Origin of the sequence: Streptomyces sp. NPDC087420, assembly GCF_044744165.1 — a bacterium.
Taxonomy (GTDB): domain Bacteria; phylum Actinomycetota; class Actinomycetes; order Streptomycetales; family Streptomycetaceae; genus Streptomyces.
The window spans coordinates 1-113,281 of sequence record NZ_JBIUXU010000008.1; the positions used below are offsets into that span (position 1 = coordinate 1).

104 protein-coding genes, 3 pseudogenes and 1 riboswitch are annotated in these 113,281 nt (G+C 71.2%); of the genes and pseudogenes, 65 read left to right on the forward strand and 42 right to left on the reverse strand.

Features of this window, described 5'->3' with window-relative positions; translation table 11 throughout:
• Positions 1–108: 108 nt before the first annotated feature.
• The 8 genes from ACIO1C_RS17390 to ACIO1C_RS17425 all read left to right on the forward strand — a co-directional run bounded on the left by ACIO1C_RS17390 (position 109) and on the right by ACIO1C_RS17425 (position 7,132).
• Complete coding sequence (locus ACIO1C_RS17390; protein WP_401864166.1) at positions 109–753, forward strand: HAD family hydrolase; 645 nt, start codon at positions 109–111, stop codon at positions 751–753.
• Between the two features lie 43 nt (positions 754–796).
• The gene (locus ACIO1C_RS17395) at positions 797–2,008 is read left to right on the forward strand and encodes an MFS transporter (RefSeq protein ID WP_401864169.1); all 1,212 of its coding nucleotides are present in this window, start codon (positions 797–799) and stop codon (positions 2,006–2,008) included.
• The gene (locus ACIO1C_RS17400; protein ID WP_401864172.1) at positions 1,977–3,149 is read left to right on the forward strand and encodes an acetoin utilization protein AcuC; all 1,173 of its coding nucleotides are present in this window, start codon (positions 1,977–1,979) and stop codon (positions 3,147–3,149) included. Before ACIO1C_RS17395 ends, ACIO1C_RS17400 begins: the two co-directional genes overlap by 32 nt.
• A 98-nt stretch (positions 3,150–3,247) precedes the next feature.
• Positions 3,248–4,063, forward strand: a complete 816-nt coding sequence (locus ACIO1C_RS17405; protein WP_401864174.1) for a phosphatase — start codon at positions 3,248–3,250, stop codon at positions 4,061–4,063.
• Between the two features lie 128 nt (positions 4,064–4,191).
• Entirely contained in the window at positions 4,192–4,404 is a 213-nt protein-coding gene (locus ACIO1C_RS17410) for a helix-turn-helix domain-containing protein (protein ID WP_161312241.1), read from the forward strand.
• Between the two features lie 111 nt (positions 4,405–4,515).
• Complete coding sequence (locus tag ACIO1C_RS17415; protein WP_003948845.1) at positions 4,516–4,614, forward strand: 30S ribosomal protein bS22; 99 nt, start codon at positions 4,516–4,518, stop codon at positions 4,612–4,614.
• A gap of 216 nt (positions 4,615–4,830) precedes the next feature.
• Entirely contained in the window at positions 4,831–5,880 is a 1,050-nt protein-coding gene (locus tag ACIO1C_RS17420) for an NAD-dependent epimerase/dehydratase family protein (protein WP_401864177.1), read from the forward strand.
• Between the two features lies 1 nt (position 5,881).
• Complete coding sequence (locus ACIO1C_RS17425) at positions 5,882–7,132, forward strand: lysophospholipid acyltransferase family protein (protein ID WP_401864180.1); 1,251 nt, start codon at positions 5,882–5,884, stop codon at positions 7,130–7,132.
• A 74-nt stretch (positions 7,133–7,206) separates the two neighbouring features.
• Here the strand turns inward: ACIO1C_RS17425 and ACIO1C_RS17430 are convergent, their stop codons facing one another.
• The 3 genes from ACIO1C_RS17430 to ACIO1C_RS17440 form a co-directional block, all read right to left on the reverse strand.
• On the reverse strand, positions 7,207–8,427 hold the full coding sequence (locus ACIO1C_RS17430) for a DUF5667 domain-containing protein (RefSeq protein ID WP_401864182.1): 1,221 nt from the start codon (positions 8,425–8,427) through the stop codon (positions 7,207–7,209).
• A 224-nt stretch (positions 8,428–8,651) separates the two neighbouring features.
• Positions 8,652–9,446: an ECF subfamily RNA polymerase sigma factor, BldN family gene (locus tag ACIO1C_RS17435; RefSeq protein ID WP_401864184.1), complete on the reverse strand. Its 795-nt coding sequence runs from the start codon at positions 9,444–9,446 to the stop codon at positions 8,652–8,654.
• A gap of 395 nt (positions 9,447–9,841) precedes the next feature.
• Positions 9,842–10,792 (reverse strand): HAD family hydrolase, encoded by a 951-nt coding sequence (locus tag ACIO1C_RS17440; RefSeq protein WP_401864187.1) that lies wholly within the window; start codon positions 10,790–10,792, stop codon positions 9,842–9,844.
• Positions 10,793–10,942: 150 nt separating this feature from the next.
• Here ACIO1C_RS17440 and ACIO1C_RS17445 point away from each other — a divergent pair, with 150 nt between their 5' ends.
• The 10 genes and pseudogenes from ACIO1C_RS17445 to ACIO1C_RS17490 all read left to right on the forward strand — a co-directional run bounded on the left by ACIO1C_RS17445 (position 10,943) and on the right by ACIO1C_RS17490 (position 20,488).
• Positions 10,943–11,233 (forward strand): glutaredoxin family protein, encoded by a 291-nt coding sequence (locus ACIO1C_RS17445; RefSeq protein ID WP_401864190.1) that lies wholly within the window; start codon positions 10,943–10,945, stop codon positions 11,231–11,233.
• A gap of 294 nt (positions 11,234–11,527) precedes the next feature.
• Positions 11,528–12,334 carry a redox-sensing transcriptional repressor Rex gene (locus ACIO1C_RS17450; protein WP_401864193.1) on the forward strand — a complete coding sequence of 269 codons (807 nt, stop codon included), beginning with the start codon at positions 11,528–11,530 and terminating at the stop codon, positions 12,332–12,334.
• Complete coding sequence (locus ACIO1C_RS17455; protein WP_401864196.1) at positions 12,331–13,686, forward strand: glutamyl-tRNA reductase; 1,356 nt, start codon at positions 12,331–12,333, stop codon at positions 13,684–13,686. The genes ACIO1C_RS17450 and ACIO1C_RS17455 overlap by 4 nt, the downstream gene beginning before the upstream one ends.
• On the forward strand, positions 13,683–14,693 hold the full coding sequence (hemC, locus tag ACIO1C_RS17460; RefSeq protein WP_401864199.1) for a hydroxymethylbilane synthase: 1,011 nt from the start codon (positions 13,683–13,685) through the stop codon (positions 14,691–14,693). Before ACIO1C_RS17455 ends, hemC begins: the two co-directional genes overlap by 4 nt.
• Positions 14,690–16,348, forward strand: coding sequence for a uroporphyrinogen-III synthase (locus tag ACIO1C_RS17465; RefSeq protein WP_401864202.1), 1,659 nt, complete (start codon positions 14,690–14,692; stop codon positions 16,346–16,348). Before hemC ends, ACIO1C_RS17465 begins: the two co-directional genes overlap by 4 nt.
• 132 nt (positions 16,349–16,480) lie before the next feature.
• A complete protein-coding gene (gene hemB, locus ACIO1C_RS17470) occupies positions 16,481–17,482 on the forward strand; it encodes a porphobilinogen synthase (protein WP_401864205.1) in 1,002 nt (333 codons plus the stop codon).
• Positions 17,483–17,641: 159 nt separating this feature from the next.
• Positions 17,642–18,650 (forward strand): annotated as a pseudogene (locus tag ACIO1C_RS17475) (helix-turn-helix domain-containing protein).
• 182 nt (positions 18,651–18,832) lie between these two features.
• Entirely contained in the window at positions 18,833–19,120 is a 288-nt protein-coding gene (locus tag ACIO1C_RS17480; protein WP_401864207.1) for a hypothetical protein, read from the forward strand.
• A gap of 17 nt (positions 19,121–19,137) precedes the next feature.
• Positions 19,138–19,599, forward strand: coding sequence for a glycine-rich domain-containing protein (locus ACIO1C_RS17485; RefSeq protein WP_401864209.1), 462 nt, complete (start codon positions 19,138–19,140; stop codon positions 19,597–19,599).
• Between the two features lie 85 nt (positions 19,600–19,684).
• On the forward strand, positions 19,685–20,488 hold the full coding sequence (locus ACIO1C_RS17490; protein ID WP_401864212.1) for a phosphotransferase: 804 nt from the start codon (positions 19,685–19,687) through the stop codon (positions 20,486–20,488).
• Positions 20,489–20,598: 110 nt separating this feature from the next.
• Here ACIO1C_RS17490 and ACIO1C_RS17495 read toward each other — a convergent pair whose 3' ends face one another.
• The 5 genes from ACIO1C_RS17495 to ACIO1C_RS17515 form a co-directional block, all read right to left on the reverse strand.
• Positions 20,599–21,396 carry an ABC transporter permease gene (locus ACIO1C_RS17495; RefSeq protein WP_401864215.1) on the reverse strand — a complete coding sequence of 266 codons (798 nt, stop codon included), beginning with the start codon at positions 21,394–21,396 and terminating at the stop codon, positions 20,599–20,601.
• On the reverse strand, positions 21,393–22,397 hold the full coding sequence (locus ACIO1C_RS17500; RefSeq protein ID WP_401864217.1) for an ATP-binding cassette domain-containing protein: 1,005 nt from the start codon (positions 22,395–22,397) through the stop codon (positions 21,393–21,395). Before ACIO1C_RS17500 ends, ACIO1C_RS17495 begins: the two co-directional genes overlap by 4 nt.
• 125 nt (positions 22,398–22,522) lie before the next feature.
• A complete protein-coding gene (locus ACIO1C_RS17505) occupies positions 22,523–23,368 on the reverse strand; it encodes a DUF4097 family beta strand repeat-containing protein (RefSeq protein ID WP_401864220.1) in 846 nt (281 codons plus the stop codon).
• Between the two features lie 135 nt (positions 23,369–23,503).
• The gene (locus ACIO1C_RS17510) at positions 23,504–24,022 is read right to left on the reverse strand and encodes a hypothetical protein (protein ID WP_401864222.1); all 519 of its coding nucleotides are present in this window, start codon (positions 24,020–24,022) and stop codon (positions 23,504–23,506) included.
• Between the two features lie 215 nt (positions 24,023–24,237).
• Positions 24,238–25,029: an alpha/beta fold hydrolase gene (locus ACIO1C_RS17515; RefSeq protein ID WP_401864225.1), complete on the reverse strand. Its 792-nt coding sequence runs from the start codon at positions 25,027–25,029 to the stop codon at positions 24,238–24,240.
• A gap of 231 nt (positions 25,030–25,260) precedes the next feature.
• Between ACIO1C_RS17515 and ACIO1C_RS17520 the strand changes: the two genes are divergently transcribed.
• Positions 25,261–25,959, forward strand: coding sequence for a DUF4328 domain-containing protein (locus ACIO1C_RS17520; RefSeq protein WP_401864227.1), 699 nt, complete (start codon positions 25,261–25,263; stop codon positions 25,957–25,959).
• A gap of 91 nt (positions 25,960–26,050) precedes the next feature.
• On the opposite strand, the gene ACIO1C_RS17525 is transcribed toward ACIO1C_RS17520, so the two are convergent.
• Positions 26,051–26,596 (reverse strand): hypothetical protein, encoded by a 546-nt coding sequence (locus tag ACIO1C_RS17525; RefSeq protein WP_401864230.1) that lies wholly within the window; start codon positions 26,594–26,596, stop codon positions 26,051–26,053.
• A gap of 126 nt (positions 26,597–26,722) precedes the next feature.
• Complete coding sequence (gene argS, locus ACIO1C_RS17530) at positions 26,723–28,480, reverse strand: arginine--tRNA ligase (protein ID WP_401864233.1); 1,758 nt, start codon at positions 28,478–28,480, stop codon at positions 26,723–26,725.
• Positions 28,481–28,616: 136 nt separating this feature from the next.
• On the opposite strand from argS, the gene lysS reads away from it, so the two are divergent.
• On the forward strand, positions 28,617–30,398 hold the full coding sequence (gene lysS, locus ACIO1C_RS17535; RefSeq protein WP_401864235.1) for a lysine--tRNA ligase: 1,782 nt from the start codon (positions 28,617–28,619) through the stop codon (positions 30,396–30,398).
• Between the two features lie 69 nt (positions 30,399–30,467).
• Here the strand turns inward: lysS and ACIO1C_RS17540 are convergent, their stop codons facing one another.
• The 3 genes from ACIO1C_RS17540 to ACIO1C_RS17550 all read right to left on the reverse strand — a co-directional run bounded on the left by ACIO1C_RS17540 (position 30,468) and on the right by ACIO1C_RS17550 (position 34,108).
• A complete protein-coding gene (locus ACIO1C_RS17540; RefSeq protein WP_401864238.1) occupies positions 30,468–31,988 on the reverse strand; it encodes a DUF2637 domain-containing protein in 1,521 nt (506 codons plus the stop codon).
• Positions 31,989–32,251: 263 nt separating this feature from the next.
• Positions 32,252–33,025 carry a DUF3558 domain-containing protein gene (locus ACIO1C_RS17545; protein WP_401864240.1) on the reverse strand — a complete coding sequence of 258 codons (774 nt, stop codon included), beginning with the start codon at positions 33,023–33,025 and terminating at the stop codon, positions 32,252–32,254.
• A 216-nt stretch (positions 33,026–33,241) separates the two neighbouring features.
• Positions 33,242–34,108 (reverse strand): DUF3558 domain-containing protein, encoded by an 867-nt coding sequence (locus ACIO1C_RS17550; RefSeq protein ID WP_401864243.1) that lies wholly within the window; start codon positions 34,106–34,108, stop codon positions 33,242–33,244.
• Positions 34,109–34,379: 271 nt separating this feature from the next.
• Between ACIO1C_RS17550 and ACIO1C_RS17555 the strand changes: the two genes are divergently transcribed.
• Together ACIO1C_RS17555 and ACIO1C_RS17560 are read left to right on the forward strand one after the other, a co-directional pair.
• Complete coding sequence (locus ACIO1C_RS17555; RefSeq protein ID WP_401865048.1) at positions 34,380–35,573, forward strand: RtcB family protein; 1,194 nt, start codon at positions 34,380–34,382, stop codon at positions 35,571–35,573.
• Between the two features lie 142 nt (positions 35,574–35,715).
• Complete coding sequence (locus ACIO1C_RS17560; protein ID WP_401864246.1) at positions 35,716–37,875, forward strand: hypothetical protein; 2,160 nt, start codon at positions 35,716–35,718, stop codon at positions 37,873–37,875.
• 82 nt (positions 37,876–37,957) lie between these two features.
• On the opposite strand, the gene ACIO1C_RS17565 is transcribed toward ACIO1C_RS17560, so the two are convergent.
• Complete coding sequence (locus tag ACIO1C_RS17565; RefSeq protein ID WP_401864249.1) at positions 37,958–38,734, reverse strand: SDR family NAD(P)-dependent oxidoreductase; 777 nt, start codon at positions 38,732–38,734, stop codon at positions 37,958–37,960.
• 175 nt (positions 38,735–38,909) lie between these two features.
• On the opposite strand from ACIO1C_RS17565, the gene ACIO1C_RS17570 reads away from it, so the two are divergent.
• Positions 38,910–39,401 (forward strand): hypothetical protein, encoded by a 492-nt coding sequence (locus ACIO1C_RS17570; RefSeq protein ID WP_401864252.1) that lies wholly within the window; start codon positions 38,910–38,912, stop codon positions 39,399–39,401.
• A gap of 21 nt (positions 39,402–39,422) precedes the next feature.
• Here ACIO1C_RS17570 and ACIO1C_RS17575 read toward each other — a convergent pair whose 3' ends face one another.
• From ACIO1C_RS17575 to ACIO1C_RS17585, 3 genes are all read right to left on the reverse strand, one after another.
• Entirely contained in the window at positions 39,423–40,160 is a 738-nt protein-coding gene (locus tag ACIO1C_RS17575) for a Mut7-C RNAse domain-containing protein (RefSeq protein ID WP_401864254.1), read from the reverse strand.
• A gap of 113 nt (positions 40,161–40,273) precedes the next feature.
• A complete protein-coding gene (locus ACIO1C_RS17580; RefSeq protein WP_401864257.1) occupies positions 40,274–40,834 on the reverse strand; it encodes a GNAT family N-acetyltransferase in 561 nt (186 codons plus the stop codon).
• 77 nt (positions 40,835–40,911) lie between these two features.
• Positions 40,912–41,550 (reverse strand): histidine phosphatase family protein, encoded by a 639-nt coding sequence (locus ACIO1C_RS17585; RefSeq protein WP_401864260.1) that lies wholly within the window; start codon positions 41,548–41,550, stop codon positions 40,912–40,914.
• Positions 41,551–41,816: 266 nt separating this feature from the next.
• On the opposite strand from ACIO1C_RS17585, the gene cbiE reads away from it, so the two are divergent.
• The 4 genes from cbiE to ACIO1C_RS17605 are packed head-to-tail and all read left to right on the forward strand — an operon-like array spanning position 41,817 to position 45,844.
• Positions 41,817–43,139 (forward strand): precorrin-6y C5,15-methyltransferase (decarboxylating) subunit CbiE, encoded by a 1,323-nt coding sequence (gene cbiE, locus ACIO1C_RS17590; protein WP_401864263.1) that lies wholly within the window; start codon positions 41,817–41,819, stop codon positions 43,137–43,139.
• Positions 43,136–43,924: a precorrin-4 C(11)-methyltransferase gene (gene cobM / locus ACIO1C_RS17595; RefSeq protein ID WP_401864266.1), complete on the forward strand. Its 789-nt coding sequence runs from the start codon at positions 43,136–43,138 to the stop codon at positions 43,922–43,924. Before cbiE ends, cobM begins: the two co-directional genes overlap by 4 nt.
• A 10-nt stretch (positions 43,925–43,934) precedes the next feature.
• Positions 43,935–45,062, forward strand: coding sequence for an FAD-dependent monooxygenase (locus ACIO1C_RS17600; RefSeq protein WP_401864268.1), 1,128 nt, complete (start codon positions 43,935–43,937; stop codon positions 45,060–45,062).
• Positions 45,062–45,844 (forward strand): cobalt-precorrin-6A reductase, encoded by a 783-nt coding sequence (locus tag ACIO1C_RS17605; RefSeq protein ID WP_401864271.1) that lies wholly within the window; start codon positions 45,062–45,064, stop codon positions 45,842–45,844. The genes ACIO1C_RS17600 and ACIO1C_RS17605 overlap by 1 nt, the downstream gene beginning before the upstream one ends.
• Positions 45,845–45,881: 37 nt before the next feature.
• Here ACIO1C_RS17605 and ACIO1C_RS17610 read toward each other — a convergent pair whose 3' ends face one another.
• The 3 genes from ACIO1C_RS17610 to ACIO1C_RS17620 are packed head-to-tail and all read right to left on the reverse strand — an operon-like array spanning position 45,882 to position 49,530.
• Positions 45,882–47,441 (reverse strand): precorrin-2 C(20)-methyltransferase, encoded by a 1,560-nt coding sequence (locus ACIO1C_RS17610; protein WP_401864274.1) that lies wholly within the window; start codon positions 47,439–47,441, stop codon positions 45,882–45,884.
• A complete protein-coding gene (locus ACIO1C_RS17615) occupies positions 47,441–48,091 on the reverse strand; it encodes a precorrin-8X methylmutase (protein WP_401864277.1) in 651 nt (216 codons plus the stop codon). Before ACIO1C_RS17615 ends, ACIO1C_RS17610 begins: the two co-directional genes overlap by 1 nt.
• Positions 48,088–49,530, reverse strand: coding sequence for a cobalamin biosynthesis protein CobG (locus ACIO1C_RS17620; protein WP_401865051.1), 1,443 nt, complete (start codon positions 49,528–49,530; stop codon positions 48,088–48,090). The genes ACIO1C_RS17615 and ACIO1C_RS17620 overlap by 4 nt, the downstream gene beginning before the upstream one ends.
• A gap of 188 nt (positions 49,531–49,718) precedes the next feature.
• Positions 49,719–49,791, forward strand: a riboswitch (cobalamin riboswitch).
• Between the two features lie 53 nt (positions 49,792–49,844).
• Between ACIO1C_RS17620 and cobN the strand changes: the two genes are divergently transcribed.
• The 7 genes from cobN to ACIO1C_RS17655 all read left to right on the forward strand — a co-directional run bounded on the left by cobN (position 49,845) and on the right by ACIO1C_RS17655 (position 60,792).
• Positions 49,845–53,486, forward strand: coding sequence for a cobaltochelatase subunit CobN (gene cobN / locus ACIO1C_RS17625; RefSeq protein WP_401864280.1), 3,642 nt, complete (start codon positions 49,845–49,847; stop codon positions 53,484–53,486).
• Between the two features lie 248 nt (positions 53,487–53,734).
• A complete protein-coding gene (locus ACIO1C_RS17630) occupies positions 53,735–54,976 on the forward strand; it encodes an alkaline phosphatase (RefSeq protein ID WP_401864282.1) in 1,242 nt (413 codons plus the stop codon).
• 364 nt (positions 54,977–55,340) lie between these two features.
• On the forward strand, positions 55,341–56,867 hold the full coding sequence (locus tag ACIO1C_RS17635; RefSeq protein ID WP_401864284.1) for a phenylacetate--CoA ligase family protein: 1,527 nt from the start codon (positions 55,341–55,343) through the stop codon (positions 56,865–56,867).
• A complete protein-coding gene (locus ACIO1C_RS17640) occupies positions 56,864–57,907 on the forward strand; it encodes a hypothetical protein (RefSeq protein WP_401864286.1) in 1,044 nt (347 codons plus the stop codon). The genes ACIO1C_RS17635 and ACIO1C_RS17640 overlap by 4 nt, the downstream gene beginning before the upstream one ends.
• 65 nt (positions 57,908–57,972) lie before the next feature.
• Complete coding sequence (locus ACIO1C_RS17645; RefSeq protein ID WP_401864289.1) at positions 57,973–58,851, forward strand: MOSC domain-containing protein; 879 nt, start codon at positions 57,973–57,975, stop codon at positions 58,849–58,851.
• Positions 58,852–59,027: 176 nt separating this feature from the next.
• Positions 59,028–60,188: a hypothetical protein gene (locus tag ACIO1C_RS17650; RefSeq protein WP_401865054.1), complete on the forward strand. Its 1,161-nt coding sequence runs from the start codon at positions 59,028–59,030 to the stop codon at positions 60,186–60,188.
• A gap of 25 nt (positions 60,189–60,213) precedes the next feature.
• A complete protein-coding gene (locus ACIO1C_RS17655) occupies positions 60,214–60,792 on the forward strand; it encodes a flavoprotein (protein ID WP_401864292.1) in 579 nt (192 codons plus the stop codon).
• Between the two features lie 21 nt (positions 60,793–60,813).
• Here the strand turns inward: ACIO1C_RS17655 and ACIO1C_RS17660 are convergent, their stop codons facing one another.
• Entirely contained in the window at positions 60,814–61,557 is a 744-nt protein-coding gene (locus ACIO1C_RS17660; protein WP_401864295.1) for a hypothetical protein, read from the reverse strand.
• Positions 61,558–61,729: 172 nt separating this feature from the next.
• Here ACIO1C_RS17660 and ACIO1C_RS17665 point away from each other — a divergent pair, with 172 nt between their 5' ends.
• The 3 genes from ACIO1C_RS17665 to ACIO1C_RS17675 all read left to right on the forward strand — a co-directional run bounded on the left by ACIO1C_RS17665 (position 61,730) and on the right by ACIO1C_RS17675 (position 66,334).
• Complete coding sequence (locus tag ACIO1C_RS17665; RefSeq protein ID WP_401864298.1) at positions 61,730–62,938, forward strand: HupE/UreJ family protein; 1,209 nt, start codon at positions 61,730–61,732, stop codon at positions 62,936–62,938.
• A gap of 210 nt (positions 62,939–63,148) precedes the next feature.
• Entirely contained in the window at positions 63,149–65,125 is a 1,977-nt protein-coding gene (locus tag ACIO1C_RS17670) for a fibronectin type III domain-containing protein (RefSeq protein WP_401864301.1), read from the forward strand.
• Between the two features lie 141 nt (positions 65,126–65,266).
• Positions 65,267–66,334 carry a WxL protein peptidoglycan domain-containing protein gene (locus ACIO1C_RS17675; RefSeq protein WP_401864304.1) on the forward strand — a complete coding sequence of 356 codons (1,068 nt, stop codon included), beginning with the start codon at positions 65,267–65,269 and terminating at the stop codon, positions 66,332–66,334.
• Positions 66,335–66,514: 180 nt separating this feature from the next.
• Here ACIO1C_RS17675 and ACIO1C_RS17680 read toward each other — a convergent pair whose 3' ends face one another.
• The gene (locus ACIO1C_RS17680) at positions 66,515–67,081 is read right to left on the reverse strand and encodes a hypothetical protein (RefSeq protein WP_161308980.1); all 567 of its coding nucleotides are present in this window, start codon (positions 67,079–67,081) and stop codon (positions 66,515–66,517) included.
• 116 nt (positions 67,082–67,197) lie between these two features.
• On the opposite strand from ACIO1C_RS17680, the gene hemL reads away from it, so the two are divergent.
• From hemL to ccsB, 7 genes are all read left to right on the forward strand, one after another.
• Positions 67,198–68,538: a glutamate-1-semialdehyde 2,1-aminomutase gene (gene hemL / locus ACIO1C_RS17685; protein ID WP_401864307.1), complete on the forward strand. Its 1,341-nt coding sequence runs from the start codon at positions 67,198–67,200 to the stop codon at positions 68,536–68,538.
• Complete coding sequence (locus ACIO1C_RS17690) at positions 68,535–69,218, forward strand: histidine phosphatase family protein (protein WP_401864310.1); 684 nt, start codon at positions 68,535–68,537, stop codon at positions 69,216–69,218. Before hemL ends, ACIO1C_RS17690 begins: the two co-directional genes overlap by 4 nt.
• A 169-nt stretch (positions 69,219–69,387) precedes the next feature.
• A complete protein-coding gene (locus tag ACIO1C_RS17695) occupies positions 69,388–70,650 on the forward strand; it encodes a hypothetical protein (protein WP_401864312.1) in 1,263 nt (420 codons plus the stop codon).
• Positions 70,651–70,727: 77 nt separating this feature from the next.
• Positions 70,728–71,348, forward strand: coding sequence for a TlpA family protein disulfide reductase (locus tag ACIO1C_RS17700; protein ID WP_401864315.1), 621 nt, complete (start codon positions 70,728–70,730; stop codon positions 71,346–71,348).
• Positions 71,349–71,352: 4 nt separating this feature from the next.
• Positions 71,353–72,117: a cytochrome c biogenesis CcdA family protein gene (locus tag ACIO1C_RS17705; protein ID WP_401864318.1), complete on the forward strand. Its 765-nt coding sequence runs from the start codon at positions 71,353–71,355 to the stop codon at positions 72,115–72,117.
• A gap of 3 nt (positions 72,118–72,120) precedes the next feature.
• Positions 72,121–73,929, forward strand: coding sequence for a cytochrome c biogenesis protein ResB (locus ACIO1C_RS17710; RefSeq protein WP_401864321.1), 1,809 nt, complete (start codon positions 72,121–72,123; stop codon positions 73,927–73,929).
• A gap of 65 nt (positions 73,930–73,994) precedes the next feature.
• Positions 73,995–75,014, forward strand: coding sequence for a c-type cytochrome biogenesis protein CcsB (ccsB, locus tag ACIO1C_RS17715; RefSeq protein WP_401865057.1), 1,020 nt, complete (start codon positions 73,995–73,997; stop codon positions 75,012–75,014).
• A gap of 84 nt (positions 75,015–75,098) precedes the next feature.
• Here ccsB and ACIO1C_RS17720 read toward each other — a convergent pair whose 3' ends face one another.
• The 3 genes from ACIO1C_RS17720 to ACIO1C_RS17730 are packed head-to-tail and all read right to left on the reverse strand — an operon-like array spanning position 75,099 to position 77,006.
• Entirely contained in the window at positions 75,099–76,097 is a 999-nt protein-coding gene (locus tag ACIO1C_RS17720; RefSeq protein WP_401864324.1) for an isopenicillin N synthase family dioxygenase, read from the reverse strand.
• Entirely contained in the window at positions 76,090–76,542 is a 453-nt protein-coding gene (locus ACIO1C_RS17725) for a nucleoside deaminase (RefSeq protein WP_401865060.1), read from the reverse strand. Before ACIO1C_RS17725 ends, ACIO1C_RS17720 begins: the two co-directional genes overlap by 8 nt.
• A gap of 35 nt (positions 76,543–76,577) precedes the next feature.
• Complete coding sequence (locus tag ACIO1C_RS17730) at positions 76,578–77,006, reverse strand: PLD nuclease N-terminal domain-containing protein (RefSeq protein ID WP_401864327.1); 429 nt, start codon at positions 77,004–77,006, stop codon at positions 76,578–76,580.
• Positions 77,007–77,124: 118 nt separating this feature from the next.
• Between ACIO1C_RS17730 and ACIO1C_RS17735 the strand changes: the two genes are divergently transcribed.
• On the forward strand, positions 77,125–78,579 hold the full coding sequence (locus ACIO1C_RS17735) for a menaquinone biosynthesis decarboxylase (protein WP_401864330.1): 1,455 nt from the start codon (positions 77,125–77,127) through the stop codon (positions 78,577–78,579).
• Positions 78,576–79,493 (forward strand): menaquinone biosynthesis prenyltransferase MqnP, encoded by a 918-nt coding sequence (gene mqnP / locus ACIO1C_RS17740; protein WP_401864333.1) that lies wholly within the window; start codon positions 78,576–78,578, stop codon positions 79,491–79,493. Before ACIO1C_RS17735 ends, mqnP begins: the two co-directional genes overlap by 4 nt.
• Here mqnP and ACIO1C_RS17745 read toward each other — a convergent pair.
• Positions 79,483–80,115 (reverse strand): rhomboid family intramembrane serine protease, encoded by a 633-nt coding sequence (locus ACIO1C_RS17745; RefSeq protein ID WP_401864336.1) that lies wholly within the window; start codon positions 80,113–80,115, stop codon positions 79,483–79,485. The two genes, mqnP and ACIO1C_RS17745, sit on opposite strands and share 11 nt — an antisense overlap.
• 204 nt (positions 80,116–80,319) lie before the next feature.
• On the opposite strand from ACIO1C_RS17745, the gene ACIO1C_RS17750 reads away from it, so the two are divergent.
• Positions 80,320–80,973 (forward strand): UbiX family flavin prenyltransferase, encoded by a 654-nt coding sequence (locus tag ACIO1C_RS17750; protein ID WP_401865062.1) that lies wholly within the window; start codon positions 80,320–80,322, stop codon positions 80,971–80,973.
• Positions 80,974–81,128: 155 nt separating this feature from the next.
• A complete protein-coding gene (locus ACIO1C_RS17755) occupies positions 81,129–81,584 on the forward strand; it encodes an Lrp/AsnC family transcriptional regulator (RefSeq protein WP_161310788.1) in 456 nt (151 codons plus the stop codon).
• 69 nt (positions 81,585–81,653) lie between these two features.
• On the opposite strand, the gene ACIO1C_RS17760 is transcribed toward ACIO1C_RS17755, so the two are convergent.
• From ACIO1C_RS17760 to ACIO1C_RS17795, 8 genes and pseudogenes are all read right to left on the reverse strand, one after another.
• A complete protein-coding gene (locus ACIO1C_RS17760) occupies positions 81,654–82,331 on the reverse strand; it encodes a response regulator (RefSeq protein ID WP_401864339.1) in 678 nt (225 codons plus the stop codon).
• Entirely contained in the window at positions 82,328–83,488 is a 1,161-nt protein-coding gene (locus ACIO1C_RS17765; RefSeq protein WP_401864342.1) for a sensor histidine kinase, read from the reverse strand. Before ACIO1C_RS17765 ends, ACIO1C_RS17760 begins: the two co-directional genes overlap by 4 nt.
• A 212-nt stretch (positions 83,489–83,700) precedes the next feature.
• The gene (locus ACIO1C_RS17770) at positions 83,701–84,360 is read right to left on the reverse strand and encodes a 4'-phosphopantetheinyl transferase family protein (protein WP_401864344.1); all 660 of its coding nucleotides are present in this window, start codon (positions 84,358–84,360) and stop codon (positions 83,701–83,703) included.
• Positions 84,361–84,435: 75 nt separating this feature from the next.
• A complete protein-coding gene (locus tag ACIO1C_RS17775) occupies positions 84,436–86,049 on the reverse strand; it encodes an MFS transporter (protein WP_401864347.1) in 1,614 nt (537 codons plus the stop codon).
• A 6-nt stretch (positions 86,050–86,055) separates the two neighbouring features.
• Positions 86,056–87,801, reverse strand: a pseudogene (locus ACIO1C_RS17780) (FAD-dependent oxidoreductase).
• A complete protein-coding gene (locus ACIO1C_RS17785) occupies positions 87,798–88,988 on the reverse strand; it encodes a beta-ketoacyl synthase N-terminal-like domain-containing protein (RefSeq protein ID WP_401864349.1) in 1,191 nt (396 codons plus the stop codon). The pseudogene ACIO1C_RS17780 and the gene ACIO1C_RS17785 overlap by 4 nt, the downstream one beginning before the upstream one ends.
• Complete coding sequence (locus ACIO1C_RS17790; protein WP_401864352.1) at positions 88,985–90,208, reverse strand: beta-ketoacyl-[acyl-carrier-protein] synthase family protein; 1,224 nt, start codon at positions 90,206–90,208, stop codon at positions 88,985–88,987. Before ACIO1C_RS17790 ends, ACIO1C_RS17785 begins: the two co-directional genes overlap by 4 nt.
• Complete coding sequence (locus ACIO1C_RS17795) at positions 90,201–90,482, reverse strand: acyl carrier protein (RefSeq protein ID WP_401864355.1); 282 nt, start codon at positions 90,480–90,482, stop codon at positions 90,201–90,203. The genes ACIO1C_RS17790 and ACIO1C_RS17795 overlap by 8 nt, the downstream gene beginning before the upstream one ends.
• A 550-nt stretch (positions 90,483–91,032) precedes the next feature.
• On the opposite strand from ACIO1C_RS17795, the gene ACIO1C_RS17800 reads away from it, so the two are divergent.
• From ACIO1C_RS17800 to ACIO1C_RS17845, 10 genes are all read left to right on the forward strand, one after another.
• Positions 91,033–92,016 carry a hypothetical protein gene (locus ACIO1C_RS17800; protein ID WP_401864358.1) on the forward strand — a complete coding sequence of 328 codons (984 nt, stop codon included), beginning with the start codon at positions 91,033–91,035 and terminating at the stop codon, positions 92,014–92,016.
• A 26-nt stretch (positions 92,017–92,042) separates the two neighbouring features.
• Entirely contained in the window at positions 92,043–93,029 is a 987-nt protein-coding gene (locus tag ACIO1C_RS17805; protein ID WP_401864361.1) for a ScbA/BarX family gamma-butyrolactone biosynthesis protein, read from the forward strand.
• Positions 93,026–93,670, forward strand: a complete 645-nt coding sequence (locus tag ACIO1C_RS17810; RefSeq protein ID WP_401864364.1) for an HAD-IA family hydrolase — start codon at positions 93,026–93,028, stop codon at positions 93,668–93,670. Before ACIO1C_RS17805 ends, ACIO1C_RS17810 begins: the two co-directional genes overlap by 4 nt.
• Positions 93,667–94,371, forward strand: a complete 705-nt coding sequence (fabG, locus tag ACIO1C_RS17815; RefSeq protein WP_401864366.1) for a 3-oxoacyl-ACP reductase FabG — start codon at positions 93,667–93,669, stop codon at positions 94,369–94,371. Before ACIO1C_RS17810 ends, fabG begins: the two co-directional genes overlap by 4 nt.
• Before the next feature lie 16 nt (positions 94,372–94,387).
• On the forward strand, positions 94,388–94,816 hold the full coding sequence (locus tag ACIO1C_RS17820; protein ID WP_401864368.1) for a hypothetical protein: 429 nt from the start codon (positions 94,388–94,390) through the stop codon (positions 94,814–94,816).
• Positions 94,817–94,889: 73 nt separating this feature from the next.
• A complete protein-coding gene (locus ACIO1C_RS17825; RefSeq protein WP_401864371.1) occupies positions 94,890–95,870 on the forward strand; it encodes a zinc-binding alcohol dehydrogenase family protein in 981 nt (326 codons plus the stop codon).
• Between the two features lie 50 nt (positions 95,871–95,920).
• Positions 95,921–97,099: an aminofutalosine synthase MqnE gene (mqnE, locus tag ACIO1C_RS17830; protein WP_401864373.1), complete on the forward strand. Its 1,179-nt coding sequence runs from the start codon at positions 95,921–95,923 to the stop codon at positions 97,097–97,099.
• Between the two features lie 17 nt (positions 97,100–97,116).
• Entirely contained in the window at positions 97,117–97,647 is a 531-nt protein-coding gene (locus ACIO1C_RS17835) for a GNAT family N-acetyltransferase (RefSeq protein ID WP_401864376.1), read from the forward strand.
• A 24-nt stretch (positions 97,648–97,671) separates the two neighbouring features.
• Positions 97,672–97,971, forward strand: coding sequence for a DUF4229 domain-containing protein (locus tag ACIO1C_RS17840; protein WP_401864379.1), 300 nt, complete (start codon positions 97,672–97,674; stop codon positions 97,969–97,971).
• A gap of 184 nt (positions 97,972–98,155) precedes the next feature.
• The gene (locus ACIO1C_RS17845) at positions 98,156–98,791 is read left to right on the forward strand and encodes a TetR/AcrR family transcriptional regulator (protein ID WP_401864382.1); all 636 of its coding nucleotides are present in this window, start codon (positions 98,156–98,158) and stop codon (positions 98,789–98,791) included.
• Positions 98,792–98,922: 131 nt separating this feature from the next.
• Here ACIO1C_RS17845 and ACIO1C_RS17850 read toward each other — a convergent pair whose 3' ends face one another.
• Positions 98,923–99,126, reverse strand: a complete 204-nt coding sequence (locus ACIO1C_RS17850) for a cold-shock protein (RefSeq protein ID WP_003967102.1) — start codon at positions 99,124–99,126, stop codon at positions 98,923–98,925.
• Between the two features lie 433 nt (positions 99,127–99,559).
• Between ACIO1C_RS17850 and ACIO1C_RS17855 the strand changes: the two genes are divergently transcribed.
• From ACIO1C_RS17855 to ACIO1C_RS17875, 5 genes and pseudogenes are all read left to right on the forward strand, one after another.
• A complete protein-coding gene (locus ACIO1C_RS17855) occupies positions 99,560–100,372 on the forward strand; it encodes a menaquinone biosynthetic enzyme MqnA/MqnD family protein (RefSeq protein WP_401865065.1) in 813 nt (270 codons plus the stop codon).
• A gap of 97 nt (positions 100,373–100,469) precedes the next feature.
• Positions 100,470–102,271: pseudogene (locus ACIO1C_RS17860) on the forward strand (serine/threonine-protein kinase).
• Between the two features lie 125 nt (positions 102,272–102,396).
• Positions 102,397–103,611: a cyclic dehypoxanthinyl futalosine synthase gene (gene mqnC, locus ACIO1C_RS17865; protein ID WP_401864385.1), complete on the forward strand. Its 1,215-nt coding sequence runs from the start codon at positions 102,397–102,399 to the stop codon at positions 103,609–103,611.
• Positions 103,612–103,645: 34 nt separating this feature from the next.
• Positions 103,646–104,302 carry a hypothetical protein gene (locus ACIO1C_RS17870; RefSeq protein WP_401864387.1) on the forward strand — a complete coding sequence of 219 codons (657 nt, stop codon included), beginning with the start codon at positions 103,646–103,648 and terminating at the stop codon, positions 104,300–104,302.
• Positions 104,303–104,378: 76 nt separating this feature from the next.
• Positions 104,379–105,071, forward strand: coding sequence for a demethylmenaquinone methyltransferase (locus ACIO1C_RS17875; RefSeq protein WP_327235053.1), 693 nt, complete (start codon positions 104,379–104,381; stop codon positions 105,069–105,071).
• A 27-nt stretch (positions 105,072–105,098) separates the two neighbouring features.
• On the opposite strand, the gene ACIO1C_RS17880 is transcribed toward ACIO1C_RS17875, so the two are convergent.
• Positions 105,099–105,608 carry a GNAT family N-acetyltransferase gene (locus ACIO1C_RS17880; protein ID WP_401864389.1) on the reverse strand — a complete coding sequence of 170 codons (510 nt, stop codon included), beginning with the start codon at positions 105,606–105,608 and terminating at the stop codon, positions 105,099–105,101.
• A gap of 106 nt (positions 105,609–105,714) precedes the next feature.
• Here ACIO1C_RS17880 and ACIO1C_RS17885 point away from each other — a divergent pair, with 106 nt between their 5' ends.
• Positions 105,715–107,001, forward strand: a complete 1,287-nt coding sequence (locus tag ACIO1C_RS17885; RefSeq protein ID WP_327235051.1) for a geranylgeranyl reductase family protein — start codon at positions 105,715–105,717, stop codon at positions 106,999–107,001.
• Positions 107,002–107,027: 26 nt separating this feature from the next.
• Here the strand turns inward: ACIO1C_RS17885 and ACIO1C_RS17890 are convergent, their stop codons facing one another.
• The 5 genes from ACIO1C_RS17890 to ACIO1C_RS17910 all read right to left on the reverse strand — a co-directional run bounded on the left by ACIO1C_RS17890 (position 107,028) and on the right by ACIO1C_RS17910 (position 111,369).
• Positions 107,028–107,771 (reverse strand): ATP-binding cassette domain-containing protein, encoded by a 744-nt coding sequence (locus tag ACIO1C_RS17890; protein ID WP_401864393.1) that lies wholly within the window; start codon positions 107,769–107,771, stop codon positions 107,028–107,030.
• A complete protein-coding gene (locus tag ACIO1C_RS17895; protein WP_401864396.1) occupies positions 107,768–108,346 on the reverse strand; it encodes a hypothetical protein in 579 nt (192 codons plus the stop codon). Before ACIO1C_RS17895 ends, ACIO1C_RS17890 begins: the two co-directional genes overlap by 4 nt.
• The gene (locus tag ACIO1C_RS17900) at positions 108,346–109,626 is read right to left on the reverse strand and encodes a hypothetical protein (RefSeq protein ID WP_401864398.1); all 1,281 of its coding nucleotides are present in this window, start codon (positions 109,624–109,626) and stop codon (positions 108,346–108,348) included. The genes ACIO1C_RS17895 and ACIO1C_RS17900 overlap by 1 nt, the downstream gene beginning before the upstream one ends.
• A 105-nt stretch (positions 109,627–109,731) precedes the next feature.
• Positions 109,732–110,112, reverse strand: coding sequence for a hypothetical protein (locus ACIO1C_RS17905; protein WP_401864401.1), 381 nt, complete (start codon positions 110,110–110,112; stop codon positions 109,732–109,734).
• A gap of 297 nt (positions 110,113–110,409) precedes the next feature.
• Positions 110,410–111,369, reverse strand: coding sequence for an NAD-dependent epimerase/dehydratase family protein (locus tag ACIO1C_RS17910; RefSeq protein ID WP_401864404.1), 960 nt, complete (start codon positions 111,367–111,369; stop codon positions 110,410–110,412).
• Positions 111,370–111,527: 158 nt separating this feature from the next.
• Here ACIO1C_RS17910 and ACIO1C_RS17915 point away from each other — a divergent pair, with 158 nt between their 5' ends.
• Positions 111,528–112,304: an alpha/beta hydrolase gene (locus tag ACIO1C_RS17915; RefSeq protein WP_401864406.1), complete on the forward strand. Its 777-nt coding sequence runs from the start codon at positions 111,528–111,530 to the stop codon at positions 112,302–112,304.
• Positions 112,305–112,356: 52 nt separating this feature from the next.
• Here the strand turns inward: ACIO1C_RS17915 and ACIO1C_RS17920 are convergent, their stop codons facing one another.
• A complete protein-coding gene (locus ACIO1C_RS17920; protein ID WP_401864409.1) occupies positions 112,357–113,214 on the reverse strand; it encodes a C40 family peptidase in 858 nt (285 codons plus the stop codon).
• Between the last annotated feature and the right edge of the window lie 67 nt (positions 113,215–113,281).

The window sequence follows — 113,281 nt, forward strand, 5'->3', positions numbered from 1 at the left end:
CTGCAGGGGGGACCCTGTGGGAGAGTAGGACGCCGCCGAACAATCTTTGATCGTGGGAATGCCCTGTACCTTCTGGTACAGGGCATTTTTGCGTTTAGGGTCAGGGGCATGCGCTACGAATTGGTCATCTTCGACAACGACGGTGTGCTCGTCGACAGCGAGCCCCTTTCCAACACCATCCTGGCCGGCTATCTCACCGAGTTGGGTCACCCCACCTCCTACGAGGACTCCCTGCGCGACTACATGGGAGCCGCCGTACACCGCGTTCACGACCTGGTGAAGGAGCGCACCGGACAGTTGCTGCCCGCCGACTTCGACGACGTCCTGCACGCACGTGTCTTCGCCGCCTTCGAGCGGGAGTTGAAGCCGGTCGACGGGGTCGTGGAGCTGCTGGGGAAGCTGGCCGCCGACGGCGTGCCGTACTGCGTCGCCTCCTCCGGGAGTCACGAGCGGATCCGGGTCGGGCACCGGAAGACCGGGCTGGACCGGTGGTTCGACGACGCCGTCATCTTCAGCGCGCAGGACGTCGGGCGGGGGAAACCCGCACCGGACCTCTTCCTTCACGCCGCCGCCCGCATGGGGGTGGCGCCCGACCGCTGCGTGGTGGTCGAGGACAGCCCGCTGGGCGTCGCGGCCGCGCGGGCCGCCGGCATGGAGGTGTACGCCTTCACGGCCATGACGCCCGCCGCGCAACTCTCCGGGGCCTACGGCCATTTCTCCACCATGGACGAACTGCCCGGATTGCTCGCCTGATCCATCTACCCATGGGTAGGGGAGCGCCCTACGCTGTGCGGCCATGACAGATGTGCGGTTGCGGCACGGGCGGGCCTCCCTGGCGTTGGGCTTCTTCGTCCAGGGGGTGGCCTTCGCCCTGCTCGTCACCCGTATCCCCGGCATCCAGGACCGGTACGGGATATCCGACGCCGTGCTGCCGGTCTTCCTCGCCGCCGTGCCGATCCTCGCGGGCGTCGGCAGCGTGGTCACCGAGAAGCTGGTCGTCCGCGTCCGGCCCGGTGCGCTGCTGCGGGGGACCCAGCCCGTCCTGCTCCTCGCCCTCCTCGGTGTCGGCGCCGGCCGTGAGGTGTGGCAGCTCGCCCTCGCCCTGGCGGCGTTCGGGCTGGCGATGGGGGCGCTGGACGCCTCGATGAACATGCTCGGCGTGCGGCTCCAGCGGGCGTACGGCCGGAGCATCATGATCGGTTTCCACGCGGCGTACAGCCTCGGCGGGATCGCCGGTGCCTCGCTCGCCTGGGTGGGCGTGCACATGGACCTGTCGCTTCTGGTCTCGTATCTGCCGGTGGTGGCCGTGCTGGTGCCGGCCGCACTGGTCGGCGGGCACTGGTACAAGGCCGCCGAGACCGTCCCGCCGCGTCTTCAAGACGGTGGCGGCGAGGCTGTGGCCGCCAAGCCCCTTGTCTTCAAGCTGCTGTTGCCGCTCTGTCTCGTCATGGCGTTCGCCTACATCGGTGACTCCACCGTGTCGAACTGGAGCGCCAAGTACCTCCACGACGTCCTCGGCAGCTCGGAGGAGCTGGCGACCGTCCCGTACAACGCCTACATGGTCACCACGCTCCTGGGCCGGTCGGTGGGGGACCTGGGGGTACGGCGTTTCGGGGCCGTGGCCGTCGTGCGCTGCGGCACGCTCCTCGCGGGCCTCGGCTTCGGTGTGGTCGCGGTGGCACCGGGCGCCTGGGCCGGGATCGCCGGGTTCACCCTTCTGGGGCTGGGGCTCTGTGTGATCGTGCCGCAGACCTTCGCGGCGGCCGGGCGGCTGTTCCCGGACGCGAGTGACGCGGCGGTTGCCCGGCTCAACATCTTCAACTACGTGGGATTCCTGGTCGGATCGCCCCTGGTGGGGGCGCTGGGCGACGCCTGGAGCTACCGGGGCGCGATGCTCGTACCGATGGTCATGGTCCTGGTGACTTTTGTATACACCCGCTCGTTCGAGGCGGACCCGGCCCGATACGGTGGCGGGCATGAGCGCTCGCGCACTGCTGATGTGGGATGACGGGGTAACGGGTTACAACTTTGGACCCAGCCACCCCATGGATCCCGTACGGCTCGCGCTGACCATGGGGTTGGTGCGGGCGTACGGCTTGGACAAGGTGGCGGAGGTGGTGTCCGCGCCGGCCGCGGGGGACTCGACCCTGCGGCTCGTCCACGAACAGGCCTATGTGGACGCCGTACGGCGCTTCTCGGAGCGTCCTGGGGACGCCGACGGGTCGTACGGGGTCGGTACGCCCGACGATCCGGCGTTCGCCGGGATGCACGAGGCGTCGGCGCTGATCGCCGGGCAGTCCGTGGGGGCCGCCGAGGCGGTGTGGGGCGGGCGGACCGCGCACGCGGTGAACTTCGCGGGCGGTCTGCACCACGCGATGCCGGGTTCGGCGTCCGGGTTCTGCATCTACAACGACGCCTCGCTGGCGATCGCGCGGATGCTGGAGCTGGGTGCGGAGCGGGTCGCGTACATCGATGTGGACGTGCACCACGGGGACGGCGTGCAGGAGACGTTCTGGGACGATCCCCGGGTCCTGACGATCTCGATGCACGAGCACCCGCACACGCTGTTCCCCGGCACCGGCTGGCCCGAGGACACCGGCGGCGAGGCGGCCGAGGGCAGCGCGGTGAACATCGCCCTGCCGGCCGGGACCGGCGACGAGGGGTGGCTGCGGGCATTCCACGCCGTCGTACCCGAACTGCTCGCGGACTTCCGGCCGCAGGCGCTCGTGACGCAGCACGGCGCCGACACGCACTTCGAGGACCCCCTGGCGCACATCGCGGTGTCCCTGGACGCCCAGCGGGCCGTCCAGGCCGCCTGCCACGACCTGGCGCACGAATACGTCGAGGAGGGGCGCTGGGTGGCCCTGGGAGGGGGCGGGTACGCGGTGGTGGACGTCGTGCCGCGGTCCTGGACCCATCTGGTGGCGATCGCGGCGCACGCGCCGATCGATCCGGAGTCGGTGGTGCCGGCGGCGTGGCGGGACGAGGTGTACGCGCGTACGCGGCAGTTGGGGCCGGGGCGGATGACGGACGGGCGGACGCCGGAGTGGCGTGCGTGGGACTCCGGGTACGATCCGGCGGACCGGCTGGACCAGTTGATCCTGGCGACGCGCAAGGCGGTGTTCCCTCTGCGGGGGCTGCTGCCCTAGCGGTTGCCGGGGGCCGGCCCCCGGGGCCGTTAGGCCAACGGTGGGGTTGTACCGCCGTTCCGGCCCCCGAGGGCGCCGGAACGGGCAGCATCGGCCGGGTGTTGAGCACCGGAGCCCTGCGGGCGCATCTGCTGGCGGCCAGGCTGGCCGGTCCCGTGGCCACGTCACGGGAGAGGAGTCTGCGCTGTTACCGGCTCTTCGCGGCCAGGGATCCCCGGGTGACGCTCGGACTGGATCCCGAGGGGTCCTGGAGCGAACGGGACGTGCTGGGGCTGATGGCGGACAAATGTGGTGTCTCGTCGGATCCCGGGCAGGTGTCGGGCGCCGATGTGATCGATCCGGAGCGGACGCTGTCCGCGCTGGACGCCTTCGCGGAGCGGTTGCGGGAGGCGGCGGCGGACCGGGTTCCGGTGCTGTTCGGTACGGGGCACCCGCGGCGGCTGCTCGGTTTCTACGCGGCCCTGGCAGACGCTTTGTCGGCGGCGGGATGTCTCGTCCTCACCCCGGCGCAGGGGAGATGTGTCGACATAACGACCCGGTTCGGGGTACGCACGTACCACCTCGACTACGTCCGGGGAGTTGCGTTGATGCGTGAACCAGACGTGCCGTACGCCGGGAGTGAGACCGGCGCACACACCCATTCGCCGCTGCCGGTTCGGGTCGCGCTGGACGGGCTTGTGGGGTCCGGCGGGCCCCTCCCGGGACTGGTGGTCGGGGACCACGGATGGGTCTGCGGGGCAGGTCAGCTGGGCTTCGAGGCCATCGGTCTCGCCGACACGGACGACCCCGCGCTGTTCGTCGGTGAGGCGGAGGGGCGGGTGTCCGTGGCCGTTCCGCTTGACGACGCCGTACGGTCCGCTTACTACCTGCCGCTTACTCGCTATGTACTCAATCGAGCGTGTCTGTCACAGTAGGCCGCCGTAGGCTGCTCCTCTTCCCCACTCGCACCACCCGCCCCTAGTCTGGGGCGTGAGCGCACAGCGACGAAGAGTCACCGGAGGGGAAGCCGGTGGCCGCCGCGTGCGGAAGGTACAGGTGGGTCATGGCTGCTGGCAGCGAGAGGCCTCTCAACGAGGTCAAGTTCCTTACCGTGGCGGAGGTCGCCTCGGTGATGCGAGTGTCGAAGATGACGGTGTACCGGTTGGTGCACAGCGGTCATCTGCCGGCGATCCGGGTGGGCAGGTCCTTCCGGGTTCCGGAGCAAGCGGTTCACGAGTACCTCCGCGAGTCATTTGTGGGGGTCCAGCCCGCCTAGGGCGTGCACTCGGATTACGTCTCTCACTCGGTGACGGGTAGGCTAGGCCGACGTAGGTCGTGTGGGCCCAGACGCCCCGCACCGAGTGAAGAGAAGTGAGCGAGGGTAGTCGTGGGCTCTGTTATCAAAAAGCGGCGTAAGCGGATGGCCAAGAAGAAGCACCGCAAGCTGCTCAAGCGCACCCGCGTTCAGCGTCGTAACAAGAAGTAGTCCGTTCCCGCTCCGGCGGGGGCGTTCCGCGACAGCTGTTCGTGCATTCACGGCTCTTCCGTCAGAACATGGCGGGAGGGCCGTTGGTGTTTTCAGGGTCGTTGGTGTTTCTTCGGCCAAAAGAGCTGTCCGGCAGGTCGTGCGGTCACGCCCGGGCAATACCGACCCGCTACGGTGACGTCGGAAGACCACCCCGTGCTAGGGAAGGCGCTGATCTTGGGCAAGGTCGTGCTCGTGACCGGAGCGGCCAGGCAACTCGGAGGCCGCTTCGTACGGCGCGTTCAACGCGACTCCGACGTCGACCGGGTGATCGCCGTCGACGCGGTTCCTCCCGAGCATCATCTGGGTGGCGCGGAATTCGTCCGCGCCGATATCCGCCAGCCCGCCATAGCGAGAGTCCTCGCCGAACACCGCGTGGACACCGTGGTGCACATGGACGTGACCGGTACGCCGCTGGGCACCGGCGGCCGTGCGTCGGTCAAGGAGACCAACGTCATCGGCACGATGCAGCTGCTCGGCGCCTGCCAGAAATCACCCACCGTCAAACGGCTTGTCGTGAAGTCCAGTACGAGTGTGTACGGCTCCGCGCCCCGCGATCCGGCGGTCTTCACCGAGACCACCCCGCCCAAGTCCCTGCCGAGCGGCGGCTTCGCGAAGGACGCCGTGGAGGTCGAGGGGTACGTACGGGGCTTCGCGCGGCGCCGCCCCGATGTGGCCGTCTGTGTGCTGCGGTTCGCGAACATCCTCGGTCCCGCGGCGGATTCGCCGCTCGCCGAGTACTTCGCGCTGCCCGTCCTGCCGACGGTCTTCGGCTACGACCCGCGGTTGCAGTTCGTCCACGAGGACGACGTGATCGACGTCCTGCTGATCGCGGCCGACGAGCCGCGGCGCGGGACGCTCAACAGTGGCACCTTCAACGTGGCGGGGGAGGGTGTGCTGCTCCTCTCGCAGTGCTCGCGGCGGCTGGGGCGGCCCACCGTGCCGGTGCTGCTGCCCGCCGTCACCTGGGTCGGTTCGGCGCTCCGTACCGTCGGCATGACGGACTTCTCGCCCGAGCAGATCAGGCTGCTGACCCATGGCCGGGTCGTCAGTACGGACCAGATGCGCGAGACACTGGGGTTTGAACCGACGTACTCCACGGCGCAGGCCTTCGCGGACTTCGCCCGCAGCCGGGGTGCGGGGCTGCTGCCGCCCCAGGCGGTGGCCCACGCGGTCGACCGGCTCTCCACCGCCGTCCGCACTCTCGCGAGCAAGGAGCGCAGCTGACATGGCCGATGCCAAGGTGATCCCCTTCGGCGACGAGCCGAGGCGGCGGGGGGCGGGTGGCCGTCCCAAGCCGGCCAAGGACGGGGCCGGGAAGCGCGGGCACGGGTCCGGAGGGAGCGGTTCCGGGCCGGGTACGGGGGCGGGCCAGGGACGCAAGCAGGGTCCGCTGACGCCCGTACCGGAGCCTTCGGCGGACGTTCCCGCCGCCGGCGGCCTGCCGGACGGCGAAGAGCCGCTGGGCGGGCTGTCGGGGGCGGCGGCCGCAGCGGCCGGGGCCGAGGCGGAGGACGCCGTCCGGGCGTCGGGCGGTGGCCCCGAGGGGGCGGCCGGCGGCGGTGCGGACGGTGGTGCGGGCCGTGGTGCCGGCGGTGGGGCGGGTGGTGACGCCGATGGCGGTCCGGGTGGTGAGCGGGGCGGCTGGGAGCGGCGGATCGCGGGCGGCCTGGCGTTCCTGCGCCGGCGGGTCACCGGGGACTACGAGGTCGACGAGTTCGGGTACGACAAGGAGCTGACCGACCAGGTCCTGATGTCGTTGATCCGGCCGATCTACGAGAACTACTTCCGGGTCGAGGTGAAGGGCATCGAGAACATCCCGTCGGAGGGCGGGGCGCTCGTGGTGGCCAACCACTCGGGGACCCTGCCGCTGGACGGGCTGATGATGCAGGTCGCCGTCCACGACAACCACCCCGGGGACCGGCATCTGCGGCTCCTGGCGGCCGATCTGGTCTTCATGCTGCCGGTGGTCAACGAGCTGGCGCGCAAGGCCGGGCACACGCTGGCGTGCGCGGAGGACGCGGAGCGGCTGCTGGAGCGCGGCGAGGTCGTCGGGGTGATGCCGGAGGGCTTCAAGGGCATCGGCAAGCCGTTCGGCGACCGGTACAAGCTCCAGCGGTTCGGCCGGGGCGGGTTTGTCTCGACGGCGCTGCGGGCCGGGGTGCCGATCGTGCCCTGTTCGATCGTCGGGGCCGAGGAGATCTACCCGATGGTCGGCAACTCGAAGACGCTGGCCCGGCTGCTGGGCATTCCGTACTTCCCGCTCACGCCGACGTTTCCGTGGCTGGGGCCGCTGGGGGCGCTGCCGCTGCCGACGAAGTGGACGATCCAGTTCGGGGAGCCGATCCCGACGGACGGGTATCCGCCGGAGGCGGCGGAGGATCCGATGCTGATGTTCAACCTGACCGATCAGGTGCGGGAGCAGATCCAGCACACGCTGTACAAGCTGCTGGTGCAGCGGCGGTCGGTGTTCTTCTGACGGTACGCCTGCCTTTCCGGCGGTATGGCTGAGGCGGGGCTCCTGGTGGGAGCCCCGCCTCAGCCATGTCCGTGCTAGTCCGCGTCCCCCGCGTTGATGCCCAGCCCTGGGAGCAGGTCGGGCAGCAGCGGCGGGATCGTGACGTCGGGTCCCGGGCCGTCGGTGCCGTCCTTGGGTGCGGACGGCGACGGCAGGACGCTGTTCGGCGGGGGGTCGAGCAGGCCGCCGGTCTTGCCGCCGAGCAGGCCCTCCTCCGAGGCGTGGTCCGAACCGGAGCCCGAGGGGTGCGGCTTGTCGCTGGTGTGCGAGCCGCTCTCGCTGGTGCCGGGTGTGGCGGGTGCGCTGGTGGGGTCGGTACGGGCGGTCCCCGTGGAGTCGTGCGTGGCACCGGGCCGGGTCTCGGCCCTGTGTCTCTCCGGGGCTCTCGGCAGCATCGACTGGAGGGGGGCGACCTCTTCGTCCATCGCGTCGAACACCGAACTGACCTCGTCGCCCACGTCCGTCAGCTGGATGGGCAGGCGCTCGCGGAGTCCGTTCCATGCCTGGCGGTGCGAGGCGGAGAACGAGGAGAGGGTGGCGATCGGGCCGAGCGAGCCGTCCCGTTCGTACGCCTGGTGCAGCAGACGGTGACCTTCGGTCGCGTCGTGCTTCATCCCGCTCAGGGCGCGTCTGATCTCGCTCAGGGACTCGTGGTCCAGCTGGCCGGCGCGGTCGCGCTCCATCAGCCTGCGCGCTTCGTTCAGCCGGGTCGAGGCGTGGTCGAGGTAGAGCTCGCCCCGGCTGGAGTCGTCGTCCGCCAGGTTGAGCTTGAGGTCCTCCATGCCGCGCTTGAGCCCGTAGAGCGAGTCGCCGGGCAGGGCGTCGGAGCTGGCCGCGGCCACCCCGCCGAACGCGCCGGCCGCCACCCCGACCGTGAGGCCGCCGGCCGCGAGGCCTTTGGACCAGCGGGATCTGGGCCGCAGTTTCCGGAGCGGGGAGGCCCGGTGGGCACCCCGGCCCGACGTCCGCTGCTCGGGCACCGTGGTGCCCGAGGACATACCTCCGCCGGCTGTGCCTTCGAGCAGCATGGCCTCCATGGCGGCCACGAGCTGTGCTCGTTGCACCACTTTGACCTCGGGGTCCAGCGTGGGTCTCGGTAGGTCACCGAGACCACTCGCCAGGGCCAACAGCCGCCCCTGTTCGGCCGGTTCGGCCGACTCGGCGGGCTGTTCGGCCGCCTCGCCCTGAACCGTCCGGTCGTCCAGGGCCTGGGCGAAGGCGTTCGCCCGCCGGTGTGCCGAAACGTTCGCGATCACTGGCGGCACCTCCTCTCGTCATGACGATCGACTCCCCTGGGGGTCCGGAAGGTTGCACACCTTGAGCGCATCCACACCATCGAGTGAATGGCCGCGAGCGTGACGTGACCACAGGGAGCCTGCATCCCGCACAACGAGCGGCTCGGCACTTGGGTTACGCGCGGAGGATGATCGGACCAGTGAGTCATCAGGGCGTCACCGAAAGTGAGTTGAGTCGTCGGCGGTCAGCGGGCGTCTTCCGGGAGCAGCCGGGCCAGGGTCCGTACGGCTCGATATTGCAAGGTCTTGATCGCTCCTTCGTTCTTGCCCATGACGCGGGCCGTCTCGGCGACCGAGAGGCCTTGCAGGAAGCGCAGTGTGACGCACTCCTGCTGCTGGGGATTGAGTTTCCGTACGGCTTCCAGAAGCGCCGCGTTGGAGAGGGACTCCAGGACGGAGTCCTCGGGACTGCGCTCGACCTCGTTGGCGTCGAGCATTTCGCCTGTGGTCACTTCGAGCCGGAATCGGCTCGACTTGAAGTGGTCCGCGACCAGGTTCCGGGCGATCGTGACCAGCCAGGCGCCGAAGTCTCGCCCCTGCCAGGTGAAGGTGGAGATCCGGCGCAGGGCGCGCAGGAAGGTCTCGCTGGTGAGGTCCTCCGCGGTCGCCTTTCCGCCCACGCGGTAGTAGATGTAGCGGTAGACGGTGTCGCTGTACTGGTCGTACAGCCGGCCGAAGGCCTCGGCCTCACCGGCCTGGGCGCGCTCGACGAGTTCCATCATGCGGGCGCTGTCGCTGTCGGCGGTGGGCCGGCGGGCGGTGGTCGAGGCGGCGGCGCCGCTTCGGCTTCCCCGTCTGCCGACCGCCGCACCGCCGCTCGCCAGGGCATAACAAGATCCGATAGGGCCGCTCACGGCAGGGGCCGCTGCGGCGAAGGCGGGGACGGCGTACGCGGTGGGGACGAAGCCGCGCAAATGGTCGAGGACCGTTGCGCGCAGCGTAGCCAGGCCCGAGGCGTCAACCCCGACGTGTGGGTACACGGGACTCCCAGAGGCAGAGCTTCCATCACGTGCAGTGCGGGACCGTTCACTCGCCGTGGTGACGGGTGGGGTCCGGTATGCGTCTGAGGAGAATAACGCTTCGTACAGGCAGCGCTACACCCAGTTGCTCAAATCATCGATTACGTCGCTTCTGTGGCGGCTAAGCGGCGGATCAAGTCGCACATCGTGACCATTTGCTGATCAGATTTGGTCAAGATCTGCGTGATGCGGTGATGGGTTGTGGCGGAGTGTCGTCACGGTGACTACGGGGAGAGACCCGTGGGTAGAACGCCGGGATCGCGAAACACCCCGGGCGGGCCGTGTCGCGGCCCGCCCGGGGTGTCGGCGAAGGTGTTGGCGAGGGTGTCGTTGAGGGTGTGGTCGGAGAGGCGGCGTCAGCGTCGGCGGCGGTGCAGGGCGACGGCTGCGGCCGTGCCGCCCGCCAGGGCGCCCACCCCGGCTGCCGCCGGGATGCCGACCTTGGCCGCCTTGCGGCCGGTCCGGTAGTCGCGCAGCCGCCATTCCAGCCGGCGCGCGTGCTTGCGGAGCTTGGCGTCGGGGTTGATCGCGTACGGATGCCCCACCAGCGAGAGCATCGGGATGTCGTTGTGCGAATCGCTGTAGGCGGCGCAGCGGTCCAGGTCGAAGCCCTCGGCGGTGGCCAGGGCGCGGACGGCCTCGGCCTTGGCCGGGCCGTGCAGGGGTTCCCCGACGAGCTTGCCGGTGTAGACGCCGTCCACGGATTCGGCGACGGTGCCGAGGGCGCCGGTCAGGCCGAGCCTGCGGGCGATGATCGTGGCCGTCTCGACGGGCGCGGCGGTCACCAGCCAGACCTGCTGGCCCGCGTCGAGGTGGGCCTGGGCGAGGGCGCGGGTGCCCGGCCAGATGCGGTCGGCCATGTACTCGTCGTAGATCTCCTCGCCGATGGACATCAGCTCGGAGACGCGGTGGCCCTTGACGATGGACAGCGCGCTGTCGCGGGCGTCCTGCATGTGCTCGGGGTCCTCGACGCCGGCCAGCCGGAACCAGGCCTGCTGCCAGGCGAACCTGGCCAGTTCGCGGCGCTGGAAGAACTTGCGCTTGTACAGGCCGCGGCCGAAGTGGAAGATCGCGGCGCCCTGCATGACGGTGTTGTCGAGATCGAAGAAGGCGGCGGCGCGGGCGTCCCCGAAGACGGGGAAGTCGGGCACGCGGCCGGCGCCGTCGGCGGGCGCGGCGCCCGCGGCGAGCGCGTCCTGCGATTCCTGTGTGGACTTCAGTCCTGCCTCGGCTGCGGCCTCGCCCGCCAGCACACTCCGGGCTGTCGCGGAGCGCCTACGGGGGGTGAGCCATCCCAGTGCGGCCATGTCGTGAGCATAGCCAGTCTGTTCGGTGCTTCCCGACGGGCCGGGATGCCGTGGGGTGAACTCTCCACGACCGGTCTGTTAATCGGGCAACCAGGGGCCGCCTGTGGACGTCCGGCGCCGGGAGGCGCGGCGTGGGCGGAGAATGGCCGCATGAGTCCATTGATACGGAATCCGTTGTCGCGGCGCGGGAAGAAGAAGGCGGAGGAGCGGTTGGTCACGCTCGTGTCGAAGCCGGGGTGTCATCTGTGCGACGACGCCCGCGCGGTGATCGAGACGGTGTGCGCCGAGACGGGGGCGTCGTGGGAGGAGAAGGACATCACCCAGGACGAGGCGCTGCACCGCGCGTACTGGGAGCAGATTCCGGTGGTCCTGGTGGACGGGGAGCAGCACACGTTCTGGCGGGTGGACGAGGCCCGGCTCCGTCGCGAACTGGGGAGCTGACCGGAAAGCCGGTTAACATCATGGGCGCTTCGCCGGGCATTTCATCGGTGGAAGCGGTCTCGGGGGCGTATTTCGTGAGGAGTGTGTGCGGTTTTGCCCCCTTCGTGTGTGCATCAGGCTGAAGTGGTCGGCGGTCCCGGGATGACGGGATCGGGGTGCGTGACCCCGGTCACTTTGCTCGGACAAAGCGGACACCATCTTTGTGCACGCGTTCACAAAGACATAGCCTGCATTCGACGGGGCGGTCCTGGGACATACGGCCGCCTACAGCCTCGCTCATCCCGCAGGAGCACCGTGGCAACTGGCCGAACTCACCGACCGGCGACCCGTAGCCGAGGAATCCCCGAGGCTACCGTCGCCCGGCTTCCCCTGTATCTGCGGGCACTGACCGCTCTGTCCGAGCGGTCCGTACCCACTGTCTCGTCCGAGGAACTGGCGACCGCGGCCGGGGTCAACTCCGCGAAGCTGCGCAAGGACTTCTCCTATCTCGGTTCGTACGGGACACGGGGGGTGGGCTACGACGTCGAGTACCTCGTCTACCAGATCTCCCGTGAGCTGGGCCTGACGCAGGACTGGCCGGTCGTGATCGTCGGAATCGGTAACCTCGGCGCCGCGCTCGCCAACTACGGCGGGTTCGCGTCCCGCGGGTTCCGGGTCGCCGCGCTGATAGACGCGGACCCGGAGATGGCCGGCAAGCCGGTCGCCGGGATGCCCGTCCAGCACACGGACGAGCTGGAGAAGATCATCAGCGACAACGGTGTCTCGATCGGGGTCATCGCGACCCCCGCGGGCGCCGCCCAGCAGGTCTGCGAGCGGCTCGTCGCCGCCGGGGTGACCTCGATCCTCAACTTCGCGCCGACGGTGCTGTCCGTGCCCGACGGGGTGGACGTCCGCAAGGTCGACCTCTCCATCGAGCTCCAGATCCTCGCCTTCCACGAGCAGCGCAAGGCCGGCGAGGAGGCCGCGGCCGAGGCCGCCCTGCCGCCCGGCGAGCGCACGCATCCCGCGGACGCCGCGCCAGCCGCGCGGGACAGCGCCCCGCCGCACGCCGCGAACAGGAAGGGGCCCGAAGGGGACGTACCGGCGGTGATGCCGGCATGAGCCTTCTGGTCGTCGGACTGAGCCACCGCAGCGCCCCGGTGAGCGTGCTGGAACACGCGTCGCTCTCCACCGACTCGCAGATCAAGCTGTTGCAGGACTCGCTGGCCGCGGAGCCCGCCACCGAGGCGGCCGTCCTCGCCACCTGCAACCGCATCGAGCTGTACGCCGACGTCGACAAGTTCCACGCCGGGGTCGCCGAGCTGTCCACGCTCCTCGCCCAGCACAGCGGCGTCGGCCTCGACGAGCTGACCCCTTATCTCTATGTGCACTACGAGGACCGGGCCGTCCACCACCTCTTCTCGGTGGCCTGCGGCCTGGACTCGATGGTCGTCGGCGAGGGACAGATCCTCGGGCAGATCAAGGACGCGCTGGCGCTGGGGCAGGAGCTCCACACCGCGGGCCGGCTGCTCAACGACCTGTTCCAGCAGGCCCTGCGGGTCGGCAAGCGCGCCCACAGCGAGACCGGGATCGACCGGGCGGGACAGTCCTTGGTCACCTTCGGGCTCGAACAGCTCGCCGCGGGCCGGGCCGTCGAGGCCTGGGCCAAGGACAAGCGGGCCCTGGTGATCGGCGCCGGCTCGATGTCCTCGCTCGCCGCCGCCACCCTCGCGCGGGCCGGCGTCGAGGAGATCGTCATCGCCAACCGCACCGCGCCGCGCGCCGAGCGGCTCGCCCAGATCCTCACCGAGCCCGGCTCCACGGGCGTGCGGGCGCGGGCCGTGACCATGGGCGCCCTCGCCGGCGAACTGACACGTGCCGACATCGTCGTGTCCTGTACGGGCGCGACGGGCCTGGTCCTCGCCGCCGACACCGTCGAGGCCGCTCTGACCGGCCGTTCCGCGCCGCTGGCCCTGCTCGACCTCGCCATGCCCCGTGACATCGACGCCGGCGCGCACCGCCTCGGCGGCATCCGGTTCGTGGACATCGAGTCGCTCGCCGAGGCCTCCGCCGACGCCCCCATGGCCGCCGACGTCGAACTGGTGCGCACGATCGTCTCCGACGAGGTGGCCGCCTTCGGCGCCGCTCAGCGCGCCGCGCACATCACTCCGACCGTGGTCGCCCTGCGCGCCATGGCCGCCGACGTGGTCAGCACCGAAGTGGCCCGCCTCGAAGGCAGGCTCCCCGATCTGGACGAGAAGCAGCGCGCCGAAATCACGCGTACGGTGCGCCGTGTCGTCGACAAACTCCTGCACGCGCCCACCGTGCGGGTCAAGCAGCTGGCGAGCGAGCCCGGCGGCGCCGGATACGCGGACGCGCTGCGTGAACTCTTCGACCTCGACCCGCAGACGGTCGCCGCCGTCAGCCGGGCCGACCTGAATGACACCGACGGTGTAGGCAGAGGGCGAGTATGACCGAGAAGGCACTGAGGCCCGAGAGGCCTCTGCGGCCCGACAGGCCCCCCGGGCCCGGACGGCCGCTGAGGCTGGGTACCAGACGCAGCAGGCTCGCCCTGGCCCAGTCCGGGCAAGTGGCCGAAGTCGTGCGCGAGTTGACCGGGCGACCGGTGGAGCTCGTGGAGATCACCACGTACGGCGACACCTCGCGTGAGCACCTCGCGCAGATCGGCGGCACGGGCGTCTTCGCGACCGCGCTGCGGGACGCGCTGCTGCGCGGCGAGGTCGACTTCGCCGTGCACTCCCTCAAGGACCTGCCGACCGCGCAGCCCGACGACCTCACGCTGGCCGCCGTGCCGGTCCGGGAGGATCCGAGGGACGTGCTGGTGGCGCGGGACGGGCTGCGGCTCGGCCAACTGCCCGCGGGCGCCCGGGTCGGTACGGGGTCGCCGCGCCGGGCGGCGCAGCTCAACGCGTACGCGCGCAGTCACGGTCTGTCCATACGGACCGTGCCGATCCGCGGGAACATCGACACCCGCCTCGAACACGTCCGCAGTGGGGAGTTCGACGCAGTCGTGCTCGCCGCCGCGGGGCTCCACCGGATCGGGAGGATCGGTGAGGTGACCGAGTTCCTGTCGGTCGACACCGTTCTGCCCGCCCCCGGCCAGGGGGCCCTGGCAGTAGAGTGCGCCGCGGTCAACGTGGACCTCGCCGCCGTGCTCGCCGAGCTCGACGACCCGCACTCGCGGGTCGCCGTGACCGCCGAGCGATCCCTGCTCGCCGCCCTGGAGGCCGGTTGCAGCGCACCTGTGGGTGCCCTGGCCGACCTGCTGGCCGAGGAGCAGGTTGTCAACGAAATGCGCCTGCGCGGCGTCGTCGGCACGACCGACGGCTCGACGCTGGTGCAGCTGTCCACCACCGGTCCCGTACCCACATCGCACGGGGATGCCATCGCGCTCGGTCGCGAACTCGCGTCCGACATGCTTGCCAAGGGTGCGGCCGGTCTTATGGGGGAGCGACTTTGAGCCCCACCACCTATGACCTAACGGCCTACTCCGCATCGGGGCACGTCACCTTCCTCGGTGCCGGACCCGGAGATCCGGGTCTGCTGACACTTCGCGCCGTCGAGGCGCTCGCGGGGGCGGATGTACTGATCGCCGAGCCTGATGTGCTCGAAGTCGTACGCGTCCATGCCAGGGCGGGGGTGAGCACACCGGCACTGACGGTCGTCGACGAGGCGTCAACAGCCGCCGGGATCCCCGCTATCCGGGACGCTGCCAATCTTGTCATGGAGGCCGCGCGCGGCGGCAAGCGGGTGGTCCGTGCCGTGACCGGTGATCCGGGCCTGGACGGCGGTGCGGGCACGGAGATGCTCGCGTGCGCCGCCGCGGGCATCTCCTTCGAGGTCGTGCCCGGTATCGCGGCCGCCGTCGGTGTGCCGGCCTACGCCGGGGTGCCGTTGCGGGACGCGCAGGGCACGGACGTGCGCCTGGTCGACGCCAGGACCGCCAGCGAGCGGTGCTGGACGGAGATCGGCGCGAGCGACGGCACGGTCGTCGTGTCCACCACCCTGGAGACGGTGGGCGCCGCCGCCGGGGAGATGGTCGCGGCCGGCCGCAAGCCGGACACCCCGATGACCGTCACCGTCGCCGGTACGACCACCCGGCAGCGGACCTGGACGGCCACGCTCGGCACCATCGCGCAGACCCTCAAGCAGGCGAAGGTGCTGCCGTCCCCGGACGGGCACCAGTCCGTCATAGCCGTCGTCGGCGAGCGCAGTTCGGCCGCCCAGCGCGACCAGCTCGCCTGGTTCGAGTCCAAGGCCCTGTTCGGCTGGAAGGTCCTCGTCCCGAGGACCAAGGAGCAGTCGGCCTCGCTCTCGGACCAGCTCAGGTCGTACGGCGCGGTGCCGCACGAGGTCCCGACCATCGCGGTCGAACCGCCGCGTACGCCCCAGCAGATGGAGCGCGCGGTCAAGGGCCTGGTCACCGGGCGCTACGAATGGATCGCCTTCACGTCGGTCAACGCGGTGAAGGCGGTGCGGGAGAAGTTCGAGGAGTACGGGCTCGACGCCCGTGCCTTCGCCGGGATCAAGGTCGCCGCGGTGGGCGACCAGACGGCGGCCTCCCTCATCGAGTTCGGTGTGAAGCCCGACCTCGTGCCGTCCGGCGAGCAGTCCGCCGCCGGCCTGCTGGAGGACTGGCCGCCGTACGACCCGGTGTTCGACCCGATCGACCGCGTCTTCCTGCCGCGCGCCGACATCGCCACCGAGACGCTGGTGGCGGGGCTGATCGAGCTGGGCTGGGAGGTCGACGACGTCACGGCGTACCGCACCGTGCGCGCCTCGCCGCCGCCCGCCGAGACCCGTGAGGCGATCAAGGGCGGCGGTTTCGACGCCGTGCTGTTCACGTCCTCGTCGACGGTGCGGAACCTGGTCGGGATCGCGGGCAAGCCGCACAACGTGACGGTGATCGCGTGCATCGGCCCCGCCACGGCGAAGACCGCCGAGGAGCACGGCCTGCGGGTCGACGTCCTGTCGCCCGAGCCGTCGGTGCACAAGCTGGCCGAGGCGCTCGCCGCGTTCGGCACGCAGCGCCGCGAGGCGGCGAAGGAGGCCGGCGACCCGGTCACCCGGCCGAGCGAACGGCGTCCTGGCAGCCGCAGGCGGCGTACGACGTAGGTGCGGACGCGGCGGTCCCGGCTGCCCGTGTTCGTGCGGGCCGCCGGGACCGTTCTCGTACCTGACGCACGTGGCGTACAGAACGTGCCGGACGACATCAGAACTGAACAAGCAAGCAAGAGGCGACTGACGATGACTGTGTACGGCTCTTTCCCCGGCTCGCGCCCCCGGCGGCTGCGGGTCAATCCGGCGATGCGGCGGATGGTCGCCGAGACCCGGCTGCATCCGGCGGACCTGATCCTCCCCGCCTTCGTACGGGAGGGGATCAGCGAGCCGGTGGCGCTGTCCTCGATGCCGGGGGTCGTGCAGCACACGCTCGACACCCTGCGGAAGGCGGCGGTGGACGCGGTGTCGGCCGGGGTCTCCGGGATCATGCTCTACGGCGTCCCCGACGACACGAAGAAGGACGCGGTGGGGTCGGCGGGCACGGACCCGGCCGGGATCCTCCAGATCGCGCTCCGCGCGGTGCGGGCGGAGGTCGGGGACGCGCTGGTCGTCATGTCGGACCTGTGCCTCGACGAGTACACGGACCACGGCCACTGCGGGGTGCTGGACGCGGAGGGCCGGGTCGACAACGACGCGACGCTGGAGCGGTACGCGGAGATGGCCCAGGTCCAGGCCGACGCCGGCGCCCATGTGCTGGGGACCAGCGGGATGATGGACGGCCAGGTCGGGGTCGCACGGGACGCGCTGGACACGATCGGCAAGGAGGACGTCTCGATCCTCGCCTACACCGCGAAGTACTCGTCGGCGTTCTACGGCCCGTTCCGGGAAGCGGTCGGCTCCTCGCTGAAGGGCGACCGCAAGACCTACCAGCAGGATCCGGCCAACGCCCGCGAGGCGCTGCGGGAGCTGGCGCTGGACCTGGAGGAGGGCGCCGACATGGTCATGGTCAAGCCGGCCCTGCCCTACCTGGACATCCTGGCGACGATCGCCGCCGAGGTGGCCGTACCGGTCGCGGCGTACCAGATCTCCGGCGAGTACGCGATGGTCGAGGCGGCGGCCGAGAAGGGCTGGATCAACCGCGACGCGGCGATCCTGGAAACCCTGACGAGCGTCAAGCGGGCGGGCGCGTCCATGATCCTGACGTACTGGGCGACGGAGGTCGCGGAGAAGCTCCGGTCCTCCCGCTGAGCGGCTGTCGGCCCCCTGGTTCGGGCGTCCGCGCGGTGCTGCCCAACCCAGCTGGGTAGTCGGCAAGGCGATGCCCTCGTCGGTACTGTGCAGACTGTGACCTGCGGCCCTCGTCAGCCCACGGGCTGACCGTGCCGCCCGAGGCCAGGGGGTGCCGTTGTGGGGGATGAGGCCGAAGAGATCGGTCGTCGTGTGCGGAGGGCGAGGCTACGACTCGGCATGCCGCAGGCGGACCTCGCGGCAGCCCTGGGGAAGACTCAGGGCTGGGTGTCGAAGATGGAGCGGGGCCTGATCGAGCTGGACCGGGTTGGGTTGCTGAACCTTGTCGCGGCAGAGTTGCACGTTCATCCCAATGACCTGATCGGCCGGCCGTACGCGAGCAGCCCGGCCGAGAATCAATGGCAGGTCTCCGCCGCGTCCATCCTGCGCGAGTTGCGCCGCTACGACCTCGCGCCGATCTTCGACGGCTCTCCCGGCCCGTCCCGCGAGTTGTGGCGGGACATGACTCGCTTGCACCGCCTGCGGGACGCCGCCGCCAACACGGCGATCCTCGCCACTCTCCCCGACCTGTTGCGCGAGGCACGTGCCTTGGCCGAGGTGGCTACCGGCCACGAGCGCGAGGAAGCGTTCGCGATTTACGCCGTGGCGTGCAAGTTCGCCCACACCGCCGCGCACGCCCTCGGGCATCCCGAACTCGTCGCCATGGCCGCCGAACGCGCGGCCTGGGCCGCCCGTCTGTCGGCCGACCCCGTCATGCCCGCCCTTGCCGACTGGATGCGGGTCTGGGACATGTGGGCGACCGCTGACTGGGACGACTCGCTCACCCTGTCCGACAAAGCCATCGCCGGCGTACAGCGTGAATACGAGCTCGGCGAGCCGCTCGCCCAAGGCCCTCGCCATAAACCGCCGCACCGCCCCCGAGCTCGTGGCCGCCCTTCCCCACTCCCGCCGAGGCCACCACCACATGGACCTCGCCCGCGCCTGGCTGTGGGATGGCAACCGCGACCGCGCCCTCGCCGAGTTGGAGACCGCGGAGCGGATCGCCCCCCAGCTCGTACGGAACCATCCGATCGCGCGGTCGACCCTCCGAAGCATCGTCCATGCCGAGCGGATCGCCACCCGCGAGAAGCTGCGCCGCATGTCGGACCGCTTCCACCTCGACGGTTGAAGGCGGTATTCCTCCGATTCATATTGGCCCCCTGACACTCCCCTAACTTTTGGGGCATGACAGGACGACCAACACCCCATGTCCCTTCACATGGCGGCGAGTTAGGGACGGCCGGACCCTTCTCTCCGCGACTGGGCGACCTCGCCCGCGATACCGCCAAGGAGGGGAGAGTCGGCGTCGTCGTGACGCTGCCCGGAGTGGGCGCCGGCACGTACCACTTGCGTCCGCCGGGCGGCGGCGACGAGTGGTCGGCGCCCGCCGACGGAACAACCCTCCGCCCCGTCCCGGCACTGGCCACGTACGTGAGCCCGATTCAACGCGATGCCGTCCACGACCGCCGGGCCGAGCAGGGCGCGCTGATCTCCCCGTTCGGACGCCCCGACGAACCAGGGCGGGCGGGGCATGCTTCGGTCGGCACCGTCCCCAGTCGCGCCGCCGGGGCGCCAAGCAGCAGGTTCAAGGGCCAGTGACCCAGGAGGGAACGATCGTGACCGTAACCCAGGAACGTCCCGCGACCGACGCAAGGAACTTGATCAGCGCCGAGCTGCGCGCGACGCTCGTGTCCAACACGCGGGCCAAGTTCCCCGAACTGGCCGACGGCACGGCTGACCGGGGCATCGGCCAGATGCTCGCCTTTCTCGCGGCCGGTGCGCACAGCGACGCCCCGCTCAGCCCGTCCCCACTCGTCGACGACTTCTGGCACGCCTTCCTGCTGCACACGCAGGCGTACCAGGATTTCTGCACAGGGACGATCGGCACGTTCGTCCACCACCAGCCCGGGTTCCTCGACAAGGAGAAGCACGGCGGCGGCAAGGCCCTGCGCGCCCGGACGGTCGAAGCGATCGTCGCGGCCGGGTTCATGATCGACATGGAGTTCTGGCCCGAGCTGGATCTCGCGGACTGCTCGCAATGCCACGCCAACTGCCACAACAGCCCGAAGTACGCGTGACATGTCGCCTGCGGCCGGTCCTCGGCGTGTGCCACTCTGTGGCCGGGCCGGGGACCGGCTTCCGTTCTGCATGAGGAGTGAGCGGGTGGACCGCATCGCATGGCTTGAACTCCCGGCCGAAGCCCGTAGCGCCGTCGAGACCCATACCGGCGCCGTCGAGCACGCCAGGACCGCGGAGACCGGTGTCATGTCGCGCCTCGCCTGCACTCTCCACACCGCCGCTGGGACTGTTTTTGTCAAAGGCACCCGCAGCGACGAGCCAGCCTCGTGGATGTACGACTACGAGACACGGGTGACCCGAGTGGCTCCGCTCGCGCCCCGCGTGCTCTGGGAGGTGGAGGCCGGCGGCTGGCTGCTCACGGGGTACGAACACCTCGTCGGCGCGCACCCGAACCTCGCCCCGGATTCCCCCGACCTCGGACCGTTCCTCGACGCGCTCACCACCATGTCCGAGTCGCGGTGGCCCGAGCAGGTCCGCAAGAAGCCCCTGTGCGTTCGCTGGGCAGGCTTCTACCGCGCCGACCGTTCCCCCGACCTCGAAGGCCGGACGCTCGTCCACTCGGACGTGTCACCGCTCAACATGCTGGCCGGAGAGGATGGCGTCCGCGTACTCGACTGGGCCCTTGCCTGCCCCGGTCCTGCATGGGCCGACACGGGATTCGCCGTTCCGAGGTTCATTCACGCCGGCCACACGGTCGAGGAAGCCGAAGTCCTGGCCCGATCGGTGTCCGCCTACCGGGCCGCCGATCCCTCGGCCGTCACCACGTTCGCGCACGCCTTGTGTGCTGTGTGGGAGAGCCGCGACCGATTGGACCCCGCTCCGCACCGCGCACCCTTGATCGCCGCAGCTCGGGCGTGGGCCGGGCAGCGGGTGGCCGCCACGGCGTGAGACGGCTCCGCCGGGGGCGGCAGTATGGCCGAGGGAACGACGGCGGGGCGGCGCACGCCGAGGGGGGTCGGGGTGCGCCGGCCCTTCGGGCGGGGTGTGTGGTGTTGTCGTTACTTCGGGTCGCGGTTGAAGAGGGACGTGGACCAGAAGTAGCCGAGGGCGGCCAGGGCCAGGCACCAGGCCACCGCCAGCCAGCCGTTGTGGCCGATCTCGGTGCCCAGGAGCAGGCCGCGCAGGGTCTCGATGGCCGGGGTGAAGGGCTGGTACTCGGCGATCGGGCGGAACCAGCCGGGCATGGCGTCGAGCGGTACGAAGGCGCTGGAGAGCAGCGGCAGGACCATCAGCGGCATGGCGTTGTTGCTGGCCGCCTCCACGGTGGGGCTGGACAGGCCCATCCCGACGGCGATCCAGGTCAGCGCCAGGGAGACGAGCGCCAGCAGCCCCACCGCCAGGAGCCACTCGACGGCGGTGGCGTCCGTGGACCGGAAGCCGATCGCCACCGCGACGGCCCCGACGCAGAGCACACTCAGCACGCACTGGATCACACTGCCGACCACATGCCCTATGAGGACCGAACCGCGGTGGATCGCCATCGTACGGAAGCGGGCGATGATGCCCTCGGTCATGTCCATGGAGACGGACACCGCGCTGCCGATCGTGGTGCCGCCGATGGTCAGCAGCAGGATGCCCGGGACGAGATAGGCGAGGTACTCGGACCGGTCCCCGCCGCCGCCCCCGATGCCGGCGCTCATCACGTCGCCGAAGATGTAGACGAAGAGCAGCAGGAGCACGACCGGGGTGAGCAGCAGGTTCAGCGTCATGGACGGGTAGCGGCGCACATGCAGGAGGTTGCGGCGCAGCATCGTGTTCGAGTCGCGGACGGCGAGGGCGAAGGTGTGGGCACTCATCGGGCTGTCTCCTGGGTCTGGCTGGGGGCGGTGGGGGCCGTGAGGGCGAAGAACACGTCGTCGAGGTCGGGTGTGTGTACGGTCAGCTCGTCCGCCTCGATGCCGGCCGAGTCCAGCCGGTCGAGGACGGAGCGCAGCGCGCGCTGGCTGCCGTCGCTGGGGATCTGCAACGCCAGCGCCTCGTCGTCCTGGGTGACGCCGCCCAGCGCGGCGGCGGCGCCCCGGTAGGCGGCGGGGTCGGAGAAGCGGAGTCGTACGTGTCCGCCGGGGATGAGCCGCTTCAGCTCGTCGGCGCTTCCCTCGGCGGCGATCCTGCCGTCGTTCAACACGGCGATGCGGTCCGCGAGTTCGTCGGCCTCTTCCAGGTACTGGGTGGTGAGGAAGACGGTGACACCGCCGGTGACCAGCTCGCGGATGATGCCCCACATGGTGTGGCGGCTGCGCGGGTCGAGGCCGGTGGTCGGCTCGTCCAGGAAGATGATCCGCGGATCGCCGACCAGGGTCATGGCGATGTCGAGGCGGCGCTTCATGCCGCCGGAGTAGGTGGAGGCGGGCTTCTTCGCCACCTCGGTGAGGTCGAACCGGTCGAGGAGTTCGGCGGCGACCCGCCGCCCCTCGCGCTGGGGCAGGTGGTGCAGGTCCGCCATCAGGAGCATGTTCTCCTCGCCGGTGATCAGCCCGTCGACGGCGGAGAACTGGCCGGTGACGCCGATAGCGGCGCGCACCTTGTCCGGTGAGGTGGCGATGTCGTGGCCCGCGACCTGGGCCTGGCCGCCGTCGGCGGCGATGAGCGTGGACAGGATCTTCACGGCGGTGGTCTTGCCGGCGCCGTTCGGCCCGAGCAGGGCGAAGACGGAGCCGGCCGGGATGCGGAGATCGATGCCGTCGAGGACGGTCTTGTCGCCGTACGACTTGCGCAGACCGATCGTGGAGATGGCGGTCGGCGACGGGTGACCGTCGCTGTCGCTCATTCTGGGCGTGGGCATGACAGAAGAAGGCATGGGACCCTCCCGTTCGAAGGCTTGAGTGGTGGGGTGGAGAGAAGCGGTGGGGTGGGGAGAGGGAGTAGGGTGGGGAGAGAGGGTGGGGTGGAGAGGGTGGGGCGGCCGGGGCCGTGATCCGCGCGTCAGGCCCTGGCGCGGCGGACGTCGACGTTGCCGTACCGGGTGCGGGCGCGGACCTTGACGGTGTCCTCGCTCTCCCCCGGGGTCTCGGACGGGGTGAGTGTGTTGCGCACCTGGCCCGAGCTGGAGCTGACGTCGAGCCAGGCCGCCGTACCCTCGCGGACGCCGACCTCGATGGCGCCGTAGGAGGTCTCCAGCTGGACGGTGCCGCGTGCCACTTCGGCCACGCGCAGGGTGCCGTGGGCCGTGGTGGCGGTGACCGATTCCTCGGCGCGCTCGATGGTGATGTCGCCGTTGGAACCGTTCACCCGCAGGTCGCCGGTCGCGGTGCCGACGGTGGTGGTGCCGTGCGAGTTCTTCAGGACGGCGGGGCCGTCGACCGTACCGACGCGCAGGCTGCCGGAGCTGGTGGTGATCTCCGCCAGGCCCTCGACCCGCTCGACGGTGATCGAGCCGTGGGAGGCGGTCAGGTGGAGCGGTCCTGTCGTCTCCAGGCGGACGTCGCCGGACGAGGTCTTCACCCGTACGTCACCGAGCCGGCCCTCGCCGAGCACCTGGGCCCAGGCGCCGGTCATGTCGATGTTCGAGTCCGTGGGGAGTTCGACCGTCACGTCGACGGTGCCGGTGCGCCCGAGGGGGTAGCGCTGCTTGGGCGTCCGGACGGTCAGGACACCGCTCGTGTACGTGACTTCGGTCTGCTCGGCGGCCCGTACGTCCTGGTCCTTCTTCGGGTCGCGGGGAGCCACGGCCACCACGGTGTCGGTACGGTCGGCCGCGGCGAACTGGATGGATCCGGCGTCGACGCGGGCGGTGACGGAGATGGGCAGGGGAGTGTCGAAAGAAGGCATGGCTGTCTCGTCCTCTTGGGTCGTGGGTGCGTCCCCGCTGGTGGGACGTGGTGTGGGTGAAGTGGTGTGGGTGTGGGTGTGGATGTGGATGTGGGTGAGGCGAGGTGAGGTGGCGGGGCTGGGCGTGGCGTGCGGCTAGCGCACCCAGCCCGTGATGCTCTGTCCGATGGACTGGGTCTTCTGTGTCGTACGGGGCCGGCTGCCGCCGTCGACCGCGGCCGACACGGCCCGTACCAGCCACGCGTTGACCGACAGGCCCTCGCGGTTCGCGGCCTCCTCGGCGCGGGCCTTGAGGGGCGCGGGCAGGCGGAGGTTGACGCGGGCGGTGCCGCCCTCGTCGCCGTCGGCGGGAGCGTGTGCCTTGAGCGGCTCGGCGGACACGGCCGGCTCGGCGGGGGTGCCCCCGTCGGTGGGCGGCCGGGTCACCACGAAGTCGGGGTCGATCCCGCGCAGCCGTACGTCGACCGAGCCGGGGGCCAGTTCGCGGGTGATCTCGTCCGTCGCGGCGGAGAGCACGTTGAGCATGGTCAGCCGGGCCGCCGACTCCAGCGGAGCGGTGAGCCGGTCGGCCAGCTCGCGGGCTTCGTCGCCACCGGCTTCGGCGGCCACCGCGAGTTCGCGGCGGAGGGAGTCGACATACGGGGTGAGGTCCATGACGCCATCATGGCATCAGAGTGGCGCCATGCGCAAGCCGTCGTGGCGCATCTTTGGGCGGGGGGCTTGGCCTACCGCACTGACCTGCGGAAATGCAATGGCGCCACCTTGGGTCAAGGTGGCGCCATGCGGTGCCAAGCTGCGCCAGTCGGCGCCAGTCGGCGCCATCCGGTGCCACGTGGAGCCACGTGGTGCCACGCGGCACCGTGCGGCCCCTACGCGGTGAGTGCCGCCTCCGAGACCGCCGCCGGGGCGTCCCGCTGGACGGAGTGGCCGGCGCCCCGGACGACGGACCAGCGGAAGTTCGCCTTGGTCTCCTCGATACGGCGCCCCTCCTCCGCGGTGAAGGACGGGTCGTGGCCGGGGTCCGCGGCGAGCACGGTCACCGGGCAGGCGGATCGCGCGAGGGCCTTCTCGTACGACCAGGGGATGTTCTGGCGCAGGAAGCTCTCGACGACGTACGGGCTGGTCCGCGCCGCCGCCTGCGCCTTGAGGAAGACGTCTTCGGGGTGCCAGAGCGGGTGTTCGCGGACCAGTGTCTCCGTGTCGACGCCCAGTTCGCCGGTCAGCGCGCGTACGAGGTCCTCCACCCCATCCGCGATGGTGATCACGGGGTCGATCAGCAGGAGGCGCGCCGCCCAGCCGGGCGCGGTGTCGACGGCGGCGGTGGCGACCAGGCCGCCGAGGGAATGGCCGACCACGAGGTCCCACGGCCAGGGGGCCTCGGTGTGCTCCGGGCCGTCGGTGTGTTCCGGAGTCAGCGCCAGGACATCGGCGGCGAACCCGGCTATGTCGTAGCGGCGGGTCCGGGGCGCCAGGCCGTGGCCGCGCAGGTCGGGGGCGGTGACCGCCCAGCCCGCCGCGGCCAGGTCGTCCGCCAGTCGCCACCAGCAGGCCCCCGCCGAGGTCAGGCCGTGGAGCAGCAGGGCGTGGCGGGAGGCGTCGGGCGGGCCCCAGCGCAGAAGGGGCAGGGTCACGGTGACCGGCGAGGCGACAAGGCTGTCCATCTCGACATACAACCACGCCCCCGGTCGCGGGCCGGGCGGTGCGCGTGTGTGCCTTCGGCCACTCATCGCCGCAGGTGGGCCCGGAGCTTGAGCCTCGGGTCCGGGCCCGGCGCGCGGTCGGCCGTACGCCCGCCAAATGATCTCCGTGGACAGTCGGTCGCAGGCCCGCGTATGTTCCAGCGGTGCCGCCGATCGGCGGTCTTCGCCTGTGGGGGGTCCACCGTCATGTCCATGAGTCCCGTGCTGCCCAGACCGGGCCCGTTGCGCTCGCCCGTCGGTCTTTCCCAAGCGGTGGTCGTGCTGCTCGGAGTCGCCATCGTGGCCGATCTGTTCTCGCTGCTGGTCGGCTTCAACCTGCATTCCGCGTGGAGGGACGTGCTGTCGGCCGGATATGACGGGTCGTCGGGTGATTCGTACGAGCGCACCGAGACCCTCTACGGCCTGTCCGGCGGATTGCAGGCCCTCTCGCTCCTGGTCTGCGGTGTGGTGTTCATCGTCTGGTTCAACCGGATTCGCGGCAACGCGGAGACCTTCGCCCCCGACGCGCACAGCAAGTCGAGCGGCTGGGCGGTGTGGGGCTGGGTCGTGCCCGTCGTGAACTTCTGGTATCCGCGCCGCATCGCCCTGGACATCTGGACCGCCAGCGGGCCGGAACCCCACCTGGGGCTCGCCAAGCCCCCCTCGCGCGGCCTGATAAACGCCTGGTGGACGCTGTGGATCGTCACCGTGCTCCACGGGAATCTGGCGTCGCGGATGTACGAGCGGGCGGAGGAAGGGACCGACATCCAGCAGGCGCTGGTGCAGCTGATGGCGTCCGACGTCATCGACATCGCCGCCGCGGTGCTGGCGATCCTGGTGGTGCGCCAACTCACCGCGATGCAGCACCAGAAGGTGATGGGGCCGGTGGTGTCGTCCGGCGATCAGCGGTAGCCGCCGTACTGGGGGACCCACCCCCGGATCCGGCGGGGCGCCCCGTGAGAGGCGCCCCGCCGGAGTCGCCCCCGCGGATCGGCCCGGCTGATCACGGAAGTGAGGGAACTACCTCCTCCCACGCTTTCAGACGTTCGTCACGTACTTCTCCGTCGGCCTCTCTCACGAGTCCGAGAGCGGGCGAAAGGAGGTTCTTGATCTTTCGCAGAATTCGAATCTGTGAAATATCGAGAGCGCGCCATTCCGCCGACAGGTCCCGAGCCTCTTCGGCCGACATCGGGATCTCTTGCAACGTCAGGTCGATCAGACGGCCCGGATCGAGAATGTCGGTTCCGACATTCGGAGGAATCTGCCGCAGGAGCAGCGAGGCGAGATGCAGACGGCGAATCAAGCACTCGCGTTGATCGATGGAGCCCGATGTCACCGCGGCTTCGAGAGCGTAGGTGTACGCCGACAGAGAGGTGGCCCACGATTCCGCCGGCAGGGAACCGTGCTCGACGGTCAGGCGCAGGGTGATGAGCTCAACGACGCCCAGCCACTCGCTCCTCCGCAGCTCGGAGACTGCCGGAGCGTGTGCGGCCAGGGTGTCGGAGAGGGACCGTAGATCGAGAAAGGACAGATCTTCGAGTCTGCTCATCAGAAGGGGACTCCCGTCCTTCCAGGAACGGTGGGCGTGACGCCCAACCTCTCCGCCGTCGGCGCCGCAGCCGTCGCCGGGGACGGTCAGCCCCGCCGCTCCCGCCCGAACGGCCCGGTGAACGTGTCAGAGACGCTCAGGGGTCCGGATGCCGAGCAGGGTCAGGCCCTGCTCAAGGGTCTGTGCGGTGAGGGCGCAGAGGAAGAGGCGGTTCTCCACCAGGGCCGGTGACTCCGCCTTGAGGACCGGGCACTGGTCGTAGAACGTCGTGAACAGCGAGGCCAGTTGGTAGAGGTACGCGGCGAGCCTGTGCGGCTCGTACGCGGTCGCCACCTCGGCGAGCACCTCACCGAACTGATCCAGGTGCAGTCCCAACGCCCTTTCCGCCGGGGCGAGTTCGAGTTCCGCGTGAGCGGCGGGGCTGACGTCCCCGGCCTTGCGGACGATCGACTGGATCCGCGCGTACGCGTACTGGATGTACACGGACGTGTCACCGTGGAGCGAGACCATCTGGTCAAGGTCGAACTTGTAGTCCCGGACGGCCGACGTGGAGAGATCCGCGTACTTCACCGCGCCGATGCCCACCTGCCCGCCCCGCTCGGCGATCTCCTGCTCCGTGAGGTCGCGAGCCTTTTCCCGTACGACCGCGGTCGCCCGCTCGACGGCTTCGTCGAGCAGGTCCTCCAGCCGTACGGTCTCGCCCTCACGGGTCTTGAACGGCTTGCCGTCCTTGCCGAGCACCGTGCCGAACGCGAGCTGGACGGCCTTCGTCCCCTCGCCCAGCCAGCCGGCCCGCCGCGCCGTCTCGAAGACCATCTTGAAGTGCAGCGACTGCCGGGCGTCGACCACGTACAGCAGCGTCGTCGCGTCCAGCCGCATCACCCGGTCGCGGATCGCGGAGAGGTCCGTGGCCGCGTAGCCGTACCCGCCGTTCGACTTCTTGACGATCAGCGGGACCCGGTTGCCGTCCGGGCCCAGCACGTCGTCGAAGAACACGCACAGCGCGCCCTCGGAGCGGACCGCGACCCCGGTCTCCTCCAGGATCCGGCAGGTGTCCTCCAGCATGTCGTTGTAGCCCGACTCGCCCACGACGTCGGGGTCGTGGATCTCCATGTCGAGCTTGTCGAAGACGGAGTAGAAGTAGATCTTCGACTCGTCCACGAACTTCTGCCAGAGGGCGAGCGTCTCCTTGTCACCGGCCTGGAGCGCCACCACCCGGTCCCGCGACCGGGCCTTGAACTCCTCGTCGGAGTCGAAGAGCGCGCGCGAGGCCTTGTAGAGCCGGTTCAGGTTCGACATCGCCGTTTCGCCGTCGATGTCACCGGTCCGGTGGTCCAGTTCGTGCGGGTGCTCGGTCAAGTACTGGATGAGCATGCCGAACTGGGTGCCCCAGTCGCCGATGTGGTGGCGCCTGACCACCTTCTCGCCGGTGAACTCCAGGATCTCGACCATGGCCGCGCCGATCACGGCCGACCGGAGGTGGCCGACGTGCATCTCCTTGGCCACGTTCGGCTGCGCGTAGTCGATCACGGTCGTGCCCGGGTGGGGCGCGAACGGCACGCCGAGCCGGTCGTCGGCGGCCCGCGCGGCCAGCGTCTCGGTGATCGCCCGGTCGGTGAGCGTGATGTTCAGGAAACCGGGTCCTGAGACCTCGATCTCCTTGATCACGTCATTGGCCGCCAGCGCGGCGACGACCTGGCCGGCCAGCTCCCGCGGGTTGCCCTTGAGCTTCTTCGCGAGCGCCAGGATGCCGTTGGCCTGGAAGTCCGCCCGGTCGCTTCGGCGCAGCAGCGGATCGGCGGAGCCGGCCTCCGGCAGAGCTGCCGAGAGGGCGTCCGCGATGCGCTGATCGACGGTCGAGGCGAGGGAAGTGACCGGGGCCATGGCGGGGAGCCGTTCCTGTCGGGTACGGGGAGTCGTCCCAAGTATCCCATGGGCCATCAATCGGTTTTCGCTCTGTCACCGGGACCTGGGACAATGACGGTCGCCGGTTTTTCTGGGGCGTAGCTGAAAGAAGGACGTGCCGATCGTGGCTCAGAGCACCGAGGCCGACTGGGTCTCCCGTTTCGCGGACGATGTCATCGCCGAGTCGGAGCGGCGTGCGCCTGGGAAACCCGTCGTCGTCGCGTCCGGAATCTCCCCCTCGGGCCCGGTCCACCTGGGCAACCTGCGCGAGGTCATGACCCCGCACCTGGTCGCGGACGAGATCCGCCGCCGGGGGTACGAGGTCAGGCACCTGATCTCCTGGGACGACTACGACCGCTACCGCAAGGTGCCGAACGGCGTCCCGGGCATCGACGCGTCCTGGGCCGAGCACATCGGCAAGCCGCTGACCTCGGTGCCCGCCCCGGCCGGGTCGGCGTACCCGAACTGGGCCGAGCACTTCAAGGCCGCGCTGATCGGGTCCCTGGGCGAGCTGGGCATCGAGTACGACGGGATCAGCCAGACCGAGCAGTACACGGCCGGGACGTACCGCGAGCAGATCCTGCACGCGATGCGGCACCGCGGGGACATCGACGCGATCCTCGGGCGCTACCGGACGAAGGACAAGGCGGCCGGGGACGGGGCGGGGGCGGGTGCTTCCAAGAACCCCGGAAAGCAGCAGGCCAAGCAGCAGCAGAAGAAGCCCGAGGAGGCCGAGCTGGAGGCCGCCGAGGGCTCCGGCGCGGCGGAGGAGGACGACGGCAGCGGCGGGTCCGCCGGCTACTTCCCGTACAAGCCCTACTGCGGCGACTGCGGCAAGGACCTGACTACCGTCACCGCCTACGACGACGACACGACCGAGCTGACGTACACCTGCACCGCGTGCGGCTTCTCCGAGACGGTGCTGCTGAGCGAGTTCAACCGCGGCAAGCTCGTCTGGAAGGTCGACTGGCCGATGCGCTGGGCGTACGAGGGTGTGATCTTCGAGCCCTCCGGCGTCGACCACTCGTCGCCCGGCTCCTCCTTCGTCGTCGGCGGCCAGATCGTGCGCGAGATCTTCGACGGCGTCCAGCCGATCGGCCCGATGTACGCGTTCGTGGGCATCTCCGGGATGGCGAAGATGTCGTCCAGCAAGGGCGGGGTGCCGACGCCCGCCGACGCCCTGAAGATCATGGAGGCGCCGCTGCTGCGCTGGCTGTACGCGCGCCGCAGGCCGAACCAGTCCTTCAAGATCGCCTTCGACCAGGAGATCCAGCGGCTGTACGACGAGTGGGACGCCCTGGAGCGCAAGGTCGCCGACGGATCCGTGCTGCCCGCGGACGCCGCCGCCTACGGACGCGCCACGGGGACGGCGGCCGGTGAGCTGCCGAAGACGCCGAGGCCGCTGCCGTACCGCACCCTGGCCTCCGTCGTGGACATCACGGCGGGCGCCGAGGAGCAGACCGTACGGATCCTCAGCGAGCTGGACCCGGACCGGCCGCTGACCTCGCTGGACGAGGTACGGCCCCGGCTGGACCGCGCGGAGAACTGGATCACCACGCAGGTGCCGGCCGAGGCGCGCACGGTCGTACGTGACGAGCCGGACAAGGAGCTGCTCGGCTCGCTGGACGAGCAGGCGGCCGAATCGCTGCGCCTGCTGCTGGCCGGTCTGGACAGCCACTGGTCGCTGGACGGGCTGACGACCCTCGTGTACGGCGTGCCGAAGGTCCTCGCGGGGCTGGAGGCGGACGCCAAGCCGACGGCGGAGCTGAAGGTCGCGCAGCGGACGTTCTTCGCGCTGCTGTACCGGCTGCTGGTCGGGCGGGACACCGGTCCCCGGCTGCCCACGCTGCTGCTCGCGGTGGGGGCGGACCGGGTGCGGAGGCTGTTGGGGGCGTGAGGGGGAGTGCGTGAAGGGGGCCCCGCCCGGCTGATTCGCCGGGCTGGGCCCCCTCTGCGCGGCAACTGGTCAGGCGATGTGCTCCGCGTCCAGTTCCTCCTGGAAGCGGTACGGGAAGTCGTTGAGGTACTTCTTCAGCGAACCCTCGTTCAGCGGGCCGCCGTTGCGTCCCTGGACCCCGTACAGATCCATCAGGTAGACGGAGAACTGACGGGCGTTGGGCATGTGCTCGTTCTCCCTGACGTACCTCCGGAAGGCGGCGAAGTACGCCTCCTCACGGGACATGCCCTCGGGCAGGGTGGGAGCGGGCTGCTGCTCCTCGCGCTGGTCCTGGACCATGGCGTCGGGGAGGTCGTCCGGTGCCGCGTCCTGGACGAACGGGGCGCCGGAGCCCGCCGGTTGGCCGGGTACGCCGCCGAGCGGGCGGCTGCGGCCGGGACCTGACGGGATCATCACCTGCGGGGACTCGGGCACGTCCGCGTAGGTCGGGTTGTACGACCCCTCGTACGCGCCGTCCGGGACCAGCGGCGCGGCGAACCACGGGCTGACCGGGGCGGCTGCCTGCTCGGCCTGCTCGATCACCTGACCGGCCTGGGCGGCCACGGTCTCGGGGTGCTCCTGCGGGCCCTGGGGTTCCTGGGGGTGGCCCTGCGGCCGCGCGCCGTTCTGGGACGGCTGCTGCGGGGCCTGCACCTGACCCTGGACCTGTGCCGGGGGCTGCTGCTGGGCCTGGGCCTGATGGGGAAGCTGGGCCTGCGGCTGGACTTGAGGCTGAACCTGAGGGGGAAGCTGCGCCTGGGGCGGGAGTTGGGCCTGCGGTCCCGCCTGTGCCACGCCCTCCGCCATCTCGCCCTGCCCCTGCGGGAGTTCCGCGGGCCGGGGCGCGGGCGGCAGCAGCATCGGCTCGATGCCGGCCGCCGCCAGCCCCGCCGGGGCGGTGTCCGCGAGCGGCACACCGTACTTCGCCAGCCGCAGCGGCATCAGCGACTCGATCGGCGCCTTGCGCTTCCAGCTGCGCCCGAACCGCGCCTGGAGACGCGACTGGTAGATGAGCCGGTCCTGTTCGAGCTTGATGACCTGCTCGTACGAACGCAGCTCCCACAGCTTCATCCGGCGCCACAGCATGAACGTCGGTACGGGGGACAGCAGCCAGCGCGTGAGCCGCACGCCCTCCATGTGCTTGTCGGCCGTGATGTCGGCGATCCGGCCGACCGCGTGCCGCGCGGCCTCGACGGCGACGATGAACAGCAGCGGGATCACCGCGTGCATCCCGACGCCCAGCGGGTCGGGCCAGGCCGCCGCGCCGTTGAAGGCGATGGTGGCCGTCGTCAGGATCCAGGCCGCCTGGCGCAGCAGCGGGAAGGGGATACGGATCCACGTCAGGAGCAGGTCGAGCGCGAGCAGGACGCAGATACCCGCGTCGATGCCGATCGGGAAGACCAGCGAGAACTTCCCGAAGCCCTTCTCCTCGGCGAGTTCGCGCACGGCGGCGTACGACCCCGCGAAACCGATCGCGGCGATGACCACCGCTCCGGCGACCACCACCCCGATGAGTATCCGGTGCGTGCGTGTCAGCTGCATCGCGGCCACCCGCGATCCCCTCCCGAATTCGGCCCCGTGGTTCGACGCCCCCGGCGTCGATCACACGGACCGCACGGGGACTTCGACCTCTGGCGGGGCACAGCCTGGCACATGTGTGCGGACGGCGTGGCGTGTGGCGCGGAGCCCGGCCGTCCGGTAACGGCAGGGCTCCGTGGAAATGTGGAGATAACGACGCGGAGCGACCGCGAAACGATGTCAAACCGTTTTAGGGCGGCGGGTTCCGGGGGCGCGTCCTTGGCGGTGGTGCCGTCCTAGGACTTGGCGCTCGCCGACGGGGAGGCCTTCTTCGACGCCGAGCCGCTCGCCGATGAGTCCGGCGTCCGACCCGACCCGGTGGCGACCTCCGTCACCACGCCCTGGGCCGCCGACACCGCGTCCTTCGTCAGATCCGCGCTGCTCGGGGACTTGGCGCCCGCGTAGCCCGCGCCGTTGTACGTGAGGGTGACGACGACGTTCTCCGTACGCGCCACGACCGTCACGTACGCGAAGTCCTCGCCGGTCTTCTTGAGCGTGTACGTGACGACGGTCGCCTGGTCGCCGACGGTGTTCGACGGGGTCGCCTTGACGGACTTGGCGCCCTCCGTGGACGTCGCCGCCGCGACCTCCTTGGTGAACTGCGCGCCCGCGCGCTTCGCACCGGCGCCGAGTGTCACGTCGGAGTCGTACCGCATCAGGGACACGTCCAGCCAGCGGTACTGCGACCCCTTGACCCCGTTGTCGTCCAGGCCGTTCCAGGAGCAGCTGCTCCGCGTGGAGATGTCGCTCGACTTCCCCGCCGAGCCGCCCTTGATCTTCGCCTTCGGCACCAGCGAGTTGACCGTCGCGCGGCTGATCGTGTCGCACGAGTCGGGCAGACCGCTGTACTTCGCCGCCTCGACCGTGGCGGACGCCTTGGGTGCGGGGGCGCTGGAGGTGTCCGCTTCGCTCTTGTCGTCGGAGCCGGACGAGCAGCCGGCGACGACGAGCATCACCGGGACGGCGGCGCAGGCGAGTATGCGGGGGAGTCGCGAGGCTGATCGGCGCATGGTTCCTTCAGTGTTCCTTGGGTCGGTCAGGGGCGGGTCGGTGGCGGCCGGGTGGTCGTACGGTCCGCTCGGCCATCGAATGGTCGTCCGGTCCGGTCGGCCGTCGGTCGGTCGTACGGTCCGATCGGCCACGGTAACCGCCGCGCCGCGTCCATGGCCCCCGCGACGGGAGGACATCCGTCACCCGCGCGGCCCGCGGACCGGGCGCGGGATCCGCTACTCGTTCATCTGGTCGGCGAGCTTCCGGGCCAGGCCACGTGCCTTTTCCTGGAGTTCCGCGCTGTCGGGGACGTCGGTGGCGTGGGCCGGCTGTTCGGTGTACTCGACGGTCACGATCACGTTCGATGTGCGGAACACCACGCTCACGGTCCGGTTCTGCGCGGCCGAACCGGACCGGGCGACGGCGTCGTCCAGGAAGGCGGCGTCACCGAGACCGTCGAGAACGCGCGGCTCCAGGCCTTCGACGGGCGCGCCGGGGGCCCCGGACGGGCCGGTGGACGAGCCGGCGGAGGGCGTGGTGGTGGCCGAGGGGGACACGGTCTGGGTGGTCGCGCCGGAGGCCGGGGGCGTGTCGTCCGTGGAGGTGGCGTCGGAGGAGCCGGCGTCCGGGGACGGGGAGCCCGTGCTGTCGCCGGGGGCGGGCAGTTCCGCGGCCGTCTCCTTGCGCGCGTAGACCTCCTGCGCCCGGTCGGCGTCGCTCACGGCGGGGTCGTACGACACCACCCGCTCGACGTCGATGACGAGCTGGTGGGAGGCGTCCGGGGAGTCGGCCTTCCAGCTGCACCCGACGCGGCGGTCCGTGTCGTACGTCACGGCGGCCGTGCCCCGGTAGATCTTCTCCTGCTGCTCCTCGGCGAGGCCGGGTGTGGCGGGCAGCAGTTCCCGGAGCGTGGCGGGCGACACGGATCCGCAGGGCTCGCGGAGCGTGCGGTACTTGCCCGGCGAGGCGACGGGGGTGGGGCCGCCCGGCTTGGGGTCGGTCGGGGAACCGCCGCCGTCTCCGGCGCCGGTACAGCCGGCGGCCACCGCCACGAGCAGCGCCACCAGGCCGGGTACGTACGCCTTTCGCGCTTTTCGCTGCACGGTCCCGGGCTCCGTTCTGTACGAGGTGCTGCACGAGCTGCCGCACGAGGTGCTGTGAAGGGGTGCTGGGCGGGCGGCCTGTCCGGGTCCCCCCACGTGGTCGCGCGCGGGAGGCCCACGGGAGGCCGTACGAAAACAGTTTGCCGCCGCCTGACGGTCGATGGACACAATGTGTATCGCACGCGCCGCCGTCGATGCTGGTCGGGTGGGTCTTTTGACTGCCGCGGTTCCGGTTTTTGCGCTTTCTGACTTTTCGGGGGATCGGGGAATTATGTCGTACGTAGAGGTACCGGGCGAGAACGTCCCGATCCGCATGTGGGCGGACCCGGCGTCGGTCGAGGACATCGCGATGCAGCAGCTGCGGAATGTCGCCACACTGCCGTGGGTGAGGGGCCTGGCCGTGATGCCGGACGTGCACTACGGCAAGGGCGCGACGGTCGGCTCGGTGATCGCGATGCAGGGCGCGGTGTGCCCGGCCGCCGTGGGGGTGGACATCGGCTGCGGCATGTCCGCGGTGAAGACGTCCCTCACGGCGAACGACCTCCCGGGCGACCTCTCCCGCCTGCGCTCCAGGATCGAGCAGGCGATCCCGGTCGGCCGGGGGATGCATGACGAGGCGGTGGACCCGGTCGGGATGGACGGGTTCCCGGCGGCGCGGTGGGACGACTTCTGGGGGCGGTTCGACGGGATCGCGGAGGCGGTCAAATTCCGTCAGGAACGGGCCGTGAAGCAGATGGGAACGCTCGGAGCCGGTAATCACCATTGCGAAGTCAGTCTGGATTCAAGCGGTTATGTCTGGCTTTCGCTTCACTCCGGCTCCCGCAACATCGGCAACGAGCTGGCCGAGTACCACATCGGCGTGGCGCAGAAGCTGTCGCACAACCAGGGGCTGGTCGACCGGGACCTGGCCGTCTTCGTCTCGGACACGCCGCAGATGGCCGCGTACCGCAACGACCTGTTCTGGGCGCAGGAATACGCGAAGCACAATCGCGCCATCATGATGGGGCTTCTGAAGGACGTGATCCGGAAGGAGTTCAAGAAGACCCGGGTCACCTTCGAGCAGGAGATCAGCTGCCACCACAATTACGTGGCCGAGGAGCGTTACGACGGAATGGACCTGCTGGTGACGCGCAAGGGCGCGATCCGCGCGGGTTCCGGTGACTACGGAATCATCCCGGGATCGATGGCCACGGGCACGTACATCGTCAAGGGACTCGGTAACACGGCCGCGTTCAATTCCGCGTCGCACGGGGCGGGCCGGAGAATGAGCCGGAACGCGGCGAAGCGCCGTTTCACGACGCAGGACCTGGAACACCAGACGCGGGGCGTGGAATGCCGTAAGGATTCCGGCGTGGTGGACGAGATCCCGGCGGCCTACAAGCCGATCGAGCAGGTGATTGAGCAGCAGCGGGACCTGGTCGAGGTGGTGGAGAGGCTTCGGCAGGTGGTGTGTGTGAAGGGGTGACGAACGTCCCCGGGAGTGGTTCCCGGGGACGGCCGTTCCGCGTGGAGTTGTGCTGTCGAACGTACGATCAACACCCGCTGTGCGTGCGCGTATTCGGTCGCCTCGCTCGAACGGGTGGGCGGGGGGAATGGGGGCGGTCTTGGTGACCACGGGACGCATAGCGCTGCTGGATTCGCTCGACACCATTTCCTGGGCGCGGTTGCGGCACCACTACGGCTCGGCGGAGGACGTCCCCGGGTTGTTGCAGGACATTGCCTCGGGCGACGCCGACGGGACGGCGGACGCCTGGGACACGTTGCACAACCTGCTGTGTCATCAGGGCGGTTGGGTGGGGTCGGCCGCTACCGCCGCGCTGCCCTTTCTGTGCGGGCTGGCCCGGGATCCCGTGGTGATTCCGCGCGTCGAGGTCATGGAGACCATCGGGCGGCTCGCCGAGACCGCCAGGACCGTCGCGCCGCGGTTTGTGGATGACGGGTGGGCCGGGGCGTGGGAGCGGTGTCGGGGGGACGTGCTCGTTCTGCTCGGGGACGGTGATCCGGCGATGCGTCGGGCGGCCGTCGGGCTGGTCGCGGCGGGTGGGGGGCCCGTCGGGGAGAACGTGGCCTGGCTGTTGGAGCGTTGGCGGTGTGAGGAGGACGCGGCCGCGCGGGTGGAGGTGGTGCTCGCGCTGGGGGCGGTGGTGGGGGCGGCCGAGGGTGTGGTGGCCGACGGGAAGGTGGTTGGGGCCGGTGACCGGGTGGTGCCTGGTGCCGGGGGCGTACCGGCGGACGTACGGGCGCTCCTGGACCGTCTCGTCGAGGGCGACGCGCCCGCCCTGCGGCTCGCTGCCGTACACGCGTGGGGGCGTGTCGATCCGGCGGCGCCCGCCCGCCGCCTTGGCGCGCTGGTGGAGATCCTCGCCGCTCCCGGTGCGCGGGCCGGGCTGGAGGCGGGGTGGGCCGACCATACGATCGGGCACCTCGTCACCCGAACCTTCCAACTCCTCGCCGACGACCCCCGATCGGCGACCGCCTTTGTCACGGGGCTGCTCTCTGCCGCCCCCGGCACCGACGTACGCGTGGCCGCCCTGGCGGAGGCCGGATCGCTGCTGATGCGGTGGCGGTCACCCGTACCCGTTCTGCTGCCGGTGCTCGGCGCGTGTCTGGACGATCCGCACCCTGGGGTCCGGCTGGAGGCCGCCAACCTCCTGGCCGTCCTCGGAAGCGCCTCGGCGCCGTACGCGGACCGGCTCGCCGACCGTCTCCACGACACGGGAACCGGCGGCGGTACGGGGAGAGCGGTGCGGCGCGGTGCCGCCACCGTCGGGGACGCCGCCCTGTGGGGGCTCACCCGGCTCGGGGACCCGCGCGGACTGCCGGGGTTGGTGGAGCGGCTGCACGCGGCGCCGCGTGTGTTCGGTGCGCGTGACGTCCATTCGTCGGACCGTTCGTACTTCTACCCCAGCCTGCCCGGGATGTGCGAGGTGCTGGGTCCGCTGCGTGCGCACGCCGGCGTGCTCCTGCCGGACGTCCGCGCCCTGATGCGACGCGTGGCCGCCGCGGACGACTGGGAGACGGGCCGCGCGCTCGCCGGGGTGCTGGAGGAGTGGCGGGAGGACGCGCTGCCGGCGCTGCCCGAACTGGTCACGCTGCTGGCGGACCGGCGCACCTGGCAGGCGGCCGCCACCGCTCTCGCCGCCCTGGGGCCCGGGGCGGCGGAGGCCGCCCCGGCCCTGGAGCGGTGCGCCGCGTCCGCCACCCCGCAGGAGCGCCGGCTCGTGGCGTGGGCGGCCTGGCGCATCGGCGGCGACGCCGAGCGGGCGGTGGCCCTGCTCGGCGGGGCGATGACGGAGGACACCGTGTTCCACGACACGATCCGCCGACTCGGTGAACTGGGTCCGCTCGCCGCCCCGCACGCCGGCCGGCTGCGCCATCTTGTCGCCACCTCCGCGTCCTCGACCTGGGAGAAGGCGGAGGTGGCGGTCGCCCTGTGGGCGGTCACCGGGGAGGCGGAGCCGAGCGCGGCGGCGCTGGAGGAGACGATCCGGCCGCTGCCCGAGGGCCGGTGTCTCCCGGTGATGCTGAGCGCGGTCCGCGGCCTGACCCGTATCGGCACGCTCACCCCGGTCGGCACGCTCACCCCGGTCGGCACGCTCACTCCGGCGACACGGGAGGTGCTGCGCCGGTCGCTCGCGTACGACGGGCGGTTGGCGTACTGGGGCGGGTGGCGCGGGTTTGTGGACGACGAGGTGATGCGGGCGGCGATCGGCGAATTGCTCGCCGTCGCGGGGGAGGGAGCGGGAGTGGGAGCGGGAGCGGGGTGAGGGGCGCGGCGGTGGGGCGGTTCAGCGGCTTGGCTGAGCTGCCCGGTTGGGCCGCCCGGTTGGGCCGCCGCCCCCGCAACCCTCACAGCTCCCGGTGGACCTTCGTGTTGGACGCCTGGGCGCGGGGGCGGACCACCAGTAGGTCGATGTTGACGTGGCTGGGGCGTGTGACGGCCCATGTGATCGTGTCCGCGACGTCGTCCGCCGTGAGGGGTTCCGCGACCCCCGCGTACACCTTCGCCGCCCGCTCCTCGTCTCCGTGGAAGCGCGTCGTGGCGAAGCCCTCCGTCTTGACCATGCCCGGGGCGATCTCGATGACCCGGACCGGAGTCCCGACGATCTCCAGGCGGAGGGTCTCGGCGAGGATGTGGGCGCCGTGTTTCGCGGCCACGTAGCCCGCGCCGCCTTCGTACGTGCCGTGGCCGGCGGTGGAGGAGAGGACGACCACCGTGCCGTCGCCGGTCGCGGTGAGGGCGGGGAGGAGGGCCTGGGTCACGTTGAGCGTGCCGATGACGTTCGTCTCGAACATCTGGCGCCACTCGGCGGGGTCGCCGGTGGCCACGGGGTCGGCGCCGAGCGCGCCTCCGGCGTTGTTGACGAGCACGTCCACCGGGCCCCGGCCTTCGAGGCCGGCGGCGAAGGCGTCGACGGCGGCGCGGTCGGTGACGTCGAGGGTGTGGGCCGTGGCGCGGTGGCCGGCGGCGGTGATCTCCTCGGCGAGGGCCTCGATGCGGTCCTTGCGACGGGCCGTGACGACGACGTGGTACCCGGCGGCGGCGAGCTGCCGTGCGGTCGCGGCGCCGATGCCGCTGCTCGCTCCGGTGATGACGGCGGTGCGGGTGGTCTCCGGGGCGGTCATGGCGTAACCCTTCGTGCGTGTGAGCGACAGAGCCCCAGGATAGGCGGGCCGCGACCGCCTCGCCGGGCGGTGGGCTGCCCCCCGGGGCGGAGCTGGGCTGCCACGCGGGTGACCGGGGGCGCGCCGGGCTGACGGTTGGTCAGGATCGCGGTGTGATGATGATTATGTTCGCGCCATGAGTGTCATGCGTAAGTCGCTGCTGGTCGTGGTGTCCGCCGTCACGGCGGTGGTGATGGGCGCGGGCTCCGGTACGGCGGGGGCCGGCGCCCCCGCGCCGATCGCGCCCGAGGCCGACCTGGCCCACCACGGGCAGGTGTCGTTGTGGGACGGGCAGCTGCGCGTCTGGATCGGGTCCGACAACCACGGCCCCTCGGGGCTGCCGGACGCGACCGTCCGGCTGGACTTCTCGGTGCCCCTGGCACCCGGGCAGGCGTTGCCTCCCGCCTGCCTGTGGGGCGGGGACAGGACGGTGCTGTGCCGTACGGGGGAACTGCGCGCGGGCGGAAGGGCCTACGGAACCGCGCTCGACCTCCGGGCGCCGGGTGCTCCCGCCGAGGTGGTCGTGGACGTCGACACCGCGTGGAACGGCGGCGCGAGCGACCGTAACCCGGAGAACGACCACCACCGCGTGCTGGCACCGGCTACCGGGGATCCATACATCTTCTGATTCCGACGAGGGGCGGGCCGATCACGCCGCCGCGTGGTGTCCGAACTCGCGCACCGCCTCCTCGACGATCGCCGCCAGCCTGGTGTGGTGCGCGCCCCGCCAGTACACGCGCCGGCACGACTCGCACTGGGCGAAGACGTCGTACGTACGCTCCGTGCCGCGCTCCAGCTGTTCCCGTACGGCCTCCTTGTCGGCCGGGCCGAGCACGCCGTTGCAGGCGGTGCAGCGCGTCCACGGCGTGAGCGTGGGCGCGAAGCGTTCCAGCACGTCGCGGAGTTGGTCGTCGGGGCGGTCGCTGTAGATGTACGCCCCGGCCCAGATCTCGCGCCGCCGCAGGAGCCCCCGGTCCCGCGAGAGCATCACCCGGCGCTCGGTGGCCGACAGCGTGGCCAGGGCCGGATCCCCGAGATCCTCGCTCTCATAGGCCGCGTCGATCCCCAGCAGCCGCAGCCGGCGGGCGAGGGTCCCGAGGTGGACGTCCAGCAGGAAGCGCAGGGGTGCTCCCGGCACCTGTTGCGGCCGGGCCACGCCCCGTACCTCCACGGTCTCGCCCTCGGCGGGGATGTGGGAGAAGGGCACGGGCCGGCCGTCCACCAGCGCCGGGCCCGCCTCGGTGAGCGGGATGCCGAGCGATTCGACGACGTGGCCCAGGGTGGACGAGCCGTCGGTGCCGAGGGTCGTGGGGCCCTGGCGTCGGGCCGACGCGACAAAAAGGTGCAGTTCAGGGACGACGCTGAGCTGGATCTCGGGTCCGTTCACGCCGTCAGGATGTCACCGGGGGAGGGAACGGGCCAGGCAATTGCGGGCGTACGGGTGCCGGGTGCGGGTGCCGGGTGCGGGTGCCGGGCGTACGGGTGCCGGATGCCGGGTGTCTAGGTCTGCGTCTGCGTCTGGGTCTGCGTCGGCACGTCGGTCGCCTCCAGGTCCAGGCGCCAGTTGTTGCACCGTATGGGGTGTCCCACCGGGTACTCGAAGTCGCACTCCCCCTGGAGGAGGAAGCCCGCCTTGCGGCACACCCCGTTCGACGGCGGATTCCCCACGGAGGGGAAGGCGTGCAGGTAGCGGTGTTTCTTCTCGGCCCGCGCCGCCTCCGCCACGGCCCTGGTCGCGGCGACGGCCAGGCCCCGTCCCTGGAACGCGGGCAGCACCGCCCACCCCGCCTCGTACACCTGCTCTCCCTGCCAGGTCTGCTCCCAGAAACCGATCGTGCCGACGGCCTCCCCCGACGACGGCAGCACGACACGGAACATCTGCCCCTTGCCCGTACGGTCCGCGCTCAGGGCCACGTAGCGTGCGTGCCGCTTGACGAGCGCCTCCTCGGTCTCCGGGCCGCCGAGGTGGTGCATCAACTCCGGCGCGTTCGCGGCGCGGAGCAGGCCGAGGTCGTCCTCCGACCAGGGCTCGATCCGTACCGGCGATGCTTCGATGTCCATGTCTCGCACTGTAGGACCTGGGTCTGACAATCGGGCCTGTGCGGCGCTGGGGGCCGGTCCCGCCACGGCCCGTCCCCTCACGGGCCGGTGTCCAGCGTGCGGCCGGCGAGCAGGTTCCAGCGTCCGCAGCGTCCGCTCAGTTCGACGGCGGACAGGGGGCGTACGTCGATTCGCCAGAACGCCTCCGGGGGTGCGCCGAGGGCGTGCGCGGTGGCGGCGCGGATGACGTCGGGCTCGGCCACGGCGAGGACGCGCCCGCGGCGGTCCGGGTCCTCCGCCGGGGCGTCCGGCAGGGCGTCTAGCCACTCGCCCACGCGGGTCAGCAGGGCCAGCAGGGACTCTCCGCCGTGCGGGGCGGCGGCCGGATCCGCCAGCCAGGCGGCCATCGACTCGGGCTCCGCCGCGGCGACTTCGTCCAGGGTGCGGCCCTGCCAGCGGCCCATCGCGCAGGGGGCGGGGCCGGTGAGGGGCGCGGTGTCGGCGTCCAGGCCGAGGGCGCGGGCGGTCGTACGGCAGCGGCGCGTGGGGGAGACGTAGAGCCGGGACGTGCGGGGGAAGCTCTCCCGTACGGCTCCGGCCTGCCGCAGCCCGACGGGGTCGAGCCCACCGTCAGCACCGGAGCCCGAGTCCTCGGCTCCCTCAGCCTCACCGAAGCGCGCCTCGCGCAGTGCGGTGCTCAGGGCCGGTGCGATCAGCAGCACCCGGGTCGTGGTCATGCGGCTCCCCTCGTCCGCCCCGCGCGTGCCAGTCGCTGAGACCGACCGCGTGTCGGATCGTCTCCGGAGCCGCCACACAGTTCAGCACGGCCCGCGCGGCACGGGCGCGGGCGACGGCGTCGGGCTTGAAATCAAGCCCGTCCGTCGATTGAGGAAACCGGGTGGGCGTTCAGCGCGACGCCGCGCTCTCCCAGGGCGCCCGTGGCCCCCAAGGGCCGCTTCGCTAGAGTGCGAGTTCGGTCTTCCCCCAGCTCAGAGGTGCCGTCGTGAGCCCCGCAGCCCCCGCCTCCCCGCCGCCGGAGCCCCCCGCGCCCCCCGTGTGTGTGGTCGGGATCGGCGCCGACGGGTGGCGTGGGCTGTCCGTGGCGTCCAAGGACGCGCTGCGCCACGCCGACGTACTCATCGGCGGGCCGCGGCAGTTGGACCTCCTCCCCGAGGAGTGCGGCGGCGAGCGGGTGGCCTGGCCCTCGCCCCTGCGCCCCGCCGTGCCCCGGCTGCTCGCCGCGCACGCCGGGCGCCGGATCTCCGTGCTGGCCAGTGGCGACCCGATGTTCTACGGCATCGGCCGCGCCCTCTCCCAGGAGGCGGGAGCGGCGGCCCTGCGGATCCTGCCCCACCCCTCGTCGGTGTCGTACGCGTGCGCGCGGCTCGGCTGGCCGGTGGAGGACACCGAGGTCGTCACCCTCGTCGGCCGCCCCGCCGCGCGACTGGCCGCCGCGCTGTACGACGGCCGCCGTGTCCTGGTCCTCAGCGCCGGTGCCTCGACCCCCGCCGAGATCGCGGCGCTGCTGCGCGACCGCGGGTACGGGCCCAGCCGTATGCACGTCCTGGAACAGCTCGGCGCGGACCGCGAACGCCACACCGTGGGCACCGCGCACGACTGGGCGGAACCGGCGGGCGACCCGCTCAACGTCGTCGCGGTGGAGTGCCGGCGGGACGCGGACGCGCCGCGTGTCGGAGCCGTACCAGGCCTTCCTGATCACGCGTACGAACACGACGGCCAGCTCACCAAACGGCATGTACGCGCCGCCACCCTGGGCGCGCTGGCGCCCGCGCCCGGCGAGCTGCTGTGGGACATCGGCGGCGGGTCCGGTTCGATCGCCGTCGAGTGGATGCGGACGCACCGCTCCTGCCAGGCGGTGTCCGTGGAGCGCGACCCCGTCCGGGCCGAGCGCATCGGCCGCAACGCGCACACCCTCGGAGTGCCGGCCCTGACCGTCGTGACCGGCGCCGCGCCCGCCGCGCTGGCCGGACTGCCGGTGCCGGACGCGGTGTTCGTCGGCGGCGGCCTCACCGCCCCGGGACTGCTCGACGCCTGCTGGGCCGCCCTCCCGGTGGGCGGGCGGCTGGTCGCGAACACCGTGACACTGGAGTCCGAGGCGCTGCTGGCGCGGTGGTACGGGCGCTTCGGCGGCGAACTGGTGCGGCTGGCGGTGGCGCACGCCGTGCCGGTGGGCGGGTTCACGGGGTGGCGCCAGGCGATGCCGGTCACGCAGTGGGCCGTCACCAAGGACGGGCGCGGGGAGTCCGCACGGTCGGCCGCTCCCGCCGGGTCCGTCGAATCCGCTGAGTCTGGAGAAGAACGTTGACCGTGTACTTCATCGGCGCCGGGCCCGGCGCCGCCGACCTGATCACGGTGCGCGGCGCCCGCCGCCTCGCGGAGTGCCGCGTGTGCCTGTACGCGGGCAGCCTCGTCCCGCGCGAACTCCTCGCCTCGTGCCCGCCGGACGCGCGGCTGGTCGACACGGCCCGCATGGACCTCGACGGCATCACGGCCGAACTCGTGCGCGCACACGCGGAGGGCCACGACGTCGCCCGGCTGCACTCCGGCGACCCGTCCGTCTTCAGCGCGGTCGCCGAACAGATGCGGCGCCTGGACGCGGCGGGGGTGCCGTACGACGTGGTGCCCGGCGTCCCGGCCTTCGCGGCGGCCGCCGCGGCGCTCAAGCGCGAGCTGACCGTGCCGACGGTCGGCCAGACGGTGATCCTGACGCGCGTCGCCCAGCGGGCCACCCCGATGCCGGAGGGTGAGGACTTGGCGACCCTGGGGCGCGGCGGGGCGCTCCTGGTGCTGCATTTGGCCGCCCGGTACGTCGACCGCGTCGTGGAGGAACTGCTGCCGCACTACGGGCCGGACTGCCCGGCGGCCGTGGTGGCGATGGCCAGCCGGCCGGACGAACTGGTCCTGCGCGGCACGCTCGCCGACATCGCCGGCCAGGTGAAGGCGGCGGGCGTGGTCAGAACCGCCGTGATCCTGGTGGGCCGGACGCTGGCGGCGGAGACGTTCCGCGACAGCCACCTGTACTCGGCCGCGCGGGACCGGGACGACGACGGACACGAGGATGTGCCGATCGTGAGGAACAGCGCCTCCTAAGGATGTGGTCATGAAGCAGCCCCGCATACTCGTCGTCGGCGCCGGAATAGCCGGCCTGGCCCTCACGCGCGCCCTGCGCGACCAGGGCCTCGACGCCGACGTGGTCGAACGCGACCCCGACTGGCGGACGACCGGCGCCGGCCTCTACCTCCCCGCCAACGCCGTACGCGCCCTGGAGCGCCTGGGGCTCGGTACGGAACTGGCCCGGCGCGCCCATCCGGTGACCCGCCAGCGGATGCTCGACCACCGGGGCCGCGCCCTGGCGGACTTCCCCGTCCGCGCGATCTGGGGCGACGTCGGCGACTGCCTGGCGATCAGCCGCGCCGGCCTGCACGACCTCCTCCGCGCGGCGGTCGGTGACTCCGTGGTGCGCCTGGGCACCGGCGTGGCGTCCGTGGACGACGCCGGTACGGTCACCTTCGCCGACGGCTCTTCGGAGACGTACGACGTGGTCGTGGGCGCCGACGGGGCCGGTTCCGCCGTCCGTCGCAGCGCGTTCCGGGGCGCCGAGCCGCGCTTCCTGGGACAGGTCTGCTGGCGGTTCCTCGCGCACGAGGACCCCGCCGCCCCGCCGGTCGCCGACTGGACGGCGCGGCTGGGCGGCGGGGGCCGTACGTTCCTCACCGTCCCGCTGGGCGACGGGCGCCTGTACTGCTACGCGGACGTCAACAGCGCGGAGCCCGCGGCCCCCGCCGGTGACTGGCGCGCGCTGTTCGCCGGCTTCGCCGGGCCCGTCCCGTACCTGCTGGAGCAGGGCGCGGACGCGTACTTCGCGCCTCTGTCGGAGATCGACGACACGGACTGGGCGCGGCCCCACGCCGTGCTGGTCGGCGACGCGGCACACGCGTGCTCACCGAGCATGGCCCAGGGCGGCGCGATGGCGCTCGAAGACGTGCTGGTCCTGGCGGAGTTGCTGGGCGAGGCGGTGAAGGCGGGGGCAGCCGCGCGGACGGACATCGGGGCCGTACTGGCCGCCCATCAGGCCCGGCGGGCGGACCGCGTGCGCTGGGTCCTCAGCCAGAACCAGCGCCGTGACAAGGCCCGCAACCTGCCCACCCCGCTGCGGAACCTCACCCTCCGGATCGCGGGCGAACGCCTCTTCAAGGCCAACCACGCCCCGCTGCACGCCGAGGCGTGATGGCGTCCACGGAAGAGCCGTTGTCGCCGCCGCCCCACCTCCTGATCCTCGGGGGGACCACCGAGGCCCGCCGTCTCGCCGAGGCCCTCGACGCCCGGCCCCGCGGCGGCCCGCGCGTGACCACGTCCCTCGCCGGCCGGGTCGCGCGGCCTACGCTGCCGCCCGGCGGGGTGCGGATCGGGGGGTTCGGCGGTCCCGAGGGGCTGGCCGACTGGCTGCGCGCCCACCGGGTGACGGCGCTGATCGACGCCACCCACCCCTTCGCCGGCACGATCAGCTTCAACGCGGCCCGCGCCGCCGCCTCCGCGCACGTACCCCTGCTGGCCCTCCGCAGGCCCTCCTGGACCCCTGTCGGCGGCGACAACTGGCACGGCGTCGGCTCGCTGGAGGAGGCGGCCGACGCCCTCACCACGCTGGGCGCGCGCCGGGTCTTCCTCACCACGGGACGGACGGGGCTGTCGGCGTTCGCGGGCCCGGGCGCCGGGACGTGGTTCCTCGTCAGGTCCGTGGACGCGCCAGAACCGCCGTACCCGGCCCGCATGGAATCCCTGCTGGACCGTGGCCCGTTCACCCTCGACGGCGAGCGCGAGGTGCTCCGGCGGTACACGATCGACGTCGTCGTGACGAAGGACAGCGGCGGCGCGGCCACCGCGCCCAAGCTCACCGCGGCCCGGGAGGCCGGCCTCCCGGTGGTCGTCGTCCGGCGCCCGCCGGTCCCGGAGGGGGTCACCGAGGTGGCGACCCCTGCCGAGGCCCTGGCGTGGCTGGACCGGTACGAATAGCGGTCCCGCTCCACCGAGCGGGACCGGCCAGTTGACCTCAGCCCTCCGGATACCGCCGCGGCGTCCACACGATCTGCTCGCCGTCCCCCTCGCCCCGCCGTACTGTCACCGTCTGCGTCGAGCCGACCAGCAGGATCGTCCGCATGTCGACCTGCGCCGGATCGAGGTCGGCGAGCCGCACGATCCGTACGCTCTCCTCAGGACCGCCGACATCGCGTCCTAGGACGACGGGCGTGTCCGGGGCGCGGTGTTCCAGGAGGAGTTCGCGCGCCTTGCCGACCTGCCAGGTGCGGCTGCGCGAACCGGGGTTGTAGAGCGCCAGCACCAGATCGGCCGCCGCCGCCGCGTGCAGCCGTCCGGCGATCACCTCCCACGGCTTGAGCCGGTCGGAGAGGGAGATCACGGCGTAGTCGTGGCCCAGCGGCGCGCCCGCGCGTGACGCGGCGGCGTTGGCGGCCGTCAGGCCCGGCAGCACCCGTACGGGCACCTCTCGGTACGGGTCCCTGGACGCCACTTCCAGTACGGCCGTGGCCATCGCGAAGACCCCGGGGTCGCCGGACGACACCACCGCCACGCGCCGGCCGCGCCGTGCCAGGTCGAGGGCGAACTCGGCCCGTTCGGACTCCACCTTGTTGTCGGAGGGGTGGCGGCGCTGACCCGGCCGTACCGGAACCCGGTCCAGGTACGTGGTGTAGCCCACGAGGTCCTGGGCGGCGGCCAGTTCGCCGCGCGCCTCGGGGGTCAGCCACAGCGGCCCCGCCGGGCCCGTCCCGACCACCACGACCTCGCCCCGGGCGCCGGGCGCGGGAACGGCGTCGATACGGCTCGGCAGCACGGCCACGGAGAAGTACGGCACGGACTCCGGGTCGATGTCGGCGAGCGCGCCGGTGCGTTCGCCGGCCATCGTGGCGCGCTCGACGTACCGCGCGTCCGCCAGCCGGCCCGAGCGTTCGATCGCCCGCCGCACGGTGGGGAACGTCCGGCCGAGCTTCATGACGACGGCGGAGTCGGCCGAGGCCAGCCGGGCGGTCAGTTCCTCCTCCGGGAGGGTGCCCGGCAGGATCGTCAGCACTTCCTCGCCCTCCACCAGCGGGGTGCCGAGGCGGGCGGCGGCGGCACTGACCGAGGTGACACCGGGGACGACCTCCGTGGGATACCGGTGGGCCAGCCGCTTGTGCATGTGCATGTACGAGCCGTAGAAGAGCGGGTCTCCCTCGGCGAGGACGGCGACCGTGCGTCCGGCGTCCAGGTGCGCGGCGAGGCGGGCGGCGGACTCGGCGTAGAAGTCGTCCATGGCGCCCTGGTAGCCGCCGGGATGGTCGGTGGTGCCGGTGGTGACCGGGTAGACCAGCGGTTCCTCGATGTGGTCGGGTCGCAGGTGCTCGGCCGCGATGGACCGCGCGATGGACCGGCCGTGGCGGGCGCTGTGATAGGCGATCACGTCGGCCTCGGCGATGATCCGCACGGCTCGTACGGTCATGAGGGACGGATCGCCGGGGCCCAGGCCGACTCCGTAGAGGCGGCCGGCGGGGGTGCCGGACGGGTTCTCGGCCTTGCTGTCGGTGGGGGGCGTGCCGGGGACGCTGTTCTCGCTCACTACTCTTCCTCGCTCGCGATCGCGTTGACGGCCGCCGCCGCTATCGCACTGCCGCCGCGCCGGCCCCGTACGACCAGGTGTTCCAGCCCGGAGGGATGGCCGGCGAGCGCGTCCTTGGACTCGGCCGCGCCGACAAAACCGACCGGCACGCCGATGACGGCGGCCGGGCGCGGCGCCCCCTCCTCGATCATCTCCAGCAGCCGGTACAGCGCGGTCGGGGCGTTGCCGACGGCCACCACCGCGCCCTCCATGCGGTCCCGCCACAGCTCCAGCGCCGCCGCGCTGCGGGTGGTCCCCAGCGCGGCGGCCAGGCCCGGCACGGACGGGTCGGACAGGGTGCAGACAACCTCGTTGTCGGCGGGCAGGCGCTTCCGGGTGACACCGCTGGCGACCATGGCGACGTCGCACAGGATCGGCGCGCCCGCGCGCAGGGCCTCGCGGGCGCGGGCCACCACACCGGGGGTGAAGGCGAGGTCGCGCACGAGGTCGACCATCCCGCAGGCGTGGATCATCCGGACCGCGACCTGGGAGACGTCGGCGGGCAGCCCGGTGAGGTCCGCCTCGGCGCGGATCATGGCGAAGGACTGGCGGTATATCGCCGGGCCGTCCTTCTCGTAGTCGAACGCTGTGGACACTGGGGTCTCGCTCATCTCGTCATGGTGGGGGTCGTCCGTGCCGCCGCGACCGCGTCGGCGAGTTCCTGTCCCGCTGCCTGTTCCGCTCTCTGTCCCGCCGCGGTCGTACGGGCGCCTCCGTCGACGGAGACGTCGTAGGTGCCCTCGCCCGTCGCGACGACATCGACCCAGGAGGTGCCCTGGGGGTGGCCGCAGCGGCGGGCGCAGCCGGACCAGTGGACGGGCAGGTCGGGGGCCGGCAGTAGGGGCAGTTGCCGTGGTGGCGGTCTCAGCGGTGGCCGTCCCAGCGCGCGGGCCGCGTCCGTCCGTACGTCGGAGAGGGACTTGGCGCACCCGGCGCGGCCGGTGCAGGCGCCGATGCCGTGCCAGGGGGAACCGGGGTCGGTGATCAGTCCCGCTGTACGGAGGCGGTCGAGCAGGGCGTCGGCGGCGTCGGGGGCGAGGCCGGGCACGACCACGCCGCGCCAGGGGGTCACGCGGAGACTTCCGTGAGCGGTCGCTGCCGTCCGGAGCATGCGCCACTGGGCCACGCTCAGCCGTCCCAGCGGGGCGTGGACGGACAGCGCCACCGTCCCGTCGGGGGAGCGGACCGCTCCCGGGGCCGGGGGGCCGGCCGCCGTTCCGGGCTCACGGTCCGCCGCCGGTTCGCGCGCCGCCGCGATCCCGGCCTCCGCCAGCCGCGTGGTCACCGCCGCCTCCAGGCCGTGGCCGGCGGGCAGTTCCCGTATGCGCCAGGCGCCCGAGCCGCCCGCCTCCGCCACGGTGAGGAAGGTCTCCGCCGCCACCAGCGCGGCGCGGGCGGCGTCGGTGGCGGACACTCGCCAGCCTGACGGATTTGTCTGGATGTGCAGGGTGGCGGTGCCGTAGCGTTGTGCGAGCAAGGTCACATCAGCGCCCAAGGCGGCCACATCGCCCCGGCCGTCGTCCAGCGCGAAGAGAAAACGTCCGGAGAGGGCTGTCGCGGTCGCGCTCGCGCACAGCAGCTCGTCCAGTTCCTTCGACCACAACTGCACCGAGTGCGCAGAGGAACGGCCCTGCTCCGGGCCCTGATTCCGCTCCGGTCCCGGGCTCCGCCCCCACCCCTGGCCGTCCAGCCCGGCCAGCGGTGAGGCGACGATGTTCCGTATCCGCTCGTGCGCCTCGGACGGCAGCAGTCCGGCGTCGTACAGCACCCGCGCGAGCTGCCCGCCACAGCTCTCGCCCAGCCCCCGCAGCTGGATGTTGCCCCGCGAGGTGATGTCCAGGTGCCCGTCGCCCAGACGCTCCGCCGCGGACTCCAGCACCTCCGCCTGGTGGTGCGTCAGCACCCCTGCGGGCAGGCGCAGTCGCGCCAGCCGGCCGTCGTCGGCGGCGTGCAGCCGGAGCGCGCCCGGGCAGGCGTCACCGCGCTCCCGGACGGGAGCTTCGTCCCGGTTCACGGGTGTTGGCGAGGTGGGCGGCATGGCGGCGAGCATACCCACGTGCTCGCTGTCGGGCCCTGCCCCCGGGGTCCGCCGCCACCCTGCCCCCGGGGTCCGCCGCCGCCCGGCCGCCGGGGCGCTCGTTCAGGCGCCCTCCCGGCCCGTGACCTGCACCACCTACTATGCAGACGTATGCAGACGGCGGGCCGCCAGGTCCGCCACCGTCAGCGACGGCGTCAGGGGAGGAAGCCCGGTGCGAATCCGGCGCGGTCCCGCCACTGTGAGCCCGGCAGCAGCCGGGTGAGTCAGGAACTCCCGCCGTCCTCCCACCGCCCGGGGCGCGGACCCCGAGGAAGGCCAGACGCCGCATGATCCTGCTCCTGTCGACCTCCGACACCGACCTGCTCAGCGCCCGCGCCGCCAACGGGGCGGGCGGACCGGTCCCGTTCCGGTACGCGAACCCGGCCCGGCTCGCGCTGGACGACCTGCCCGCGCTCCTGGACGGCGCCGACCTCGTCGTCGTACGGCTCCTCGGCGGGCTGCGCGCCTGGCAGGAGGGGATCGACCTCCTTCTCGCCCACGACCGGCCCGTTGTCGTCCTCACCGGCGAACAGGCCCCCGACGCGCAGCTGATGGAGGCCTCCACCGTCCCCATCGGCATCGCCGCCGAGGCGCACGCCTACCTGGCCCACGGCGGGCCCGCCAACCTCGACCAGCTGGCGCGGTTCCTCTCCGACACGGTCCTGCTGACCGGGCACGGCTTTGAACCGCCCGAGCCCGCGCCGACCTGGGGCCGGGTCCACCGCCGGGTGGAGACGCTGGACGCCCTCGGCCGCCGACCGGTCGTCGCCGTGCTCTACTACCGGGCCCACCACCTGAGCGGCAACACCGCCTTCATCGACACGCTGTGCGAGGCCGTCGAGGACGCGGGCGGGCGGGCCGTGCCGATCTTCGTCGCCTCCCTGCGCGCCCCCGAGCCCGAGTTGCTCAAGGCCCTGGGCGGGGTCGACGTCATCGTCACCACCGTGCTGGCCGCCGGGGGCACCCGGCCCGCCGAGGCCTCGGCCGGCGGGGACGACGAGTCCTGGGACGCGGGCGCGCTCGCCGCCCTGGACGTGCCGATCCTCCAGGCCCTCTGCCTCACCAGCAGCCGCGCCGCCTGGGAGGAGAGCGACGAGGGGCTGTCGCCGCTGGACGCCGCGTCGCAGGTCGCGGTGCCGGAGTTCGACGGGCGGCTCATCACCGTCCCCTTCTCCTTCAAGGAGATCGACGAGGACGGCCTCCCGTCGTACGTCGCGGACCGCGAGCGGTCGGCGCGCGTCGCCGGGATCGCCGTACGGCACGGGCGTCTGCGCCACATCATGAACCAGGACAAGCGCCTCGCCCTGGTGCTCTCCGCCTACCCGACGAAGCACTCCCGGATCGGGAACGCGGTGGGGCTCGACACCCCCGCCAGCGCGATCGTCCTGCTGCGTGAGCTGCGCGACCAGGGCTACGACTTCGGCGACGAAGAGGTCCCCGGCCTGGAGTCCGGCGACGGCGACGAGTTGATCTACGCCCTGATCGAGGCCGGCGGCCACGACCAGGAGTGGCTCACCGAGGAGCAGTTGGCCCGCAACCCGGTCCGGATACCCGCCGCCGACTACCGGCGGTGGTTCGCACAGCTCCCCGCCGACCTGCGGGAAGCGGTCGAGCGGCACTGGGGTCCGGCACCGGGCGAGATGTTCCTCGACAAGAGCCGCGTCGGCAACGGCGGCGACCCGGACGGCGACATCGTCCTCGCGGCGCTGCGGCGCGGGAACCTGCTGATCCTCATCCAGCCGCCGCGCGGCTTCGGCGAGAACCCCATCGCGATCTACCACGACCCCGACCTGCCGCCCTCGCACCACTACCTGGCCGCCTACCGCTGGATCCAGGCGTCCCAGGAGGACGGCGGGTTCGGCGCCGACGCCATGATCCACCTCGGCAAGCACGGCAATCTGGAGTGGCTGCCCGGCAAGAACGCGGGCCTGTCCGCCTCCTGCGCGCCCGACGCGGCCCTCGGCGACCTGCCGTTGATCTACCCCTTCCTGGTCAACGACCCGGGCGAGGGCACCCAGGCCAAGCGGCGCGTCCACGCCACGCTCGTGGACCACCTGGTGCCGCCGATGGCGCGCGCCGAGTCGTACGGCGACATCGCGCGGCTGGAACAGCTCCTGGACGAGCACGCGGCGATCGCCTCCATGGACCCGGCCAAGCTGCCCGCGATCCGCGCCCAGATCTGGACGCTGATCCAGGCGGCCAAGCTCGACCACGACCTGGGGGTGGCGGACCGCCCGGAGGACGAGGGCTTCGACGAGTTCATCCTCCATCTCGACGGCTGGCTCTGCGAGATCAAGGACGCGCAGATCCGCGACGGTCTGCACGTCCTCGGCGGGGCGCCCGCCGGGGCCGCGCGCGTCAACCTGGTCCTGGCCATCCTGCGCGCCCGCCAGATCTGGGGCGGCACGTCGTCCCTGCCAGGACTGCGCGAGGCCCTGGGCCTGGACGAGTCGGCCGCCACCCGCACCACCGCCGACGAGGCCGAGGAGCAGGCCCGCGCGCTGGTGCAGGCGATGGAGGACGCCGGCTGGGACCCGGCCGCCGCGCCCCGTATCGCCGCAGGCCACGACCAGGCGGTCGCGGACATCCTCGACTTCGCCGCCCGCGAGGTCGTCCCGCGCCTGGCCGGCACGACGGACGAGATCGACCACGTCCTGCACGCGCTGGACGGCGGGTTCGTCCCGGCGGGCCCGTCCGGGTCCCCGCTGCGCGGCCTGGTCAACGTCCTGCCGACCGGCCGCAACTTCTACTCCGTCGACCCCAAGGCCGTCCCGTCCCGCCTCGCCTGGGAGACGGGCCAGGCCCTCGCGGACTCCCTCCTGGAGCGGTACCGCACCGACCATGGCGACTGGCCCACCTCCGTCGGGCTGTCCCTCTGGGGTACGAGCGCGATGCGCACCTCGGGCGACGACATCGCGGAGGCGCTCGCGCTGCTCGGCATCCGGCCCGTCTGGGACGACGCGTCCCGCCGCGTGACCGGCATCGAGCCGATATCCGCCGCCGAGCTGGGCCGCCCCCGCATCGACGTCACCCTCCGTATCAGCGGCTTCTTCCGCGACGCCTTCCCGCACGCGATCGGGCTGCTGGACGACGCGGTCCGGCTCGCCGCCTCGCTGGACGAGCCCGCCGACGCGAACTTCATCCGCGCCCACGCCCAGGCCGACCTGGCCGAGCACGGCGACGAACGGCGCGCCACCACCCGTATCTTCGGCTCCCGGCCCGGTACGTACGGCGCGGGGATCCTCCAGCTCATCGACAGCCGCGACTGGCGTACGGACGCGGACCTCGCCGAGGTCTACACGGTCTGGGGCGGGTACGCGTACGGGCGTGAACTGGACGGCCGCCCGGCGCGCGGCGAGATGGAGACCGCGTACAAGCGCATCGCGGTGGCCGCCAAGAACACGGACACCCGCGAGCACGACATCGCGGACTCGGACGACTACTTCCAGTACCACGGCGGGATGGTGGCCACGGTGCGCGCGCTCAAGGGCACCGCCCCGGAGGCGTACATCGGCGACTCGACCCGCCCCGAGACGGTCCGTACGCGCACGCTGGTGGAGGAGACCTCGCGGGTCTTCCGCGCCCGGGTGGTCAATCCGCGCTGGATCGAGGCGATGCGCCGCCACGGCTACAAGGGCGCCTTTGAACTGGCGGCGACCGTCGACTACCTCTTCGGGTACGACGCGACGACCGGCGTCGTGGCCGACTGGATGTACGACAAGCTGACGGAGACGTACGTACTGGATCCGGAGAACCGGCAGTTCCTCCAGGAGGCCAACCCGTGGGCGCTGCACGGGATCGCCGAGCGGCTGCTGGAGGCCGAGTCGCGCGGGATGTGGGAGAAGCCGGACCCGGCGGTGCTGGACGCGCTGCGGCAGGTGTTCCTGGAGACCGAGGGCGACCTGGAGGACAACGGCGCCGAGGACTGACGGCGACGGCGCCGAGGACTGACGGCGACGGCGCCGAGGACTGACGGCGACGGCACCGAAGGCGGACGGCGACGGCACCGAGGACGGACGGCGTTCCGCCCTGTGTGTTTCCTTGTCCGCCACCTTCCCTTCACGATGGAGACGGTTCCGTTGCGTAACTTCCCTGGTGAAAGCTTTGCGATCCACTAGGAGCTGTTGTGAACAGACGCGTGCGTAGTGCGCGATGGGGCGCGCCCGTCGCTGCGGCGGTGACCGCCGCCGTGGCGACGATGGTGCTCAACCCGACGCTGGGTGCGTCGGCCGCTGCTCCGCAGTCCGCGGCGAAGGCCAAGGCGCCCACCGCGAAGAACGTCATCTTCATCAACGGTGACGGCATGGGCGCCGCGATGCGCGAGGCGGGGCGCCTGCACCTCGCCGGCCTGGAAGGCCAGTTGGCCATGGACCGCCTCACCGCGTCCGGCCAGCTCACCACCACCCCGCACGACCCGAAGGCCGTCGTGACGGACTCCGCCGCGGCGGCGACCGCGTGGGCCACGGGCGAGAAGACGTACAACGGCGCGATCAGCGTCGACGTGGACGGCAACCCGCTGGCGACCCTGGGCCAGCAGGCCAAGGCGGCCGGCAAGGCCACCGGCCTGGTCACCACCGCCCAGGTCACCGACGCGTCGCCGGCGGCGTTCTTCTCCAACACCGCGGACCGCGGGAAGCAGGACGAGATCGCCCGCCAGTACCTCGACGTCAGCAAGCCCGACGTCATCCTCGGCGGCGGCGAGGACTGGTGGCTCCCCGCCGGCACGCCGGGCGCCTTCAAGGACAAGCCCGCCGAGGACACGTCCGAGGCGAGCAAGGGCACCAAGGGCAACCTGATCCAGAAGGCCAAGAAGGCCGGCTACTCGTACGTCACGAGTGCGAAGGAACTGGACAAGGCCAAGAACGGCAAGATCCTGGGCCTCTTCGCCAACGAGGAGCTGTTCCAGCAGCACCCCGAGGGCCAGGGCGACGTCTACAGCCCGGTCGTGGACCTCGGGACCATGACCAGCAAGGCGCTGGGCAGCCTGGACAAGAACAAGAAGGGCTTCTTCCTCGTGGTCGAGGAGGAGGGCACCGACGAGTTCGCGCACTCCAACAACGGCACGCGCGTCCTCCAGTCCATGCAGCAGTTGGAGAAGGCCGTCGCGGTCGCCCGCGCCTACGTGGCGACGCACCCCGACACCCTGCTCGTCGTGACGGGCGACCACGAGACCGGTGGTCTCGCGGTCGAGGAGAACGACGCCACCGACGAGTCCGGGGACGCGATCTCGGCCGAGGACGGGCCGTTCAGCATTCGCGGAAGCGACCGTACGTTCACCATCGACTGGACCACGTCGGGCCACACCAGCGTGGACGTCCCGGTGACGGCGAGCGGCCCCCTCTCGGACCGCTTCTCGGGCAAGCACCCGAACACGTACGTGCACGACGTGCTGCGTCAGGTGCTGGCGCCGCGCCGCTGAGCAGGCCGGAGCGAAGCAGTAGGGACCGCGGGCCCCGGGGAGTGATCCCCGGGGCCCGCGGCCGTGTACGACACGTGTCACCCGGTGCTCGATCGCGAATCCAGTTCGTCGGACTAAACCGTTGATCAGTCAACTGCGTTCCCTTAAGGTCGCGTTCATCGAACGACCGCCCCCGGTCGGGAGTGCACCACCAGGAGCCCAGCCGTCCCCGGGCGGCGCCGAACAAGGGAGATCCATCATGGTCAAGCACTACGTCAAGTACGCGTTCAGCACGCTCACCGCGGCCATGTTCGCCAGCATGGTCTGACGTTCGGCCCCGGCCTGGACCGGGAGGAAAAACCCGGTCCAGGCATCAGGAGGCCCCTTGTTCGGCACCGCCCTCAGTCAACTCCGGTACGGCATGGCGATCCTCCGCAACCGCCGCATCCGCCCGCAGGACCTGGAACGCATAGCCCACGATCTGATCGCGACCCTGGCCGAGTTCGGCGAGCCGGGGGCGGACTCGGCTCTGCTGCCCGGCCAGGCAGGGGCCGTCGACCCCGCCGTACGACGGACCGTCACGGAGCGCAGCCTGCGGGCCACCGCGGTGGCCGCCGCCCGGCACACCGCCCACTACCGGCGGACCTTCGACGCCCTGGGACTCGACCCGGGCACCCTCACCCCGGAGACCTGGGACCGCGTACCGGTCACGCCCAAAGAAGCCCTGCGCGGTCTGCCGGCCGCCTTCGTGTCCGCCGCCTCCACCCCCGCGCTGATGGCGCTCACCACCGGGACCAGCGGCACCCCCACCGCCGTCTGGTTCTCCCGGGACGAGGTGGAGATCTCGGTCGCGATGAGTACCGTCTCGGCCGTGCTCGGCATGGGCCTGCGGCCCCGCCACACCATGGCGTACGCGGGCTGCTCCCGGGCGACCCTGCCGCTGCTCAACGTGGAGGAGTCGGTGACCCGCATCGGCGCCTCCTTCATCCAGATCGGCACCGTGGACCCGGCCGTGGCGCTCGACCGGCTGGCCACCCCGCTCGGCCTGCGGGGCAAGGCTCCCCAGATCACCCACCTGACGGTCTCCGCGTCCTACCTCTCCGCCCTCGTCGAGGAAGCGGAGAGGAACGGCTGGCACGCCTCGGACTTCGGCCTGGAGTCCATCGGCGTCGGCGGTGAAGTGCTCTCCGACCCCTTGCGGGAGCGGGCCGCGGCAGCCCTGGGCGCCCGGATCACCACGGCGTACATGATGACCGAGAGCATCCCCTCGGGCGGTACGCCGTGCACCGAGGGACATCTGCACCACACCACCGAGTTCGGGCACCTGGAGATCCTCGACCCCGTGACACACGAGCCGACGCCGCCGGGCGCCGTCGGCGTCATCGTGCAGACGCCGTACGTCCCCTACCGGGACTGCACCCTGCTGCTGCGCTACGCGACCGGTGACCTGGTCGCGCGCCCCGAGGCCGAGCCCACCTGCGAGCTGGCCCATCTGCCCGCGACCTCGCCCGTACTCGGCCGCTGGTCGGGGCCGCGGAGCATCGCGGTACCCACCCGGTCGGTGCTGAACCTGCTGGAGTCCGAACCGGACGTCCCGCTGCCGGCGCGCTACGCCCTGGCCGACGGTGCGGGGGCCGACCGCCTGCGAGCCGACCGCCTGGGGGCCGACCGCCCGGAGGCCGACCGCCCGGGGAGCACCGTCCTCCATGTCCTGGTCCGCCGGCTGCCCGCCGCCGCCCTGCTCGGCAGGCTGGAGGAGCGGGCCGCGGCGGAGGGCCTCGCGCTGGACGGCATCGTGCTCCACGACGATCCGGCCACGCTGCCGCCGACCGGCCCGGTCCGCGCCGATCTGCGCGAGCACACCTTCGAATCGCCCCGCCCCGCCGCCGTACGCGTCGCGAGCCCCGCGTGAGTACGGCCCTCGCCCTCGTGGGCCTCAACGGCGCGGTCGCCGCGATCACGGCGGCGGGCGCCGTCTACTTCACGCGCGTCCGGATGCCCCGGCCCCCGGTCGGCAAGTACGAACTGCCCGACGTCGCCGTGATGACCGCCGTCGTGGTGGCGGCTCCCCTGGCGTATCTGGCCATGCCCCGGACCCTGGTGGCCGTCGTCTTCGGCCTGGTCCTCTGCGCGGCGCTCCAGTTCACCCTCGCGCCGCTGACCGGCGGCGGGCGGGCCTGGCTCGCCTCGGTGGTCTCCGTGGCCGCCACCGCCGTGTGCGCGTTCGCGGACCTGCCGGTCGCCGTGACGGCCCTGACCGATGTCCTGCTCGCCGTCGCCGTGGTGGGGGTGGCCAACATGTGGGCGCAGAGCGGGATGCGCTCCGTCCACGCGGCGTGGTTCGCGGGCGCGCTCTGCTGCTACGACCTGGTGGCGACCGGACTCACCTCCGTCATGGACCGGTTCGCCGCCCAGGTCATGGGGCTGCCGTTCGCCCCGCTGCTGGCGGTCACCCAGGGCAGACCACCGGTGGCCCTCGGACTGGGCGACCTGCTGCTCCTGGTGCTCTTCCCCCTCGTGGCGCTCAAGGCCTTCGGGTGGGCCGCCGGTCTTCTCGCGGCCGGGGTCGGACTCGCGGTGTCGGCGGGCGTCAGCCTGCTGTTCGGCCTGGGGGTGCTGACGGGGGCGTTCCCGCTCCTCACGGCACTGGGACCGCTGATCGTGCTCCAGCACGTGCTGTGGTCACGCGCCAGGTCGGGCGAGCGGACCACCGCCGAGTGGCGCGCGGGAACACCGCGCCCGGCGGCGGACACCCCCACGGACCCCGACCCGGCACTGCTCCAGGCCCTCGAACCGGCCGGCGTGGACGCCCTGCGGGCGGACCTGTCCCCGGGCGACTGGCTCGCGGTGGTCGACGGCCGGGCGGTGGGCAGCGGGAAGTCGGCCGGTCAGGCCCGCAGGGACGCCCGGCTGCGCGGCTGCGCGTCGGTGCCTGTGGTACGGCAGCACTGAGCCGCGCCGTAGTGCGGTTCTGAACCAAGGAGATGCGAACGTCCCCCACGCCTTAGCCTGGCCGGGTGGCCCGAGTTGTGGAGTTGACTACGTATCCCGTCAAGGGATGCGCCGGTGTGGAGCTGACCGAGGCGCTGATGACCGAGGCGGGCCTCGCCCATGACCGCGGTTTCATGGTGGTCGACGGGGACGGGGTGTTCCGCAGCCAGCGGCGGGATCCGCGACTGGCGGTGATCCGGCCGGGGATCGGCGCGAACGGTGATCAACTGACGCTGAGGGTACGGGGCGTCGAGGGCCCGCGCGTCGAGGACCTGTGCGTCGACGTGGACCGTACGTCCGCGAGTGTCGGCGTCGAGATGTTCGGCACGCCCTACCGCGCCGTCGACCAGGGCGAGGCGGCCGCCCGTTGGCTCACCCACGTGCTGGGCGCGCCCAGCCGGCTGGTGCGCGTGCCACCGGACCACACGCGGGCGACCGACGGGCTGACCCCCGGCACCTGCGGCTTCGCCGACAGCGGAGCCGTACACCTCATATCGCGTGCGTCGCTCACCGCGCTCAACGCGCGCATCACGGAGGGCGGCGGAGCCGCGCTCCCCATGTCCCGCTTCCGCCCGAACATCGTCATCGACGACGACCGGGCGCCGGAGGCGGGGGCTGGGAGGGGCGATGCCTCCGCCCCGCACCACGAGGACGGTTTCCGCCGGATGACCATAGGCGATACGGAGCTGGGCTTCACGAAGCTCGCCATCCGGTGCGCGGTCACCCTGGTCGACCAGCCGACGGGCGTACGGGCCGGGCCCGAGCCGCTGCGGACGCTCGCGCTGTACCGCAGGGCGACGGTGGGCGGGGTCGCGTTCGGCACCAAGTACGCGGTGCTGCGGCCCGGCAAGCTCGCGCTGGGGGACCTGGTGGACGTCACGGAGTGGGACGAGCCGCGGCTCTGACGGGCTCTGACGGATCTGACGGATCTGACAGCTTTGTCCGCCCTGTCGGCTCTGACAGCTCCGACAGCTCCGACAGCTCTGACCGGGGTACGGACACAGGCACCGGTTAGGCTGAAGCCGCCCGAACCCCCGATCGACCACCCGCCTTTGCGCCCCGGGAGCCTAGTGCCGTGCCGCTGATCTCCCTCCGACCGCCGAGCGGCCTCAGCGATCCGCCGCTCCTCCCGCCCCGCCCCACCCCCCGCCAGGCGGCCCCCGCCCTCGCGCTGTTCGTGGCGATCCGCGCCCTCTGCCTCGTGACCCTGGTCATCTGGTCCCAGCTCGCCGGCCGGAGCGCCCACGAACTGCTCTCGCGGCGCTGGGACTCCCTCTGGTACGTACGGGTCGCCGATCTCGGGTACGGCTACACCCTGCACGCGCCGGACGGCCGGGACCTGTCGAGCATGGCCTTCTTCCCCCTCTACCCCTGGCTGGAGAAGGCGCTCTCCACGGTCCTGTTCCTCAGCCCCGCCGACGCCGGCCTGCTGATCAGCGCCCTGGCCTCGGTGGCGGCGGCCTGGGGCATCTTCGCGGTCGCCGCGCACTGTTACGGCCGCGGGACCGGTGTTGTCCTGGTCGGACTGTGGGCGGCGCTGCCCGTCGGGATCGTCCAGTCGATGGCGTACAGCGAGTCCCTGTTCGTCGCGCTCGCCGCCTGGGCGCTGTACGCGGTGCTCACCGGGCGCTGGATCGTGGCGGGTTCCCTGGCGTGCCTCGCGGGGCTGACCCGGCCGGTGGGTCTCGCGGTGAGCGCGGCGCTGATCGTCACGGCCGCGCTCGGCGCGCGAACCGCGCGGCCGACCGTACGGATCGTCGCCGGTTGCGCCCTCGCGCCGCTGGGCGCGGTGGCTTACATCCTCTGGGTGGGCGCCCGACAGGGGACTCTCTTCGGCTACCTGGACGTGCAGTCCGGGTGGGGGAACGGGTTCGACGGCGGCCTGGCGTTCGCCCGCTTCCTGGCGGACGGCATGACCGGCACCCCGTCCGCCGCGCTCGCCGCCGTACTGCTGGTGGCCCTTGTTCTCCTGGCGGCGTGGCCGCACTGGATCGGTGTACGCCAGCTCCAGCCGCCCGCGCTTGTGGTCTACAGCGCGGTGGTCACGGTCCTGGCGGTGGGAGCGGCGGGCTACTTCGGTTCCAAACCCCGGCTTCTGCTCCCCGCGTTCCCCCTCCTCCTGCCCCTGGCGGTCGTCCTGGCCCGCTCCCGCCCGTGGGTCACGTACCTCACCCTGACCGTGATGACAACGGTCGCCGCGCTGTACGGCGCCTTCTGGCTGAACGGCTCGGGCCCGCCGTGATCCCCGCTCACGCTCTGGAGTGCTGATGGCTGTTCCGTCCGACCGGTCCGAGAAGCCGTTCCTGTACGTCGTCGTCTGCGCGGCGGGTGTCGCGGGCGGTGTGGGTACGTTGATCACCGCCGCGCACGCGCGGGGCTGGGCGGTGGGGGTGATCGCGACGCCCCAGGGACTCGGCTTCATCGACGCCGACGCGGTGGTGGCACGGACCGGCCATCCGGTGCGTTCGGCGTGGAGGCGTCCCGGGGAACCGCGCCCGCTGCCGCCGCCGGACGCGATCGCGGTGGCGCCGGCCACGTTCAACACGGTCAACAAGTGGGCGGCGGGCATCTCGGACACGCTGGCGCTGGGGACGTTGTGCGAGGCGTACGGAACGGGCGTACCCACGGCCGTACTGCCGTACCTGAACGCCGACCTGGCCGCGCACCCCGCGTACCACCGGAGTCTCGGCCAACTCCGTGAGATGGGGGTTCTGATCAGCGCGCTCGCGCCGCACCCGTCCGGGGAGGCCGGCGCCGAGGACGCCTTCCGGTGGGAGGAGGCGCTGGACCTGCTGGAGCCGAGGGTGTTCGGGGCCTCTCGGGGCCCTGCCGGGCCACAGGGCTGACGCTTCTCCGCAGGCCGTCCCTCAGTGCTCGTCCAGCCAGATCACGATCCCCGTCAGGTCGTTGAGCACCGCCGCGGCCCCCGCCCTGATCGCCGCCGCGCAGCGCGCCGCCGTGAACGACGCCGGGTCGTACGTCGAGGACGCGCCCAGCCCCTCGCCGCGGAACGACGCCCCGGACCAGTCGACCGCCGTGACGTTCCCGGTCGGTTCGGCCAGTTCCGCGCCCACGACGAGGAATGGCTGTGACAGGTGGTTGGGGGTGACCATCGCGAGAGGGTCCACCAGGTCGTTGCCCGCGCTGACGATCAGGTCCGGGGCCATGTCCATGGCCTTGGTGATGCTGGGGATGTAGTCGGACGGGCGGTCGGCGACCACCGTCCTGAGGTCGACGTCCTCGTCCCCGGCCCAGTCCTCGACCGCCTTCACCAGGGCCTTGGTCGGGCGGTCGTCCCCGGTGGTGAGCAGGACCACCCGGTAGTTCTCCGACGGGTGGACGTCACTCCACGAGCCGGGCCGTGGCGTGACGGTCGCCTCCGGCGCGGGCGAGGCGGCGGCGAACTCCCGGCCGAGAGCGCCGACTGCCGTGGGCGCGGGGTGCGGCTGTGACCAGTCGTCGGAGCCGGAGCCGGAGCCGGAGCCGGAGTTGGAGCCGGAGCCGGAGTTGGAGTTGGAGCCGAAGCCGAGACCGAAGCCGCACCCGGCGGCCAGTACGGCCGTCGCGGCGGTCGCGGCCGACGCGGCGAGGGCCCGAAGGTGGGGGCGCAAGGGGATCGTCCTCCGAGTGATGGCGGATGGTGCGCCTACATCCTCCTATCAGATTTCCCGTCCGCTTCCTCCGCAGGTGTCGTTCTCACGCATGTTTTTCCACGGTTCGCCGCCGGGCCGGTTCGTGTTCATCCCCGACATGCAGCGTGCACACGCAACCTGAAGGAGTCACATGTCACCACGGGTGCGCCGCGTCATCATCGGGATCACCGCGGCGCTGATCGTTTTCCTGGGCACCGCACAGCCGGCGTCCGCCCACGGCTTCTCGTCGACCGTGTACGTCGACGTCGCGGCGGGCGACGACGGTCACATACGGACGAGGCTCAAGCTCGAATACGACCTCTTCGTCGTGTCCACCGCCGACTTCGAGGGCGACGACGCCCTCTTCCGTACGGGGACAGCCGCGTTCGACGCCGGTGACACCCCCCGGCAGGCCGCGGCGCTCAACGCCCATACGAAGTCGGCCGTCGCGTACGTCACCCGGCGCTTCTCGGTCACCTCGGGCGGCAAGGCCTGTACGCCGGCCCGGGTCGGCCCCTTCACGATGAGCCGGCACGAGGGCGTGCCGTACACCGATCTGCTGCTCGACTGGACCTGTCCGGAGCGGAGTGACGCCCACGAGGTGCGCGGCGAACTGTTCCCCGACTCCGAGAAGTACGTCACCGGTACGAAGACGATCGTCACGTACGACCTCGACGGCCGGTCCGGCAGTGCGGCGCTCGACGCCGAGCACCCGTCCTTCTCGACCGGGCAGGCGTGGTACGAGCGGTTCTGGGAGTTCTTCCGCCTGGGCGCCGAACACCTGCTGACCGGCATCGACCACATCCTGTTCCTGCTGGCGCTCATCGCCGGGTCGCGGCGGCTGCGGGAGATCGTGCTCGCGGCGACCAGTTTCACCCTCGCGCACTCGGTGACGTTCCTGCTCGCCGCGCTCGGTCTGGTCGACGTGCCCGCGCGGGTCGTGGAGCCCGTCATCGCGCTGTCGATCGCGGTGGTCGCGGGCTGGTACCTGTGGCGGATCTGGCGGCAGGGCGGCCGCGCGGCGGACCTGGAGACGGAGGGGCGCGGTCACTTCAGCCTCGACCGCGCGGGCTGGACCCGCCTGGGGGTGGTGTTCTGCTTCGGCCTGGTGCACGGGCTGGGGTTCGCGGGCGCGCTGGGGATCGACGAGGCGTGGTCGTGGACGCTGTTGTGGTCGCTGCTGGTGTTCAACGTCGGCATCGAGACCGTACAGCTGACGATCATCGCTCTCGTCTTCCCGCTGCTGACGCTGTTGCGCCACCGGGCGCCGACGGCCGGGCTGTGGGTGACCGGGGCGATTTCGGCGGGGGTGTCCGCGATGGGGCTGGTCTGGTGCGTGGAGCGGCTGTTCGGGATATGAACCCGGGACGGAGTTCGCCTACGGGGCGGAGTTCGCGTACGGGGCGGAGTTCGCGTACGGAGCGGACTGTGCGTACGGGGCGGACTGCCCGTACGAGCGGCGAAGTTCAGCCAATCCCACCATCGCATTCTCGGCCGGTTCACTCTGTGGAGAGACCTTAACAACGTCATTACATGCACCCCCCCGTGCACATAAAGGAACGAAGAACCGATGAAATCGAGCACCTCGACACAGGCCTCCGGGCTTGTGCGGCGCCGCGTGGCCACCGGGGTCACCGCGGCAGTCCTGGGCCTGACCGTCGCCCTCGGCAGCGGGCTGGCGTCCCCTGCCGCCGCCGCCGAACCGGCCACGCTCTCCGGCATCATCCTCGGTGTGGGCGCGAACGAGACCCAGCGCACCGTGACGTGGTACTCCTCCGCCGACACCGCGCAGAAGCTCCAGGTCGCCCCGACCTCGGAGCTGGTCAACGGCGAATTCCCCGCCGGCGCGGCCACGTTCGACGCCACCGGCGCGGCGAACATCGCCACCAGCGGCGGTTTCAACCGGCACGCGACGATCACCAGCCTGAAGGAGGACACGGGGTACACGTACCGTGTCGGCACCGAGGGCAACTGGTCCCCGGCGTACTCCTTCAAGACGCAGGACTTCGAAGGCGACTACGACTTCCTCTTCTTCGGCGACCCGCAGATCGGCTCGTCCGGCGACCTGGCGCAGGACCAGGCCGGCTGGCAGGACACCGTGGACGTCGCCACGACGGCCAACCCGAACGCCGAACTCCTCGTGTCGGGCGGTGACCAGGTCGAGACCGCGAACAACGAGTCCCAGTGGAACTCCTTCCTGGCACCCGACAAGCTGCGCTCGTACCCGTGGGCGGCCACCATCGGCAACCACGACGTCGGCGGCAAGGCCTACGAGCAGCACTTCTCGACGCCGAACACGGACCGCTCGGCCCCGCTGTACTCCAACGGGAACCCGGCGTCCAACACGTCCGGCGGTGACTACTGGTACATCTACAAGGATGTGCTGTTCATCGACCTCAACAGCAACAGCTACGCCACCTCGCAGGGCGGCGGCGGTGACGCGGCGCACCTCGCGTACGTCACCGACGTCATCAACAAGCACGGCTCCGAGGCCAAGTGGAAGGTGCTCACGTACCACCACTCGATCTACTCGCCGGCCGACCACGCCAAGGACAGCGACAACAAGGCGCGGCGTGTCGACTTCCCGACCACGTTCTCCAAGCTCGGCGTGGACCTGGTGCTCCAGGGCCACGACCACAGCTATTCGCGCAGCTACCTGATCAAGAACGGTGAGAAGGCGGACCCGGCCGAGAAGCCCGGTGCCGCCGACGTGTACCCCGGTCCCGGCGGTGTCCTGTACGTGACGGGCAACTCGGCCTCGGGCTCGAAGTACTACGACATCACGAAGCCGGACAGCAGCGGTACGAGCGGGGCCGGCAACGGCGCCGACCCGCTGAACCCGGACAGCTACTGGTACAACTCGGTCCAGAACCAGGAGCACGTCCGCACCTACGTCAAGGTGCAGGTGCGCAACGACAAGCTCGTGGTCGAGAACGTACGCAGCGGCACCTGCGCGGCCCCGAACTCGGCCGTCACGCGCGGCTCCTGGTGCAACAACACCGACGCGGACCAGCCCGTCGGCTCGCTGGTCGACAAGGTCAGCGTGCACCCGTACCACGGCGACAGCCAGTCGCTCGCGGTCAACGTGCCGAAGGTCGCTCCGGGTGAGTTCGGCTGGACGATCGACGGTTACAACGGCCTGGTGGACCTCGGTACCGCGCAGGAGCGGAACGGCGACCACTTCGAGGCGGCCGGCAAGATCAACCCGCTGCTCGTCTCGGACAGCCGCCGCTCGCTCGCTCCCTGGTCGGTCTCGGCGAGTGTGAGTGACTTCAAGGACGCCGACAAGACGTTCTCGGGCGCGAACCTCGGTTGGTCGCCGATGATCCTCGACGGTGGCGCGGGCGCCAAGGCCAGTGACCCGGTGGCTTCCGGGTACGACGACCACGGCAAGGGCCTGTCCATCGCGCGCGGCCTCGGTTCGGCCGAGCAGGGGCACCCGCGGGGTTCGGCGCGACTGGGCGCCGACCTCGACCTGAAGATCCCGGACAGCGTTCAGAAGGGTGGCTACCGGGCCACGCTGACGATCACCGCGCTGAGCAGCTGAGCAGCTGAGCAGCTGAGCAGCTGAGTAGCTGAGCGGCTGAGCAGCTGACGTCGCGCTGAGCGACTGACCGGACCCGTCCCACCGGGTGGGGCAGGCGCCCTCCGGCGCCTGCCCCACCTCCCGTTCCAGGAGAACCTCACGATGTACGCGCTCGTCCGTACCGCACCCCGTATCCGCACCACAGCCGCGACCCTGCTCACCGCGCTCGTCATCGCTGTCGGCCTGTCCACCGGCCCCGCGTCGGCGGCCGACGGCGACGTCACCTGGACGGTCAGGACGGCCGCGAACAGCTATGGCGACGACCGTTCCAGCTTCAGCTACGCCGTCAACCCGGGCGGACAGCTCAAGGACGCGATGGTCGTGGCCAACCACGGCAAGACCCCGCTCGACCTCGCGGTCTACACGGCCGACGGCTTCACGACGGACACGGGCCAACTCGACCTGCTGACAAGGGACAAGAAGTCGGTGGGGATCGGCGCCTGGATCCACGCGACCCGCGCCAACGTCACGATCAAGCCCGGCAGGTCGGCCCAACTCCCCTTCACGGCGAAGATCCCCGACAACGCCCCGCCGGGCGACTACGTGGGCGGCATCCTCACCTCCCTCAAGCAGCCGGACGACGCCGAGGGCATCAACGTGGACAGACGCCTGGGAATCCGGGTCAAACTACGCGTGGGCGGCACACTCAAGCCACAGCTGGCGATCGAGAACGTCCACCTGAACCACTCCACCCCGGCGAACCCGTTCGCGAAGGGCGACGCGACGGTCACGTACACGATCCACAACACAGGAAACGCGATCCTGTCGGCACGTCAGTCGGTGGCAATAGCGGGCCCCTTCAACTGGCTGAAGACTGAGGCGACCCACATAACCGCACCCCCGGAACTGCTCCCAGGAGAAACCTGGAAGGTAAAGGTCCCGGTGCACGGAGTGGCCTCAGCCATCCGCCTGAAGGCAACGGTGACGCTCACCCCCATCCTGACGGACGCGTCGGGCTCCACGACCTCCCTGAAACCCACCGAGGCCACCACCCGAGCCTGGTCGATCCCCTGGCCCCTCCTTCTCCTGGCCGCGGCCCTGATCGCCCTCCTGCTGACCACACTCCACCTGACCCGCCGCCGCAGAGCCCACCGAAAGCTCCGCGAGGACGCCCGCGTACAAGAAGCGGTAGAACAGGCCCTGCGCGACCAGCACACCCCAACACCCTGAGAGGGCAGCGTCCCAGGCGGCCTTTCTATGGACGGCAATCGCCGAACAACCCATGGAGGAGCGAGACTTCGCTGACCAGGCTCCGCCGCATGAGTGGTCCGGTGTTGGTGATCGAGCTGGCGGGACGAGGAAGTCATGACCCTCCGCCCCGGCGGGGGATGAGGTCAGGTCAGGGTCAGGTCAGGGCCACACCAGGCAATACGGCTGGTGGCCCGCCTCGTGCAGGCGGTGGCTGAAGTCCTGCCATTCGTGCAGGAGTTGGTAGACGTTGAACGCGTCCCTCGGGCCGCCCCGGTCCGGGACCGTGGACCAGATGAAGGCTGCCGCGCCCACGGATTCCTCGCCGATGTCGCGGAGTGGGTCCACGACCGTCATGGGGAGTTTCACCACCGCGTAGTCCGGGTGCAGGACGACCAGTTCCAGTGGGGGGACCTTGTTCAGGGGCATGCCTTGTATGCCCGTCAGGACCATCGCCGCTATCGTCTCCGGCTTGACCTTCGAGAACATCCCGCCCATACCGAGTTCATCGCCGCCCAATTCCTCCGGACGCATGGAAATCGGGACACGGGCAGCCGTGGCCCCGTCGGGTGCGCCGAAATATTTGTAGGTCACCCCCACCCGGCCACCACTCCTGCTTTCCGGAATCTGCTCGCGCGCCTCGCGCTCGCGTCGCCGGTGCTTACCACGCCGGGCAGGCTCCGGACCGAGATCATCGGTTCCCTCGCCCAGTCCGCCACCGCGATGCATATCTCCACCCGACCACTCGCAGCCCCGGCCGCGCAACCCGATCATCGTGACAGTGACCTCCCCCACGCGCGTGCGGTGAAACACCTGACCGCAAGAACGTCCGAGCCTCTGACACCATGGATTGCGTGAGCTTCCCCTATGACTATGCCGCCCCAGTTTCGCAGACGCTTTTCGACCGTGCGGCCCTCGTGACGCCCGGCGGCGTGAACTCCCCCGTCCGTGCCTTCCGTGCCGTGGGCGGTACGCCCCGGTTCATGGTGTCCGGTAACGGTCCATACCTGATCGATGCGGACGGCCGTGAATATGTCGACCTCGTATGTTCTTGGGGGCCGATGATTCTCGGTCATTCACGCCCAGAGGTCATCGAAGCGGTCCAGGCCGCCGTCGCCCGTGGCACCTCCTTCGGTACGCCGGGGGAGGGCGAGGTCGTGCTCGCCGAGGAGATCGTGGCCCGCGTGGCGCCCGTCGAGCAGGTCCGGCTCGTGTCGTCGGGGACCGAGGCGACCATGTCCGCGATCCGCCTCGCCCGCGGTTTCACCGGGCGCGCGAAGATCGTCAAGTTCGCCGGCTGCTATCACGGGCATGTGGACGCCTTGCTGGCCGCCGCCGGCTCGGGGGTCGCCACGCTCGGGCTGCCCGACACCCCCGGCGTCACCGGCGCGCAGGCCGGCGACACGATTGTGCTGCCGTACAACGATCTTGATGCCGTGCGTCAGGCCTTCGCCGCGCACCCCGGGCAGATCGCCTGCGTGATCACCGAGGCCTCGCCCGGCAACATGGGGGTCGTCCCGCCCCGCCCCGGCTTCAACGCCGGGCTCAAGGAGATCTGCGCCGCCGACGGCGCCCTCTACATCTCCGACGAGGTGATGACCGGCTTCCGTACCTCCAAGGCCGGCTGGTACGGCATCGACGGCGTCGCGCCCGACCTGATGACCTTCGGCAAGGTCATGGGCGGCGGGTTCCCGGCCGCCGCGTTCGGCGGGCGCGCCGACATCATGGGCCACCTCGCCCCCGTGGGCCCCGTCTACCAGGCGGGCACGCTCTCCGGGAACCCCGTCGCCACCGCCGCCGGTCTCGCGCAGCTGCGGCTGCTGGACGACGCGGCGTACGCCACCGTCGACCGGGTCTCCGCCGAGATCCAGGGCCTCGTCGGCGAGGCGCTCACCAAGGAAGGCGTCGCCCACCGGGTGCAGAGCGCGAGCAACATGTTCTCCGTCTTCTTCACCGCCGACGAGGTCCACGACTACGACGGCGCCAAGCGCCAGCAGTCCTTCCGCTTCACCCCGTTCTTCCACTCGCTGCTCGCCGACGGCGTCTACCTGCCGCCGTCGTCCTTCGAGTCCTGGTTCGTGTCCACCGCCCACGACGACCGCGCGGTCGAGCGGGTCGCCGCCGCCCTGCCTGCCGCGGCCCGCGCCGCCGCCCAAGCCGTAGAAGTAACGGAGAGCACCGCATGAGTGACCCCAGCGAAACGACCGTCGTCCACCTCATGCGGCACGGCGAGGTCCACAACCCCGACGGCGTGCTCTACGGGCGCCGCGACGGGTTCCACCTCTCCGAGCTGGGCCGGCAGATGGCCGACCGGGTCGCCGAGCACCTCGCCGCCCGTGACATCACTCACGTCGTGGCGTCCCCGCTGGAGCGCGCCCAGGAGACCGCGGCCCCCCTCGCCAAGAGCCACGGGCTGACCCTCGACACCGACGACCGGCTGATCGAGGCGAGGAACGTCTTCGAGGGCAAGACGTTCGGTGTCGGCGACGGCGCGCTGCGCAAGCCCGCCAACTGGAAGCACCTCACCAACCCGTTCCGGCCGTCCTGGGGCGAGCCGTACGTCGACCAGGTCGTACGGATGATGGGCGCCCTCACGGCGGCGCGCGACGCGGCCCGGGGGCACGAGGCGGTCTGCGTCAGCCACCAGCTGCCGATCTGGATCGTCCGGAGCTTCGTCGAGCACCGCAGACTGTGGCACGACCCGCGCCGCAGGCAGTGCACCCTCGCCTCCCTGACGAGCTTCACCTTCCAGGGCGACAAGATCGTCTCGATCGGCTACTCCGAGCCGGCGCGAGATCTCGTCCCGGCCCATCTCCTCGCCGGTGCCAAGCCGGTCAAGGGCGGGGCCAAAGCCTTCGGTGCGTGAGGTGGGTGAGGCTCGTGGGGCGGCTGTTTCAGCAGTCACCTTTGAGTCTGCTTTTGTTAAAATATGACAAGTCCTGGAACCTCCGCGTTCGGTACGACATCTCATGTGTTGCCGCTTGTAAAACCTGCCTGAGCGGCACACGGGACGTGCGAGCGCGGATGGGGACTGTATGCGCGACATCAGCCGAAGGGGACTGCTGGGAGCGGGAGTCGGAGCCGCGGCGGCGATCGGGATCGCCGGCTGCGGGTCCTCTTCCGGCCAGAACGGTTCGCATCGGACGGGCGCCGGCAAAGGGGACGGGAAGGGCGGGGGCCAGGGTGGGAAGGCCTCCGCCAAGCCTCTCGCTAAGGAGGCCCGGCTCCTAGGTGACGGTTCCACTTCCGACACGGGAAAACAGCCGCACCAGCCCCCCGCCCCGGTCCCGCTGGAGCCCGGCCAGACCCCGCCGCAGTTTGTCGTCTTCTCCTGGGACGGGGCCGGCGAGGTCGGCAACGGCCTCTTCCCCCGCTTCCTCGACCTCGCCAAGGACCACGGCGCGGCCATGACCTTCTTCCTCTCCGGGGTCTATCTGCTCCCCGAGTCGAAGAAGACGCTCTACCGCCCGCCCAACAACCCCGTCGGAGCCTCCGACATCGGCTATCTCACCGACGACCACATCAAGGAAACGCTCAAGAACGTCCGCCGCGCCTGGCTCGACGGACACGAGATAGGCACCCATTTCAACGGACATTTCTGCGCCGGCCACGGCACGGTGGACAACTGGACCCCCGCTCAGTGGCACAACGAGGTCGAACAGGCCGTGTCGTTCGTCACCGAGTGGCGTACGAACAGCGGCTGGACCGATCTCGATCCGCTGCCCTTCGACTACCGCAAGGAATTGACCGGCGGCCGTACGCCCTGTCTCCTCGGTCAGGAGCGGTTGCTGCCGACCGCGCGCAAACTGGGCTGGCGGTACGACGCCAGCTCGCCGGGCGGCACCCAGAAATGGCCGGATAAAAAGGGCGGGCTGTGGGATTTCCCGCTCCAGGGCGTCCCGTTCCCCGGACACAGTTTCGAAGTCCTGTCCATGGACTACAACATGCTCGCCAACCAGTCGGTGAATTCGACCAAGGGCATGCCGGAGAACTACCCGCGCTGGCGCGAGCAGGCCAAGGGCGCGTATCTCAACGGGTTCAACCGCGCGTACGAATCGAATCGCGCGCCGTTCTTCATAGGCAACCACTTCGAACAGTGGAACGGCGGAATCTACATGGACGCCGTGGAAGAGGCGCTCAAGGAGATGGCCGGCAAGAAGGACGTACGGCTCGTGTCGTTCCGCCAGTTCACCGACTGGATCGACGCCCAGGACCCCGCCGTGCTCGCCAAGCTCCGCTCGCTGGAGGTCGGCCAGGCGCCGGAGGGCGGGTGGAACGCTTTCTTTAAGGCGGCTTGACAACGGGCCTTACGGGCAGTGCGGTCACCGAGGGGGGTGCGCAAGATCCCCCGAAACGCCCATGCGAAACTTTTCACATGAACTTTGGCCGCGCTCCTCGAAGCAGCCCGAGCCGTCGACTCCGCGCTGTTCTGCCGGTCGCCGTCGCCGCGGGCGCGTTGACGCTCTCCGCGTGCGGGGGCGGCGGAACGTCCGGAGGCGGCGGAAAGACCGGTTTTGTGTCGAACACCGGCGGTATCTCCACGGTCGCCAAGGCCGACCGCCGAGCCGTCAACGACCTCTCGGGCGAGACCCTGGAGGGCAAGAAGCTCGACGTCGCGGACTACAAGGGCAAGGTTGTCGTCCTCAACGTCTGGGGCTCGTGGTGCGGGCCGTGCCTCGCCGAGGCGCCGCACTTCGCCAAGGTCTCCAAGGAGACCGCGGGCCAGGGCGTGGCGTTCGTCGGGATAAACACCCGCGACCTGGAGAAGCAGCCCGCCATCAAGTTCGAGCAGGACTTCGGCATCACCTACCCGAGCCTGTACGACCCGGCGGGCAAGCTCCTCGTGTACGGGTTCCCCAAGGGCAGCCTCAACCCCCAGGCGATCCCCTCCACGATCGTGCTCGACCGGAACGGGAAGATCGCGGCCCGCTCGCTCAAGGCCGTGGACGAGGAGCAGTTGCGCAAGCTGATCGACCCGCTGATTGCGGAGAAGTGATCCTGTGCAGTTTCTCGCCGCGGTGACGGACTCGAACGACACCATCGTCACGGGAGCGCTGCTGCTCGCGTTCCCGCTGGCGGCGCTGGGCGGTCTGGTCTCCTTCTTCTCCCCGTGCGTGCTGCCCCTGGTGCCCGGCTACCTGTCGTACGTGACCGGCATCAGCGGCACCGACCTGGCGGAGGCCAGACGCGGCAGGATGCTCGCCGGGTCGTCGCTCTTCGTCGTGGGATTCAGCGCGGTCTTCGTCTCCGGCGGTGCCTTCTTCGGCTACTTCGGTTCGGAACTCCAGGCCCAGCGCGGCGTGCTCTCCAAGATCCTCGGCGTGCTGATGATCCTGATGGGCGCGTTTTTCCTGGGGCTGATGCCCTGGCTCACCCAGCGTGAATTCCGCTTCCACCGGCGTCCGGTGGCCGGCCTCGCCGGCGCCCCGCTGCTGGGCGCGCTCTTCGGGATCGGCTGGACGCCCTGCATGGGCCCGGTCCTCGGCTCCGTGCAGTTCCTCGCGTTCGACCAGGGGACCGCGGGCCGGGGAGCCATACTGACCGTCGCGTACTGCCTCGGCCTCGGTCTGCCGTTCGTCCTCGCCGCCGTCGCCTTCCGCAAGGCGCTGGGCGCGTTCGGGTGGATCAAGAAGCACTACACCTGGGTGATGCGGATCGGCGGCGGCATGATGATCGCGACCGGGCTGCTGCTGGTGACCGGTGCGTGGGACGGCATCGTGCAGGAGATGCAGGGTTGGTCCAACGGCTTCACGGTGGGGATCTAGTCCATGAGCACGACAGAGTCAGAGACCGGCAGCACGGCGCCCGAGACGACAGACCCGTCCGCCGAGTCGCGCGACGCCCGGGACGTACGGGAACTCGGCGCCGCCGGCTCCCAGCTCTCCACGGCCCCCCGCGAGGAGTCCCTCCTCACCGGCCCCACCCTGAGCGTCATCGGCTGGGCGCGCTGGTTCTGGCGCCAGCTCACCTCCATGCGCGTCGCGCTGATCCTGCTCTTCCTGCTCTCCCTCGGCGCCATCCCCGGCTCGCTGATCCCGCAGACCAACGTCGACGAGCTGAAGGTCCAGGACTTCAAGGCGAAGCACACCGCCGTCTCGCCGATCTACGACCAGCTCCAGCTCTTCCACGTCTACAGCTCGGTGTGGTTCTCCGCGATCTACATCCTGCTGTTCGTCTCCCTCATCGGCTGCATCATCCCGCGCACCTGGCAGTTCGTCGGCCAGCTGCGCGCCCGCCCGCCGCGCGCGCCCAAGCGCCTCACCCGGCTGCCCGCGTACACGACCTGGCGCACCGCGGCCGAACCGGAAGCCGTACGGGAAGCCGCGCTCTCCATTCTCAAGAGGCGCCGCTTCCGGGTGTACGGGGACGGCGACGCGGTCGCCGCGGAGAAGGGCTACCTCCGCGAGACCGGCAACCTGATCTTCCACATCGCGCTGATCGTGCTCCTGATCTCGTTCGCCACCGGCCAGCTCTTCAAGTCCGACGGCGGCAAGCTGGTCGTGGAGGGTGACGGTTTCTCCAACACCCTCACCCAGTACGACGACTTCCGGTCCGGCTCGCTGTTCAACACCGACGACCTCGCGCCGTTCAGCTTCACGCTGGACAAGTTCACCGGGACGTACGAGCGCAGCGGGCCGCAGCTCGGCACCCCCCGCACCTTCGAGGCGGCGATCCGCTACACCGCCGGTCCGCGCGACAAGGAGCACAAGGCGGTCGTCAAGGTCAACGAGCCGCTGGCGATCGACGGCTCCAAGGTCTTCCTGATCGGCCACGGATACGCCCCGGTCGTCACGGTCAGGGACCGTGCCGACAAGGTGGTCTTCAGCGGCGCGGTGCCGCTGCTGCCGGTCGACGGCAACTTCACCTCCACCGGGGCCATCAAGGTCGTCAACGGCTACAAGGACAAGGCGGGGAAGAGGGACCAGCTCGGGTTCGCGGCGTTCTTCGTGCCGACCTTCGCGGGAAAGGGCAACGGGCAGATGTTCTCCCGCTTCCCCGCGCTCGACCTGCCCGTCCTCAACCTGGGCGCGTACCACGGCAGTCTCGGGGTGGACTCGGGGCTGGCGCAGAACGTGTACCAGCTGAACACCTCCAAGATGACGCCCTTCAAGGACGCCAAGGGGGACATCCTCAAGAAGACCCTGCTCCCGGGCGAGAAGCTCGACCTGCCGGACGGGGCCGGGTCGATCACCTTCGAGAAGGACATCAAGGAGTGGGCGAGCTTCCAGATCACGCACCAGCCCGGTGACGGCTGGGCGCTGACCGGTGCGATCGCCGCGATCGCGGGACTGGCCGGCTCACTCTTCATCCAGCGGCGCCGGGTCTGGGTCCGGGCCGTGCGGGGCGCCGACGGCGTCACCGTCGTCGAGATGGCGGGTCTCGGCCGCAGCGAGTCCGCCAGACTCCCGGAGGAACTGGCCGACCTGGCCGGCACCCTCCACGCGGAAGCGCCGACCCACGCGGGAGCGCCCACGCACGCAGAAGCGCCCACCCACGCAGAAGAGCCTGATCCCGCCGAGGAGACGGTCGACAAGACCGCCCGGGCGTCCGTCGAAGCCGAAGGGGCTGAGAAGTGAGTCTCGCCGCCGCAGCAACCAACGAAAGCCTGGCGCACACCAGCAACGTGCTGATCTATTCGTCCATGGCCGTCTACATGCTGGCTTTTTTCGCGCACATCGCCGAGTGGCTGTTCGGCAGCAGGAGCAAGGTCGCCAGGACCGCCTCGGCCCTGACCGGTGACGCGGGCGCGACCGCCGCCCCGGCCGTGAAGGTCAAGGCCGCGCAGGGCGGCACCACCGCCGTCCTGGACCGGCCCCAGATCGTCACCCGCTCGGCCACCGGCTCCCGCGACCTGCCCGACGGCCCCGGCGCGGCCGGCGACGACGTCCAGGGCGACCTGTACGGCCGTATCGCCGTGTCGCTCACCGTCCTCGCCTTCGTGGTCGAGGCGGCCGGTGTGGTCGCCCGCGCCCTCTCCGTACAGCGCGCCCCCTGGGGCAACATGTACGAGTTCAACATCACCTTCTCGACCGTCGCGGTCGCGGTGTACCTCACGCTGCTCGCGCTCAAGAAGAACATCCGCTGGCTCGGACTGCCGCTGGTCACCACGGTCCTCCTCGACCTCGGCCTCGCCGTCACCGTGCTCTACACGGCCAGTGACCAGTTGGTCCCGGCGCTCCACTCGTACTGGCTGTGGATCCACGTCTCGACCGCGATCTTCTGCGGCGCGGTGTTCTACGTCGGCGCGGTCGCCACGCTGCTCTACCTGTTCCGTGAGCGGTACGAGTCGAAGCTCGCCGCGGGCGGCAAGCCCGGCGCCTTCGCCACCTCCGTCATGGAGCGGCTGCCCGCCTCGGGGACCCTCGACAAGTTCGCGTACCGCGTCAACGCGGCCGTCTTCCCGCTCTGGACGTTCACGATCATCGCGGGCGCGATCTGGGCGGGCGAGGCCTGGGGCCGCTACTGGAACTGGGACCCCAAGGAGACCTGGTCCTTCATCACCTGGGTCGCGTACGCCTGCTACCTGCACGCCCGCGCCACCGCCGGCTGGAAGGGCCGCAAGGCCGCCTACCTGGCGCTGATCGCCTTCGGCTGCTGGCTGTTCAACTACTACGGCGTCAACATCTTCGTCACCGGCAAGCACTCCTACGCCGGGGTCTGACCGACCCGTTCACCGTACGGCGCCCCGCGCGGACCACCGGTCCGGCGGGGCGTCGCGCTGTCGCCAGGCGCACGGTCCTACGGGTCAGTCCACCGCGATCGCGTTCAGCTGCGCCCGCAGATACGTGTGTGAATCCACCCCGGCGACGGCCGTCCCCGGATCGCACTCGTAGAAGTAGACCAACGACATCAGCTCCTCCGACGGCACGTCCGACGGTGGCGGCAGCACCCGGTGGCGGCCCGAGCACCAGCGGCCGTCCGTCCAGCGGGCCATCAGGTCGCCGATGTTGACGGTGAAGGCGTCCGGATCGTACGGGGCGTCACGCCACCCCTCCTCGTCCGTGAAGACCTGGAGCCCGCCCCGGCCCGCCTCCCGGTCGAGGACGGTGACCGTACCGAAGTCGGTGTGCGGGCCGATCCGGAACTGCCCCGGCTCCGCCTCCCCGACCACCTCCGTGCCCGGGTACCAGTTGACATTGAAGCCCCAGGTCGGGTGCGCGGTGTGCGCGGTGAAGAAGTCCTCGTCCCGGCCGAGCGCGACCGCGAGGAGCCCGAGCAACTCGTCGGACAGCTCCCGCATCCGGGCGAGATACGTCTCCACCGGCTCCCTGAGCCCCGGGGCCCCGGCCGGCCACCGGTTGGGCAGGAACCACTCCGCGTCCACGGCCGGGTCGCCCGTCGGCTCGTACGAGGCGAAGGAGTACGACTCCTTGAGGTCCGGCGGCGTCGGCGTGCCCTCCGCACCCCCGTTGGCCTCCGCCCCGGAGCGGAGCCAGCCGCGCCCGCCGACCCGGGCCGCGTACGGCTCCTTCACGGCGGCGGGCAGCAGGAAGAACTCCCGGGCCGCCGACCGGATCCCGGCCCGCAGCGCCGGATCCACCCCGTGGCCCGTGACCAGCAGGAAGCCGGCCCGCCTCAGGGCCTCGTCCACGGTCGCGGCGAGGGCGGCGCGCGCGGCGGGGTCACCGGAGCGCCACGGCCCCAGATCGACGGTCGGCACGGCGGCGGTGGCGGTGGGGGAGGGGGTGGCGGTGGTGGAGGGGGCGGAAGAAGTGGAGGGAGGGGAAGCGTTCGGATCAGTCATGGCCGATGTCCTCGTTCCAGAGGTCAGGACGGTCGGTGACGAAGGCCCGCATCAGCGCGACGCACTCCGGATCGTCCAGCAGGACGATCTCCACCCCGTGCTCCGCCAGCCAGTCGTGCCCGCCGTGAAAGGTCTGCGCCTCGCCGATCACCACCCGGGAGATCCCGAACTGCCGGACCAGCCCGGAGCAGTACCAGCACGGCGAGAGCGTGGTCACCATCGTCGTACCCCGGTACGAGCGCTGCCGCCCCGCCGCGCGGAAGGCCGCCGTCTCCGCGTGCAGGGACGGATCGCCGTCCTGGACGCGGCGGTTGTGTCCCCGGCCCAGCGGTGTCCCGTCCGCGCCGTAGAGGGCGGCGCCGATCGGGATGCCGCCCTCCGCGAGCCCCGCGCGTGCCTCGGCGAGCGCGGTCGCCAGCCATTCCCGTGCCTGTCCCTGATCCATCACCATGCCGCCAGCATCTCGCGGCGGCCCGGGTCTCAGGCTTTCGGCGGCGTGTCCTCCGTGGCGCCGCCGCCCTTCTCACGGCGCTCGATCTCCTCCTCGCGCCGCCGCAGGTCCGCCTCCCACTGCTCCAGGTGCGCGGCGGCCCCGTCGCCGTCCGTCTCGTCCCCGCCCGGGTCAGGACGGCTCCCGGACGGTTTCGACTCGTCCTTGAGGGAGTTGAGGAATTCCGGGTTGTCGTCCGGGGCGACCCAGCCGCCGCGCCGTCCCGCCGCTCCCGTCACCCGGCGGTCCCGTCCCGCGATCAGCCACGAGACCGAGCCGACCAGCGGGAAGAGGAGCACCAGGATCGCCCAGACCGGCTTGGGGAGGTAGCGGACGTCCTTCTCGTCGGTCGTGAGGCAGTCGATGAAGGCGTAGATGCTGAGGCCCAGCGGCACCAGAATCATCAGCACCCTAAGCATGGCGGACCCCCTGCGCATGAAGATCGAGACCGGATCGCGGCCTCCGTGACAGGTCCACAGTAGCGAGAACCGGGAAGCCCCGGCGGGTCCCGGAGCCGGGGATGACACACTGGACGGCATGGCTTATGACGATCTTCGCTCGCTGCTCAGGGCGCTGGAGCGCGAGGGCGACCTCACTCGTGTCAAGGCGGAGGTCGACCCGTACCTGGAGGTCGGGGAGATCGTCGACCGCGTGAACAAGGCCGGTGGCCCTGCCCTGTTGTTCGAGAACGTCAAGGGCTCCTCGATGCCCCTGGCCATGAACGTGTACGGCACCGACCGCCGCCTCCTCAAGGCGCTCGGCCTCACCTCGTACGCCGAGATCAGCGACAAGATCGGCGGCCTGCTCAAGCCGGAGCTGCCGCAGGGCTTCGTCGGCGTGCGGGAGGCCTTCGGCAAGCTCGGCACGATGGTGCACGTACCGCCCAAGAAGGTGAAGGACGCGCCGGTCCAGGAAGTGGTCCTCACCGGTGACGACGTGGACCTCGACCAGCTGCCCGCGCTGTTCACCTGGCCGGAGGACGGGGGCTCGTTCTTCAACCTCGGGCTGACGCACACCAAGCACCCCGAGACCGGCGTCCGCAACCTCGGGCTCTACCGCCTCCAGCGCCACGACCGCCGCACCATCGGGATGCACTGGCAGATCCACAAGGACAGCCGCAACCACTACCAGGTCGCCGCCAAGCGCGGGGAACGGCTGCCGGTGGCCGTCGCGTTCGGCTGTCCGCCCGCCGTGACGTACGCCTCCACCGCGCCCCTGCCCGGCGACATCGACGAGTACCTCTTCGCGGGCTTCGTCCAGGGCCGGCGGATCGAGATGGTCGACTGCAAGACCGTGCCGCTCCAGGTCCCGGCCCACGCCGAGGTGGTCATCGAGGGCTGGCTGGAGCCCGGGAAGACCCTGCCGGAGGGCCCGTTCGGGGACCACACCGGCTTCTACACGCCGCAGGAGCCCTTCCCGGCGCTGACCATCGACTGTGTGACGATGCGCAAGCGCCCGCTGCTCCAGTCGATCGTGGTCGGCCGGCCTCCCACGGAGGACGGGCCGCTGGGGCGGGCGACCGAGCGGTTCTTCCTGCCGCTGCTGAAGATCATCGTGCCGGACATCGTGGACTACCACCTGCCCGAGTCCGGCGGCTTCCACAACTGCGCGATCGTCTCGATCGACAAGAAGTACCCGAAGCACGCGCAGAAGGTCATGCACGCGATCTGGGGCGCGCACATGATGTCGCTGACCAAACTGATCGTCGTCGTCGACGCGGACTGCGACGTCCACAATCTGCACGAGGTGTCCTGGCGGGCCCTGGGCAACACCGACTACGCGCGTGACCTGACCGTCGTGGAGGGACCGGTCGATCACCTCGACCACTCCTCGTACCAGCAGTTCTGGGGCGGCAAGGCCGGGATCGACGCGACGCGGAAGCTCCCCGAGGAGGGGTACACACGGGACGGGGGCTGGCCGGAGATGGTCGAGTCCGACCCGGAGACGGCGGCGAAGGTCGACCGCCGGTGGAGGGAGTACGGCCTCTCATGAGCGCTGTTCAAGGAGTCCTCGGGCCGGAGCCCGCGCAGCCCGGCAGCCGGACGCGGGCGTTTCTGCGGCTGGTGATGATCGAACACTCGGTCTTCGCCCTGCCCTTCGCGTACATCGCCGCGCTGACGGCGATGACCCAGCTCGACGGGAACATCCACTGGCTGCGGCTGCTGCTGGTGACGGTCGCCATGGTCGGACTGCGTACGTTCGCCATGGCGTGCAACCGGATCATCGACCGCGAGATCGACGCCCGTAATCCCAGGACCGCCGGCCGCGAACTGGTCACGGGCGCGGTGTCCGTACGGTCCGCCTGGACCGGGGCGCTGGTCGCCCTCTTCTTCTTCCTGGGCGCGGCGGCGCTGCTCGGGCCGCTGTGCCTGGCGCTCGCTCCCGTCGCGGTGGTCCCGATGGTGCTCTATCCGTACGGGAAGAGGTTCACGAACTTCCCGCACGCGATCCTCGGCATCGCCCAGGCGATGGGCCCGATCGGCGCGTGGATCGCGATCACCGGTGAGTGGTCGTGGGACGCGGTGATCCTGGGGCTGGCCGTCGGCATCTGGATCGGTGGCTTCGACCTGATCTTCGCGTGCCAGGACGTCCAGGCGGACCGCGCGCACGGCGTGCTGTCCGTGCCGGCCCGCTTCGGCATCCCGGCCGCGCTGTACGGCGCGCGGGCGGCGCACGCCGTGACGATGGGGCTGCTCGTCTGGTACGCGCTGGCCACCGACGCGGGCGGGTTCTTCTGGACCGGTCTGGTGATCGTCGCGGGCGCGTTCCTCTACGAGCACACGATCGTGAAGCCGCACGACCTGTCGCGCTTGAACAGGGCGTTTTTCCAGGTGAACGGTTTTGTGGGCATAAGTCTCTTCTTCTTCGCCCTGCTCGACCTGTTGGTGCGCGGCCTCACGGTATGAGCGGGACCGCCGCCGGCGCTCGCAGAGGCTTCCTCCGGTAGAGGAACGCCGCCAGGACGCCGCCTGTCAGGCCGAACAGATGGCCCTGCCAGCTGATGGACGGGTCGGTCGGCAGGACGCCCCACAGCACCGAGCCGTAGACCGCCAGCACCACCAGGCCGACCACCAGGTCCAGCGCGCTGCGGTTCACGAAGCCGCGCACCAGCAGGTAGCCGAGCAGGCCGAAGACCACGCCCGACGCCCCGACCGTGTTCGAGTGGTCGGCGGCCGTGAGCCACACGCCGAGGCCGCCCACGACCATGATCGTCAGGACCACGGCGGCGAAGCGGCGTATCCCGCTGAGCGCCGCGAGGAAGCCCAGCACCAGCAGCGGCACGGTGTTGGACGCCAGATGCTCGAAGCCGTGGTGCAGGAAGGCCATCGGGATGACGTCGCGCAGCTCGCCGAAGCCGCGCGGACTCAGCCCGTACGTGTCCAGCGCGCCGCCCGACGCGGTGTCCACCACTTCGAGCACCCAGAGCAGCGCCACCCAGACGATCATCACGCCGCCGGCGGCCTTCACCCGGTCGGTGCGGCTCGGCGTCGTGACCCCGGTCTTCGGATACGTCATCCCAGCCCCCATCCCAGTCCCCGTCCCGGATCCCAGTCCCCGTCCCGGCCCCCGGGGAACGTATGGGGCACCGCCGTCGGTTCCGTCACCAGGGTGCCGGATAGGCTCGGATCCGTGAAGCCCGGACCGTACCCAGCCCCGCACAGCCCGCGACCGAGTCCGACCCGGTCCGGGACGGGGGAGCGACCGGACGCGCCGGAGCCCCGGCGCCCCTGGATCGTCGGGGTCTCCGGTGCGTCGGGGACGCCGTACGCCGCCGCCGTGCTGCGCGGGCTGCTGGACGCGGGCGAGAGCGTGGACCTGGTCATCAGCAGGGCGTCCCGGCTGACGCTGCTGGACGAGACGGGGATCGCGTTCCGGGACGCGCACTGGGAGAGCGATCTCGCCGACTGGCTGGCGCGCGGGGCGGACGGCGGCGCCGACACCTTCGCGAAGAGCGTGGCGGAGAGCCTGGCGGATGTACGCCACTGGCCCGCCGGCGATCTGGCCGCGGGGCCGTCCTCCGGGTCGTACCCCGCCAAGGGCATGCTGATCGTGCCCGCGTCCACGGCGTCCGTGGCCGGGGTGGCGCTCGGCCTGTCGAAGGACCTGCTCCAGCGGGCGGCGAGCGTGACGCTCAAGGAGCGGCGCCCGCTGGTGGTGGCCGTACGGGAGACCCCGCTCGGCGGGCAGACGCTCCGGCATCTGGTGGCGCTGGACGAGGCGGGCGCCGTGGTCCTGCCGGCGTCCCCGGCGTTCTACGCGGGCGCCCGGCACATCCAGGACCTGGTGGACTTCGTCGCGGGGCGGGTGCTCGACGCGGCGGGGGTGCGGCATCAGCTGTACCGCCGCTGGGAGGGTGAGCTCGGCGGTGCGCGCGACACCGGCTGAACCGACCCGTCCCTCAACGCCCGACGTGAAGCCGTCTGTGTGAAGTGAAGGTCAACCCCTAAAAGTCTGCAAGATTCGTAGGAATCAAGCCTTCCATGCCTTAGATTCTATTACGCACCTTGTGAGTTCGCTGAATAATGGAAGGCTTCAGGCATATGGACGCCGTGGACAGGCAGCTCATCCAGGCCCTCAGGGAGAACGGGCGGGCCTCGTACGCCGAGCTAGGGCGCCTCGTCGGACTGTCGGGACCCAGTGTCACCGACCGCATCAACCGGCTCGAAGCGGCGGGTGTCATCACCGGGTACCGCGCCACGGTCGACTCGGCCTCGCTCGGCCTGGGGGTCATCGCGCTGATCGGGATCTCGCTCTCGGACGCCGCCGACCACGAGGACGTGGCCCGCAGGATGCGGGACCTCCAGGAGATCGAGGACTGCTGGTTCATCGCGGGCGACGACTCGTACATGCTCAAGGTACGGGCGAGCGACGTGGACGGCCTGGAACGGACGATCCGCCGGCTGAGCGGCACGAAGGGGGTCTCCCGGACCCGTACGACGATCGTGCTGTCGACCAAGTGGGAGAACCGGGTGGGAGAACTGCCCGAGGAGGACTGACGGGCCGTCCGAGGGGGTGGGCCGCCGGGCCCGTGCCCCCTCGGACTCCGGACTCAGGGATTCCGTACGTCAGCCGAGCGGCGGGCGCAGCCGCCGGGGGGCGGCCGAGGGCGGGGGGATGAGTCCGGCCACGACGGCCTTGTTGACCGCGTCCACCCGCGAGACCGCTCCCAGCTTGGCGAAGATGTTCCGCAGGTGGCGCTTGATCGTGCCCTCGGTGAGCCCGAGTTGGGTGGCGGCCCCCCGGTTGCTGAGCCCCGCCGCCACCAGCGTGACGACCTCCACCTCGCGCGGGCTGAGCGCGTTGTGGGCGGGCTCGGGCGCCGGCTGCGGTTCCGACTTGGGCCGGGGCGGCAGCGAGACGGTCAGGCCGTCCTGGCTGCACGCGTCCCGCAGCGCCGCGACCAGCGAGTGGTGCGTGGCCGTCTTGTGCAGGTAGCCGCGGATGCCGAGGGGGAGCAGACTCTGGAGCAGCCGGGGATCGTCGTGCATGGTCAGCACCATGATCTTGGTGTCGGGCGAGGCGGCCTGGACCGCCCGTACCGTACGGCCCGGATCCTCGTTCCCCGGCATCTCGATGTCCATCAGCAGGACGTCCGGGCGGTGTTCGGCCGCCATGGCGACGGCGCCCGGCGCGTCGCCGACCGCCGCCGCCACGTCGAAGCCGCCCACGCCGCGGATCAGTTCGGCCAGCGCGTCCCTGAGCAGGGTGTGGTCGTCCGCGATGACGATGCTGTACGTGGTCATCCGGAGGCGCCCGGCGCGGTGGCGGGGTCCGGCTCCGGCAGCAGCAGGGACAGCCTCATCCCCGTGCCCACCCCCGGCGCGCTCGTCAGGTGCAGCGTCCCGCCCAGCGCCTGGACCCGCTCCCGCATCGACAGCAGACCCGTCCCCGACCGCCCGTCGCGCAGCGGTGGCGCGGCCTGGTCGAAGCCTCTTCCGTCGTCGTGCGCGAAACAGTCCACGCGGTGCGGGGCCACGTCGACCTCCAGCGCGACCGTGCTCGGGGCGGCGTGGGTCAGGGAGTTGCGCAGGAACTCCCGCAGGACCAGGAACAACTCCTCCGCGTGCCCCGCCGGGACCCACGACTCGTCGCCGTTCACCTCGATGTGCACCCGGACCCCGGGCGCCTGGTGCGCCTCGGCGTACTCCAGGAGCGCCTCGGCGAGACCGGTCACGCCGGGGCGCGTCCGCAGGTCGGAGATGAGCCCCCGGGTGTAGCCGGTCGCCTCGTCCAACGCGCCCCGGACCCGGCCGAGATGGCGGGCGCGGGTGGCGGGCCCGTACCCCTCGTCCGTGGCCTGGTCGTGCAGGTCCAGGCAGCGGTAGGCCAGGGCCAGGCTCTGGCCCAGCCGGTCGTGCAGGTCGCGGGCGAGCCGGTGGCGGTGGCCCGTGGCGCTCTCCTCCACCTTCTTGAGGAGGTACGCGTCGTAGCCGGCCGCCGACACCTGTAAGCAGGTGGCCAGGCTGTGGTTGAGCGCCGCCACCGCGCGTCCGAGGCAGGCGGAGGACTGCTCGGGCGGCAGGCCGGCCGCCGCCGTGACCAGATACTGGAGGCAGATCTGGAAGAGCAGCCCCGACGAGCGCAGGGTGTCGGCCGGGTGGACCGACTGGAGCGGTCCCCGCGTGCTCAGGCCGACGGAGAGGCCGAGCGCGGCGTTGGCGGCGGACGGCTGCTCGCTCTCCCGCAGCGCCTCCGCGCACTCCTGGATGACAAGTCTGGCGTGTTCCCGCGCTTCTCCCCACAGCTCCGCGGTGGAGATCAGCGGGCTGGACACGCCTTCGAGGGATTGCCTGAAATGACAGATGATTTCATCGCTGCCGAGCGCGAGCCGGTCGGCGAGCAGGCGCGCGGAAGCTACGGAAGGATCGGTCTCCTCGATCTGCGTTTGTATCTTCAGCACTGCTGAAGTCCCCCTAGGTCACTGGTCCAGCTTCGGCGGCTCTCCGGTGAGCCGCCCGACCTGACACATCGTGCAGGGGGAGTCTAGGCGAAACGGATTTCCGCACTCGATGTCATACCTCACAACGATGTGCGACTCGACGTCAGTCTTTGCGTATTCATTGCCCGTTGATCCGGCAGGTCAGGGGCGCCCCGCGGCGCGTTCGGACGGTGTTAAGGCAGCGTCACCAGTTCGCGAAAATCTGATGTCGAATGGAGGCGTATCCGGACGGGGTTGTTCCGCCCGGCGCGGTCCGTGGCGACCGCGGCGGCGTATCCGTCGTACGGCCGGGGCAGGGCCAGGTCCGCCGCGGGCCAGAAACGGTGATCCAGGTGTGTCCCCGCCGCCGCGGCGAGGCCGAGCCCCGATGCCTTGACGGCCGCCTCCAGCCGGGTCCACGCGCGGAATCCGTCGGCCGGGTCGGGGCACGGACGGCCGAGGACGCGGGACCAGTCGACCCCCGGGCGTACGTGTTCCAGGTCGACGCCGACCACGGCGCCCGGCGCGCGGACGGCGAGCAGGGCCAGTTCGTGCGAGCGGGAGAGGCTGACGGCGGGCCCCGGGCACCAGCCGAGTACGTAACCGGGCTTGCCGCGCCAGGCGTTGCGTACGTGGGTGAGGTCGGCGGGCGCGCACTTCAGGTAGCCGGCCACGATGTCCCTGGCGGCGAGGTGGGCGGCGAGGTAGCGGCGGCGCGCGGCGGGTTTCCGTACACCCAGCCGGTACGCGCGTTCGCGCTCGTACGCGCCGAGTTCGGGGAGGCGGGCCTCGTGGAGGGCCGGGTCCGTGTCCAGGGGGACGATCCAGAGATCGGTGGTTTCGGGCAGGGGCATGTCCTGTTCCCTTCTGGGACCCGCCAGGTCCCCGGTGCACGGGGGGCGCACCGGGGACCTGGCGGGAGGGGGGGATCAGTCGTCGACGAGGGTCCGTTCGCGCGTGGTGCCGTCCGCGTCGGCGGGCTGTGCCGGGGCCTGCTTGCCCGGCTCCCCGGCGGCGGAGGGGCGGTCGGCGAGCATCTGGTACACGACGACGGCGGTGACGGCGCAGAGCGCGGCGGAGGCCCACAGCACCACCCGCAGCGCGTCCGTGTGGCCCTGGGACAGGAAGTCGCCGAAGCCGTCGCGCAGCGCGGCCGGGGCGTCCTTCACCACACCGGCCACGTCACCGCTGGCGACCCGGTCGGCGGTCGTGGAGGCGGACTCGCCGCCCTTGCCGACGTACTCCGACAGCCCGTCCGAGATGCGCGAGCGGATCATCGAGGCGACGGCCGCGACCATCACGACGGCCGCGATGGCCTCGCTCGCGAGGCGGATGGTGTTGAACATGCCCGCCGCCATGCCGGCCCGCTCGGGCGGCACGGTGCTCACGGCGGCGCCGTCGAGGACGCCCATGATCAGGCCGACGCCGACCCCGGCGACGAGCAGCGGCCCCGCGAGGCCGAGGACGCCGATGCCCGGGTGGACGACGGTGAGCCAGGCGCAGCCGGCCGCGATGAGGAGCAGGCCGCCGCCGAGCACGACCCGCATGGGGACGCCGGAGGCGACGAGCCGGCCGCCGATCAGGGGGCAGAAGAGCACGGGTCCGGTGAGCAGCAGCATGATCAGTCCGGCGCCCTGGCTGCTCTCGCCGTTCGCGCCGATCAGGTACGCGGGCAGGACCAGCAGCAGTCCGATGAAGCCGAACGAGAAGGCGACGTTGAGCAGGTTCACCGAGAGGAAGCGGCTCTCGCGGAACAGCGACAGGTCGAACATGGGGCTCTCCTGCCTCCGTTCCACCAGGGCGAACGCGACGACCAGCAGGATCGACCCGGCCAGCAGGATCAGCACGGTGGGACTGGCCCAACCGCTCTGCGGGCCCTGGATGATGGCCAGCGTGAAGAGCACGAGCGCCAGGCTGAACGTGATCGTGCCCGGCCAGTCGACGCCGCCCGCCCGCGGGTTGCGCGATTCCTGGAGGAACGGCAGCCCCAGCATGGACAGGACGACGAGGGCCAGGTGTGCGTAGAACACCGACTCCCAGCCCAGCGCGCCGACGAGCAGCCCGCTGGTGGTCGGTCCGAGCGCCAGGCCGGAGCCGAGGGTGACACCGGCCACGGCGAACGCCTTGGCACGCGCGGCCCCGTCGAAGCTGGACGCGACGATCGCGGTGGCCGAGGTCATCAGCGCGGCGGCGGCGACACCGGCGACACCGCGGGCGATGTCGATCACGATGACGCTGGGCGCGAGGACGGTCGCCACGAGCGAGACCGCGTACAGGCCGGTGCCGAACGCGAACATCTTCTTACGGCCGATCAGGTCGGCGAGTGAGCCGGCCACCATCATCAGGCTGGCCGCCATCACGTTGTACGCGTTGACCACCCACTGGAGCGAGGCGAGACTCCCGCCGAGTTCGCGCCCGATGTCGGGAAGGGCGACCGGTGTGCCGCTGACGCCGAGCGGCACGATCAGTACGCCGAGACACACGACGAGCAGGGTGAGCCCTGGGCGGGGCCCGGCTTCGAGCCGGGCGTCGGGGGTGGACATCAGGATTCAGACTCCTTCTTGAACGGGCTCCGCCTGTGGAGGTACGAGGCGGAGTTCCTGGAACAGCTCAGGTCCGCCCGGCGGGCGGACCGCGGAGACCACCGCGTCCGGGCGGACCAGGACGACGGTGGGGGTGCGTACGGAGAGGGCGGCGTGCACGCGGCCGCCGGGGTCCGCGAGGACGCGCACCGGGCCGGTGGTGTCTCCCGCGCCGGATGAGCCGGTCCCGGCGGCCGAGACCAGGACCGTGCGGTGGCCGGGGCCCGTCAGCCCCTCCGCGAGGACGCGGGCCCGCGCGGTGCGTGCCGCGTCCCGGCCGTCGGCGGCCAGGACCAGCAGCACGGGCCGCCCGTCGTCCAGCAGGTCGTGCAGACGCGGTACGGGCGCGCCGCCGGGCGGGGTCGTACGGTCCGGGGTGAGCGGCGGGGTCGTACGGTCCGCGCCGTCCGGCGGGGTCGTACGGTCCGGGGCGAGCGGTCCCGTACGGTCCGGGGCCAGCGGGACGTCCGGCAGCCGGGCGCCCTCCCGCAGCCGTCCCTTCGGGCGGCCCGGCGCGGCGTGCACCAGCGAGAGCTGGGTCTGGCGCGGGGTGATGAACCGGTCGAGCAGACCGGTGCGTTCGCCGATGCCGAGCGCCCGGTCCCGGACGTTCCCGCGCCAGCCGCGCATCGTCCACAGCCGCGTCTGGAGGTCGGTGTCGCTCAGCACCTCCAGGGCGACCGCGCGGCGCTCGCGCTCCCAGCGGTCGAGGACGTCGGCGGAGCGTTCGCCCCGTACCACCCCGCCCAGCGGTCCCGCCAGGCTCGCGGCGTCCTCTATGCCGGTGTTGAGGCCCTGGCCGCCCGCCGGGCTGTGGATGTGCGCGGCGTCGCCGACGAGCAGCACCCGGCCCTTCCTGAACCGGTCCGCGATCTTGCGGTGGACCCGGAACACGCCGGTGCGGTGCTCGCCGGTGAGGCGGATCGGGACGGGGCAGCGCTCCGAGGCGGCCCGCTGGACCTCCGCCCGGATGTCGTCCGCGATCTCCGCGTTCGGGCCGAGGCTGGTGAAGACGCGGAAGTTGCCGCCCGGCAGCCCGACCACGACGAGCACGCCCTTGGCCGTCATGAAGTAGTGCGCCTCGTCCTGCGCCAGCGGGGTGTCGCACACCCCGTCGGACAGCAGGAACCGCTGGGGGTACGTCTCCCCCTCGAAGCCCGTGCCGATGGCCTCGCGGACCGTGCTGTGCGCGCCGTCCGCCCCGATCAGCCAGTCCACGCGGGCGCGTTCCGTCTAGCCCTCGCCGTCCGTCAGCTCCACCGTGACGCCGCCGGGGTCGTCCGGGGACTGCGTGACCGCGGTCAGTCCGACGCCGAACTCGGTCTTCCCGCCCAGCTCCTCGAACCGCTGCCGCAGGGCCTGTTCCGTCTCCTGCTGCGGCAGGGACACGGCGAACGGGAACCGCGTCTCGGGCACCTTGCGGAAGGTCAGCCGGGCGACCCGGCGGCCCGCCGAGTGGTAGTTCTGCGCGTGCAGCGGCAGCCCGCGCGCGAGTATCTCGCCGCCCGCGCCCAGCCGGTGCAGCGCCTCCAGGGCGCGCGGCCAGAGCGTGATGGCCTTGGCGTGGGGGTTGGGGCGGTCGGCCCGGTCGATCAGCCGGACCCGTACCCCCTGCTGGAGCAGGGCGGTGGCGGCCGTGAGCCCGACCGGGCCCGCGCCGACCACCAGAACCCCGGACGGTCCTGAGGAGTGCGCCGTGGCGTCCGTCGTCATGCTCCCTCCCCGGTCCGTACGACGAGGCAGGCCACGTGGCCGTCCTGGCCGATCCCGGTGACGAGGGAGAGGTGTCCTGGAGCCGTACGGGCGAGGACGGCGGCGAGCTGGAAGGCGCCGTCCGCGCTGTACGCCTCTCCCGTGACCTCCTTGACGCGCAGCTCGGCGACCTTCCGGCCGCCGAGGACCCGGCGGACCGCGCGCCGCTCCGCCTCCTCGAACCCGACGAGGCCGGTGGCCCCGAGCGAGACGGTGCCGACCTCGCCGGGGTCGACTCCGGCACGCTCCAGGGCGCGCGTGACGCACCCGGCGAGTACGGAGGTGACTCCGGGACGCAGGCCCTCCGGGGAGAACGCCGTCTCGCTCGCGAGCAGTTCGGCGAGGACGGGGGCGCCGTCCCGGCGGGCCGCCTCGGCGTCCTGGACGGCGAACAGGGCGCAGCCCTCACCGACGGGGAAGCCCTGGGCGAGCGCGCCGGACGCCGCCCAGCCCCACGCGGTCTGCGGGCACAGCTCCTCGACGCCGCCGACCAGCAGCCGCTCGGCGTGGCCGCGGTCCAGGGCGTTGCGGGCGTAGCGGAAGGCCGCCAGGGTCGCGGTCGTCCCGCCGGACAGGGTGGCGTTGATGCCGTGCAGCCCGTTCCAGATGGCGATCTGCCCGGTGCAGGAGTTCATCACCGTGTTGGGGAAGGCCGCCGCGTCGACCAGGTAGGGCCGGTCGTGCACGTGGGTGTCCCGGGCGAACTCGCTGCTGCTGCGGACACTGCCCGACGTGGAACCGAGCACCACACCGGTCGTGTTCCACGCCGGGTCGGTGGCGTCGCCCACGGGCGGACCCGCCGCCGTGCGCAGCAGCGCGCAGGCGGCGAGTCCGAGACCGGTGGTGCGGTCGAGGTGGCGGGTCCGCTTGCGGCCCACGTGGTCGGCGAGCCGGAACTCCGGCACCACCCTGATGTTGTCGGGCAGCCCGTCGGGCTCGGCGGGCCCGAGGGGCAGCTCCGCCGGGTCGGAGCAGGGCTCGGTGGCGCCGCTCAGCGCGTCGGCCAGGGCGTCCAGCCCGACGCCCGCCGGGGAGACGACACCGAGCGCGGTGATCGCGAGGGGCCGGACGCGGGGGAGCGAACCGGCGGACGGGGCGGTCGCGGGAGCGGGCGTGGTCGAGGGGGCGGTCGCGGTGGAGATCGTCATGACACCTTCCCCAGGATGGTGATCGCGTTGTTGCCGCCGAAGGCGAAGCCGTGGTTCTGGGCGATACGGACCTCGGCGGGGCGCGCCGTGTTGGGCACGGGGTCCAGGCCGGGGCCGAGGGCGGCGTCGACCTCGCGCAGGTTCGCCGTGGGCGGCAGGAAGCCCTGCTCGATGGCCTTGCAGCAGAGGAGCGCGCCGAAGCCGCTGGCGGCGCCCATGGTGTGGCCGAGCATCGACTTGATGGAGCTGATGGGCGGCAGCCGGTCGCCGAACACCTCGCGTACGGCGGCGACTTCGGTGAGGTCGTTGGTGGGCGTGCCCGTCCCGTGCGCGCAGATGTAGTCCACCTGGTCGGTGGTGATCCCGGCGCTGCGGTGGGCCCTGCGGATGCACTCGGCGACGCTGCCTGAGTCGGGGTGGACCATGTGCTTGGCGTCGCAGCTCAGCCCGTAGCCGAGGACCTCGGCGTAGACGCGGGCGCCGCGTGCCAGGGCGCGGTCCAGGGGTTCGAGGAGCAGGGCGACGCCGCCCTCGGCGGTGATGATGCCGTCCCTGTCCTTGTCGAAGGGCCGGCACACCTCTTCGGCGAGGGCGCCCAGCCGCAGGAAGCCGGCGTGTGTGTAGCGGTTCACCGAGTCGGCGCCGCCCGCGAGCATGTAGTCGGCCTCGCCGGTGCTGACCAGGTCGGCGGCGTAGCCGATCGCGTAGTTGCTGGCGGAGCACGCGGTGGGGATGGTCTGGGCCTCGCCGGTCAGGCCGAGTTCGGTGTTGACGGCGGCGGCGATGCGGCCGGCCGGCACCTGCGCGACCAGCCCGGGGTCGAGGCTCTTGAGGCCCTCGCCGACCCACTGCCGGGTGAGCCGGTCCACCACGGGGGCCTCACCGCTGGTGGTTCCCATCGCGGATCCGGCACGCGTACGGGAGAGTTCGGCACGGTCCAGGCCGGCGTCGGCGACAGCCTGGGTGGCCGCCGCGGCGGCCAGGAGCGCGGACCTGCCCCAGCGCGCGGGGTCGAGCGTGCGCAGGGACGCGTGCGCGTCGAAGTCGGGTACCTCGCCGGCCATCACCTGAGGGAAGCCGGTGGTGTCGAAGGAGCGGGCCGGGGAGATGCCGCTGCGGCCCTCCCGTACGGCCGCGGCGAGTGTCTCGGCGTCCTTGCCGAGACTGCTCACCGCGCCGAGCCCGGTCACCACGACACGTCGGGGGCCGAGGTCAGACACGCTCGGCCCCGGAGAGCGCGATCACGTGGTCCGCGAGAGTACGCAGGTCGACGAGGTTCTCCGCCTCCTCGACCGGCACGGATATGGTCAGTTCCTTGTCGATCCGCGCGAGAATCTGGATCAGTGCCAGCGAGTCCGCGTCGAAGTCCTCGACGAAGCGGGCGGCCGGGTCGATGGCCGCGGGCTCCTCCTCCAGCTCCAGCTCCTCCGCCACGATGACCCGGACACGCGTGAGGATTTCGTCGGACGACAGCGTCACAGCCTTCTGAGACATGGTGGATCCCCCTCTCGCCGCCGGCGTATTTCACCGGCCGCAGAAGGAAATTAGGCAGGTGGCGGCGGCCACGAGAAGGGTTTTGCTCCCAAGGCGCCGGGCGCTGTTCCCCAGGCGGTAGGAGGCGGGTCCGTCGGGCGTATCACCCCTGCCTCTTCCGGGACACCTCCCGATGTCACTTTCGAGGCAGTGCGGAATCTGTTGGTGGTACGGCCGTTGAGGAGCGGACCGGCGCCTCAGCATGCTGATTCCCGCGAGCGTCCGTACGTATGTCCGTGCGCGGCGGAGAAAGGGAATCCGCGGAACAGAATCCTGGAAAGGGAGAACGATGTCCTCGACAAGCAGGGGAAGCGCCGGAACGGAGCCCGGAATACCCGGCGACATACCCGGCGACCCGCAGGCCGTGGCGGTAAAGGAAAACAATTCCCCCACCGACACTACCGGCCCTACCGACCCCACCGACCCCAGTGGTGACACATTCGGCCACGGGCCGCGCAAAGGCGTCCGGCTCCCTCCGCTGCACGGGCCGCTGACCGCCTTTTCCGTGTCGATGGGCGTGCTGAGCCTGGGCACCCTCATCGGTCTGGCCGCCGACGACCGGATCCTCAACGGCGCGCCGATCTGGCTGAAACCACTGCACTTCGCGTTCTCGCTCGCGGTCTACAGCGCGACTCTGGCCTGGCTGCTGCCCCGGATCCGCCGCCACCCGCGCACGGCGTGGTGGGCGGGGACGCTGATCGCCGTCAGCTCCCTCGCCGAAGCGGTGATCATCTCCGTCCAGGCGTGGCGCGGCACGTACAGCCACTTCAACACCCTCACCCCGACGAACACCGCCTTCATGAACAGCATGACCGTCGCGGTGATCGTCCTGTGGACCTCCAACTTCGTGGCCGCCGTGGTCGTGCTGCGCGACCGGTCGCTGGCGCGGCCCCTGCGCCTGGCCGTACGGCTCGGGCTGGTGCTCGCGGTGGTCGGCATGTCCCTCGGCTTCCTGATGAACATCCCCACCCCCGAGCAGCGGCAGGCCGTCGACGCCGGGCTGCCCACCCTCGTCGGCGCCCACAACGTGGGGGTGGACGACGGCGGTCCCGGCATGCCGCTCACCAACTGGAGCACGGTCGGGGGCGATCTGCGGATCCCGCACTTCGTCGGCATCCACGCGCTCCAGGTGATCCCCCTCGCCGGCGCCGCCCTGGCCCTGGCCGGCCGCCGCCGTACCACCCGCGACGAAGAGCAGGGCACACGGACCGACGGAAGGACCGGCGACGGGGCCGGCTTCGGAGCGGCCCTCGCGGACGAGCGGATTCAGGCCCGCCTCGTCCTGATCACGGGAGCGGCCTGGTCCGGCCTGCTCGCCCTCGTCACCTGGCAGGCACTGCGCGGCCAGTCACTCGTCCACCCCGACGCCGTGACCCTCGGCGCCCTGGGAGCGCTCGTCCTGGCGGTCGCCGCCGCGACGGCGGTCGTCCTGCGCCCGGGCGCCCCGCGCTCCGGCGCCCCGCGTGTGCCCGCCTCCGCCGTGCGACATCCATGACGGACGAAGAGAGACCGAGACCGCACATGTCCGAGAACGCAGTCGGTACGCTCGCCGAACCGCCCTTCCACATACGCTTCGCCCACACCGTCGACCGCCATCTGGTCCACCGGGCCGCCGTGGCCGAGGTGTTCGTGACCGACACCCGCCAGATCGGTGAGTCCGTCTATCTCGCGGGCGCCCAGACGCCGCTCTCGCACAGCTACTACAACGACCACATCCAGCAAGGGGCCCTCACCGACGTCCTGCTGGTCCTCGAAGCGTGCCGGCAGGCGGCCGTCTGCGGGGGCCACACCTTCCTCGACATCGCGATGGACACGTCGTTCCTCGTCAACGAGGTGTCGGTGCAGCTGCGCAACCCCGAGGCGCTGCGGACGGGCAGCGACCCCGGAGAGCTCCAGCTCCTCACCGAGTACCCGGCGGTACGGATGAAGGGCGGCCGGGTCCGGCAGGTCGGCGTCGAGCAGGAACTGACCTTCAACGGCGCGGCCGTGGGCGTCTCGTCCATGCGGGTCAGCGCCATGACGAAGCATGAGTACGGGTCCTTCCGCAGGTATCAGCGCGGCGGTGACGCCCCCTCCACGCGGGAGGTGCCCCGGCCCGACCGCTCGGGCATCCTCGCCCCGGCCCAGGTCGGCCGTACGTCACCGGGCAACGTCGTCCTGGCGGAACCGGTCTTCGACGCCGGGCGCCTGACGGCCCGGCTGCTGCCGGACTTCGACAACCGCAGCCTCTTCGACCATCAGTACGACCACTTCCCGGCCATGACCCTGCTGGAGGGCGCCCGGCAGCTGGCGCTCCTGGCGGCGTTCTGGAGCGGCCGGCAACTGTCGGTCACCCACGTGCTGGGGATGAACGCGGCCTTCCTGCGCTTCGCTGAGCTCGACGCGCCCGTCGTGCTCAGCGCCGAGATGCCCGGCAGCGGCGAGGACACCGTGGACGTCGCGTTCCAGCAGTCGGGCCGGAGCGTGGCCACGGCGTCGGTACGGCTGCACGGGGAGGCGAAGGCATGACGGAGACCGAAAAGACCGGCGTCCGCGCCGTCTGGACCGACTTCCGCGGCGTTCTCACCCCGCCGCTGCCCTGGGCCGTCGCCTCCTTCTGCGAGCCGATGGGCCTGGAGCCCGCCGCGCTGCACGCGGCGATGCGCACGGTCGGCCGCCGGTACGGCACCGGCTCGATGGCCCCGCTGGACACCCCGCTCGTGGACGAGGACACGTGGGGCCGGCAGGTCGAGGCCGCGCTCCTGGACGAGTTCGGGATCCGCGCCGACATGTCGGGCTTCGCCGAGCGGTGGTTCGCCGACCGGCGCGTCAATCAGCCGTGGATCGACGAACTGGAGCGGATCCGCGCCCAGGGTGTCTTCGTGGGGCTGCTCTCCAACATGCCGCCCGGCTGGGACCCGTACTGGCGGCTGATGGTCGACCCCGGCCTCTTCGACGCCCTGGTGATGTCGTTCCGGACGGGGTGCCGCAAACCCGACCGGGAGATCTTCGACCTCGCCGTACGGCGCTCCGGGATCCCCGCGGCGCGGAGCCTCCTCGCCGACGACCTGGCGGAGAACTGCGAGGGAGCGGTCCTGGCCGGCTGGCACGGGCTGCACTTCACCGACACCGCGGATGCCGTCCGCGTACTGCGAAAGGAACTGGCATGAGCCGCACCGTTCTCATCAGCGGGGGCAACCGGGGCATCGGACTGGCCGTGGCGCGGTCGTTCGCCGAGGCGGGCGACAAGGTGGCCGTCACCTACCGCACCGGCGCCCCGCCGCCCGGCCTGTTCGGGGTCGCGTGCGACGTCACCGAGGAGGAGTCCGTCAAACGGGCGGTCGCCGACGTAGAGGCCCAGTACGGCCCCGTGGAGGTGCTCGTAGCCAACGCGGGCATCACCCGGGACGGGCTGCTGCCGATGATGAGCGAGAAGGACTTCAAGGACGTCCTCGACACCAACGTCATGGGCGCCTTCCGGCTCGCCAAGCACGCCACCGGCGGCATGCTCAGGAAGCGCTGGGGGCGGCTGGTGTTCATGTCCTCCGTGATGGGCTCGCTCGGCTCGCCGGGACAGACCAACTACGCGGCGTCCAAGAGCGCCCTGGTGGGCCTCGCCCGCTCGCTCGCCTGGGAGCTGGGCGCCCGGAAGATCACCTCCAACGTCGTCACCCCGGGGCTGATCGAGACCGACATGATCGAGCACATCACCGACGGGCGCAGGTCGGAACTGATCGGCAACACCCCGCTGCGGCGCCCCGGGACCGCCGACGAGGTGGCGGCGGTCGTACGGTTCCTGGCGAGTGACGCCGCGTCGTTCGTCACCGGAGCCGTCGTTCCGGTGAGCGGCGGCATCGGCATGGGCCACTGAACGGTCGGTTTCCACCATGGAGCACAACGACGTGCACCGGGACGGCGGGACACCCCTCGGGGGGCCCGTCGTCCTGATCGACTGCACCCCGCGCACCGGCATCACCCGCCAGGACCTGGAGGTGCTCGACCGCTGGACACCGAGTGGCGTGGGACGGGACCCCGAGGCCGTGGCCGGCAAGGAGAGGCGGCTGCGGCACATCGCCCGCACGCTCTACGAGACGTGGCTCAGGCCGCTGCGCGTACGGTCGGAGGACGTCGGCGGCGGGTTCGTGTTCACTCACCCCGCCGCGGGTGTCACCGTGATCGAATGCTGCGCCCGGCACACCCTGCACGTGGACGTGTGGGACGCGTGTGACCGGTTGCGGGTGCTCGCGGGCGGGGACCCCGAGGAGAAGACGGGACGGTCCGCGCAACCCGTCACCGGGCGGCTGCCGGTGACCTGAGCCCCGCCCTCCGCCCCCCGCCGCAGAGGACCCCGCCCTTGAGGTCCCGCCCCGCCCCGAGTGAGGAGACATCGTGCGCATCGTGCGCCACCACGAGTACGGCCCGTCCAAGGTCCTGGTCACCGAGGAGGCGGAACAGCCCGCGTACGGCCCCGAGGACGTGCTCGTCCGCGCCGAGGCGATCGGCGTCGACCACGCCGACGTACAGCGCAGGCTCGGCACCTTCCCCCTCGGTCCGCCGCCCCTCCCGCACTGCCCGTCCACGGACGTCGTGGGCACGGTCGTCGCGGCCGGCGACCGTGTGCGCGACTTCACACCGGGTCAGCGGGTCGTCGTGTGGAAGGCGCGGAACGCCTACGCGGAGTACGTGTCGGCGCCCTCCACGCACCTCCTGCCCCTGCCCGGAGGACTGGACCCCGCCGAGGGCACGCTCCTCGGCTCCACCGGCCGGGTCGCCGTCCACCTGCTCCGTACCGCCCGGGTCGCCGAGGGCGAGACGGTCCTCGTCCACGCGGGCGCCGGCGCGATCGGGCACATCGCCGTCCAGGCCGCCCGCGCGCTGGGCGCCGCCCGGGTCATCGCCACGGCGGGCTCCCCGGCCAAGCGCGACTTCGCCCGCTCGCTCGGCGCGGACGCCGCCGTCGACCACACCGCCCCCGACTGGCCCGAGCGGGTCGCCGAGGCGGCCGGCCCCGGCGGGGTCGACGTCGTCCTCGACGGCATCGGCGGCCGGCAGCTCCTGGACGACGTCAAGGTGCTCGCCCCGTACGGCAGGCTCGTCTTCTACGGCGCCTCCGGCGGCGACACCGCCCAGCCCTCGATCCCCGTCCTGTCGCTGATGGGCATGCGGCAGGTCATGGGCTTCAGCATGCCCACGCTCCTGGGCGGCCGGCCCGAGGAGGCGGAGGACGGCGTGCGGCTCCTGCTCCGCTTCGTACGGGACGGATCCGTACGGCCGGTCGTCCACGCGCGCGTCCCGCTGGCCGAGGCGGCGCGCGCCCATGACCTGCTCGAAGAGCGGAGGAGCATGGGGCGCGTCGTTCTCGTGCCGTGAGGGGCGTAGGCTCGACAGGCCCGATTGGCAGACATATGGGAGGCGGCCTGATGACTGCATCTATTCAAGATGTAGGTCTCAAGCGCGAGCTGGAGCAGAAGGTCCGGGCGGGAGAGCGGCTGTCCCGCGAGGACGGTATCGCCCTGTACGAGACGGACGACCTGGCCTGGCTCGGCGGGCTCGCCCACGAGGTGCGGACGCGGAAGAACGGCGACGTCGTCCACTTCAACGTCAACCGCCACCTCAACATGACCAACGTGTGCACCGCGTCGTGCGCGTACTGCTCGTTCCAGCGCAAGCCGGGCGAGAAGGACGCGTACACGATGCGCATCGAGGAGGCCGTCCGCCTCGCCACCGCGATGCGGGGCGAGAACCTCACCGAGCTGCACATCGTCAACGGCCTGCACCCGACGCTCCCGTGGCGTTACTACCCGCGCTCGCTCAGCGCCCTCAAGGAAGCCCTCCCCGAGGTCTCCCTCAAGGCGTTCACCGCCACCGAGATCCACCACTTCGAGACGATCTCGGGCCTCTCGGCGTCCGAGATCCTCGACGAGCTGATCGAGGCAGGACTGGAGTCGCTGACCGGCGGCGGCGCGGAGATCTTCGACTGGGAGGTCCGGCAGCACATCGTCGACCACCACACCCACTGGGAAGACTGGTCGCGCATCCACCGCCTGGCCCACGCGAAGGGGCTCAAGACCCCGGCGACGATGCTGTACGGGCACATCGAGGAGCCCCGCCACCGCGTCGACCACGTGCTGCGGCTGCGCGAGCTCCAGGACGAGACCGGCGGTTTCCAGGTCTTCATCCCGCTGCGCTACCAGCACGACTTCGTGGACATGAAGGACGGCAAGATCCGCAACCGCCTCCAGGCCCGCACCACCATGGCCACCGGCGCGGAGGCGCTCAAGACCTTCGCCGTCTCCCGGCTGCTCTTCGACAACGTCCCGCACGTGAAGGTCTTCTGGGTGATGCACGGCGTCCAGACCGCGCAACTCGCCCTCCAGCACGGCGCGGACGACATGGACGGCTCGGTGGTCGAGTACAAGATCACGCACGACGCGGACAACTACGGCACGCCCAACAAGCTGGGCCGTGAGGATCTGCTCGACCTGATCCGCGACGCCGGCTTCCGGCCGGTCGAGCGCAACACCCGTTACGAGATCATCCGCGAGTACCCGGGGCCGGACGCCGACCGCCGCGAGTCCCCGCAGCCCATGCGGCTCTGAGTCCGGAGAACAGAGGGATGTCGCTCATATTCGAACTGGATCCGGCGGTGGACCGCACCCTGCACGACGGACTTGTCGCGCTGTGGAGGGACGTCTCCAACGCCGGTGGCTCCGTCGGCTTCGTACCGCCGGTGACCAGCGAAGACATACGGCCCGAGCTGGTCAAGCACCTCGCCGCCATGGCGGAGGGGCGCTGCCGGCTGCTGGTCGGGTACGACGAGGAGGGCGCCGTCGCCGCGACGGCGTTCCTCACGCTCAACACCCACCGGCTGATGCGCCACTGGCTCTGGCTGTACACGGTGATGGTCCACCCCCGTCACCAGGGCAAGGGGTACGGCCGTGACCTGATGGCCGCCGCCGCGGACGCCGCCCGGAGCGTCGAGGGCATCGAGGCGATCCGTCTCGCCTGCCGCGGCGGCACGGGCGCCGACCGCTTCTACGCGTCGTGCGGCTACAAGGAAGTCGGGCGGGTGCCCGACGCGATCCGGGTCGCGCCCGGCGACGATCGCGACGACATCATCATGCTGCTCCCGCTCCACCAGTACTGAACGCGGGAAGAGAGAAGGCCTGTTGTGACCTTTGTGAATCCGAGTCCCACCCTCCGCTACACCGCGATGCGGATCGGCGTCTTCATGGGCTGCCTCGTCTTCTCCGCCGTGCTCGTCCACTTCGGCCTGGTCCCCAAGGGGTTCGGCGACTCGAACGTCATCTGGGTGCTGCTGCTGGCCCTGGTCCTGTCGGCGCCGCTGAGCTTCGTCCTGCTGCGCAGGCAGCGGGACGCGATGTCGGCGCAGCTCGTCGACAAGGTCGCGGGCGCGCGGGCCAAGCTGGAGGCCAGCAAGTCCCAGGAGGACGGCGCGGCCCAGCGGTAGCCGTAGCCCTGGTCCGATCTCCCCGCGATCTCCCTGTACGGGACCGTCGTTCACATGTCCGTCAAGTCGTAGGCTTATCAGGCCTACCGGTCAGTTCGGCGGCAGCGGGGGAGGGATGTCTGACGTGGGTGTCGTGCGTGCTTCCAGGAACAGGCGCTTACCCCGGGCGGTACGGGAGCGGCAGATGATGGACGCCGCGGTACGGGTCTTCGGGCAGCGCGGTTACCGGGCCGCGTCGATGGACGAGATCGCCGAACTGGCCGGGGTCTCCAAGCCGCTGGTGTATCTGTACCTGCATTCCAAGGAAGAACTCTTCGTCGCCTGCGTCCGGCGTGAGGGAGAGGCCCTGATCGACGCGGTGCGGGCGGGCGCGGAGCCGGGGCTGCCGGCCGACCGGCAGCTGTGGGCGGGGCTGACGGCGTTCTTCGCGCACACGGCGGACCACCCGGACGGCTGGGCGGTGCTGCACCGTCAGGCCCGTACGCACGGGGAGCCCTTCGCCGGGGAGGTCACCCTGCTGCGGAACCGGCTGGTGGCGTACGTGGCGGAGTTGGTGGACGCGGCGGCCCGGGAGTCACGCGCCGCCGCCTCGCCCGCCGTCCCGTCCGCCGCCTCGGGCGCCCCCTCCGACCTCGGGGGCCGGGACGTGACCGGTCTGGCGCAGGCGCTGGTGGGGGCCGCGGAGTCGCTGGCGGGCTGGGCGAACGACACCCCGGGCGTCTCGTCGCGGGAGGCCGCGGCCACGCTGATGAACTTCGCCTGGACGGGGCTCGGCGGCCTGATGGCGGGGGAGCGCTGGTCGGCGGGGGCGGAGGCCTAGGGCCTGTCCGGATACGACACCCGGATACGGCCCCGGCAAGGGCAGGAGCCCTGCTTTCCCCACCCGAGTGGGGGACGCAGGGCTCCTTGGGTACTGCTATTCAAGATCTTCGCGATCGCCTACCCGGAAGACTAGGCCGGGGTGACGTTCTCCGCCTGGGGACCCTTGGGTCCCTGAGTGACGTCGAAGTTCACGACCTGGTTCTCCTCGAGGGAGCGAAAACCGGACGCGTTGATCGCGGAGTAGTGGACGAAGACATCCGGGCCGCCGCCGTCCTGGGCGATGAAGCCGAAGCCCTTTTCAGCGTTGAACCACTTGACGGTTCCGGTAGCCATAAGCCCTCCTTGGGCCAAAGGGTTGCCCTGCTCCAGAACCTGCAAAGAAGTCTGAAAACTACAAAAGCCTGCGGGTCACATGCTCCGCAGGCTCTGTACTGCAAGGGAAACCAAACTGCAACTTGCGGCGAGCCTAGCACGCAGCGTGTGCGCAGCGGTAGAGGGAAAGATCACTTCACCCGGACGTTTGACAGGGGCCCTGACGTGCTGACGGGAGACGCCCCGGACACGCCCCGGACACACCCGGGAAGCCCCCGGAGCGGGCCCCCGCACGGGCCGGGTCTAGCCTCGGGATGTGGACAGTCCCGAAGGAAACGCAAGCGCAGAGGCCGTCGGATCCGATCATGGAGACCATGGGTACGGAGCCCGTGGAGACCACGGAGACCGTACGGACAACGCAGGCCACGGCCGTAGCCGGCCGCGCGTCGGCCATATCCAGTTCCTGAACTGCCTGCCCCTCTATTGGGGGCTCGCCAGGACCGGAACCCTTCTCGACCTGGAGCTCACGAAGGACACCCCGGAGAAGCTCAGCGAGCAGCTCGTCCGGGGCGAACTCGATATCGCGCCCGTCACCCTGGTCGAATTCCTCCGTAACGCCGACGACCTTGTCGCATTCCCCGATCTGGCGGTCGGCTGCGACGGCCCCGTCATGTCGTGCGTGATCGTTTCGCAGCTGCCGCTGGAGAAGCTGGACGGGGCGCGGGTGGCCCTCGGCTCCACGTCCCGTACCTCGGTACGGCTCGCCCAGCTCCTCCTGGAGGAGCAGTACAAGGTGACCCCGGACTACTTCACCTGCCCGCCGGACCTCGGCGTGATGATGCAGGAGGCCGACGCGGCGGTCCTGATCGGTGACGCCGCCCTGCGCGCCTCGCTGCACGACGCCCCGCGGCTCGGCCTCCAGGTCCACGACCTGGGGCTGATGTGGAAGGAGTGGACGGGCCTGCCGTTCGTCTTCGCCGTCTGGGCGGCCCGCAAGGACTACCTGGCGCGGGAGCCGCTGGTCGTACGGAAGGTGCACGAGGCGTTCCTCGCGTCGCGTGACGTGTCCCTGGAGGAGGTCACGAAGGTGGCCGAGCAGGCGGCGCGCTGGGAGTCCTTCGACGCGGAACTGCTGGAGCGTTACTTCACGACGCTCGACTTCCGCTTCGGCGAGGAACAGCTCGCGGGGGTACGGGAGTTCGCGCGCCGCACGGGCCCGACGACCGGCTACCCGGCGGACGTGCGCGTGGAGTTGCTCCGGCCCTGACGGTGATCCGGCCCTGACCTCCCTGGGTCTGGGGGGTGTTCGCCGCCACCCCCTACTCTGCTCCGTACGGACGCGCGAGGCTGAGGGGGACAACAGCATGCAGCCGTTGGAGGCAGGCGAGGAGACCATCGGGCCGTACACGCTGCTGCGCAGGCTCGGTGCCGGCGGGATGGGCCGGGTGTATCTCGCCCGCTCGACGGGGGGCCGTACGGTCGCGGTGAAGGTCGTCCACCCGCACTACGCGGCGGACGAGCAGTTCCGGGCCCGGTTCCGGCGCGAGGTGGCCTCCGCGCGGCTGGTGGGGACGGGACCCGGCGCGCACCGCTGGTCGGCGCCGGTGCTCGACGCCGACCCGGGGGCGGCCGTCCCCTGGGTGGCCACCGGCTATGTGGCGGGGCCCTCGCTGACCCAGGCGGTCGCCGGCCACGGGCCGCTGCCCGAGCGGTCCGTCACGGCGCTGGGCGCGGGCCTGGCCGAGGCGCTGGTCGCGGTCCACGGGCTCGGTCTGGTCCACCGTGACGTGAAGCCGTCGAACGTCCTGCTGGCCCTGGACGGCCCCCGGCTCATCGACTTCGGCATCGCCCGCGCCACGGACGGCACCGCCTCCCTCACCGCGACCGGTGTGTCCGTGGGGTCGCCCGGCTACATGGCGCCGGAGCAGATCATCGGCGAGTCCGTGACCGGCGCGGCCGACGTCTTCTCGCTGGGCGCGGTGCTCGCGTACGCGGCGACGGGCGCGGGCCCGTTCGCCGGGGACTCGTCGGCCGCGCTGCTCTACAAGGTGGTGCACGGGGAGCCCGAACTGGGCCCGATGGAGGGCGGGTTGCGCGATCTGGTCGCGCACTGCCTGGCCAAGGACCCGGCCGCGCGCCCCACCCCCGCCGAGATCGCGCGCCGGCTCGCTCCCGGCGGCGCCGAGCGGGCGGTGGCGGTGGGCTGGCTGCCGGGGCCGCTGGTGGAGGAGGTCAGCCGGGCGGCGGTGGCGATCCTGGACCTGGACGCGGCGCCGCGCGCCTCCGGGCCCATTCCGGCCGCCGTGGAGCCGCCGGTGGCCACGGGGCCGGTGCCGTTCACCCAGGCGTCGACCGGGGGAGGTGCGACGGGCGGGGGTACGGCCGAGGGGGTACGGCCCCGAGCGCGGTGACCGGTTTCGGCGCTCCGGGCCCGGTGCTGGGGGTCTTCGGGCCGCCGACGGAACCGCCGCGGGACGCCTCCGTACCGGCGCAACGGCTGCACGACGGCGGGTTCTCCGTGTCGGTGTCCGGCGAGACCGGGCGCCAGGAAGGGCGCGGGGGCCGCAAGGTCAGCTGCACGGTGGTGCTGGCCGTGGCGGGCGCGCTGGCGGCGGTGACCGTGGGCGGCGGGGTCCTCCTCAACCAGGTGCAGGACAACACCAGGTCCGACGCGGCCCAGGACGGGGGGAAGAGCGACTCCACGTCGAGCGCCCCCGCCACCCCCGGGCGTCCCGCGCCGTCGCCGACACCGTCGGCCCCGGCATCCGCCTCCCCGTCCGTCTCCGCCTCCGACCCCGCGCAACCCGCCCCCGGCGCGGGCTCCGTACCGGACGAGCTGATCGGGACCTGGGACGGCTCGATCACCTCCGCCGGCATCCCGGCCGGCACGATGAAGGTCGTCATCAAGAAGGGCGGGACCGGGGAGCGGGTCGGCACGGGTGAACAGACCGACCTGCTGGGCAACTTCACCTGCCAGGACCTCTTCACCCTCACCGGGGCCGAGGACCGCGCGATCGTCGTGGACGTCAAGAGCGGCCCGCGCAGCCGGAGCATGTGCACGGAGAGCTCCAAGGGGCTGCGGCTCTCGCTGGAGAAGGACGGACTGCACTACGACTCCGACGACGCGGCGGCGGGGAACCCCACCGGTGTCCTGACGAAGCAGTAGCGGCAGGGCGTAGTGCGCCCCGGAGCCGCCGCCGACCTGCGGCGCGCCCCCGCGGCCCGTCCGGGCCGCGGGCCTGGCGTACGCTGGATCGGCCGCTGTACCCCCCTTGGGAAGGACCCGCCCCGGTGACCGAGAAGGCCGACCTCACGTCCGAATACGTCACTGGTGTCCTCGACCGTGCGGCTGCCGGGGGTCGTATCACCCCGGAAGAGGCGCTCGACCTCTACCGCTCCGCGCCGCTCCACGCCCTCGGCTCCGCCGCCGACGCGGCCCGCCGGCTGCGGTACGCCGGGACCGAGCACATCGCGACGTACATCATCGAGCGGAACATCAACTACACCAACCTGTGTGTCACGGCCTGCAAGTTCTGCGCGTTCTACGCCGCGCCCAAGGACACGGAAAAGGGCTGGACCCGCGGCCTCGACGACATCCTGCGCCGCTGCGCGGAGACCGTCGAGCTGGGCGGCACGCAGATCATGTTCCAGGGCGGCCACCACCCGGACTTCGGTGTCGAGTACTACGAAGAGCACTTCGCGGCCATCAAGAGGGACTTCCCCCAGCTGGTCATCCACTCCCTCGGCGCCTCCGAGGTCGAGCACATGGCCCGCATCTCGGGCGTCTCCGCCGAAGAGGCGATCCGCCGCATCCACGCGGCCGGCCTCGACTCCTTCGCGGGCGCCGGCGCCGAGTTGCTGCCCGCGCGGCCCCGCAAGGCCATCGCGCCGCTCAAGGAGTCCGGCGAACGCTGGCTGGAGATCATGGAGATCGCGCACGGCCTCGGCGTCGAGTCGACGTCCACGATGCTGATGGGCACCGGCGAGACCAACGCCGAGCGCATCGAGCACCTGCGGATGATCCGGGACGTGCAGGACCGCACGGGCGGCTTCCGCGCGTTCATCCCGTACACGTACCAGCCCGAGAACAACCACCTGAAGGGCCAGACGCAGGCCACGCTCTTCGAGTACCTGCGCCTGATCGCCGTCGCGCGGCTCTTCCTCGACAACGTCGCCCACATCCAGGGCTCCTGGCTGACCACGGGCAAGGAGGTCGGCCAGCTGTCGCTGCACTACGGCGCCGACGACCTGGGCTCGATCATGCTGGAGGAGAACGTCGTGTCGTCGGCCGGTGCCAAGCACCGCTCCAACCGGCTGGAGATCATCGACCTGATCCGCAAGGCGGGCCGCGTCCCGGCGCAGCGCGCCACGACGTACGAACACCTCGTCGTGCACGACGACCCGGCGAACGACCCCGTCGACGACCGGGTCCAGTCGCACATCTCCTCGACGGCGATCGAGGGCGGCACGGCCCACCCCGAGCTGAAGCTGCTCGCGTCCAACTGAACGGGCGGGGGCGATCGGGGGCGGGACGACGGCCGTGCTGACGATCCACCGGGCGGAGCTGCTGCTTCCGGGGGCGGGGCGGGAACCGGTGCCGGGAGGCGCCGTCCTCGTGGACGGGTCGGCCCTGGGGGCCGTGGGCCCGTACGAGCGGCTGGCGGCGGAGCGTCCGGAGGCACGGGTGCGCACGTGGCCCGGGATCATCACCCCGGGTCTGTGCAATCCGTACGGCCCCGAGCTGCTGGAGCGGGCGTACCACCCCGATCCCCGCGAGGCGGACACCCTCGGGACCGAACCGCTCACCGGCGAGGCGCTCGACGCGCTGGGCATGACCGACGCCCGGTGGGGCGCGAGCGCGCGGCGCGGGGTGCGGCGGCTGCTCGCCCACGGGGCGGTGGCGGTCGCGGGCGATCTGGGGCGGGAGGCGGTCGTGGACGCCGTACAGCGCTCAGGGCTCGGCATCGAGCAGCGCTTCACGGACCCGCCGGGCCCGGCCGTGCTCGACCCGTTCGCGGGACGGCCGGCGGCGGAGGCGTTCCTGCTGCCTCTTCTGGGTGACAGTGGTCTGTACGCGGACTTCGCGGTGTTCGCCGTACCGGTGGACGGGGATCCGTACGCGGCCCTGGCCGGGCACGGGGCGGCCACCTGCGTCGCCACGGTGCTGGGCGGCCGGCTGGTGCACCGGCGCGCGTGAGGCGGGGGCGCGCCTGAGAGAATGGCCCGTACCGCGGTACACCGCACCGGATCCGAGACAAGCGAGGCCAACGCCAGTGACGCGCGCATCCCTGGACAAGCAGCCGCACGAAGTCGCCTCGATGTTCGACGACGTGGCGGCAAACTACGACCTGACCAACGACGTGCTGTCGCTCGGGCAGGACCGGGTGTGGCGCAAGGCGGTCGCGAAGGCCGTCCACGCGCGCCCCGCCGAGAAGATCCTCGACCTGGCGGCGGGCACCGCCACCTCCTCGCAGCCGTTCGCCGCGACCGGTGCGTACGTCGTGCCCTGCGACTTCTCCCTGGGCATGCTGCGGGAGGGCAAGAAGCGCCACCCGTGGATGCCGTTCACGGCCGGGGACGCGACAAAACTGCCCTTCGCCGACGAGGTCTTCGACGCGGTGACGATCTCCTTCGGGCTGCGCAACGTCCACGACACGGACCGCGCGCTGCGCGAGCTGTACCGGGTGACGAAGCCGGGCGGGCGCGTGGTGATCTGTGAGTTCTCACACCCGACGTGGGCGCCGTTCAGGACCGTCTACACCGAGTACCTGATGCGGGCGCTGCCGCCGGCCGCGCGCGCGGTCTCCTCCAACCCCGACGCGTACGTGTACCTCGCCGAGTCGATCCGCGCGTGGCCCGACCAGCCCGCGCTGGCGGAGCGGTTGCAGGGCGCGGGCTGGTCGCGGGTGGCGTGGCGGAACCTGACGGGCGGGATCGTGGCGCTGCACCGGGGCGTACGGGACTGAGGGGTCTCTCCCTCTCTCGCTACAGGCTCACAGCTGCAACCGGTAGCAGTACGCCTCCTTCCCCGACACCGCCCCCGTGTACGTCTCCGCCCGCTCCATGCCGAGGCGCCGGATCACCGCGACGGAGCGGGTGTTCTCCGGGAGCACCATCGCCACCACCCGGTCGATACCCGCCGCGCGGACGCGCTCCAGCGTCGTGCGCGCGGCGGCGGTGACGTAACCGCGCCCCCAGTACGCGCGGCCGAGCCGCCAGCCGATCTCGATCTCGCCCACCGGACCGAAGGTCTCGTGCGGCCAGGGCTGGGCGCCGGTGAAGCCGATCGCGTCGCCGTGCTCGTCCACCAGCGTCCAGAAGCAGAAGCCCCGTTCGGCGTCGTGGCGGCGCTGGCGGGCGGTCAGCTCCTCGTACACCGAGTGCTCGGCGGAGGCGCCGCCGTGGAACTCCATCACCTCGGGGTGGTCGAAGAGCCGGTGCCAGGCGAGGGCGTCCTCCTCGGTGGGGACGCGGAGGTGCACGGCGGGCGGTGACTTGGTCATGTCCTTCACGGGCAGGCCCTTCAACGTGGTGATCGGTGCGCACGAATAGACTGCACACGTCCCGTGCCGTCCGGTACGCCATTTCGAGTCTTCGGGAGAACCCGCTGTGACCGAGCCCCTCTCCGAACACACCGCGGATGTGATTGTCGTCGGTGCCGGTCCGGCCGGGTCGACGACCGCCTACTACCTGGCCAAGGCGGGCCTGGACGTCCTGCTGCTGGAGAAGACGGCGTTCCCGCGCGAGAAGGTCTGCGGCGACGGTCTCACCCCGCGCGCCACCAAGCAGCTCGTGTCGATGGGCATCGACATCTCCGAGGAGGCGGGCTGGCTGCGCAACAAGGGCCTGCGGATCATCGGCGGCGGGGTGCGGCTCCAGCTGGACTGGCCGGATCTCGCCTCGTACCCGGACTACGGACTCGTCCGGAAGAGGGACGATTTCGACGAACAGCTCGCCCGCCAGGCGCAGAAGGCCGGGGCGCGGCTGTACGAGCGCTGCAACGTGGGCGCGCCGATCACGGACGCGCGCACCGGCCGGATCACGGGCGTGAACGCGAAGCTGGGCGAGGAGAAGACCCCCGTCACCTTCCACGCGCCGCTCGTCGTGGCCGCCGACGGCAACTCCACGCGGCTGTCGCTGGCCATGGGCCTGCACCGGCGCGAGGACCGGCCGATGGGCGTCGCGGTCCGCACGTACTTCACCTCGCCCCGCCACGACGACGACTACCTGGAGTCCTGGCTGGAGCTGTGGGACCGGCGCGGTCCCGGCGAGGACCGGCTGCTGCCGGGGTACGGCTGGATCTTCGGCATGGGCGACGGTACGTCCAACGTCGGCCTGGGCGTGCTCAACACGTCCGACTCCTTCAAGGAGCTGGACTGGCGCGAGGTGCTCAAGGCGTGGTGCGCGTCGATGCCGGCGGACTGGGGCTACACCCCGGACAACATGACGATGCCGATCCGCGGCGCCGCGCTGCCGATGGCGTTCAACCGCCAGCCGCACTACACGCGGGGCCTGTTGCTGGTGGGTGACGCGGGCGGGATGGTCAACCCGTTCAACGGCGAGGGCATCGCGTACGCCATGGAGTCGGGCCAGATCGCCGCCGAGGTGATCGTCCAGGCCCACGCCCGCGCGACCCCGGCCCAGCGCGAGCTGGTGCTCCAGCGCTACCCGCGCATCTTGAAGGAGACGTACGGCGGTTACTACACCCTGGGCCGCGCGTTCGTGAAGCTCATCGGCAACCCGAAGATCATGAAGATCGCGGCCCAGCGCGGCCTGACGCACCCGCTGCTGATGAAGTTCCTGCTGAAGATGCTGGCGAACCTGACGGACCCGACGGGCGGCGACGCGTCGGACCGCATCATCAACGGCCTGTCGAAGGTGGCGCCGAAGGCGTGAGCCGGGGCGGGGTTCGGGGTGGCCTTTCAGTAGTCCACGCCGTGACTACCGAGCAGCGCTGTGTACGCGCCTTCCGCGGCGCGACCGGACACGGTGTCTGCGGGGGTGTGGGCCAGAAAGGCTTCCGTGGTGCCGTCGTGCAGGATACGACCGCTGTGGAGAACCGTGACGTGGTCGGCCTCTTCCGCGAGGTCGGCCACGTCATGCGTGGACAGGAGCACCCGTACCTCGCCGGTCAGGGAGTTCAGGATGTCGCGGAAGATGCGGCGCTGATGGGGGTCCATGCCGGCGGTGGGCTCGTCGAGCAGCAGTACGCGGGCATGGTGGACCAGTGCGGCAGCGACCCCCACGCGTCGTAGCTGGCCACCGGACAGTTGGCTGCTTCTGGTGCCGGCCTTCTCGGCCAGTTTCACCCGGCCGAGCGCACGACGGGCCTGCTGCCAGGCATCGCTGCGATTCATGCCCTTGAGCCAGCCGACATACGCGACGTACTCACGTGCCGTCAGGCTGGGCATGGGGATGATGTCCTGGGGCATCCACGCGACAGCCTTGCGGAAGGCGGGGGTGCCGGCCGCCGTCCCGTCGAGCGTCACGGTGCCCGACCGGGGGCTGGTGACGGAGGCCGCGAGTTTCAACAAGGTCGACTTACCGGCGCCGTTCGGGCCGAGCAGGATGGTCAGCCCAGAAGGAAGCCGGTAGTTGAAATCTTCGAGGATGGGCGGCCGACGCCGTCGGTAGCTGTAGGTGCAGGAGACCAGTTCCAGCGTCATGGCAGTTTCCTTGGCGTACGGAGTTGGACGAGGATGCCGAGGGTGAACACGAGGACCGCGCCGAGGGCAGCGTGAGGAGCCCCGGGGGGCTCAGGGACGATCGTCCAGGGATACGGGTCGTTGCTGCTGCGGAAACCGGCCAGAACCACCAGAAAGAGCCAGGCCACGGGAATCATGACTCCGGGCTGTCCCAGAAGAGCCCGGCCGCACAGCATCAGGCCCGTCAGGAAGAGGGTGTTGCGGCCGGTCGCCGCCGCGAGCGGCACATCGAGCAGGGCGTCGACCGTGAGGGCGCACACGATCGCCGTCACCATGGTGGCGACGGTGAGAGCCGCGTCGAGCAGGGAGATTCTCCGCACGCCCGAGATCTCGGCGGCGGGTAGCCGTGATTCGAGGCACAACATCAGACCTGCCACCAGAGGCACAGGAATGAAGAGTGCGAGAGCGACGTGAGCGGCGCCGCCGAAGGACGGCAGGTAGACGGACGTGTCCTGGACGAACGTCACCAGCAGGGTGAACGCGGCGAGGACCGCCGGCAGAAGCGTATGCGCACGGCGCGCCTTGATCCAGAGCATCAGCGCGCCTGGGGGCAGGCGGCGGTGCGGTTCTGCCTGAACCAGGCCGTCTGTTGAGCCGTCGGCTCGGACCTGACCTCACGCACGATGCTCCTGACCTTCGCCTCCCGGTCGGTCGGGTCGGTCGGGTCGCTCCGTGACGCGGTGATCCGGTCGTACGTCTTCTCCGCGCCGACGATCGTGGACGCCCACAACAGCACGGCACGACCGGTGATCTGATCGACTTGGGCGCAGGGAAAGCGGATGGCGCCGACTGCCACCGCATAGGCCACGGTGCGGTTGCCGGACGCGGACGTCAGGGAGAGACGCCAGTGCTTCTCGGTGGACGGCTGAGAGTATCGCCCGTCTCCCAGACGGTCGGTGATGCGGTCCGGTGGGTCGGTGACGCCCACGGCACGGAGTTTCGCCAGGGCGGACACCACGTCCTGCCGCACACTTGCCAGTTCGTCCGCCGAGGTGGCTCGTGGCATGCACACCTGCGGCGCGTGACCCTGACACGAGACGGGTGCCTGCCCGCCGAGCAGCGGTGGGTTGGGTCCCCATGGCCGAGCCATGTCGCAGGCGGTGTACGTACCGGCCACCGCGACGAGGCAGGCCAGGGACGTGCGAATCGCTCTTCGTCGGACGGGGAGCCACATCAACGCGATTCCTGCTGCGATGCTCCCTCCGAAGAGCAGGTGGGGCACCAAGGAGATGAGCTTCGGTATTTCGCCGAACATGAGATCCGTGTACTGGCCGAATATGTTGCTCACCCAGAGAGGTTCCGTCGCCTGGGAGAACGCGACCATGACCCACACCCCAACCGCCATGACCGGTGCGGTGATGATATGCGGTGTGCGCAGTCCCACGCTGAATCCTATGACGGCGTGTGCCGTGCACAGGAACATCGCCATCGCGGGGAGCAGCAGGCTGCTCGGCGTGGGTAGTGTTGTGTGCTGAACCAAAGTGATGACGCTGGGCAGAATGACGACGGTCCAGGCCAGGAGACAGACGGGGAGAAGTGCGTTCGCCGCCACCCGATAACGGGATCGGGCCGGCGCCAGGGCCCACACTCCCGTGGTTTTGAGGCGGCCGCTTTCCCAGGTGGCCAGGGCGGCCGGTACGGCATACGCGAGTGGGTACAGGGACATGAGTGGTGAGGCGATCAGTGCGGGGGCGTAGCCAGAAGACTCGGGAGGTGGTGTGCTCCCATTTGAGACGTAGTAGAAAAGCGTCAACAGAATGACTCCTGGTGCCGCCCACCGCACGCTGCCCGCGCGCAGACTGGTGCTGAGTTTCATCAAAGCTCTCCGTCGTGAGCGGCGCGCCGGCCCGTGCGCCGAAGAGTCGGCGGAGAGAGGCGCCTGACCTCACGCCGCCGACCTACTTCCGCCGGCAATCAGTGGCTAGTCCGCCAGAGCGGTGTCGACGTAAACTGTACCGACGTCGAGGAGGCCGCCTTCCCTGCCGCCGATCTTGTCGATCGCGAAGTAGTACTCGCCCGACGGCAAGTCGTTCCATTTGCCGCTGCTGACCGCGTCGCCGTTGAAGCAAGCAGTGTAAGTCTTGGAGTCGAATGCCTTGTCGGGCAAGTTGTTGATGTCTCGCCAGATCTGGACATCGGTGCTCTTGGTGGTTTCGGTCTGAGTAAAGCAGTTCTTGAAGCGGACTTCAGAGAAGCTCTCGTCACTCCAGCGCCTTGATTCGAATCCGGTGCTCGCGCTGTTGATGTTACTTCCCCAGTTTGCCTCTGCTGTAGGAGCCAGGATCAGCAGTGAGGCCGACATGATTCCCGTAACGGTGCCGATTCTAATTCTGTTCATTGTTCCACTTCCTGTTTTCGTCGGCCTGTTTTGACTGCACGAAGCGGGAAGGGGGGACTTTATAATCGATCCCAAAGCACACCCCCCCGGGTGCTGTGCCGAACGGGGACTTGTGATCTCCGTTCGACATTCGTGGAATCTACACACCAGATGAACGCAAGGCAAAGGGATTGGTGGCGGTGGGGCGAGTTGGTTCGTTTCGCTGCCATTTATTCTGCCAGTTGGCCTGAATTGTTTGGCTTATTCGCGCCTTTATGTGCGTCAAGTCGTTGTTCTCGATCGGTACGTGGCCAGCGTGTTGTTCACGGCCTGTTCCGCCGGGGTCGCCGTCGCGCCGAGGTGTTTGGTGATCTTGGTGCTGTCGACGACGAACGGTTCCTGGAACTCGTACAGCATCTCGGTCAGTTCGCGCATGAGCGGGTTCGCGACGCCGAGCGTGCGCATCACGACGGGCGGGAGGGACCGCACCTTGGCCTTCGGGTGGCCCGCCGACTCGTGGACGAGGGTGACGAGTTGGCGGGTGGTGCGGGTGGCGGGGTCGTTCGGGAGGTGCCAGACCTCGCCCGCCGCGTCGGGGTGTTCGCCGAGGAGGGCGAGGCCCTCGCCGATGTCGGGGATGTACGTGTACGTGTGCGGCTGGTCCGGGTCCCCGAGGACGGTCGCCGTCCGGCCGCGCAGCGCGGGCTTGAAGACCGTGTCGCCGAGGACGGACTGCTTGCCGCCGCCGGGGCCGTAGTAGTCCGAGGCGCGGCCGATGGTGACCTCGACGCGGCCCGCGCGGTGCGCGGCGAGCAGGTCCTGGGCCATCCGCGCGCGGACCGCGCCCTTGCGGGTGGTGGGCGCGTCGGCGTGGCCCTCGGTGAGGGGGCGGCCCTGGGGCGGCCCGTACATGTAGACGTTGTCCATGCTCACCAGCCGCGCCCCGGCGGACTCCGCGGCGGCCACCACTCCGGCCTGGAGGCCGGGGAACTCCTCGGCCCAGCGGTGGTAGGGCGGGTTGAGGATCTGGTACACCACCTGCGCGCCCGCGGCGACGGCCGTGGTGAAGGCCGGGTCGGTGGCGTCCCCGGCCACGACCTCGACCCCGTCGGGAACGGGCGCGGAGCCCGAGCGATTGACCATCCGTACGTCCCGCGGGTGTTCGCCCCGGCGCAGCAGCGCGGCGAGCGTGGCCCGGCCGACGGCGCCGGTACCGAAGATGACATGGCGGGGAGTGCTCACGGGGCGTCCTTCGGGGAGGGCGACAGCAGGTGGCGGGTCAGCGCCACGGCTCCGGTGGAGCGCCCAGCGTACGGGTCCTGCCGTGCTCTTTCCCGGGCTGTACGGCGATGTGCCGCGCTTCTTCGCGGCGTACGATCACCGCGTAGGGGGAGGGTGCGATGTGGCGTGAGGTCCGGTACGAGGAGCGCGGTGTACGGCGCTTCCCCTTCCCGTGCGACGGCGAGACGCTCACCTGCTCCGTGACGACGCCCGTGGACCCCTCCGCGAGCCGGGCGACCGTCGTCCTGCTCCACGGCGCGGGGACGAGCGAGCACCGGCGCATGGACGCCCTGGCCGGGGACCTTGCCGCGCGGGGCCGTACCGTCGTCACCTTCGACTTCTCCGGGCACGGCGGCAGTTCCGGATCCCTCGGTGAGCTGAGCCTCCGGCGGCGGCTCAGGCAGGCCCGGGCCGTGATCGACGCGCACGCGCCGCCCGGCGACGGCCTGGTGCTCGTCGGATTCAGCATGAGCGGCCAGACGGTGGCGGACCTCGCCGCCCACTACGGCCCCCGCGTGACGGCCCTCGGCCTGTGCGCCCCGGCGGTGTACGCGCGCCGGGCGTGGGAGGTGCCGTTCGCCGACGGGTTCACCGGCGTCATCAGGACCCCGGAGAGCTGGCGGGACTCGGCCGCGCTCGACACCTTCCGTACGTTCACCGGCCGCGCGGTCCTGCTCGTACCGGCGCACGACACGGTGATCCCGCCCGCGGTGACCGGGGCGGTCGCGCAGGCGCTGGCCACGCGCGCCGACTTCACCCACCTCGTCCACGCCGGAGCGGATCACAAGCTGGGCCTGTGGCTGCGGGAGAACCCCGAGGAGCGGGGCGAGTTCGCGGACGCGATCCTGCGACCGGCGCACTCAGGGCCCGTACGCCGAAAGCCCGCCTCCCCCTGAACGGGACGCGGGCCGTCGGAAGTAGTCAGAACGGCTCAGAACGGGCGAAAACTCAGAGCACCCGCACCGCACCGGTCGGCGGGTCCCAGTCCAGGGACTTCTCGACCACACCCGTGCCGGGGTTCTGCGCCCCCACGAACTCGCCGCCGCCCACATAGATCGCCGTGTGGTACGCGCTGCCCGCGCTTCCCCAGTACAGGATGTCGCCCGGCTGGAGGTTGCTGAGGGAGACCTGCGTGCCCGCGGTCGACTGGTCCTGCGAGACGCGCGGCAGATCCACACCGATCTGCTTGTACGCGGCCTGCACCAGACCCGAGCAGTCCCACGCGTTGGGGCCCGTCGAACCCATCACGTAGGCGTCGCCGACCTGCGCCCGGGCGAAGGCGATGAGGGCGCCCGCGGAGCCGGTGGCCGTCGAGGTGTACGAGGCGGTCTTGGCGGTGGTCGAGCCGGAGCTGCTGGAACTGCTGGAGCTCGCCGACTGCGTGGAGTACGTGGCCTTCTCGGCCGCTGCCTCCTTCGCCGCCTTGGCCTTGGCGGCCGCCTTCGCGGCGGCCTCTTCGCGCTTCTTCTCCGCCTCGGCCTTACGGATCGCCTCGGCCTTGGCCTTGGCCGTCTTGGCGGTCTCCGCGGCCTTCGTGGCCGCCGCGTCCTCCTGGGCCCGGAGTTCGAGGACGGACGCGACCTGCTGCGTGGCCGCCGCGGACTGCGCGACGCTGTCGGCGAGGCCGGCGGTCAGGGTGGGCATTTCGATGGTCTTCTCGGTCACCGGCTCGGCGTTCGCCGGCCCGGCGGCACCGGCGACCGCGATGCTGCTGAGAACACCCCCGGCAACTCCGGCACGGAGGGCCGTTTTCGACGCGCTGCGGCGGGGTTTCCGGTGGCTGGTTATCTGAGCGGTGTGGGACATGGTCATACCGCTATCAGGCGGTCCCGGGTGGGCGTCAAGAAACGTGTCCTGCGCCACATTTGCGGCT

Excerpts from the sequence above, each read along its gene's own strand:
- ACIO1C_RS17390 (WP_401864166.1), top strand. The coding sequence starts at position 109 with ATGCGCTACGAATTGGTCATCTTCGACAACGACGGTGTGCTCGTCGAC.
- ACIO1C_RS17395 (WP_401864169.1), top strand. The coding sequence starts at position 797 with ATGACAGATGTGCGGTTGCGGCACGGGCGGGCCTCCCTGGCGTTGGGC.
- ACIO1C_RS17400 (WP_401864172.1), top strand. The coding sequence starts at position 1,977 with ATGAGCGCTCGCGCACTGCTGATGTGGGATGACGGGGTAACGGGTTAC.
- ACIO1C_RS17410 (WP_161312241.1), top strand. The coding sequence starts at position 4,192 with ATGGCTGCTGGCAGCGAGAGGCCTCTCAACGAGGTCAAGTTCCTTACC.
- ACIO1C_RS17425 (WP_401864180.1), top strand. The coding sequence starts at position 5,882 with ATGGCCGATGCCAAGGTGATCCCCTTCGGCGACGAGCCGAGGCGGCGG.
- ACIO1C_RS17440 (WP_401864187.1), bottom strand. The coding sequence starts at position 10,792 with ATGGCCGCACTGGGATGGCTCACCCCCCGTAGGCGCTCCGCGACAGCC.
- ACIO1C_RS17445 (WP_401864190.1), top strand. The coding sequence starts at position 10,943 with ATGAGTCCATTGATACGGAATCCGTTGTCGCGGCGCGGGAAGAAGAAG.
- ACIO1C_RS17455 (WP_401864196.1), top strand. The coding sequence starts at position 12,331 with ATGAGCCTTCTGGTCGTCGGACTGAGCCACCGCAGCGCCCCGGTGAGC.
- hemC (WP_401864199.1), top strand. The coding sequence starts at position 13,683 with ATGACCGAGAAGGCACTGAGGCCCGAGAGGCCTCTGCGGCCCGACAGG.
- hemB (WP_401864205.1), top strand. The coding sequence starts at position 16,481 with ATGACTGTGTACGGCTCTTTCCCCGGCTCGCGCCCCCGGCGGCTGCGG.
- ACIO1C_RS17495 (WP_401864215.1), bottom strand. The coding sequence starts at position 21,396 with ATGAGTGCCCACACCTTCGCCCTCGCCGTCCGCGACTCGAACACGATG.
- ACIO1C_RS17500 (WP_401864217.1), bottom strand. The coding sequence starts at position 22,397 with ATGCCTTCTTCTGTCATGCCCACGCCCAGAATGAGCGACAGCGACGGT.
- ACIO1C_RS17505 (WP_401864220.1), bottom strand. The coding sequence starts at position 23,368 with ATGCCTTCTTTCGACACTCCCCTGCCCATCTCCGTCACCGCCCGCGTC.
- ACIO1C_RS17510 (WP_401864222.1), bottom strand. The coding sequence starts at position 24,022 with ATGGACCTCACCCCGTATGTCGACTCCCTCCGCCGCGAACTCGCGGTG.
- ACIO1C_RS17515 (WP_401864225.1), bottom strand. The coding sequence starts at position 25,029 with ATGGACAGCCTTGTCGCCTCGCCGGTCACCGTGACCCTGCCCCTTCTG.
- ACIO1C_RS17520 (WP_401864227.1), top strand. The coding sequence starts at position 25,261 with ATGAGTCCCGTGCTGCCCAGACCGGGCCCGTTGCGCTCGCCCGTCGGT.
- ACIO1C_RS17525 (WP_401864230.1), bottom strand. The coding sequence starts at position 26,596 with ATGAGCAGACTCGAAGATCTGTCCTTTCTCGATCTACGGTCCCTCTCC.
- argS (WP_401864233.1), bottom strand. The coding sequence starts at position 28,480 with ATGGCCCCGGTCACTTCCCTCGCCTCGACCGTCGATCAGCGCATCGCG.
- ACIO1C_RS17545 (WP_401864240.1), bottom strand. The coding sequence starts at position 33,025 with ATGCGCCGATCAGCCTCGCGACTCCCCCGCATACTCGCCTGCGCCGCC.
- ACIO1C_RS17555 (WP_401865048.1), top strand. The coding sequence starts at position 34,380 with ATGTCGTACGTAGAGGTACCGGGCGAGAACGTCCCGATCCGCATGTGG.
- ACIO1C_RS17565 (WP_401864249.1), bottom strand. The coding sequence starts at position 38,734 with ATGACCGCCCCGGAGACCACCCGCACCGCCGTCATCACCGGAGCGAGC.
- ACIO1C_RS17570 (WP_401864252.1), top strand. The coding sequence starts at position 38,910 with ATGAGTGTCATGCGTAAGTCGCTGCTGGTCGTGGTGTCCGCCGTCACG.
- ACIO1C_RS17580 (WP_401864257.1), bottom strand. The coding sequence starts at position 40,834 with ATGGACATCGAAGCATCGCCGGTACGGATCGAGCCCTGGTCGGAGGAC.
- ACIO1C_RS17585 (WP_401864260.1), bottom strand. The coding sequence starts at position 41,550 with ATGACCACGACCCGGGTGCTGCTGATCGCACCGGCCCTGAGCACCGCA.
- ACIO1C_RS17600 (WP_401864268.1), top strand. The coding sequence starts at position 43,935 with ATGAAGCAGCCCCGCATACTCGTCGTCGGCGCCGGAATAGCCGGCCTG.
- ACIO1C_RS17605 (WP_401864271.1), top strand. The coding sequence starts at position 45,062 with ATGGCGTCCACGGAAGAGCCGTTGTCGCCGCCGCCCCACCTCCTGATC.
- ACIO1C_RS17615 (WP_401864277.1), bottom strand. The coding sequence starts at position 48,091 with ATGAGCGAGACCCCAGTGTCCACAGCGTTCGACTACGAGAAGGACGGC.
- ACIO1C_RS17620 (WP_401865051.1), bottom strand. The coding sequence starts at position 49,530 with ATGCTCGCCGCCATGCCGCCCACCTCGCCAACACCCGTGAACCGGGAC.
- cobN (WP_401864280.1), top strand. The coding sequence starts at position 49,845 with ATGATCCTGCTCCTGTCGACCTCCGACACCGACCTGCTCAGCGCCCGC.
- ACIO1C_RS17655 (WP_401864292.1), top strand. The coding sequence starts at position 60,214 with ATGGCTGTTCCGTCCGACCGGTCCGAGAAGCCGTTCCTGTACGTCGTC.
- ACIO1C_RS17665 (WP_401864298.1), top strand. The coding sequence starts at position 61,730 with ATGTCACCACGGGTGCGCCGCGTCATCATCGGGATCACCGCGGCGCTG.
- ACIO1C_RS17670 (WP_401864301.1), top strand. The coding sequence starts at position 63,149 with ATGAAATCGAGCACCTCGACACAGGCCTCCGGGCTTGTGCGGCGCCGC.
- ACIO1C_RS17675 (WP_401864304.1), top strand. The coding sequence starts at position 65,267 with ATGTACGCGCTCGTCCGTACCGCACCCCGTATCCGCACCACAGCCGCG.
- ACIO1C_RS17680 (WP_161308980.1), bottom strand. The coding sequence starts at position 67,081 with ATGCATCGCGGTGGCGGACTGGGCGAGGGAACCGATGATCTCGGTCCG.
- hemL (WP_401864307.1), top strand. The coding sequence starts at position 67,198 with ATGGATTGCGTGAGCTTCCCCTATGACTATGCCGCCCCAGTTTCGCAG.
- ACIO1C_RS17690 (WP_401864310.1), top strand. The coding sequence starts at position 68,535 with ATGAGTGACCCCAGCGAAACGACCGTCGTCCACCTCATGCGGCACGGC.
- ACIO1C_RS17695 (WP_401864312.1), top strand. The coding sequence starts at position 69,388 with ATGCGCGACATCAGCCGAAGGGGACTGCTGGGAGCGGGAGTCGGAGCC.
- ACIO1C_RS17700 (WP_401864315.1), top strand. The coding sequence starts at position 70,728 with ATGAACTTTGGCCGCGCTCCTCGAAGCAGCCCGAGCCGTCGACTCCGC.
- ACIO1C_RS17710 (WP_401864321.1), top strand. The coding sequence starts at position 72,121 with ATGAGCACGACAGAGTCAGAGACCGGCAGCACGGCGCCCGAGACGACA.
- ccsB (WP_401865057.1), top strand. The coding sequence starts at position 73,995 with ATGGCCGTCTACATGCTGGCTTTTTTCGCGCACATCGCCGAGTGGCTG.
- ACIO1C_RS17720 (WP_401864324.1), bottom strand. The coding sequence starts at position 76,097 with ATGACTGATCCGAACGCTTCCCCTCCCTCCACTTCTTCCGCCCCCTCC.
- ACIO1C_RS17725 (WP_401865060.1), bottom strand. The coding sequence starts at position 76,542 with ATGGATCAGGGACAGGCACGGGAATGGCTGGCGACCGCGCTCGCCGAG.
- ACIO1C_RS17730 (WP_401864327.1), bottom strand. The coding sequence starts at position 77,006 with ATGCTTAGGGTGCTGATGATTCTGGTGCCGCTGGGCCTCAGCATCTAC.
- ACIO1C_RS17735 (WP_401864330.1), top strand. The coding sequence starts at position 77,125 with ATGGCTTATGACGATCTTCGCTCGCTGCTCAGGGCGCTGGAGCGCGAG.
- mqnP (WP_401864333.1), top strand. The coding sequence starts at position 78,576 with ATGAGCGCTGTTCAAGGAGTCCTCGGGCCGGAGCCCGCGCAGCCCGGC.
- ACIO1C_RS17745 (WP_401864336.1), bottom strand. The coding sequence starts at position 80,115 with ATGGGGGCTGGGATGACGTATCCGAAGACCGGGGTCACGACGCCGAGC.
- ACIO1C_RS17755 (WP_161310788.1), top strand. The coding sequence starts at position 81,129 with ATGGACGCCGTGGACAGGCAGCTCATCCAGGCCCTCAGGGAGAACGGG.
- ACIO1C_RS17760 (WP_401864339.1), bottom strand. The coding sequence starts at position 82,331 with ATGACCACGTACAGCATCGTCATCGCGGACGACCACACCCTGCTCAGG.
- ACIO1C_RS17770 (WP_401864344.1), bottom strand. The coding sequence starts at position 84,360 with ATGCCCCTGCCCGAAACCACCGATCTCTGGATCGTCCCCCTGGACACG.
- ACIO1C_RS17775 (WP_401864347.1), bottom strand. The coding sequence starts at position 86,049 with ATGTCCACCCCCGACGCCCGGCTCGAAGCCGGGCCCCGCCCAGGGCTC.
- ACIO1C_RS17785 (WP_401864349.1), bottom strand. The coding sequence starts at position 88,988 with ATGACGATCTCCACCGCGACCGCCCCCTCGACCACGCCCGCTCCCGCG.
- ACIO1C_RS17795 (WP_401864355.1), bottom strand. The coding sequence starts at position 90,482 with ATGTCTCAGAAGGCTGTGACGCTGTCGTCCGACGAAATCCTCACGCGT.
- ACIO1C_RS17800 (WP_401864358.1), top strand. The coding sequence starts at position 91,033 with ATGGGCGTGCTGAGCCTGGGCACCCTCATCGGTCTGGCCGCCGACGAC.
- ACIO1C_RS17805 (WP_401864361.1), top strand. The coding sequence starts at position 92,043 with ATGTCCGAGAACGCAGTCGGTACGCTCGCCGAACCGCCCTTCCACATA.
- ACIO1C_RS17810 (WP_401864364.1), top strand. The coding sequence starts at position 93,026 with ATGACGGAGACCGAAAAGACCGGCGTCCGCGCCGTCTGGACCGACTTC.
- fabG (WP_401864366.1), top strand. The coding sequence starts at position 93,667 with ATGAGCCGCACCGTTCTCATCAGCGGGGGCAACCGGGGCATCGGACTG.
- ACIO1C_RS17820 (WP_401864368.1), top strand. The coding sequence starts at position 94,388 with ATGGAGCACAACGACGTGCACCGGGACGGCGGGACACCCCTCGGGGGG.
- mqnE (WP_401864373.1), top strand. The coding sequence starts at position 95,921 with ATGACTGCATCTATTCAAGATGTAGGTCTCAAGCGCGAGCTGGAGCAG.
- ACIO1C_RS17835 (WP_401864376.1), top strand. The coding sequence starts at position 97,117 with ATGTCGCTCATATTCGAACTGGATCCGGCGGTGGACCGCACCCTGCAC.
- ACIO1C_RS17845 (WP_401864382.1), top strand. The coding sequence starts at position 98,156 with ATGATGGACGCCGCGGTACGGGTCTTCGGGCAGCGCGGTTACCGGGCC.
- ACIO1C_RS17850 (WP_003967102.1), bottom strand. The coding sequence starts at position 99,126 with ATGGCTACCGGAACCGTCAAGTGGTTCAACGCTGAAAAGGGCTTCGGC.
- ACIO1C_RS17880 (WP_401864389.1), bottom strand. The coding sequence starts at position 105,608 with ATGACCAAGTCACCGCCCGCCGTGCACCTCCGCGTCCCCACCGAGGAG.
- ACIO1C_RS17890 (WP_401864393.1), bottom strand. The coding sequence starts at position 107,771 with ATGACGCTGGAACTGGTCTCCTGCACCTACAGCTACCGACGGCGTCGG.
- ACIO1C_RS17895 (WP_401864396.1), bottom strand. The coding sequence starts at position 108,346 with ATGCTCTGGATCAAGGCGCGCCGTGCGCATACGCTTCTGCCGGCGGTC.
- ACIO1C_RS17900 (WP_401864398.1), bottom strand. The coding sequence starts at position 109,626 with ATGAAACTCAGCACCAGTCTGCGCGCGGGCAGCGTGCGGTGGGCGGCA.
- ACIO1C_RS17905 (WP_401864401.1), bottom strand. The coding sequence starts at position 110,112 with ATGTCGGCCTCACTGCTGATCCTGGCTCCTACAGCAGAGGCAAACTGG.
- ACIO1C_RS17915 (WP_401864406.1), top strand. The coding sequence starts at position 111,528 with ATGTGGCGTGAGGTCCGGTACGAGGAGCGCGGTGTACGGCGCTTCCCC.
- ACIO1C_RS17920 (WP_401864409.1), bottom strand. The coding sequence starts at position 113,214 with ATGTCCCACACCGCTCAGATAACCAGCCACCGGAAACCCCGCCGCAGC.